The 112,665-nt window shown below is 63.8% G+C and carries 107 protein-coding genes and 1 pseudogene (1 of these 108 cut by a window edge); 51 read left to right on the forward strand and 57 right to left on the reverse strand.

The annotated features are described in order from the left end of the window. Window positions 1–69 precede the first annotated feature (69 nt). Window positions 70–1,290: a CaiB/BaiF CoA-transferase family protein gene (locus tag C3F42_RS16445; protein WP_094010762.1), complete on the reverse strand. Its 1,221-nt coding sequence runs from the start codon at window positions 1,288–1,290 to the stop codon at window positions 70–72. Window positions 1,291–1,305: 15 nt separating this feature from the next. After that, a complete protein-coding gene (locus tag C3F42_RS16450) occupies window positions 1,306–2,487 on the reverse strand; it encodes an acyl-CoA dehydrogenase (protein ID WP_023630017.1) in 1,182 nt (393 codons plus the stop codon). 163 nt (window positions 2,488–2,650) lie between these two features. On the opposite strand from C3F42_RS16450, the gene C3F42_RS16455 reads away from it, so the two are divergent. From C3F42_RS16455 to C3F42_RS16475, 5 genes are all read left to right on the forward strand, one after another. Further along, the gene (locus tag C3F42_RS16455) at window positions 2,651–3,550 is read left to right on the forward strand and encodes a LysR family transcriptional regulator (RefSeq protein ID WP_104444640.1); all 900 of its coding nucleotides are present in this window, start codon (window positions 2,651–2,653) and stop codon (window positions 3,548–3,550) included. A 438-nt stretch (window positions 3,551–3,988) separates the two neighbouring features. Then, window positions 3,989–5,110, forward strand: a complete 1,122-nt coding sequence (locus tag C3F42_RS16460) for a Re/Si-specific NAD(P)(+) transhydrogenase subunit alpha (RefSeq protein ID WP_104444641.1) — start codon at window positions 3,989–3,991, stop codon at window positions 5,108–5,110. A gap of 11 nt (window positions 5,111–5,121) precedes the next feature. Beyond that, entirely contained in the window at window positions 5,122–5,436 is a 315-nt protein-coding gene (locus C3F42_RS16465; RefSeq protein WP_023631272.1) for an NAD(P) transhydrogenase subunit alpha, read from the forward strand. 2 nt (window positions 5,437–5,438) lie between these two features. Next, a complete protein-coding gene (locus C3F42_RS16470) occupies window positions 5,439–6,875 on the forward strand; it encodes an NAD(P)(+) transhydrogenase (Re/Si-specific) subunit beta (RefSeq protein ID WP_023631271.1) in 1,437 nt (478 codons plus the stop codon). Between the two features lie 193 nt (window positions 6,876–7,068). Continuing rightward, complete coding sequence (locus tag C3F42_RS16475) at window positions 7,069–8,562, forward strand: acetyl-CoA hydrolase/transferase family protein (protein WP_023631270.1); 1,494 nt, start codon at window positions 7,069–7,071, stop codon at window positions 8,560–8,562. Window positions 8,563–8,663: 101 nt separating this feature from the next. On the opposite strand, the gene C3F42_RS16480 is transcribed toward C3F42_RS16475, so the two are convergent. After that, a complete protein-coding gene (locus C3F42_RS16480) occupies window positions 8,664–10,331 on the reverse strand; it encodes a bifunctional diguanylate cyclase/phosphodiesterase (RefSeq protein WP_104444642.1) in 1,668 nt (555 codons plus the stop codon). A gap of 256 nt (window positions 10,332–10,587) precedes the next feature. On the opposite strand from C3F42_RS16480, the gene rep reads away from it, so the two are divergent. Then, on the forward strand, window positions 10,588–12,597 hold the full coding sequence (rep, locus tag C3F42_RS16485; protein WP_104444643.1) for a DNA helicase Rep: 2,010 nt from the start codon (window positions 10,588–10,590) through the stop codon (window positions 12,595–12,597). Window positions 12,598–12,818: 221 nt separating this feature from the next. Further along, window positions 12,819–13,391 (forward strand): xanthine phosphoribosyltransferase, encoded by a 573-nt coding sequence (locus tag C3F42_RS16490; RefSeq protein WP_011536381.1) that lies wholly within the window; start codon window positions 12,819–12,821, stop codon window positions 13,389–13,391. 39 nt (window positions 13,392–13,430) lie between these two features. Here C3F42_RS16490 and C3F42_RS16495 read toward each other — a convergent pair whose 3' ends face one another. From C3F42_RS16495 to dadA, 5 genes are all read right to left on the reverse strand, one after another. Next, the gene (locus tag C3F42_RS16495; protein ID WP_104444644.1) at window positions 13,431–15,293 is read right to left on the reverse strand and encodes an acetyl-CoA hydrolase/transferase C-terminal domain-containing protein; all 1,863 of its coding nucleotides are present in this window, start codon (window positions 15,291–15,293) and stop codon (window positions 13,431–13,433) included. 145 nt (window positions 15,294–15,438) lie between these two features. After that, window positions 15,439–15,843, reverse strand: coding sequence for a cytochrome c5 family protein (locus tag C3F42_RS16500; RefSeq protein ID WP_038707641.1), 405 nt, complete (start codon window positions 15,841–15,843; stop codon window positions 15,439–15,441). A gap of 154 nt (window positions 15,844–15,997) precedes the next feature. After that, window positions 15,998–16,546, reverse strand: coding sequence for a cupin domain-containing protein (locus C3F42_RS16505; protein ID WP_023629132.1), 549 nt, complete (start codon window positions 16,544–16,546; stop codon window positions 15,998–16,000). A gap of 108 nt (window positions 16,547–16,654) precedes the next feature. Continuing rightward, window positions 16,655–17,728: an alanine racemase gene (alr, locus tag C3F42_RS16510; RefSeq protein ID WP_104444645.1), complete on the reverse strand. Its 1,074-nt coding sequence runs from the start codon at window positions 17,726–17,728 to the stop codon at window positions 16,655–16,657. 164 nt (window positions 17,729–17,892) lie between these two features. Continuing rightward, on the reverse strand, window positions 17,893–19,194 hold the full coding sequence (gene dadA, locus C3F42_RS16515) for a D-amino acid dehydrogenase (protein ID WP_094010769.1): 1,302 nt from the start codon (window positions 19,192–19,194) through the stop codon (window positions 17,893–17,895). A gap of 156 nt (window positions 19,195–19,350) precedes the next feature. On the opposite strand from dadA, the gene dadR reads away from it, so the two are divergent. Next, window positions 19,351–19,839: a transcriptional regulator DadR gene (dadR, locus tag C3F42_RS16520; RefSeq protein WP_003258963.1), complete on the forward strand. Its 489-nt coding sequence runs from the start codon at window positions 19,351–19,353 to the stop codon at window positions 19,837–19,839. 4 nt (window positions 19,840–19,843) lie between these two features. Here dadR and C3F42_RS16525 read toward each other — a convergent pair whose 3' ends face one another. Then, window positions 19,844–20,197 carry a YkgJ family cysteine cluster protein gene (locus tag C3F42_RS16525; RefSeq protein ID WP_023630241.1) on the reverse strand — a complete coding sequence of 118 codons (354 nt, stop codon included), beginning with the start codon at window positions 20,195–20,197 and terminating at the stop codon, window positions 19,844–19,846. 117 nt (window positions 20,198–20,314) lie between these two features. Here C3F42_RS16525 and C3F42_RS16530 point away from each other — a divergent pair, with 117 nt between their 5' ends. Beyond that, window positions 20,315–21,607, forward strand: a complete 1,293-nt coding sequence (locus C3F42_RS16530) for an FAD-binding oxidoreductase (RefSeq protein ID WP_104444646.1) — start codon at window positions 20,315–20,317, stop codon at window positions 21,605–21,607. On the opposite strand, the gene C3F42_RS16535 is transcribed toward C3F42_RS16530, so the two are convergent. Then, complete coding sequence (locus C3F42_RS16535) at window positions 21,604–21,834, reverse strand: DUF1127 domain-containing protein (RefSeq protein ID WP_031314941.1); 231 nt, start codon at window positions 21,832–21,834, stop codon at window positions 21,604–21,606. The genes C3F42_RS16530 and C3F42_RS16535 overlap by 4 nt on opposite strands. A gap of 176 nt (window positions 21,835–22,010) precedes the next feature. On the opposite strand from C3F42_RS16535, the gene C3F42_RS16540 reads away from it, so the two are divergent. The 3 genes from C3F42_RS16540 to C3F42_RS16550 all read left to right on the forward strand — a co-directional run bounded on the left by C3F42_RS16540 (window position 22,011) and on the right by C3F42_RS16550 (window position 26,168). Continuing rightward, window positions 22,011–23,441: a PLP-dependent aminotransferase family protein gene (locus C3F42_RS16540; protein WP_023630244.1), complete on the forward strand. Its 1,431-nt coding sequence runs from the start codon at window positions 22,011–22,013 to the stop codon at window positions 23,439–23,441. A gap of 60 nt (window positions 23,442–23,501) precedes the next feature. After that, window positions 23,502–25,052: a phospholipase D family protein gene (locus C3F42_RS16545; RefSeq protein WP_031314943.1), complete on the forward strand. Its 1,551-nt coding sequence runs from the start codon at window positions 23,502–23,504 to the stop codon at window positions 25,050–25,052. Between the two features lie 204 nt (window positions 25,053–25,256). Beyond that, a complete protein-coding gene (locus tag C3F42_RS16550; RefSeq protein ID WP_023630246.1) occupies window positions 25,257–26,168 on the forward strand; it encodes a LysR substrate-binding domain-containing protein in 912 nt (303 codons plus the stop codon). 84 nt (window positions 26,169–26,252) lie between these two features. Here C3F42_RS16550 and C3F42_RS16555 read toward each other — a convergent pair whose 3' ends face one another. The 3 genes from C3F42_RS16555 to ycaC all read right to left on the reverse strand — a co-directional run bounded on the left by C3F42_RS16555 (window position 26,253) and on the right by ycaC (window position 29,528). Then, entirely contained in the window at window positions 26,253–28,223 is a 1,971-nt protein-coding gene (locus tag C3F42_RS16555; protein ID WP_158659571.1) for an amidohydrolase, read from the reverse strand. A gap of 66 nt (window positions 28,224–28,289) precedes the next feature. Continuing rightward, on the reverse strand, window positions 28,290–28,841 hold the full coding sequence (locus C3F42_RS16560) for an antibiotic biosynthesis monooxygenase (protein WP_104444647.1): 552 nt from the start codon (window positions 28,839–28,841) through the stop codon (window positions 28,290–28,292). A 57-nt stretch (window positions 28,842–28,898) separates the two neighbouring features. After that, window positions 28,899–29,528: an isochorismate family cysteine hydrolase YcaC gene (ycaC, locus tag C3F42_RS16565; protein WP_046853656.1), complete on the reverse strand. Its 630-nt coding sequence runs from the start codon at window positions 29,526–29,528 to the stop codon at window positions 28,899–28,901. A 242-nt stretch (window positions 29,529–29,770) separates the two neighbouring features. Here ycaC and C3F42_RS16570 point away from each other — a divergent pair, with 242 nt between their 5' ends. After that, window positions 29,771–31,198, forward strand: coding sequence for a mechanosensitive ion channel family protein (locus C3F42_RS16570; RefSeq protein ID WP_038707130.1), 1,428 nt, complete (start codon window positions 29,771–29,773; stop codon window positions 31,196–31,198). Window positions 31,199–31,235: 37 nt separating this feature from the next. Here C3F42_RS16570 and C3F42_RS16575 read toward each other — a convergent pair whose 3' ends face one another. Both C3F42_RS16575 and C3F42_RS16580 read right to left on the reverse strand, forming a co-directional pair. Continuing rightward, entirely contained in the window at window positions 31,236–32,522 is a 1,287-nt protein-coding gene (locus tag C3F42_RS16575) for an FAD-binding oxidoreductase (protein WP_104445319.1), read from the reverse strand. Window positions 32,523–32,665: 143 nt separating this feature from the next. After that, window positions 32,666–34,156: an aldehyde dehydrogenase family protein gene (locus C3F42_RS16580; protein WP_094010773.1), complete on the reverse strand. Its 1,491-nt coding sequence runs from the start codon at window positions 34,154–34,156 to the stop codon at window positions 32,666–32,668. Window positions 34,157–34,292: 136 nt separating this feature from the next. Between C3F42_RS16580 and C3F42_RS16585 the strand changes: the two genes are divergently transcribed. Together C3F42_RS16585 and C3F42_RS16590 are read left to right on the forward strand one after the other, a co-directional pair. Further along, window positions 34,293–35,192, forward strand: a complete 900-nt coding sequence (locus tag C3F42_RS16585) for a LysR family transcriptional regulator (protein WP_094010774.1) — start codon at window positions 34,293–34,295, stop codon at window positions 35,190–35,192. A gap of 145 nt (window positions 35,193–35,337) precedes the next feature. After that, window positions 35,338–36,723 carry a VOC family protein gene (locus C3F42_RS16590; RefSeq protein ID WP_094010775.1) on the forward strand — a complete coding sequence of 462 codons (1,386 nt, stop codon included), beginning with the start codon at window positions 35,338–35,340 and terminating at the stop codon, window positions 36,721–36,723. Between the two features lie 61 nt (window positions 36,724–36,784). On the opposite strand, the gene C3F42_RS30315 is transcribed toward C3F42_RS16590, so the two are convergent. From C3F42_RS30315 to C3F42_RS16600, 3 genes and pseudogenes are all read right to left on the reverse strand, one after another. Beyond that, window positions 36,785–37,654: a methyl-accepting chemotaxis protein gene (locus tag C3F42_RS30315; RefSeq protein ID WP_371920595.1), complete on the reverse strand. Its 870-nt coding sequence runs from the start codon at window positions 37,652–37,654 to the stop codon at window positions 36,785–36,787. 45 nt (window positions 37,655–37,699) lie between these two features. Further along, window positions 37,700–38,764 (reverse strand): annotated as a pseudogene (locus C3F42_RS30320) (Cache 3/Cache 2 fusion domain-containing protein); the annotation flags it as partial. Between the two features lie 182 nt (window positions 38,765–38,946). After that, window positions 38,947–39,876 carry a LysR substrate-binding domain-containing protein gene (locus C3F42_RS16600; protein ID WP_038707125.1) on the reverse strand — a complete coding sequence of 310 codons (930 nt, stop codon included), beginning with the start codon at window positions 39,874–39,876 and terminating at the stop codon, window positions 38,947–38,949. A gap of 155 nt (window positions 39,877–40,031) precedes the next feature. Here C3F42_RS16600 and C3F42_RS16605 point away from each other — a divergent pair, with 155 nt between their 5' ends. The 6 genes from C3F42_RS16605 (at window position 40,032) to C3F42_RS16630 (ending at window position 45,292) form a co-directional block, all read left to right on the forward strand. After that, window positions 40,032–41,420 (forward strand): NorM family multidrug efflux MATE transporter, encoded by a 1,389-nt coding sequence (locus tag C3F42_RS16605; protein WP_038707124.1) that lies wholly within the window; start codon window positions 40,032–40,034, stop codon window positions 41,418–41,420. 353 nt (window positions 41,421–41,773) lie between these two features. Continuing rightward, window positions 41,774–41,986, forward strand: coding sequence for a DUF1127 domain-containing protein (locus C3F42_RS16610; RefSeq protein ID WP_011531561.1), 213 nt, complete (start codon window positions 41,774–41,776; stop codon window positions 41,984–41,986). Between the two features lie 297 nt (window positions 41,987–42,283). Further along, window positions 42,284–42,601, forward strand: a complete 318-nt coding sequence (locus C3F42_RS16615; protein ID WP_046853647.1) for a DUF2388 domain-containing protein — start codon at window positions 42,284–42,286, stop codon at window positions 42,599–42,601. A gap of 86 nt (window positions 42,602–42,687) precedes the next feature. Next, window positions 42,688–42,981 (forward strand): DUF2388 domain-containing protein, encoded by a 294-nt coding sequence (locus C3F42_RS16620; RefSeq protein ID WP_104444648.1) that lies wholly within the window; start codon window positions 42,688–42,690, stop codon window positions 42,979–42,981. A gap of 35 nt (window positions 42,982–43,016) precedes the next feature. Next, entirely contained in the window at window positions 43,017–43,337 is a 321-nt protein-coding gene (locus tag C3F42_RS16625; RefSeq protein ID WP_038707122.1) for a DUF2388 domain-containing protein, read from the forward strand. Next, entirely contained in the window at window positions 43,334–45,292 is a 1,959-nt protein-coding gene (locus tag C3F42_RS16630; protein WP_104444649.1) for a DUF4105 domain-containing protein, read from the forward strand. Before C3F42_RS16625 ends, C3F42_RS16630 begins: the two co-directional genes overlap by 4 nt. Window positions 45,293–45,329: 37 nt before the next feature. On the opposite strand, the gene C3F42_RS16635 is transcribed toward C3F42_RS16630, so the two are convergent. After that, window positions 45,330–45,731 (reverse strand): GFA family protein, encoded by a 402-nt coding sequence (locus C3F42_RS16635; RefSeq protein WP_104444650.1) that lies wholly within the window; start codon window positions 45,729–45,731, stop codon window positions 45,330–45,332. Between the two features lie 269 nt (window positions 45,732–46,000). Here C3F42_RS16635 and C3F42_RS16640 point away from each other — a divergent pair, with 269 nt between their 5' ends. The 9 genes from C3F42_RS16640 to C3F42_RS16680 all read left to right on the forward strand — a co-directional run bounded on the left by C3F42_RS16640 (window position 46,001) and on the right by C3F42_RS16680 (window position 56,184). Beyond that, a complete protein-coding gene (locus tag C3F42_RS16640) occupies window positions 46,001–47,308 on the forward strand; it encodes a CitMHS family transporter (RefSeq protein ID WP_094010781.1) in 1,308 nt (435 codons plus the stop codon). Window positions 47,309–47,380: 72 nt separating this feature from the next. Then, window positions 47,381–48,151 carry a TerC family protein gene (locus C3F42_RS16645; protein ID WP_023629725.1) on the forward strand — a complete coding sequence of 257 codons (771 nt, stop codon included), beginning with the start codon at window positions 47,381–47,383 and terminating at the stop codon, window positions 48,149–48,151. Window positions 48,152–48,376: 225 nt separating this feature from the next. After that, entirely contained in the window at window positions 48,377–50,035 is a 1,659-nt protein-coding gene (locus C3F42_RS16650) for a Na/Pi cotransporter family protein (RefSeq protein ID WP_038707120.1), read from the forward strand. Between the two features lie 31 nt (window positions 50,036–50,066). Then, on the forward strand, window positions 50,067–51,470 hold the full coding sequence (locus C3F42_RS16655) for a pitrilysin family protein (protein WP_104444651.1): 1,404 nt from the start codon (window positions 50,067–50,069) through the stop codon (window positions 51,468–51,470). A gap of 136 nt (window positions 51,471–51,606) precedes the next feature. Continuing rightward, a complete protein-coding gene (locus tag C3F42_RS16660; RefSeq protein WP_104444652.1) occupies window positions 51,607–52,617 on the forward strand; it encodes a DUF5924 family protein in 1,011 nt (336 codons plus the stop codon). Window positions 52,618–52,724: 107 nt separating this feature from the next. Further along, entirely contained in the window at window positions 52,725–53,849 is a 1,125-nt protein-coding gene (locus C3F42_RS16665) for an ABC transporter permease (protein ID WP_094010785.1), read from the forward strand. Further along, window positions 53,846–54,631, forward strand: a complete 786-nt coding sequence (locus C3F42_RS16670; protein ID WP_104444653.1) for an ABC transporter ATP-binding protein — start codon at window positions 53,846–53,848, stop codon at window positions 54,629–54,631. Before C3F42_RS16665 ends, C3F42_RS16670 begins: the two co-directional genes overlap by 4 nt. Window positions 54,632–54,634: 3 nt before the next feature. Then, window positions 54,635–55,573, forward strand: coding sequence for an MlaD family protein (locus C3F42_RS16675; RefSeq protein ID WP_023632377.1), 939 nt, complete (start codon window positions 54,635–54,637; stop codon window positions 55,571–55,573). Then, a complete protein-coding gene (locus C3F42_RS16680; RefSeq protein WP_104444654.1) occupies window positions 55,570–56,184 on the forward strand; it encodes an ABC-type transport auxiliary lipoprotein family protein in 615 nt (204 codons plus the stop codon). Before C3F42_RS16675 ends, C3F42_RS16680 begins: the two co-directional genes overlap by 4 nt. Here C3F42_RS16680 and C3F42_RS16685 read toward each other — a convergent pair. From C3F42_RS16685 to C3F42_RS16710, 6 genes are all read right to left on the reverse strand, one after another. Further along, a complete protein-coding gene (locus C3F42_RS16685) occupies window positions 56,166–57,395 on the reverse strand; it encodes a nucleoside recognition domain-containing protein (protein ID WP_046853634.1) in 1,230 nt (409 codons plus the stop codon). The genes C3F42_RS16680 and C3F42_RS16685 overlap by 19 nt on opposite strands. A 229-nt stretch (window positions 57,396–57,624) precedes the next feature. Beyond that, the gene (gene gltP / locus C3F42_RS16690) at window positions 57,625–58,959 is read right to left on the reverse strand and encodes a glutamate/aspartate:proton symporter GltP (protein WP_023629390.1); all 1,335 of its coding nucleotides are present in this window, start codon (window positions 58,957–58,959) and stop codon (window positions 57,625–57,627) included. A 727-nt stretch (window positions 58,960–59,686) separates the two neighbouring features. Then, window positions 59,687–60,157, reverse strand: coding sequence for an inhibitor of vertebrate lysozyme family protein (locus C3F42_RS16695; protein ID WP_031314662.1), 471 nt, complete (start codon window positions 60,155–60,157; stop codon window positions 59,687–59,689). A gap of 5 nt (window positions 60,158–60,162) precedes the next feature. Continuing rightward, a complete protein-coding gene (locus C3F42_RS16700) occupies window positions 60,163–60,324 on the reverse strand; it encodes a DUF1328 domain-containing protein (protein ID WP_008092060.1) in 162 nt (53 codons plus the stop codon). A gap of 39 nt (window positions 60,325–60,363) precedes the next feature. Next, window positions 60,364–60,651, reverse strand: a complete 288-nt coding sequence (locus C3F42_RS16705) for a hypothetical protein (protein ID WP_023629392.1) — start codon at window positions 60,649–60,651, stop codon at window positions 60,364–60,366. Between the two features lie 173 nt (window positions 60,652–60,824). Further along, entirely contained in the window at window positions 60,825–61,646 is an 822-nt protein-coding gene (locus tag C3F42_RS16710) for a BON domain-containing protein (RefSeq protein WP_023629393.1), read from the reverse strand. 210 nt (window positions 61,647–61,856) lie between these two features. Here C3F42_RS16710 and algB point away from each other — a divergent pair, with 210 nt between their 5' ends. Both algB and C3F42_RS16720 read left to right on the forward strand, forming a co-directional pair. After that, on the forward strand, window positions 61,857–63,203 hold the full coding sequence (gene algB / locus C3F42_RS16715; RefSeq protein ID WP_104444655.1) for a sigma-54-dependent response regulator transcription factor AlgB: 1,347 nt from the start codon (window positions 61,857–61,859) through the stop codon (window positions 63,201–63,203). Next, on the forward strand, window positions 63,200–64,978 hold the full coding sequence (locus C3F42_RS16720) for a KinB sensor domain-containing domain (protein ID WP_023629395.1): 1,779 nt from the start codon (window positions 63,200–63,202) through the stop codon (window positions 64,976–64,978). Before algB ends, C3F42_RS16720 begins: the two co-directional genes overlap by 4 nt. Window positions 64,979–65,004: 26 nt before the next feature. On the opposite strand, the gene C3F42_RS16725 is transcribed toward C3F42_RS16720, so the two are convergent. The 8 genes from C3F42_RS16725 to C3F42_RS16760 all read right to left on the reverse strand — a co-directional run bounded on the left by C3F42_RS16725 (window position 65,005) and on the right by C3F42_RS16760 (window position 72,783). Then, a complete protein-coding gene (locus C3F42_RS16725) occupies window positions 65,005–66,633 on the reverse strand; it encodes an EAL domain-containing protein (protein WP_023629396.1) in 1,629 nt (542 codons plus the stop codon). A 101-nt stretch (window positions 66,634–66,734) separates the two neighbouring features. Further along, window positions 66,735–67,511, reverse strand: coding sequence for an N-acetylmuramoyl-L-alanine amidase (locus tag C3F42_RS16730; RefSeq protein ID WP_201754954.1), 777 nt, complete (start codon window positions 67,509–67,511; stop codon window positions 66,735–66,737). A 71-nt stretch (window positions 67,512–67,582) separates the two neighbouring features. Further along, entirely contained in the window at window positions 67,583–67,978 is a 396-nt protein-coding gene (locus C3F42_RS16735) for a hypothetical protein (protein ID WP_158659572.1), read from the reverse strand. 97 nt (window positions 67,979–68,075) lie between these two features. Continuing rightward, window positions 68,076–70,067 (reverse strand): GGDEF domain-containing protein, encoded by a 1,992-nt coding sequence (locus C3F42_RS16740; protein ID WP_094010790.1) that lies wholly within the window; start codon window positions 70,065–70,067, stop codon window positions 68,076–68,078. Window positions 70,068–70,163: 96 nt separating this feature from the next. Further along, window positions 70,164–71,018, reverse strand: coding sequence for an endonuclease/exonuclease/phosphatase family protein (locus tag C3F42_RS16745; protein WP_023629399.1), 855 nt, complete (start codon window positions 71,016–71,018; stop codon window positions 70,164–70,166). Window positions 71,019–71,030: 12 nt separating this feature from the next. After that, a complete protein-coding gene (gene dsbA / locus C3F42_RS16750) occupies window positions 71,031–71,666 on the reverse strand; it encodes a thiol:disulfide interchange protein DsbA (protein ID WP_023629400.1) in 636 nt (211 codons plus the stop codon). Between the two features lie 165 nt (window positions 71,667–71,831). Next, window positions 71,832–72,449, reverse strand: a complete 618-nt coding sequence (locus C3F42_RS16755) for a cytochrome c (protein WP_023629401.1) — start codon at window positions 72,447–72,449, stop codon at window positions 71,832–71,834. 31 nt (window positions 72,450–72,480) lie between these two features. Further along, on the reverse strand, window positions 72,481–72,783 hold the full coding sequence (locus C3F42_RS16760) for a cytochrome c5 family protein (RefSeq protein ID WP_031314666.1): 303 nt from the start codon (window positions 72,781–72,783) through the stop codon (window positions 72,481–72,483). Between the two features lie 208 nt (window positions 72,784–72,991). Here C3F42_RS16760 and yihA point away from each other — a divergent pair, with 208 nt between their 5' ends. After that, window positions 72,992–73,624, forward strand: coding sequence for a ribosome biogenesis GTP-binding protein YihA/YsxC (gene yihA, locus C3F42_RS16765; RefSeq protein WP_023629403.1), 633 nt, complete (start codon window positions 72,992–72,994; stop codon window positions 73,622–73,624). Window positions 73,625–74,006: 382 nt separating this feature from the next. Here yihA and polA read toward each other — a convergent pair whose 3' ends face one another. Then, entirely contained in the window at window positions 74,007–76,757 is a 2,751-nt protein-coding gene (polA, locus tag C3F42_RS16770) for a DNA polymerase I (RefSeq protein WP_094010791.1), read from the reverse strand. 74 nt (window positions 76,758–76,831) lie between these two features. Between polA and C3F42_RS16775 the strand changes: the two genes are divergently transcribed. Continuing rightward, window positions 76,832–77,119: a DUF2782 domain-containing protein gene (locus C3F42_RS16775; RefSeq protein WP_023629405.1), complete on the forward strand. Its 288-nt coding sequence runs from the start codon at window positions 76,832–76,834 to the stop codon at window positions 77,117–77,119. 71 nt (window positions 77,120–77,190) lie between these two features. Beyond that, window positions 77,191–78,141, forward strand: a complete 951-nt coding sequence (locus tag C3F42_RS16780) for a homoserine kinase (RefSeq protein WP_023629406.1) — start codon at window positions 77,191–77,193, stop codon at window positions 78,139–78,141. 107 nt (window positions 78,142–78,248) lie between these two features. Here C3F42_RS16780 and C3F42_RS16785 read toward each other — a convergent pair whose 3' ends face one another. Continuing rightward, entirely contained in the window at window positions 78,249–79,205 is a 957-nt protein-coding gene (locus C3F42_RS16785; protein ID WP_094010792.1) for a zinc ABC transporter substrate-binding protein, read from the reverse strand. Between the two features lie 18 nt (window positions 79,206–79,223). On the opposite strand from C3F42_RS16785, the gene zur reads away from it, so the two are divergent. From zur to C3F42_RS16805, 4 genes are all read left to right on the forward strand, one after another. Beyond that, the gene (zur, locus tag C3F42_RS16790) at window positions 79,224–79,709 is read left to right on the forward strand and encodes a zinc uptake transcriptional repressor Zur (RefSeq protein WP_046853615.1); all 486 of its coding nucleotides are present in this window, start codon (window positions 79,224–79,226) and stop codon (window positions 79,707–79,709) included. Then, window positions 79,706–80,479 (forward strand): zinc ABC transporter ATP-binding protein ZnuC, encoded by a 774-nt coding sequence (znuC, locus tag C3F42_RS16795; RefSeq protein WP_023633007.1) that lies wholly within the window; start codon window positions 79,706–79,708, stop codon window positions 80,477–80,479. Before zur ends, znuC begins: the two co-directional genes overlap by 4 nt. After that, complete coding sequence (gene znuB, locus C3F42_RS16800; RefSeq protein ID WP_104444657.1) at window positions 80,472–81,254, forward strand: zinc ABC transporter permease subunit ZnuB; 783 nt, start codon at window positions 80,472–80,474, stop codon at window positions 81,252–81,254. Before znuC ends, znuB begins: the two co-directional genes overlap by 8 nt. Window positions 81,255–81,383: 129 nt before the next feature. Next, on the forward strand, window positions 81,384–82,091 hold the full coding sequence (locus C3F42_RS16805) for a PA5502 family lipoprotein (RefSeq protein WP_023630229.1): 708 nt from the start codon (window positions 81,384–81,386) through the stop codon (window positions 82,089–82,091). 113 nt (window positions 82,092–82,204) lie between these two features. Here the strand turns inward: C3F42_RS16805 and katE are convergent, their stop codons facing one another. Then, window positions 82,205–84,349 carry a catalase HPII gene (gene katE, locus C3F42_RS16810; RefSeq protein WP_094010795.1) on the reverse strand — a complete coding sequence of 715 codons (2,145 nt, stop codon included), beginning with the start codon at window positions 84,347–84,349 and terminating at the stop codon, window positions 82,205–82,207. A gap of 222 nt (window positions 84,350–84,571) precedes the next feature. On the opposite strand from katE, the gene C3F42_RS16815 reads away from it, so the two are divergent. The 3 genes from C3F42_RS16815 to C3F42_RS16825 all read left to right on the forward strand — a co-directional run bounded on the left by C3F42_RS16815 (window position 84,572) and on the right by C3F42_RS16825 (window position 87,085). Further along, entirely contained in the window at window positions 84,572–85,579 is a 1,008-nt protein-coding gene (locus C3F42_RS16815; RefSeq protein WP_038707111.1) for a methionine ABC transporter ATP-binding protein, read from the forward strand. Continuing rightward, on the forward strand, window positions 85,579–86,250 hold the full coding sequence (locus tag C3F42_RS16820) for a methionine ABC transporter permease (protein WP_023632566.1): 672 nt from the start codon (window positions 85,579–85,581) through the stop codon (window positions 86,248–86,250). The genes C3F42_RS16815 and C3F42_RS16820 overlap by 1 nt, the downstream gene beginning before the upstream one ends. A gap of 64 nt (window positions 86,251–86,314) precedes the next feature. Further along, entirely contained in the window at window positions 86,315–87,085 is a 771-nt protein-coding gene (locus C3F42_RS16825) for a MetQ/NlpA family ABC transporter substrate-binding protein (RefSeq protein WP_023632565.1), read from the forward strand. A 93-nt stretch (window positions 87,086–87,178) separates the two neighbouring features. On the opposite strand, the gene C3F42_RS16830 is transcribed toward C3F42_RS16825, so the two are convergent. From C3F42_RS16830 to C3F42_RS16850, 5 genes are read right to left on the reverse strand one after another with little or no spacing between them, the layout of a single operon-like run. Further along, window positions 87,179–87,811, reverse strand: a complete 633-nt coding sequence (locus C3F42_RS16830; RefSeq protein ID WP_028688687.1) for an SCO family protein — start codon at window positions 87,809–87,811, stop codon at window positions 87,179–87,181. After that, window positions 87,808–88,707, reverse strand: coding sequence for a heme o synthase (cyoE, locus tag C3F42_RS16835; protein WP_094010799.1), 900 nt, complete (start codon window positions 88,705–88,707; stop codon window positions 87,808–87,810). Before cyoE ends, C3F42_RS16830 begins: the two co-directional genes overlap by 4 nt. Then, window positions 88,692–89,765: a heme A synthase gene (locus C3F42_RS16840; RefSeq protein ID WP_104444658.1), complete on the reverse strand. Its 1,074-nt coding sequence runs from the start codon at window positions 89,763–89,765 to the stop codon at window positions 88,692–88,694. The genes cyoE and C3F42_RS16840 overlap by 16 nt, the downstream gene beginning before the upstream one ends. A gap of 9 nt (window positions 89,766–89,774) precedes the next feature. Next, window positions 89,775–90,353, reverse strand: a complete 579-nt coding sequence (locus tag C3F42_RS16845; RefSeq protein WP_046853607.1) for a hypothetical protein — start codon at window positions 90,351–90,353, stop codon at window positions 89,775–89,777. Then, a complete protein-coding gene (locus tag C3F42_RS16850) occupies window positions 90,319–91,062 on the reverse strand; it encodes an SURF1 family protein (RefSeq protein ID WP_104444659.1) in 744 nt (247 codons plus the stop codon). Before C3F42_RS16850 ends, C3F42_RS16845 begins: the two co-directional genes overlap by 35 nt. A 62-nt stretch (window positions 91,063–91,124) precedes the next feature. Between C3F42_RS16850 and C3F42_RS16855 the strand changes: the two genes are divergently transcribed. Then, complete coding sequence (locus C3F42_RS16855) at window positions 91,125–91,328, forward strand: twin transmembrane helix small protein (RefSeq protein ID WP_023628968.1); 204 nt, start codon at window positions 91,125–91,127, stop codon at window positions 91,326–91,328. Between the two features lie 15 nt (window positions 91,329–91,343). Here the strand turns inward: C3F42_RS16855 and C3F42_RS16860 are convergent, their stop codons facing one another. The 4 genes from C3F42_RS16860 to coxB are packed head-to-tail and all read right to left on the reverse strand — an operon-like array spanning window position 91,344 to window position 95,576. Then, window positions 91,344–92,231 carry a cytochrome c oxidase subunit 3 gene (locus C3F42_RS16860; protein WP_031314487.1) on the reverse strand — a complete coding sequence of 296 codons (888 nt, stop codon included), beginning with the start codon at window positions 92,229–92,231 and terminating at the stop codon, window positions 91,344–91,346. A gap of 16 nt (window positions 92,232–92,247) precedes the next feature. Beyond that, a complete protein-coding gene (locus C3F42_RS16865) occupies window positions 92,248–92,805 on the reverse strand; it encodes a cytochrome c oxidase assembly protein (RefSeq protein ID WP_038707108.1) in 558 nt (185 codons plus the stop codon). A gap of 10 nt (window positions 92,806–92,815) precedes the next feature. Then, window positions 92,816–94,405, reverse strand: a complete 1,590-nt coding sequence (gene ctaD / locus C3F42_RS16870; protein ID WP_023628965.1) for a cytochrome c oxidase subunit I — start codon at window positions 94,403–94,405, stop codon at window positions 92,816–92,818. Between the two features lie 43 nt (window positions 94,406–94,448). After that, window positions 94,449–95,576, reverse strand: coding sequence for a cytochrome c oxidase subunit II (gene coxB / locus C3F42_RS16875; RefSeq protein ID WP_023628964.1), 1,128 nt, complete (start codon window positions 95,574–95,576; stop codon window positions 94,449–94,451). A gap of 381 nt (window positions 95,577–95,957) precedes the next feature. Here coxB and C3F42_RS16880 point away from each other — a divergent pair, with 381 nt between their 5' ends. Beyond that, on the forward strand, window positions 95,958–96,599 hold the full coding sequence (locus tag C3F42_RS16880; RefSeq protein WP_023628963.1) for a hypothetical protein: 642 nt from the start codon (window positions 95,958–95,960) through the stop codon (window positions 96,597–96,599). A gap of 96 nt (window positions 96,600–96,695) precedes the next feature. Here C3F42_RS16880 and C3F42_RS16885 read toward each other — a convergent pair whose 3' ends face one another. The 6 genes from C3F42_RS16885 to prlC form a co-directional block, all read right to left on the reverse strand. After that, on the reverse strand, window positions 96,696–98,231 hold the full coding sequence (locus C3F42_RS16885; RefSeq protein WP_023628962.1) for a SulP family inorganic anion transporter: 1,536 nt from the start codon (window positions 98,229–98,231) through the stop codon (window positions 96,696–96,698). Window positions 98,232–98,419: 188 nt separating this feature from the next. Then, window positions 98,420–99,139, reverse strand: a complete 720-nt coding sequence (locus C3F42_RS16890) for a carbonic anhydrase (protein ID WP_023628961.1) — start codon at window positions 99,137–99,139, stop codon at window positions 98,420–98,422. Between the two features lie 304 nt (window positions 99,140–99,443). Beyond that, window positions 99,444–100,499 (reverse strand): PA0069 family radical SAM protein, encoded by a 1,056-nt coding sequence (locus tag C3F42_RS16895; RefSeq protein ID WP_371920580.1) that lies wholly within the window; start codon window positions 100,497–100,499, stop codon window positions 99,444–99,446. Window positions 100,500–100,562: 63 nt separating this feature from the next. Then, window positions 100,563–102,557: a M3 family metallopeptidase gene (locus tag C3F42_RS16900; RefSeq protein ID WP_104444661.1), complete on the reverse strand. Its 1,995-nt coding sequence runs from the start codon at window positions 102,555–102,557 to the stop codon at window positions 100,563–100,565. Between the two features lie 113 nt (window positions 102,558–102,670). Further along, window positions 102,671–102,952: a YheV family putative zinc ribbon protein gene (locus C3F42_RS16905; protein WP_023628738.1), complete on the reverse strand. Its 282-nt coding sequence runs from the start codon at window positions 102,950–102,952 to the stop codon at window positions 102,671–102,673. Then, entirely contained in the window at window positions 102,949–105,000 is a 2,052-nt protein-coding gene (prlC, locus tag C3F42_RS16910; RefSeq protein WP_104444662.1) for an oligopeptidase A, read from the reverse strand. Before prlC ends, C3F42_RS16905 begins: the two co-directional genes overlap by 4 nt. A 102-nt stretch (window positions 105,001–105,102) precedes the next feature. Here prlC and C3F42_RS16915 point away from each other — a divergent pair, with 102 nt between their 5' ends. Together C3F42_RS16915 and C3F42_RS16920 are read left to right on the forward strand one after the other, a co-directional pair. Continuing rightward, complete coding sequence (locus C3F42_RS16915) at window positions 105,103–105,651, forward strand: gamma carbonic anhydrase family protein (RefSeq protein ID WP_104444663.1); 549 nt, start codon at window positions 105,103–105,105, stop codon at window positions 105,649–105,651. 20 nt (window positions 105,652–105,671) lie between these two features. Continuing rightward, window positions 105,672–106,319, forward strand: coding sequence for an HAD family hydrolase (locus C3F42_RS16920; RefSeq protein WP_104445320.1), 648 nt, complete (start codon window positions 105,672–105,674; stop codon window positions 106,317–106,319). Between the two features lie 7 nt (window positions 106,320–106,326). Here C3F42_RS16920 and C3F42_RS16925 read toward each other — a convergent pair whose 3' ends face one another. Beyond that, window positions 106,327–107,445 carry an aminopeptidase gene (locus C3F42_RS16925; protein WP_104444664.1) on the reverse strand — a complete coding sequence of 373 codons (1,119 nt, stop codon included), beginning with the start codon at window positions 107,443–107,445 and terminating at the stop codon, window positions 106,327–106,329. Between the two features lie 88 nt (window positions 107,446–107,533). On the opposite strand from C3F42_RS16925, the gene C3F42_RS16930 reads away from it, so the two are divergent. Further along, window positions 107,534–107,947, forward strand: coding sequence for a hypothetical protein (locus tag C3F42_RS16930; protein WP_023628734.1), 414 nt, complete (start codon window positions 107,534–107,536; stop codon window positions 107,945–107,947). A 55-nt stretch (window positions 107,948–108,002) separates the two neighbouring features. Continuing rightward, entirely contained in the window at window positions 108,003–108,416 is a 414-nt protein-coding gene (locus C3F42_RS16935; protein ID WP_023628733.1) for a hypothetical protein, read from the forward strand. Between the two features lie 39 nt (window positions 108,417–108,455). Here the strand turns inward: C3F42_RS16935 and C3F42_RS16940 are convergent, their stop codons facing one another. Together C3F42_RS16940 and C3F42_RS16945 are read right to left on the reverse strand one after the other, a co-directional pair. Then, on the reverse strand, window positions 108,456–108,689 hold the full coding sequence (locus C3F42_RS16940; protein WP_104444665.1) for a DUF1161 domain-containing protein: 234 nt from the start codon (window positions 108,687–108,689) through the stop codon (window positions 108,456–108,458). A gap of 75 nt (window positions 108,690–108,764) precedes the next feature. Beyond that, window positions 108,765–109,190, reverse strand: coding sequence for an OsmC family protein (locus C3F42_RS16945; protein ID WP_023628731.1), 426 nt, complete (start codon window positions 109,188–109,190; stop codon window positions 108,765–108,767). A 153-nt stretch (window positions 109,191–109,343) separates the two neighbouring features. Between C3F42_RS16945 and C3F42_RS16950 the strand changes: the two genes are divergently transcribed. Continuing rightward, complete coding sequence (locus tag C3F42_RS16950; RefSeq protein WP_104444666.1) at window positions 109,344–110,348, forward strand: LLM class flavin-dependent oxidoreductase; 1,005 nt, start codon at window positions 109,344–109,346, stop codon at window positions 110,346–110,348. Window positions 110,349–110,398: 50 nt separating this feature from the next. Here the strand turns inward: C3F42_RS16950 and C3F42_RS16955 are convergent, their stop codons facing one another. After that, window positions 110,399–110,620 carry a DUF1161 domain-containing protein gene (locus C3F42_RS16955; protein ID WP_023632600.1) on the reverse strand — a complete coding sequence of 74 codons (222 nt, stop codon included), beginning with the start codon at window positions 110,618–110,620 and terminating at the stop codon, window positions 110,399–110,401. 102 nt (window positions 110,621–110,722) lie between these two features. Beyond that, window positions 110,723–110,938, reverse strand: coding sequence for a dodecin (locus C3F42_RS16960; protein ID WP_023632599.1), 216 nt, complete (start codon window positions 110,936–110,938; stop codon window positions 110,723–110,725). A 149-nt stretch (window positions 110,939–111,087) separates the two neighbouring features. Between C3F42_RS16960 and C3F42_RS16965 the strand changes: the two genes are divergently transcribed. Then, window positions 111,088–111,411 carry a YqjD family protein gene (locus tag C3F42_RS16965; protein WP_023632598.1) on the forward strand — a complete coding sequence of 108 codons (324 nt, stop codon included), beginning with the start codon at window positions 111,088–111,090 and terminating at the stop codon, window positions 111,409–111,411. Here C3F42_RS16965 and C3F42_RS16970 read toward each other — a convergent pair. Then, window positions 111,408–112,304: a LysR family transcriptional regulator gene (locus tag C3F42_RS16970; RefSeq protein ID WP_094010806.1), complete on the reverse strand. Its 897-nt coding sequence runs from the start codon at window positions 112,302–112,304 to the stop codon at window positions 111,408–111,410. The two genes, C3F42_RS16965 and C3F42_RS16970, sit on opposite strands and share 4 nt — an antisense overlap. 111 nt (window positions 112,305–112,415) lie before the next feature. On the opposite strand from C3F42_RS16970, the gene trpB reads away from it, so the two are divergent. Then, window positions 112,416–112,665 carry the 5' end (the start) of a tryptophan synthase subunit beta gene (gene trpB / locus C3F42_RS16975; protein WP_023631191.1) on the forward strand. It continues 968 nt past the right edge of the window, so 250 of the gene's 1,218 nt are visible here — the first part of the coding sequence; its start codon is at window positions 112,416–112,418; the stop codon falls past the right edge of the window.

Raw genomic sequence — 112,665 nt, forward strand, 5'->3', positions numbered from 1 at the left:
CTTCAGATTGTTGAAAAGCAAAGCGGGGCGGCCTGCCGGCCGCCCCGCTTCTTACATCTATAGCGCGTATTACAGCACCCCTGCGCCCCGAAGGCTCTGCACCGCTTCCCCGCTCAGCCCCAGCACATCCATGAGCACCGCCTCGGTGTGCTCCCCCAGCAATGGAGGCGCATGCCGATACTCCACCGGCGTCTCCGACAGCCGAATGGGGCTGGCCACCTGCGGCACGCTGCCCGCCAGCGGATGTGGAACATTCACCGCCAGCCCACGCGCCAATACCTGTGGGTCCTGGAACATCTGCGCCAGGTCATTGATCGGCCCGCATGGAACACCTGCCTTCTCCAGCTCAGTGACCCATTCAGCCGTGGTCTTGAACACCGTAGCCTGGCGAATCAACGGAATCAGCTCCGCACGATTGGCTACCCGCTGCTTATTAGTAGAGAACCGCGGGTCATCCGCCCACTGTGCCTGCCCCGCCACTTCAGCAAACTTGCGGAACTGCCCGTCATTACCCACGGTGAGAATGAAATTGCCATCCGCCGTCGGGAAGTCCTGGTAGGGCACGATATTGGGGTGCGCATTGCCCAACCGCCGGGGTGGGTTGCCTGTGGTGAGGTAGTTCATCGCCTGATTGGCCAGGCAGGCAACCTGCACATCCAGCAACGCCATGTCGATATGCTGGCCTGTGCCCGCCTGATCACGATGCGCCAAGGCCGCAAGAATCGCCACGGTGGAATACAGCCCGGTCAGGATGTCAGTGAGCGCCACCCCAACCTTCATCGGCCCCGCACCCTCCTCCCCCTCCGGGCGCCCGGTCAGGCTCATCAGCCCGCCCAACCCCTGGATCATGAAGTCATAGCCGGCACGCTTGGCATACGGCCCGGTCTGACCAAAACCGGTGATCGAGCAATAGATAAGCTTCGGATTGATGGCCTTCAGGCTTTGGTAATCCAACCCGTATGCCGCCAACCCTCCCACCTTGAAGTTCTCAATGACGATATCCGACTTCGCCGCCAACTCACGCACCAGGCGCTGGCCTTCGGGCTGAGTGAAGTCGATGGTCACCGAGCGCTTGTTGCGGTTGGCCGACAGGTAGTAGGCCGCCTCGCTGGTATTCTCGCCCTGGGCATCGCGCAAGAAAGGCGGCCCCCAGGAGCGGGTGTCGTCACCTGCGCCGGGGCGCTCCACCTTGATTACATCCGCTCCAAGGTCGGCAAGGATCTGGCCGGACCAGGGGCCGGCCAATACCCGGGAAAGATCCAGCACCCGCAGATGGGAAAGCGCGCCCATGGCCTGGCTCCTCTATTAATAGAACGCCTGGATGCCGGTCTGCGCACGCCCAAGGATCAGCGCATGCACGTCGTGAGTACCTTCATAGGTGTTGACCACCTCGAGGTTGACCAGGTGGCGGGCGACGCCGAACTCGTCGGAAATACCATTGCCACCCAGCATGTCCCGCGCCAGGCGAGCGATGTCCAGGGCCTTGCCGCAGGAGTTGCGCTTCATGATCGAGGTGATCTCGACCGCCGCGGTCCCTTCGTCCTTCATCCGGCCCAGGCGCAGGCAGCCTTGCAGGGCCAGGGTGATCTCGGTCTGCATGTCGGCCAGCTTCTTCTGGATCAACTGGTTGGCAGCCAGCGGGCGGCCAAACTGCTGACGATCCAGGGTGTATTGGCGAGCGGTGTGCCAGCAGGCCTCGGCGGCCCCCAGCGCACCCCAGGAGATGCCGTAGCGGGCCGAGTTCAGGCAGGTGAACGGGCCTTTGAGGCCGCGCACGTCGGGGAAGATGTTCTCTTCCGGCACAAACACGTTGTCCATGACGATCTCGCCGGTGATCGAAGCGCGCAGGCCGACCTTGCCATGGATGGCCGGAGCACTGAGGCCGTCCCAGCCTTTCTCCAGCACGAAGCCGCGGATATCGCCGGCATCGTCCTTGGCCCAAACCACGAATACATCGGCGATCGGGCTGTTGGTGATCCACATCTTGCTGCCGCTCAGGCGATAACCACCGTCGACCTTGCGGGCGCGGGTGATCATCGAGCCAGGGTCGGAACCATGGTTGGGCTCGGTCAGGCCGAAGCAGCCAATCCATTCGCCACTGGCCAGCTTTGGCAGGTACTTCTGCTTCTGTGCCTCGGTACCAAACTCGTTGATCGGCACCATGACCAGCGATGATTGCACGCTCATCATCGAGCGGTAGCCGGAGTCGATACGCTCCACCTCGCGGGCGATCAGGCCGTAGCAGACGTAGTTCAGGCCGCTGCCGCCGTACTGCTCGGGAATGGTCGCGCCGAGCAGGCCGACTTCGCCCATCTCACGGAAGATCGCCGGATCCGTCTGCTCGTGACGGAACGCCTCCAGCACACGGGGTGCCAGCTTGTCCTGGGCGAACTGATAGGCGCTGTCACGGACCATGCGCTCTTCTTCAGTGAGCTGCTGATCCAGCAGCAGCGGGTCGATCCAGTTGAAGCTTGCCTTGCCAGCCATGTGCGGATTCCTCGAAAGATGGGAACGAATTGTTGTGCTGGATTGATCCTAGGCCTGTTTGGCGTGAGGGACAAACGAGGATTGCGCACCGTTTAGTGATATTTTCTCACTTCGTAATCATCAAAATGCCCTGCTCAACGCCTGACATGTGAGGTTCACGTACATGCGCCGCAAGATTCCCAGCACCACTGCCCTGGTCTGCTTCGAGGCGGCCGCACGTCACGAGAGCTTCACCAAGGCCGCTCAGGAACTGGCCCTGACCCAGGGTGCCGTCTGTCGGCAGATCGGCAGCCTGGAGACCTTCCTCAATGTCGAACTGTTCCGCCGTTCGCGCCGGGGCGTGAAAATGACCGAAGCCGGGCTCTCCTATAGCCGCCAGGTAGCCGCACAGCTGGATGCGGTGGAGCGCGACACGCTTTCGGTGATGCGCCAGCAAGGCGCCAATGTGATCGAACTGGCGGTGGTGCCGACCTTCGGCACCCAGTGGTTGCTGCCGCGCCTGAAGGACTTCCAGCAGCGTCACCCCGAGGTCACGGTCAACCTGACCAACCGCACCCGCCCCTTCCTGTTTGCCGACACGCCCTTCGATGCCGCCATTTACTTCGGCGACGCCGACTGGTCGGGCACCCAGTCCCACCGACTGATGGGCGAGAACCCCATGCCGGTGTGCAGCCCTTCCCTGCTGGAAGGGCAAGCCAGCCTCGACGCCCAGCGCATTGCCGGCTTGCCGCTGCTGCAGCAGACCACCCGCCCCTATGCCTGGAGACAATGGTTCGACGGCTTGGGGATGAGCGTCGAACGCGACATGACCGGCCCGCGCTACGAGCTGTTTTCGATGCTGGCCCAGGCCGCCATGCATGACATGGGCATTGCGCTGATTCCACCGTTCCTGATCCAGCGTGAGCTGCAGGAGGGCCGACTGGTGGTCGCTAACAGGCATGCCCTCTCCAGCGACAAGGCCTACCATCTGATGATCCCCGAGCGGAAGGTCGAGTCCGCCTCGCTACGGGCGTTCCGCGACTGGCTGGTGGCGCAGGCGCAACAGTACACCGCCACGGAATAGGGTGAAACGGCCAAAGCTGACCCCGTAGTCAATTATTTTGAACACCTACAGATATATGGATTTGTCGCAAATCCGTAATCTGTTCCGTTCACCCTGAAAAACCTAGCAACCCTAGTTACTGCGCGGGTTTGCAGCTAATTTTGCGACATTCAGCAAACTGAGAACGAAAATAGCGGAATTTTTTTCAAATTTTCTCCTAAGCTCCGCATAGCGCGTGCTTGACGGGTCGAGGGCAGGTCGTTGCGACATACGGTCACAGGGTGACTTGTAGTTTTAACTTCGTTTCGCTTCAGAACCGGTTGAAGGCCCTCGGGTTCGTCTGCAAAATGCCTCCCCCGCCCCGGATCCGGCGGGGTCGTGCTCTACGACCACCCAGCCGCACCACCCGAAGTGCGCTGGTTCCTATAAAGACAAAAGGTCACCGCAGGAGACAAAGTCGTGCACATTGGTGTTCCTCTCGAGACGCAGACGGGTGAGACAAGGGTCGCCGCGACCCCGGAAACCATCAAGAAATTGGTTGGCCAGGGCCATCAGGTCACCGTGCAACGGGGGGCAGGGCTCAAGGCCAGCATTCCGGACAGTGCCTATGAGGCCGTTGGCGCCAACTTGGGCGAAGCCGCCGACGCCTTCGGCGCTCAGCTGGTGCTCAAGGTGGTCGCGCCGAGTGATCAGGAACTGACGCTGATCAACAGCGGCAGCCTGCTGGCAGGCATGCTCAACCCGTTCAACAACGAACTGATCGCCAAGATGGCCGAGCGCGGCATCACCGCCTTCGCCCTGGAGGCTGCACCGCGCACCTCACGCGCGCAAAGCCTCGACGTGCTGTCGTCGCAAGCCAACATCGCCGGCTACAAGGCCGTGCTGCTGGCAGCCCACCACTACCCGCGCTTCATGCCCATGCTGATGACCGCCGCCGGCACCGTGAAAGCCGCCCGTGTGCTGATCCTCGGTGCCGGTGTGGCCGGCCTGCAGGCCATCGCCACGGCCAAGCGCCTGGGCGCGGTGATCGAGGCGTCCGACGTGCGCCCGGCAGTGAAGGAGCAGATCGAGTCGCTCGGCGCCAAGTTCATCGACGTGCCCTACGAGACCGACGAGGAACGTGAGTGCGCCGAAGGTGTGGGCGGCTACGCCCGGCCAATGCCGGCCAGCTGGATGCAGCGCCAGGCCCAGGCCGTGCACGAGCGTGCCAAGCAGGCTGACATCGTCATCACCACCGCACTGATCCCCGGACGCAAGGCACCGACCCTGCTCAGCGCCGAGACCGTGGCGCAGATGAAACCCGGTTCGGTGGTCATCGACCTGGCCGCGGCCCAAGGCGGCAACTGCCCGCTGACCGTGGCCGACCAGGTGGTGATGGCGCACGGCGTGACCCTCGTCGGCCCGACCAACCTGCCGGCCCAGGTCGGTGCCGACGCCTCGGCGCTGTACGCGCGCAACCTGCTGGACTTCATGAAGCTGCTGTTCGACAAGGACGGCAACCTGGTCATCAACCTCGAAGACGACATCGTCGCCGCGTGCCTGATGTGCCGCGACGGCCAGGTCGTGCGCAAGAACGGCTGAGGAGCACGACAATGGAAGACATGCTGATTTCCCACGGCATCTACAACCTGATTATCTTCGTGCTGGCCATCTACGTGGGCTACCACGTGGTGTGGAACGTCACCCCGGCCCTGCACACGCCGTTGATGGCAGTCACCAACGCCATTTCCGCGATCGTCATCGTCGGTGCCATGCTGGCTGCCGCGCTGACCGTCACCCCGGCCGGCAAGGTCATGGGCACCCTGGCGGTGGCGCTGGCCGCGGTCAACGTGTTCGGTGGCTTCCTGGTCACCCGCCGCATGCTTGAGATGTTCAAGAAGAAAACCAAGAACGAGGGGCAGAAGTAAGCATGAGCATGAATCTGGTAACGCTCCTCTACCTCGTCGCCTCGGTGTGCTTCATCCAGGCGCTCAAGGGCCTGTCGCACCCGACCACTTCGCGGCGCGGCAACCTGTTCGGCATGATCGGCATGGGCATCGCCATCCTCACCACGGTTGGCCTCATCTATAAGCTTGGCGCCGAGCTTGCGACTGCGGGTATCGGCTACGTGATCGTCGGCCTGTTGGTCGGTGGTACTGCCGGTTCGATCATGGCCAAGCGTGTCGAGATGACCAAGATGCCGGAGCTGGTCGCCTTCATGCACAGCATGATCGGCCTGGCCGCGGTATTCATTGCCATCGCCGCCGTGCTCGAACCACAGTCGCTGGGCATCGTCGCCGCCATCAGCGACCCGATCCCCACCGGCAACCGCCTCGAGCTGTTCCTTGGCGCGGCCATTGGCGCCGTCACCTTCTCAGGTTCCGTGATCGCCTTCGGCAAGCTGTCGGGCAAGTACAAGTTCCGCCTGTTCCAGGGCGCACCGGTACAGTTCGCCGGCCAGCACAAGTTGAACCTGATCTTGGGCCTGGCGACCATCGCCCTGGGGCTGCTGTTCACCTTCACCGGCCACTACAGCGCCTTCACCCTGATGCTGGCCCTGGCCTTCGTCATGGGCGTGCTGATCATCATCCCGATCGGCGGCGCCGACATGCCGGTAGTGGTGTCGATGCTCAACAGCTATTCGGGTTGGGCAGCAGCCGGTATCGGCTTCTCGCTGAACAACTCGATGTTGATCATCGCCGGCTCCCTGGTCGGCTCCAGCGGTGCGATCCTCTCGTACATCATGTGCAAGGCGATGAACCGTTCGTTCTTCAATGTGATCCTCGGTGGCTTCGGTGCCGACGTCGATGCCGGTGCCGCGACGGGTTCGAAAGAGCAGCGCCCGGTGAAATCCGGCTCGGCCGACGACGCTACCTTCCTGCTGAGCAACGCCGACAGCGTGATCATCGTCCCGGGCTACGGCCTGGCGGTGGCCCGCGCCCAGCACGCGCTCAAGGAACTGACCGAGAAGCTGACCCACAACGGCGTGACCGTGAAGTATGCGATCCACCCGGTAGCGGGGCGCATGCCCGGGCACATGAACGTGCTGCTGGCCGAGGCCGAGGTGCCGTACGACCAGGTGTTCGAGATGGAGGACATCAACGCCGAGTTCGGCCAGGCCGACGTGGTGCTGGTGCTGGGCGCCAACGACGTGGTCAACCCGGCGGCGAAGAATGATCCGAAGTCGCCGATCGCCGGCATGCCGATCCTCGAGGCCTTCAAGGCCAAGACCATCATCGTCAACAAGCGCTCCATGGCCAGCGGCTATGCCGGCCTGGACAACGAGTTGTTCTACCTGGACAAGACCATGATGGTGTTCGGTGACGCGAAGAAGGTCATCGAGGACATGGTCAAGGCTGTGGAATAGGTCCAAGGACCGCATCACGACCGCTTGTACAAGACAAACCCCGGGAAGCCATTTCCGGGGTTTGTCGCATTTGCCTGATCCAGATCAACGGCTCTATTTCCGGGCCGCTCATACGACCATGGTCGCGGGACGGCACCGGGCGAAATCTCTAGACTGCGCTTCCAGTAGCTTCAGTAGCCTGAGATAACAATCCATGTACCGTGATCGTATCCGCTTGTCCTCCCTGCACAGCAAGGTAATGAGTGCGGCTGACGCCGCTGGCCTGATCGAGGACGGCATGACCGTCGGCATGAGCGGCTTTACCCGCGCCGGTGAAGCCAAGGCCGTGCCCCACGCACTGGCCGAGCGCGCCAAGCAGTCGCCGCTGAAGATCAGCCTGATGACCGGCGCCAGCCTGGGCAACGACCTGGACAAGCAACTGACCGAAGCCGGCGTACTCGCCCGGCGGATGCCGTTCCAGGTCGACAGCACCCTGCGCAAGGCCATCAACGATGGCAAGGTAATGTTCATCGACCAGCACCTGTCGGAAACCGTCGAGCAGTTGCGCAACAAGCAACTGACTCTGCCGGACATCGCGGTCATCGAGGCAGTGGCGATCACCGAGCAAGGCCATATCGTGCCGACCACCTCGGTGGGCAACTCGGCCAGCTTCGCGATCTTCGCCAAACAGGTCATCGTCGAGATCAACCTGTCGCACAACGCCAACCTCGAAGGCCTGCACGACATCTACATCCCGACCTACCGTCCGACCCGCACGCCTATCCCGCTGGTGAAGGTCGACGACCGCATCGGCAGCACCGCGATCCCGATCGACCCGGCGAAGATCGTCGGCATCGTCATCAGCGACCAGCCGGACTCGCCGTCCACCGTGCTGCCGCCGGATCACGAGACCCAAGGCATCGCCGACCACCTGATCGCCTTCCTCAAGGGCGAGGTGGACGCCGGCCGCATGAGCAACAACCTCGGCCCGCTGCAGGCCGGCATCGGCAGCATCGCCAACGCGGTGATGTGCGGCCTGATCGAGTCGCCGTTCGAAAACCTGACCATGTACTCCGAAGTGCTGCAGGATTCGACCTTCGACCTGATCGACGCCGGCAAGCTGAGCTTTGCCTCGGGCAGCTCAATTACCCTGTCGAGCCGCCGCAATGCTGATGTGTTCGGCAATCTGGAGCGCTACAAGGACAAGCTGGTGCTGCGTCCGCAGGAGATTTCCAACCACCCTGAAGTCGTGCGTCGCTTAGGCATCATCGGCATCAACACGGCGCTGGAGTTCGACATCTACGGCAACGTCAACTCCACCCACGTCTGCGGCACCAAGATGATGAACGGCATCGGCGGCTCGGGCGACTTCGCCCGCAACGCCCACCTGGCGATCTTCGTCACCAAGTCAATCGCCAAGGGCGGCGCGATTTCCAGCGTGGTGCCGATGGTCAGTCACGTCGACCATACCGAGCACGACGTGGACATCCTGGTGACCGAGGTGGGCCTGGCCGACCTGCGCGGCCTGGCGCCACGCGAGCGCGCCCGGGTGATCATCGACAACTGCGTGCACCCGGACTACCGCGCCGCGCTGAACGATTACTTCGAGCGCGCCTGCCAGCGTGGCGGGCATACCCCGCATATCCTGCGCGAGGCGCTGAGCTGGCACGAGAACCTGGAGGAGACCGGGCGCATGCTCGCCGGTTGATCCAAAGGCGACAGGCGCCGCTGACGCGGCGCATCGCCGGCAAGCCACCTCCCACAAGGACGGCACAAAACCTATGGGAGCCAGCTTGCCGGCGATGGGGGCTAAAGGGTCTGCACCAGGCCCGGAGCCGGCACCTGCAACAGGTACTCGATCAACGCCTCCACCGGCAACGGCCGACTGACCAGGAAGCCCTGCACCTGGTCGCAACCGAACGCCCGCAGCAGCGCCAGCTGCTCCTCACTCTCCACACCTTCTGCCACCACCTCCAGGTTGAGGTTGTGCGCCAGGTTGATCATCGCGTGGACCAGCTTGGCGTTCTCTTCGCGTTGCTCCATGCCGCCGACGAAGCTCCGATCGACCTTCAGCAAGGTGATCGGCAAGCTGTTCAAGTGCACGAACGATGAAAAGCCGGTGCCGAAGTCATCCAGCGAGAAGCGCACCCCCAGCCGCCCGAGGGCATCCATGGTCTGGCGCACCAACTCGTTGCGCCGCATCACGGCAGTCTCAGTCAGCTCGAACTCCAGCCAGCGCGCATCGACCCCGTGCTCGACGATCAGCCGGCTCAGGGTTGCCAGCAACTGGCTGTCCTGGAATTGGCGGAAGCTCAGGTTCACCGCCATGTGCAGCGGTGCCAGGCCGCGCTCGCGCAAAGCCTGCATATCACTCAGCGCCCGCGAGATCACCCAGTAACCCAGAGGCACGATCAAACCGCTCTGCTCGGCCAACGGCACGAACTCGCTCGGTGCCAGCAGGCCGCGCTCGGGATGGTTCCAGCGCACCAGCGCCTCGAGCCCGACGATACGACCGTCGGCGAGGTTGAGCCGCGGCTGGTAGTGCAGTTCCAACTCGTCACGACGCAGGGCGCGGCGCAGTTCGCTTTCTAGGTCGGCCAGGCTGCGGGCGTTGCGATTGATGCGCTCGTTGAACACATGGAAGGTACAGCCCTGACTGCTCTTGGCCTGGCGCATGGCAATGTGCGCGTGCCACATCAGTGGGTCGGCGCCGGCCTGGGCGCGGGCATGGGCGATGCCCAGGCTACAGCCGAGCAGCAGGCTTTCGCCATCGATCCAATAGGGCTCGGTCAGAGCCTCGGTGATGCGCTCGGCCATCCACTCGGCGCGGTTGGGATCGCGCCGGGTGTCGATCAACAGGGCAAATTCGTCGCTGCCCAGACGCGCGAGTTGGTCACTTGCCTCCAGCTGATGCTTCAGCCGGGCGACCACCTGCAGGATCAGGCGATCGCCTCCCTGGTAGCCGAGGGCATCGTTGACGTGGCGAAAATTGTCCAGATCGAGGTGGCCAAGGGCCAGGCCACGGCCATCGTTCTCAGCCAAGCGGGCGGTCAACAGGGCCTGGAAGCCTTGCCGGTTGGCGATGCCGGTCAGCGGGTCTTGTTCGGCCAGGCGCTGCAGAGTGGCCACCAGCACGCCGCGCTCACGCACATGGCGCAGCGAACGACGCAGCGTGTCGGTAGTCAGCTGCGCCAGCACCAGCCAGTCGCTTGCGCCCAACGGTGCAGTGAGGGGCTCCTGCTCCAGCAGCAAGATGGTCGGCAGCTCGCAACGCCCCGGCGCAGGCTGCAGCTCGGGCGTAGCCAACACCACGGCCTGGCGGTCATTGGCAAACAGGCTGTCCACCGCCGCCCAGTTCGGCGCAGTCAGCAGCACAACGCTGCCACCCATCGGTTGCAGGCACTCGCGCAAATGCACGGCCCATTCCGACTCATCAGCCAACAGCAGCAAACGCAGGGGTTCGACAGGCGTGGACAAGCGGGCTCCTTAGACATGGGCGGTGGAACGGCGAGCGCGGGCAATCCTACCCGATTAATTGGAAATGATTTTCACTTTTAGTCGTTGCCTGTCCCTGGCCGCCATCCCGACGCAATCTGACGTGCATCCTGCGCGAAAGTAGCAGATGCGGCAAATCCGATTCGCGCCCTGCATCACAACGTCAGACGGTCGCGCATTAACCAGCCCATGCCTGCTAGAATGCGCGGCTATTTTCTGGTTACCCCCGGTTTCTAGCATGTCCCGACTCAATCCCCGGCAACAGGAAGCCCGCGACTATGTCGGCGGCCCTCTTTTGGTGCTCGCCGGTGCAGGCTCCGGCAAGACCAGCGTGATCACGCGCAAGATTGCCCACCTCATCCAGAACTGCGGCATCCGTGCCCAGTACATCGTCGCCATGACCTTTACCAACAAGGCCGCGCGCGAGATGAAGGAGCGAGTCGCCACCCTGCTGCGTCCGGGGGAAGGCCGTGGCCTGACCGTGTGCACCTTCCACAACCTGGGCCTGAACATCATCCGCAAGGAGCATGACCGCCTGGGCTACAAGCCGGGGTTCTCGATCTTCGACGAGTCCGACATCAAGGCATTGCTGTCGGACATCATGCAGAAGGAATACTCCGGCGACGACGGCATCGACGAGATCAAGAACATGATCGGTGCCTGGAAGAACGACCTGATCCTGCCGCCCGAGGCCCTGGAAAAGGCGCGCAACCCGCGCGAGCAGACCGCGGCCATCGTCTACACCCACTACCAGCGCACGCTCAAGGCCTTCAACGCGGTGGACTTCGACGACCTGATCCTGCAGCCGGTGAAGCTGTTCCAGGAACACCCCGACGTGCTCGAACGCTGGCAGAACCGCGTGCGCTACCTGCTGGTGGACGAATACCAGGACACCAACGCCAGCCAGTACCTGCTGGTGAAGATGCTGATCGGTATGCGCAATCAGTTCACCGTGGTCGGCGACGACGACCAGTCGATCTACGCCTGGCGTGGCGCCCGCCCCGAGAACCTGATGCTGCTCAAGGAGGACTACCCCTCCCTGAAGATCGTCATGCTCGAGCAAAACTACCGCTCCACCAGCCGCATCCTGCGCTGCGCCAACGTGCTGATCGCCAACAACCCGCATGCCTTCGAAAAGCAGCTGTGGAGCGAGATGGGCATCGGCGACGAGATCCGCGTGATCCGCTGCAAGAACGAGGAAGCCGAGGCCGAACGCGTGGCCATGGAAATCCTCACCCTGCACCTGCGCACCAACCGCCCGTACAGCGACTTCGCCATCCTCTACCGCGGCAACTACCAGGCCAAGCTGATCGAATTGAAGCTGCAGCACCACCAGGTGCCGTATCGCCTGTCCGGCGGCAACAGCTTCTTCGGCCGCCAGGAGGTCAAGGACCTGATGGCCTACCTGCGCCTGCTGGTGAACCCGGACGACGACAATGCCTACCTGCGCGTGATCAACGTGCCGCGCCGCGAAATCGGCTCGACCACGCTGGAAAAGCTCGGTAACTACTCAACCGAGCGCGGTATCTCGATGTACGCCGCCAGCGAGGAGATGGGCCTGGGCGAGCACCTCGACGCTCGCTACACCGAACGCCTGCAGCGCTTCAAGCACTGGCTCGACGGGGTACGCCACAAAGTCGCCCTGGACGACCCGATCGCCGCGCTGCACGAGATGATCCGCGACATCGACTACGAGAACTGGATCCGCCAGCAGACCGCCAGCGACAAGGCCGCGGAGTTCCGCATCAGCAACGTCTGGTTCCTGGTCGAAGCGCTGAAGAACACCCTCGAGAAGGACGAAGAGGGTGACATGACCATCGAGGACGCCATCGGCAAGCTGGTACTGCGCGACATGCTCGAGCGCCAGCAGGAAGAGGAAGAAAACGCCGAGGGCGTGCAGATGATGACCCTGCACGCCTCCAAGGGCCTGGAATTCCCTTACGTGTTCATCATGGGCATGGAGGAGGAGATCCTCCCCCACCGCTCGAGCATCGAGGCCGACACCATCGAGGAAGAACGCCGTCTGGCCTACGTGGGCATCACCCGCGCGCGCCAGACCCTGGCCTTCACCTTCGCCGCCAAGCGCAAGCAGTACGGCGAAATCATCGATTGCACACCGAGCCGGTTCCTGGATGAACTGCCGCCGGACGACCTGGCCTGGGAAGGCCTGGACGATGCGCCCGTGGAAGTGAAAGCCGCGCGCGGCAACAACGCCCTGGCCGATATCCGGGCAATGCTCAAAGGCTGATCAACCATTATTCTTAAACTTTGCCGCTATTTGCGGCCACGGTGGCTTGTATGGCCGATTTGTGAGTTCAAATTCGAGTGCCAGGGTTCGGCACACAAGGCGACACGACGAGTCGTAGCCCAGCTACGGCGAGGAGTGGCAACGCAGTGTGACGAAGTCTGGCGCCGAAGTTGGACTTACAAATCGGCCATACAGGCCACTCATTACATCGGAGACACACAGTGGAAGCACTGCAGCAGAAGATTCGCGAAGAAGGCATCGTGCTTTCCGACCAGGTACTCAAAGTCGATGCGTTTCTCAACCACCAGATCGACCCGGCGCTGATGCAGCTGATCGGTGACGAGTTCGCCCGCCTGTTCGCCGACTCCGGCGTGACCAAGATCGTCACCATCGAAGCCTCGGGAATTGCCCCGGCGGTGATGACCGGCCTGAAGCTCGGCGTGCCGGTGATCTTCGCCCGCAAGCACCAGTCGCTGACCTTGACCGAGAACCTGCTGACTGCCTCGGTGTATTCCTTCACCAAGCAGACCGAGAACACCGTGGCCATCTCGCCGCGCCACCTCAACAGCAGCGACCGCGTGCTGGTGATCGATGACTTCCTGGCCAACGGCAAGGCGTCCCAGGCGCTGATCTCGATCATCAAGCAAGCCGGCGCCACCGTGGCCGGCCTGGGCATCGTCATCGAGAAGTCGTTCCAGGGCGGCCGCGCCGAGCTGGACAGCCAGGGCTACCGCGTCGAATCGCTGGCCCGGGTGAAGTCGCTGGAAGGTGGCGTGGTCACCTTCATCGAGTGATGGATCCGTGGGAGCGGGCTTGCCCGCTCCCACGTAGCCTCACGGCTTGGTAGCCTGAAGCCCCGCCAGCAGCAGCCGCTGGTACAACTCCTCCTTCAGCCCCTGTGGCTCCCCCAGCCCCATGCGCGCCAACTGCGCTGCATAGGCCTCGGGCCCCGGCGCATCCAGCGCCGCCTTGCCCAGCTCCAGCACCTCGCTCAGCTTGAACTTGCTCTTGAGCCAATTCAGCGCCCGCAACAAGTCACGCTCCTCGGCCGTGAAATCGCTGCCCAGCGGATATTCCGGAAACAATCGCGCATGCCGCGCGCGGGTTGCCTCCAGGCGCTCGGGAGTGTTGTCGGTATAGCGCGCATCCAGCACGAAGTCCTTCGCCAGCTTGCCCGCCGACTTGGCCCGCTCCATCAGCTCGCGCTGAAAACGAGAATCACTGATCGCCAGCAGCCGCGCAATCACCTCGCTGTCGGTCTGCCCGCGCAGGTCGGCGATGCCGTATTCGGTGATCACGATGTCTCGCAAGTGCCGGGGTATGGTGCAGTGGCCGTAGGTCCAGTAAAGGTTGGAGGTCACCTCACCACCGGCCTCGCGCCAGCTACGCAGCAACAGGATCGAGCGACCGCCCTCCAGCGCATGGCCCTGGGCGACGAAGTTGTACTGCCCGCCCACGCCGCTGAGCACCCGGCCATCTTCGAGCTGGTCGGCGACACCGGCCCCCAGCAAGGTCATGCCGAATACCGTATTGATGAAACGCGCATCTCGGCGCTGACGGCGCTTGCGCTCTTCCTGGCCGTACAGCTCGTTGATGTAGCTGATGGCGGTCATCGCGAAGCGTGCGCGCTGCTCCAGCGGCGTCTCGCGTAGGCGCTGGTAGAACGCCCGTGGGCCAAGGAAAAAGCCGCCATGCACCAGCACGCCGTGCTCGTCCGCGGGGCGGCGCACTACCCCGGCTTCGGCCAGGGCCAGCAACCCGTTGACGAACATTTCGCTGCAGCCATATAGCCCCTGGGCGAAGGTATCCAGCCCCCCTTCCCGCTCGATCAGAGCCTGCCATGGGCCCACATCCAGCTCATCGAGCAGCGCACGATAGCCTTCGTTGTCGCCCTGGCGTGCCAGCAGCGCCGCCGCCACCGCATCGCCCATGGCGCCGATGCCGATCTGCAGGGTACCGCCGTCGCGCACCAGGGTGCTGGCATGCAGGCCGATGCAATGGTCCTGGGTGTTCACCGGCATGTTTGGCGTTGAGAACAACCGGCGACTTTCGGGCTGGTCGATCAACAGGTCGAACTGCTCCAGGCCCAGTTCCGCGTCCCCTGGCATGTAGGGCAGTTCGTCATGGACCTGGCCAAGCACCAGGATGGTCTCGCCCTCAGCACGGCGCCGGGCGATCATCGGCAGCAGGTCCAGGGTGATATCGGGATTGCAGGCCAGGCTCAGGTGATCGGGCCGCTCGGGCGTGGCCGCCACTAGCTGCGCGATCAGGTTCAGCCCCTTGGCGTTGATATCCCGTGCTGCGTGGCTGTAGTTGCTGCTGACGTAGTCCTGCTGGGCCGTATCGCTGTGCAGCAGGCTGCCGGGCTGCATGAAGAACTGCTCGACACGGACGTTCGGCGGGAGCTTGTCGCCACGCAGGTCGGCCAGGTATGCGAGCTCCTCATAGTCGGCGAATACACGCTCGATGAAAGGCTCAAGGAAGCGCCGTTGCAAGCCATCGCCCAACGGCGGGCGGCCAAGTGACAGGGCGGTGTAAAGGGTCAGACGACGCTCGGGCAACTCGCTGATGCGGGTGTACAGCGCGTTGACGAAGGCATTGGGTTTGCCCAGGCCAAGCGGTAGGCCCATGTGAATATGGCTGGGCAGTCGGGCCAGGGCCTGTTCGACAGCCTGGTCGATGGAGCAGCGATACATCTGGGCCTCCTGAGTCATCCGTGGGTTCAGGGGTTGGACACAAGGCACAGCGGGTTGGTTGCCTGTCCCGTCCTCGCAATAGGGCTATCGGCCCAAAAACAAAAGCCCGCCATCAGAGGCGGGCTTTATACAAGTCAGGCCTGGCTCACAGCCCGGACATCTTCTTGATCGCACCCTTCAGGTCATCATCCGAGCAATCGGCGCAGGTGCCCTTCGGTGGCATGGCGTTGATCCCTGTGATGGCCTTGGCCAGGATGCCATCGAGTCCGCCCTGGTGGTCGGCACGCTCTTTCCACGCGGCGGTATCACCGATCTTCGGCGCGTTCAGCAGGCCGGTGCCATGGCAGGCATTGCAATGCTTGGCGATGATTTCGTCTGGCGTCTTGGCACCGCCGCCACCGGCGCTGGCGGCCACTTCCATGCCCTTGCATTCCTGGCCCTGGACGCACACCTGGCCGACCGGCTCGAGACGCTTGGCGATGTCGTCGTTGGTTGCAGCGGTTGCGCTCATTGCCCAAAGGGCGAATACGGCTGCTGGTACGGCCAGCATCTTCTTGATTTGGTTCACGCGAACACCCTCATGGTGGCTAATCACGCCCGCGGCCACGGAATTGCGAGCGTTGAAAAGTATAGCGGGAACCTGGAAGGCGTGAAACGACCACACTCAGGGAAAGGGTATTGACCCGTCAATGCACTGCGCTGGATCAAAAGTTCGACGGGGTGGCGGCGCTGATCAGCCGGGCCGGCTCCTCGAACGGGTTGCGGAAGCGGTGCGGGCGGGTGCTTTCGAAGTAGTAGCTGTCGCCGGCCTCGAGGATGAAGATCTCGGTGCCGACCACCAGTTCCAGGCGGCCTTCGAGAAGAATGCCGGTCTCTTCGCCATCGTGGGTGAGCATTTCCGCCCCCGTGTCGGCGCCCGGTGGGTAGACCTCGGTCAGAAACGCGATGGCGCGATTGGGGTGCGACTTGCCGACCAGCTTCATGGTGACCGCGCCGTCGGAAATGTCGATGAGCTCGTGGGCCTTGTAGACGATCTGGGTCGGGCTTTCCGGGGCCAGCTCCACCGAGAAGAACTCGACCATGGACATGGGGATACCGCTGAGCACCTTGCGCAGGGAGCTGATCGAAGGGCTCACGCTGTTCTTCTCGATCATCGAGATGGTGCTGTTGGTCACCCCCGCGCGCTTGGCGAGTTCGCGCTGGGACAAGCCCTTGAGCTTGCGGATGGCTTGCAGTCGTTCACCGACGTCCAAAGCTTGCGCCTCCAGAAACGGTCGAGGTTGGGGGAGTGTGAACGATATGATGGCAATGCCGTTCAGTATTTACAACACACAGCCCCGCAGCCTGTCCGCTTTGGCGCTTTATTCGCCGATATAGTCCAGCGGCACGCGCTTGAGATTGCAGAAGATCTGGTACGGGATGGTCCCGGCCTGCATGGCCACGTCGCTGGCCAGTACTTGCTTGCCCCACAACTCGACCGGGCTGCCGACAGTGGCTTCGGGCACGTCTGTCAGGTCGACGCAGAGCATGTCCATCGACACGCGGCCAATCAGCTGGGTGCGTTTGCCGGCCACCACCACTGGCGTGCCGGTAGGTGCCTGGCGCGGGTAGCCGTCGGCATAGCCCATGGCGACCACGCCGACCCGGGTCGGGCGCGGACTAACGAATTTGGCCCCGTAGCCCACCGGCTCGCCGGCCGGCAATTCCCGTACGCTGATGATGCGCGATTGCAGGGTCATCACCGGCTGCAGGCGAGCTGCTTCGGCCTGCTCCACCTCGAACGGGGTGGCGCCGTAGAGCATGATGCCCGGGCGAACCCAGTCGCTCTTGATGCTCGGCCAGCCCAGCACGGCCGGCGAGTTGCGCAGGCTGCTCTCGGCGGCCAGGCCCTGGCGAGCAGCCTCGAACACAGCGACCTGCTGTGCGGTGGCGGCGGCATCGAGCTCGTCGGCGCGGGCGAAGTGGCTCATCAGCACAATGCGCGAGACCTTGCCGCTGGCCAGCAGGCGCTGGTAGGCATCGGCGTAGTCCTTGGGGTGCACGCCGACACGGTGCATGCCGGTATCCATCTTCAACCAGACGGTCAGTGGCTTGTGCACCGAGGTGTTCTCGATCGCTTCCAACTGCCATGGCGAATGCACCACGCACCACAGATCATGTTCGGCGATCAGCGAAAGCTCGCTGGCCTCGAAGAAGCCTTCGAGCAACAGAACGGGTGCCTTGATGCCTGCCGCGCGCAGCTCCAGGGCCTCCTCGATGCAGGCCACGGCAAAACCGTCGGCCTCGGCCTCGAGCGCCAGGGCGCACCGCACCGCGCCATGACCGTAGGCGTCGGCCTTGACCACGGCCAGGGCCTTGGCGCCGGTCAGCTCACGGGCGAGGCGGTAGTTGTGTCGGAGGGCTTGGAGGTCGATCAAGGCACGGGCGGGACGCATGGCGGCAGCCTTCTGGCAGTTCTGGTTATCGATAAAGCCCCGGCGCGGCAGATGGGGGTAGGTACCCACCGCGCCGGGGTGAGGGAACAGGTCAATCGGTTTCGGGCCTCATCGTGGGGCAAGTCGCATCGGCGCACCACGATGAGGCCAACAGCATCGAATGCTTACTGGTGCGCAGGCGCCGGCTGTCCGTGCTTGGCAGTCTCGCGGCTATTGCCATAACGCGAGATGTCCAGGCCTTCGGCACTGATCTGTGGCTTCTTGCGCGCGATCAGGTCGGCCAGCAGGCGACCGGAACCGCATGCCATGGTCCAGCCCAGGGTGCCGTGACCGGTGTTGAGGAACAGGTTACGGAACTTGGTCGCCCCGACGATCGGGGTACCGTCCGGGGTGGCCGGGCGCAGGCCGGTCCAGAAGCTCGCCTGGCTCAGGTCGCCGCCGCGAGGATAAAGGTCGTTGACGATCATCTCCAGCGTTTCGCGTCGACGCGGGTTCAGCGACAGGTCAAAACCGGCGATCTCAGCCATGCCGCCGACACGAATGCGGTTGTCGAAACGGGTAATCGCGACCTTGTAGGTCTCGTCCAGGATGGTCGAGGTCGGCGCCATGTCGCCGTTGGTGATCGGCACGGTCAACGAATAGCCCTTGAGCGGGTAGACCGGGGCCTTGATGCCCAGCGGCTTGAGCAACTGCGGCGAGTAGCTGCCCAGCGCCAGCACGTAGCGGTCGGCGGTTTCCAGCTTGCCGTCGATCCATACGCCGTTGATGCGGTCACCGGCGACGTCCAGGCGCTGGATATCCTGGCCGAAGCGGAACTCGACACCCAGCTTGATGGCCATCTCGGCGAGCTTGGTGGTGAACATCTGGCAGTCACCAGTCTGGTCGTTGGGCAGGCGCAGGGCGCCAGCGAGGATACCCTTCACGCTCTCCAGGGCCGGTTCGACCCGGGCAATACCGTCACGGTCGAGCAGCTCGTACGGTACACCAGACTGTTCCAGCACTGCGATGTCCTTGGCCGCGGCGTCCAGCTGCGCCTGGGTGCGGAACAACTGCGTGGTGCCCAGGCTGCGGCTTTCGTAGGCAATGCCGGTTTCGGCGCGCAACTCGTCGAGGCAATCGCGGCTGTACTCGGACAGGCGCACCATGCGCTCCTTGTTCACCGCGTAACGGCTGGCGGTGCAGTTGCGCAGCATCTGCGCCATCCACAGGTACTGGTCGACGTCGCCGGTCAGCTTGATGGCCAGGGGCGCGTGGCGCTCCAGCAGCCACTTGATAGCTTTCAGCGGCACGCCCGGGGCGGCCCAGGGCGAGGCATAGCCGGGCGAGATCTGGCCTGCGTTGGCGAAGCTGGTTTCCATGGCCACCGCTGGCTGGCGATCGACCACCGTCACCTCGAAACCTTGCCGGGCCAGATAGTAGGCACTGGCGGTACCGATCACACCGCTACCAAGTACCAGAACTCGCATTGTTGTATCCCTCGCACGCGGCTTGCCGCAGTCTTTTGTTGAAATGGCATGGATGCGCGCAGTATAAGAATCTCCGACCAGTGCTATTCACTATATAAGCAGCTATATTTGGCGAGAATTCTCGGCAAAATTGCCTTTCACGGAGGGGCATCCCCTATGAGAACCCAGCACCAGAGCAAGCGTGAGCTGGACAAGATCGACCGCAACATCCTGCGGATCCTGCAGAATGACGGGCGCATCTCCTTCACCGAACTGGGCGAGAAGGTCGGGCTGTCCACCACCCCGTGCACCGAACGGGTGCGGCGCCTGGAGCGCGAGGGGATCATCATGGGCTACAACGCCCGGCTCAACCCGCAGCACCTGAAGGGCAGCTTGCTGGTGTTCGTCGAGATCAGCCTGGACTACAAGTCCGGCGACACCTTCGAGGAGTTCCGCCGCGCCGTACTCAAGCTGCCCCATGTACTGGAATGTCACCTGGTATCGGGCGATTTCGACTACCTGGTGAAAGCGCGGATCTCGGAGATGGCGTCGTATCGCAAGCTGCTCGGCGACATCCTGCTCAAGCTGCCCCATGTGCGCGAGTCGAAGAGCTACATCGTGATGGAAGAAGTGAAAGAGAGCCTGTGCCTGCCGATTCCGGACTGAAGCCTTACACCAGCACCTGGCGGGTACTGGCTATATAGGTGTGAACCAGCTGCTCGGCCGCCGGGTCGATAGGCTGCTCCGGGCCCCGCCCCCTGGGGCAGGCCAGGCGCGGTGTGGTGCCGAACAGGCGGCAGATCATCGGGCGCTCTTCATACACGGTGCAGCCGTTCGGGCCCAGGTGCACGCAGTCCAGGCGCTCCAGCGCGGCGTCCTGCTCGGCCTGGGTCTTGCGCGGCAGGCGGGCCATTTCCTCGGCCGAGGTGGTGACCGGGCCGCAGCAATCATGGCAGCCGGGCTCGCACTCGAACGAAGGGATGAGCTCGCGCAGGAAATGGATCTTGTGGCGGTTGCAGGACATAAGCGGCGCATCTTGAACATGAGTGCTGGATTATAAGGCAATCGCGGGAACGGGCTTGCCCCGCGATTGGCCGGTTGCCTATCCTCGCCTTTTCGCCTTGCCCCCAGGAAACGACACATGGTCTACAGCGCGCAACACGCCGCCTCCTACTACGCCGCCAGCAGCGCGCCACACCCTGACCAGCCATTCCTGCAAGGCGAGCACAGCGCCGACGTATGCATCGTCGGCGGTGGCTACTCGGGCTTGAACACCGCTATCGAACTGGCCGAACGCGGACTGTCAGTGATCCTTCTGGAAGCACGCAAGCTCGGCTGGGGCGCCAGCGGCCGCAACGGCGGCCAGCTCATCCGGGGCGTCGGCCACGGTCTGGAGCAATTTCTACCGGTGATCGGTGAAGAAGGCGTGCGCAGCATGAAGCTGATGGGCCTGGAGGCGGTGGAGATCGTCCGCAAGCGCATCGAGCGCCATGGCATCGACTGCGACCTGACCTGGGGCTACTGCGACCTGGCGAACAAGCCCGCCGAACTGGAAGGCTTCGCCGAGGACGCCGAGGAACTGCGCAGCCTGGGTTATCGTCACGAACTGCGCCTGGTGCAGCCCGGCGACATGCACTCGGTAGTAGGTTCTGATCGCTATGTCGGCGGCCTGATCGACATGGGTTCCGGTCACCTGCACCCACTCAACCTGGCGCTGGGCGAAGCCGCCGTGGCCAGGCGCCTGGGTGTCGGCTTGTACGAGCAGTCGGAAGTGACCCGCATCGAGTACGGCCCGCAAGTGAAGGTGCATACCGCCCAAGGCCGGGTGCGCGCCAAGACGCTGGTGCTGTGCTGCAACGCCTACCACAACGACCTCAACCGCGAACTGGGCGGCAAGGTACTGCCCGCCGGCAGCTACATCATCGCCACCGAGCCCTTGGGTGAGGAACGCGCCCGCCAGTTGCTGCCGCAGAACATGGCGGTATGCGACCAGCGCGTGGCACTGGATTACTATCGCCTCTCTGCCGACAACCGCCTGCTGTTCGGCGGCGCCTGCCACTATTCCGGGCGCGATCCGCAGGACATCGCTGCCTACATGCGCCCGAAAATGCTCAAGGTGTTCCCGCAACTGGCCGATGTGCGCATTGATTACCAATGGGGCGGCATGATCGGCATCGGGGCCAACCGCCTGCCGCAGATCGGCCGCCTGGCCAGCCAGCCCAACGTCTACTATGCGCAGGCCTACTCCGGACATGGCGTCAACGCCACCCACCTCGCCGGACGTCTGCTCGGCGAGGCCATCAGCGGCCAGCAGAGCGGGCGCTTCGATCTGTTCGCCAAGGTCCCGCATACCACCTTCCCCGGCGGCAAATTGCTGCGTTCGCCGCTGCTGGCACTGGGAATGCTCTGGTATCGACTCAAAGAGCTGGCCTAGTCACGCCAGAAGGGCTTGCTCGCCTCATGCCGAGCCTGCTCCCAGCTGATGCCGATATCGCGCAGTTGGTAATCCTCCAACTGCAATAGGGCCCTGCGGGTGCGCCAGCGATGCAGCATCAGGCCCCAACGACCCATGCCTTGAGGCGCGCTGAAGACCCGTGGACGCTGCTCCGACTCCAGCTCACTGGCCAACAGTTGCAAACGCACATCGCTCATGCCACCCATCACCACGTCCTCCGTTAAGTACCTGACGTAGAGACAGCATGCGGGTATGCCTCGCACCAATACAGAGCCAAAATCGACTTATTATTCCCATACAGAATTGGCGAAAATAGGGCTGCATGCAGTATTTTTCGCCTATCTGTACCGGTCCTTGGTCATCAGCTGAGCAGGAGTATGCAGTGACCCTCTATTTCAACCTCGCCGAACTGCTCGGTTCACGCATCGAGCAGGGGCTGTATCGCCCCGGCCAGCGCCTGCCGTCAGTGCGCGCCCTGAGTGTGGAGCACGGCGTCAGCCTGAGCACCGTGCAGCAGGCTTACCGCCTTCTGGAGGACAACGGCCTGGTCTCGCCGCGCCCCAAGTCCGGCTACTTCGTCGCCGAGGACCGCCAGCTACCAGCCCTGCCAGCCATCAGCCGCCCCGCACAACGCCCTGTGGATATCTCCCAGTGGGAACAGGTGCTTGAGCTGGTGCGCGCCACCCCTCGCCCGGATGTGATCCAGCTTGGCCGTGGCATGCCCGATGTCGACAGCCCCACGCTCAAGCCGCTGCTGCGTAGCTTGGCGCAGATCAGCCGGCGCATGGATATGCCCGGCCTGTACTACGACAACATCCACGGCAACGCCCTGCTGCGCGAACAGATCGCCCGGCTGATGCTCGACTCCGGGTGTCGTCTGGGCCCGGCGGACCTGGTGGTGACCACCGGTTGCCACGAGGCGCTGTCGTGCACCATTCGCGCGGTATGCGAGCCCGGCGACATCGTCGCGGTCGATTCACCCAGTTTCCACGGTGCCATGCAGACGTTGAAAGGCCTGGGCATGAAGGCCCTGGAAATCCCCACCGACCCCATCACCGGGATCAGCCTGGAAGCCCTCGAACTGGCCCTCGAGCAATGGCCGATCAAGCTCATCCAGATCACCCCAAGCTGCAACAACCCGATGGGCTACATCATGCCCGAGGCGCGCAAGAAGGCCCTGCTCACCCTGGCGCAGCGCTACGACGTGGCGATCCTCGAGGACGACGTGTACGGCGACCTGGCCTACACCTACCCGCGCCCGCGCACCATCAAGTCGTTCGACGACGATGGCCGCGTGCTGCTCTGCAGTTCGTTTTCCAAGACCCTGGCGCCAGGCCTGCGGGTCGGCTGGGTGGCTCCGGGGCGCTACCTGGAGCGGGTACTGCACATGAAATACATCAGCACCGGCAGCACCGCCTGCCAGCCGCAGCTGGCAATCGCCGACTTCATTGCGCAAGGCCACTACCAGCCCCACCTGCGCCGGATGCGCAGCCAGTACCAACGCGGCCGCGACCAGATGTGCGATTGGGTAACCCGACATTTTCCGTCAGGCACCCGCGCCAGCCGCCCCCAGGGTGGTTTCATGCTGTGGGTGGAATTGCCGGAAAGTTTCGATACGCTGCGCCTGAACCGCGCTTTACTCGAACAGGGCGTGCAGATCGCGGTGGGCAGCATCTTTTCTGCCTCGGGCAAGTACCGCAACTGCCTGCGCATGAATTTCGCCGCGCGGCCCACCGCGCAGATCGAAGGCGCCGTACGCAGCGTCGGTGAAACCGCCCTTCGTCTACTGGATGCCGAACACGCTGGCGAGTAACTTTGCCCCGCCTGCCACGGTCCAACCTCTTAAGCCCTTGCCGCACAGGACGATTCACCCTTGAGACCCCAGCGAGCCTTGCCCCTGCTGCTGGCGCTGCTGCTTGGCCTATCAGGCTGTACCAGCGTCGTCACACCGCGTGAAGTCAGCCACGCACTGCCAGCAGCCGACTCGGCCTTTGGCCGTTCGGTACAACGCCAGGCCGCCCCGTACGAGGGGCGCTCGGGCTTTCGACTTCTGCCCAACAGCAACGAGGCCTTTCGTGCCCGCGCCGAACTGATCCGCAACGCCCAGGCCAGCATCGACCTGCAGTACTACATCGTCCATGACGGCCTCAGCACCCGTGCCTTGGTACACGAACTGCTGCGCGCCGCCGACCGCGGCGTGCGTGTACGCATCCTGCTTGACGACACGACCAGCGATGGCCTCGACGACCTCATGGGCACCCTCGCTGCCCACCCGAACATCCAGATCCGCGTATTCAATCCGCTGCACCTGGGACGCAGTACCGGGCCAACTCGCGCGGTAGGTCGGCTGTTCAACCTGTCGCGCCAGCACCGACGCATGCACAACAAGTTGTTCCTGGTGGACAACAGCATGGCCATTGTCGGCGGTCGCAACCTGGGTGACGAGTATTTCGACGCCGAGCCCAACCTCAATTTCACCGACATAGACCTGCTGGGCGTGGGGCCCGTGGCCGAGCAGTTGGGGCACAGCTTCGACCAATACTGGAACAGTGCCCTGAGCCGCCCCATCGGCGACTTCCTCTGGCGCAAGCCCGACGCCGACGACCTGTTTATCAGCCGTCAGCGCCTGGAGGTTTCCCTGGCCGAGGCCCGGTTCAAGCGCAAGGCGCTATACGACCGGCTGATGGCCTATCAGTCGCAGCCGCGCCTGGACGTCTGGCGCAATGAGCTGATCTGGGCCCACAGCCAGGCTTTGTGGGACGCCCCGAGCAAAGTCCTCGCGGACGGCGAACCAGACCCACAACTGCTCTTGACCCAACAACTGGCCCCCGACCTGAACCACGTGCACAAGGAGTTGATCCTGGTGTCCGCCTACTTCGTACCCGGCGAGCCCGGCCTGCTGTATCTGACCAGTCGGGCCGACGCCGGCACCTCCGTCAAACTGCTGACCAACTCCTTGGAAGCCACCGATGTTCCGGCGGTTCATGGCGGTTACGCGCCTTACCGCCGAGCCCTGCTGGAGCATGGCGTGCAGTTGTACGAGTTGCGTCGCCAACCTGGAGACCCACGGCCACGGTTGGGCTTCCACGGCAGCTCCGACTCAAGCCTGCACAGCAAGGCGATGGTGTTCGACCAACGCAAGACGTTCATCGGCTCGTTCAACTTCGACCCGCGCTCGGTGCTGTGGAATACCGAGGTCGGCGTGATGGTCGATAGCCCGGAGCTGGCCGAGTATACCCGTGTGCTGGCGCTGCAGGGCATGGCGCCTGCACTGAGCTACCAGGTGAAGCTGCTGGAGGGGAAAATGGTCTGGGCGACCGAGGACAACGGCCAGCGCCATATATTGGTAACCGAACCTGGCGGCATATGGCGGCGGTTCAATGCCTGGATCAGCAAGGCCGTCGGATTGGAGAAGATGCTCTAGCCAACGATTCTCGCTTGATGGGTGACGCTCACCAGGGATTTGCCGCACGAGCGGCGCTCGATCTCACAAGCGCTGCAAAACTGTCGTGGAATACGTGGCCGCCCTCGCACGATAGCCGTCAAGACCTTAAAAGCTCCTGCAAACTTATCGTAAATACCGCCACCCGGTAGACTGCGCCCCCTGCACCGCTGCGGAGATCGCCATTTGGAAGACCTCAACTCCCTCTACTACTTTACCCAGGTGGTCGAGCACGGTGGCTTCGCCCCGGCCGGACGCGCGCTGGACATGCCGAAGTCCAAGCTCAGCCGGCGCATCGCCGACCTGGAGGAGCGCCTCGGCGTACGGCTGCTGCATCGCACCAGCCGGCATTGCTCGCTGACCGAGATCGGCCAGGCCTACTACAACCGCTGCCTGGCCATGCGCGTCGAGGCCGAGGGTGCCGCCGAGATCATCGAGCGCAACCGCAGCGAGCCGAGGGGGCTGGTGCGCATCAGTTGCCCGACCACCCTGCTCAACTCCTGGGTCGGTCCGATGCTCACCCGCTACATGCTCAAGTACCCGCAGGTGGAGCTGTTCATCGAGAGCACCAACCGCCGCGTCGACCTGCTGCACGAGGGTTTCGACGTGGCGCTGCGGGTGCGCTTCCCGCCGCTGGAGAACACCGACATGGTGATGAAGGTGCTGAGCAACAGCACCCAGTGCCTGGTCGGGCATCCGTCGTTTCTCGAACAGCTTGCCGAAGGCTTCGACCCGCAACAGCTCAGTGAGCTGCCCAGCGTCCATTGGGGCAGCGCCCAGCGTGAATACCAGTGGGAGCTTTTTCAGGGCGAGGACATGAGTCGCAGCCTGGTGATCCCGCACAGGCCGCGAATGGTCACCGATGATCTGTTTGCCTTGCGGCACTTCGTGGTGGCGGGCGTGGGGATCGCGCACCTGCCAAGGGTGGCGGTGCGTGAGGACCTGGCGGCGGGGCGCCTGGTGGAGATTCTGCCGGACTGGCACCCGCGTTGCGGCATCGTGCATGCGATCTTCCCGTCGCGGCGCGGGCTGCTGCCATCGGTGCGGTCGTTGATCGATCATCTGGCGGAAGAGTTCGCGGTCAGCGACATGGCGTAGCACGCCATCGCCGCTCCCACGAAGGTCAGTTACCTTGCGTGGGAGCGGCGATGCGGCGACCCGACCTGCTCCGCGATCAGGCCATCAGAAGGCGAAGCAGGAACAGCCCAATGCGCCCCAGAAGCCCTGGTAATCGCTCACCGGCACACTGGAGTGCCGCGCTTTCTCATGGCTGTGAGCATGCACCCCGCACGGCCCCACGCACTGGTGCAAGGCCGCCGCCATCGGTGCCCCGGCGCGCCAGTGCCCCGGGACCTTGGCCACCGGCGACCACTCGGGCAACACCGGCACCTGCGCCGGGCCCAGCGTGTTGAACTCGGCGGCGCCGTACACCACCTTGCCGTCGACAACAGTGAGCACCGACTCGATGCCCTTGATCGCCTCTTCATCGACGCTGAAGAAGTCCAACGACAACGCCGCCAGGTCCGCCAGCTGGCCGACCTTGATCTGCCCCTTCTTGCCCTGCTCGCTGGAGAACCAGGCACTGCCATGGGTGAACAGCTGCAGCGCGGTCTCGCGGCTCAAGCCCTCCGGGTACAGCTCCAGGCCACCGACAGTCTTGCCGCTGACCATCCAGTACAGCGACGTCCACGGGTTGTAGCTGGACACCCGGGTCGCGTCAGTACCGGCCCCCACCGGCACGCCCATGTCGAGCATGCGCTTGATCGGCGGGGTGTGCTCGGCGGCCTTGGCGCCGTAGCGATCGACGAAGTATTCACCCTGGAAGGCCATGCGGTCCTGGATGGCGATGCCCCCGCCCAGCGCCCGCACCCGCTCGATGTTCTGCGGGGTGATGGTCTCGGCATGATCGAAGAACCATGGCAGGCCATTGAACGGAATGTCGCGGTTGACCTTCTCGAACACGTCGAGCATGCGCGAGATCGACTCGTCGTAGGTGGCGTGCAGGCGGAACGGCCAGCGCTGCTCGACCAGGTGGCGCACCACCGGCTCCAGCTCCTGCTCCATGGTCTGCGGCAGGTCCGGGCGCGGCTCGAGGAAGTCCTCGAAGTCGGCGGCGGAGAACACCAGCATCTCGCCGGCACCGTTGTGGCGGAAGAAGTCGCTGCCGTCGCCCGGTTTGACCTTCTGCGTCCAGTTCTTGAAGTCGGTGAGCTCTTCCTTGGGCTTCTGGGTGAACAGGTTGTAGGCAATGCGCACGGTCAGCTGGTCGTTGTCGGCCAGTTCCTGGATCACCTGGTAGTCGTCCGGGTAGTTCTGGTAGCCGCCGCCGGCATCGATGGCGCTGGTCAGGCCGAGGCGGTTGAGCTCGCGCATGAACTGGCGGGTGGAGTTGACCTGGTACTCCAGCGGCAGCTTCGGTCCCTTGGCCAGGGTGGCGTAGAGGATCGTGGCATTGGGCCTTGCGATGAGCATGCCGGTGGGGTTGCCGAACTTGTCACGCTGGATCTCGCCACCCGGCGGATTCGGCGTGTCCTTGGTGTAGCCCACGGCCTTGAGCGCGGCGCGGTTGAGCAAGGCGCGGTCGTACAGGTGCAGCAGGAATACCGAGGTGTCCGGCGCGGCCTGGTTGATCTCTTGCAAGGTGGGCATGCGCTTTTCGGCGAACTGGAATTCGTTCCAGCCACCAACCACGCGCACCCACTGCGGGCTCGGCGTGCGCTCGGCCTGGTCCTTGAGCATGCGCAGGGCGTCGGCCAGGGACGGTACGCCTTCCCATCGCAGTTCGAGGTTGTAGTTCAGGCCGCCGCGGATCAGGTGCAGGTGCGAGTCGTTCAGGCCCGGGATGACCGTGCGCTGTTTGAGGTCGATGATCTGAGTAGCGGCGCCCTTGTGGGCCATGGCTTCGGCATCGCTGCCCACTGCGAGGAACTTGCCGTCCTTGATGGCGACGGCGCTGGCGGTGGGTTTCTCGCGGTCAACGGTGTGCAACTTGCCATTGAACAAAATGAGGTCGGCGTTCATGGGATCTCCTGAAAGGGCGGCATGGGCGGAATCGGTGAACGGCAATGCGCTCCACAGCGCGCCGGCGGCACCGAGCACGGTGCTGGTGGCAAGGAACTTGCGGCGGCTCTGGTCGGTAGGGTCCTGGCTCATGGTGCTCTCCGTCCGGGTGGGTGATCGGCAGGCGGTTGAAGGCTAGCAATGGATCACGGCGGTCGCTCAGCGGCGCAGCCAGCCTGCACAGCGGCGGGTCACCCAAGGCATGATGCAGAACACCACGGGCAGGATGACGAACAGGTTGGTGATCAAGTTGCCGGTGATCTGGCCACCCAACAGCGGATAGCGGGCAAACAGCGGCGCCAGTAATTGCGGAATGACCAGGGTCATCGGGCAGATCACCAGGTAAGTGAGCACAGCCTGCTTCCAACGCGGTGGCTGCGAAGCGCCTGTAGCGCTTGGGGTGAACCAGAACTCCGGATCGTCATGCACCTGGGTCTGATCGCCCTCCTCCAGCAGCGGCAGCACTTCGGCCACCAGCGCTTGGCGCTCGGTGGAGTCGACCCAGGCCTGCAGCTGGCTGGCCTCGGCAAAGCGCACCACGGTGGTGAACTGGCGACCACCGTCGTCAGGGCGAATCACGTTGACGTCCAGATGGCCCGGTTGCCGACGGGCCACGCCGACGGTGTGGCGCAGCCAGGTTTCATAGCGTGCCAGGGCTTCGGCGCGGACCTTGTGCTGGATGACCAGCGTGACCACGGTGCTGTCGTTCATCGCGGCGTACCTGAAAGGGGTGGGGCCAGGCACCGGGCCGGTGCCTGGCGGAGCGGCTTACTTGCCGGCGGTCAGGGCGTTGTAGCTGGTGATCAGGTTGCGGTAATCAGGGATGTGGTTGGAGAACAGCGCCGCCAGCCCTTCGACATCGTTGCGCCAGTCGCGGTGCAGCTCACAGGCCACGCCGAACCAGGTCATCAGCTGGGCACCGGCCTGGCTCATGCGGTCGTGGGCAGCGTCGCGGGTCATTTCGTTGAAGGTGCCGGAGGCGTCGGTGACCACGAACACATCGAACTCTTCTTCAAGGGCCGCCAGGGCCGGGAAGGCCACGCACACTTCGGTCACCACGCCGGCAATGATCAGCTGCTTCTTGCCGGTGGCCTTCACTGCCTTGACGAAATCTTCGTTGTCCCAGGCGTTGATCTGGCCGGGGCGGGCAATGTACGGGGCATCCGGGAACAGCTCTTTGAGTTCCGGCACCAGCGGGCCGTTGGGGCCTTGCTCGAAGCTGGTGGTGAGGATGGTCGGCAGGTTGAAGTACTTGGCCAGGTCGGCCAGGGCCAGTACGTTGTTCTTGAAGCGGTCCGGCTCGATGTCGCGGACCAGGGACAGCAGGCCGGCCTGGTGGTCGACCAGCAGTACGGCGGCGTCGTCTTTGTTCAGGCGGTTGTATTTGAAGTTGTTCATTGCCGGTTCTCCTTGGGTTTCGATCTTCAGTGGTTTAGGTGTTTCGCGTTGATGGGAGAAGATTAAAACCAGGACCTTTTTGGCGGTAGATAGTGAAATTTGGCTTTAGCGTTCTATTTTACGAACGATAGATTGGAATTGCCTGTTCTGGCCTTATCACGGGGCAAGTCGCATCCAGACATTGCCCGCCACCCCAACCTGCTCTATTACTACCCACAGCCCTCCCCTGCACCGAGACCACCATGCTGGCGTTCATCCAGTCGTACCCGCTGTTGCTCGGCACCTTGCTGATCTTCTTCGACTTGTTGCTCTGGCAGCTGATCCCGCTGCAGCACAGGGTCTGGCGCATCGCCACGCGGCTGGTGATCTTCCTGTTGTTCAGCGCGGTGTTGCTGACGGCCGGCATGAGCCCGCTGCAACCGCCACCCTGGGCCGACGACGTGTCACGCAACCTGATGGCCACGGTGCTGGCGATCGGCTGGTGGCTGTTTGGCGCGCGCACGGTGACCGTGGTGTTCGGCCAATTGCTGGTGGCCCGCGGCAGTCACGGTGGGCGCCTGCTGCAGGATGTGCTGGGGGCATTGATCTTCCTCGCCGCGGTGGTGGCTGCAGCGGCCTATGTGATGCAACTGCCAGTCAAGGGGCTGCTGGCCACCTCAGGGGTCATGGCCATCGTCATCGGCCTGGCGCTGCAGAGCACCCTGGCCGACGTATTCTCGGGGATCGTGCTGAACACCACGCGGCCCTACCAGATCGGCGACGCGATCTCCATCGACGGCACCGAGGGCAAGGTGGTCGATATCGACTGGCGGGCCACCCGGCTGATCACTGGCAACAGCAGCCTGGCGGTGATCCCCAACTCGGTGGCGGCCAAGGCCAAGATCCTCAACTTCAGCCGCCCGGCCGAGGTGCACGGGGTGTCGATCAGCGTTGTGGTGCCGGCCAAGGTGCGCCCGCAACGGGTGTTCGACGCGCTGGAGAAAACCCTGCAAGGCACCAGCATCCTGCTGGACAAGCCGGCGCCCAAGGTCACGGTAAAGGCTTCGACACTGGAGTCAGTGGAGTACGAGGCCAGCGGCTTCATCGCCGAGATGTCGCGCAAGACCGAAGTGCGCAACCAGTTGTTCGACCTCGCCCACCGCCACCTGGAAGCCAGCGGCGTGACCTGGAACACCGAGCTGGGCGCCCCGGTGCGCAGCCGCCAGCGCGAGCTGCTGGACGAAGTGCGGGTGTTCCGTTCGCTGAGCAACGAAGAGCGTGACGCCCTGAGCCAGCGCATGACCACGGTGGAATACCTCGCTGACCAGGTGATCCTCGACATCGGCGAGCGCTCGGAGCATGTGCTGCTGATCAGCCGCGGCGTGGTGCTGGCGTCTGTTCGCGATGGCGAGCGGCTTATCGAGGGTGGCCGCATGGGGCCCGGCGAGGTGCTCGGGCTCGAGGGCCTGGTGGATGACGAAGCCTCGCCTGTCGAGTTTCGTGCCTTGAGTGGCTGCATGCTGTATCGCATCGACAAGGAACAGGTGCGTGGTTGCCTGGCCGAAAGCGGCGATGTGAAGTCGGCACTGACCAAACTGCAACGGTTCCGGCGGCAGAAGCGCGAGTCGCTGTTGTTGCAGAAGCCGGCGGTGGTGAAGAAAGGCGGGTTCCTGAGCTGGCTGCATAAGTGAGCCTGTCGCGGCGCAAGTCGGGCCGCCGCGATAGCGATTACAGCACCACCCGCAGGCACTGCCCGGCGTGATACAGCGAGAACCCCGACTCGTAGAACGCCGTGCGCAACGATGGCGCGCTCACCGGCCTCATCGGCGAGAACGGAATCGGCAGGCTGTCCGGGTCATCCTTGAGCAGAAATTCCGCAAAGGCCCGGCCGATCACCGTCCCGGTGGTGTTGCCCCGCCCGTTGTAGCCGGTGACCGCCACCAGCCCCGGCGCCGGTTCGAACAGGCGCATCAGGTGGTCCGGAGTGAAGTCGATGCAGCCGGTCCAGTGCATCTCCCATTCGACCTTGCCCAGCGCCGGGTAGTAGTGGCTCTGGATGCGGTCGGCCCAGCTGCGCACGAACCAGGCTGGCTTGTTGTCGACCCGGCCGAGGCTGCCGAGCAGCAGCCGGCCCTGTTCGTCGCGGCGGATGCTGCTGAGCACCGTGCGGGTGTCCCACGAGCCTTGGCCATGGGGCAGGACCTGGTCGGCGGCGGCGCCGTGCAACGGCTTGGAAGCGACCTGGTAGTAGTAGCCGCGGAAGAAGTGCTTCTGCAGGTTGCTCCAATCGCCTTCGGTGTAGGCACCGGTGGAGATCACCACCTTGTCGGCACGCACTGCGCCCTGTGCTGTGCGCACCCGCCAGGCATCGCCATCGCGCGCCAGGCCTTCGACCGCGGACTGCTGGAACAGCTTGCCGCCCAGCCGGGTCACGGCAGCGGCCAGGCCCTGGGTGTAACCCATGGGGTTGATGGTGCCGGCGCGGCGGTCGAGCAGCGCGGCGGAAATCTTGTCGGTACCGCAGTATTCCTGGCATTGCGCGCCGGTCAGCAGCTCGACGTCGGCGCCGCGCCGGGTCCACTGCTGGTGGCGGGCTTCGAGGTCGGCGATGCCGGTGGCATTGTGTGCCATGTGCAGCGTGCCCTGGTGCCGGGCCTGGCAGTCGATACCCAGGCGCTCGATCATGGCGAACACTTCGCCCGGCGCATCGCCGAGCACCTTGTTCAGGCGTCCGCCCTGCTTGTGCCCGAGGGTGGCCTCGACGTCGTCGGGGCGGATCCAGGTGCCGGCGTTGACCAGGCCGACGTTGCGCCCGGAGCCGCCATGGCCGATCTTCCAGGCCTCCAGCAGGATCACCGACTTGCCCTGCTCCAGCAGATGGATGGCCGCCGACAGGCCGGTGATGCCGCCGCCGATCACGCAGACATCGGCCTTGTGCTCGCCGGCCAGGGCCTGGGCGGCAACGGTCGGCTGGGTGACGTGTTCCCACAAGCATTCTTGACGCAGTTCGGACATGATCGGCTCCAGCAAATTTTATTCTTGTTGCGGCCCATCGTCGCGGTTCGTCGCCACGACAAGCCGGCTCCCACAGAGATCGACGCGGTCGCTGTGGGAGCCGGCTTGCCGGCGAAACTGGGGCAAAGCCCCCGCGACGATCATCAGTCGAACACGATCCCTTGCGCCAGCGGCAATTCGCGAGAGTAGTTCACGGTGTTGGTCTGGCGACGCATGTAGCCTTTCCAGGCATCCGAACCAGACTCACGGCCACCGCCGGTTTCCTTCTCGCCACCGAACGCCCCGCCGATCTCCGCGCCGCTGGTGCCGATGTTGACGTTGGCGATGCCGCAGTCGCTGCCCGCGGCGCTCTGGAAACGTTCGGCCTCGCGCAGGTCGGTGGTGAAGATGCACGACGACAGGCCTTGCGGCACTTCGTTGTTCAGGCGCAGGGCCTCTTCGAAGTCGTCGTAGGCCAGCACGTAGAGGATCGGCGCGAAGGTCTCGTGGCGCACCACCTCGCTCTGGGCCGGCATCTCGGCAATGGCCGGCGACACGTAGTAGGCGTTCGGGTACTGCTCGGCGAGCTGGCGCTCGCCACCGAATACCTGCCCACCTTCGTCGCGGGCCTTGGCCAGCGCGCCCTGCATGGCATCGAACGACTGCTTGTCGATCAGCGGGCCGACCAGGTTGTCCTTGCGCGGGTCACCGATGCGCACCTTGCCGTAGGCGGCTTTGACACGGGCGACCACGTCGTCCTTGATCGAACGGTGCACGATCAGCCGGCGCAGGGTGGTGCAGCGCTGGCCAGCGGTGCCCACGGCAGAGAACAGGATGCCGCGCACGGCCAGGTCGAGGTCAGCGCTCGGAGCCAGGATCATCGCGTTGTTGCCACCCAGTTCGAGGATGCTGCGGCCGAAACGCGCCGCCACACGGGGGCCCACTTCGCGGCCCATGCGGGTGCTGCCGGTGGCACTGACCAAGGCCACGCGTGAATCGTCGACCAGAGCTTCGCCGGCGTCACGGCCACCGATCACCAGTTGCGCTATGCCTGCAGGGGCATCGCCGAAGGCTTTCAGCGCTTTGTCGAACAGCGCCTGGCACGCCAACGCGGTGAGCGGGGTCTTCTCGGACGGCTTCCACACCACCGCGTTACCCGCCACCAGCGCCAGCGCGGTATTCCACGCCCACACCGCCACCGGGAAGTTGAAGGCGCTGATCACCCCGACCACGCCCAGCGGGTGCCAGGTTTCGCGCATATGGTGGCCCGGACGTTCGGAGGCGATGGTCAGGCCGTACAGCTGGCGCGACAGGCCGACGGCGAAGTCGCAGATATCGATCATTTCCTGCACTTCGCCCAGGCCTTCCTGGGTGATCTTGCCTGCTTCGATGGACACCAGCTCGCCGAGGTCGGCCTTGTGCTCGCGCAGCACCTCGCCGAACAGGCGCACCAGCTCGCCACGACGAGGGGCCGGCACGCTGCGCCAGGCTTCGAAGGCCTGTTGCGCCTGGTCGATGCGGGCAACGGTGTCGGCCTTGCCGAGCAACTTCACCGAGGCGATCTGGCTGCCGTCGATGGGGGTATGGACAGGGTAATCGCCCTGGGTGTGAGCCGCGGCGGCAACGCCAAGGCGCTCGAGCAATCCAGCAACCATCGTGCTTCTCCTTACATCGGGTGAAGGGGTTGAAAATGTCGTGGGTCAGTATTAATCCGATTACTCGGGTGCAACAAACGACCTTTATTCCGCATATCATTCCACCAGGTAATGATTTCAGCCGCCGAGACCGCTTATGTCCAAACGCCTGGTACCGTCCATGACCGCCCTGCAGTGCTTCGAGGCCGCAGCCCGTCACCTGAGCTTCACCCGCGCCGCCGAGGAACTGCACCTGACGCAGAGCGCGGTGAGCAAGCAAGTGGCGCAGCTAGAGGAGATGCTGCGCCATCACCTGTTCCTGCGCATCCGCCGCCGCCTGCAACTGACGCCGGCCGGCAGCCTGTACCTGGCCGAGGTGAACAAGATCCTCACCCAGGTGGATATGTCCAGCCGCTATGTCCTGAGCTACGGCTCGCAGACCGAAGTATTGAAGGTAGCCACTCAACCGAGTTTCGGCGTGCGCTGGCTGATCCCGCACCTCAAGGGCTTCGGCAAGCGCCACCCCAACCTGCACCTGGACATCCGCAACGAGATGGAACCTTTCGCCCTGCTGCAGGGCTCGGCCGACGTGGTGTTCTTCTATGGCCAAGGCACCTGGCCCGGGGCGACCTGCATCGAGCTGTTCGGCGAAGAAGTGGTGCCGGTGTGCGCGCCGGAGCTGTTGCAAGGGCGCACGCTGCCTGACGCCGGCGCGGTGGCGGAGCTGGTGCTGCTGCAGAGCACCTCGCGACCGCAGGCATGGCACGAATGGTTCCTGGAGCAAGGGCTGCATACCGACAACAGCTATCATGGGCCGCGCTTCGATACCTTCTACATGGCGTTGAGCGCGGCGCAGGCCGGCTGCGGGGTGGCATTGGTGCCCAGTTACCTGGTGGCCAAAGAGCTGGCCGAGGGCGCCCTGGTGCTGGCCTGGGACCATGCGATGAAAAGCAATGGCGCGCATTACCTGGCGTATGCCGAACATGCGGCGGAAGTGCCCAAGGTGCGGGCGTTGGTGGAGTGGGTTGCCGAGCAGATCCAGCGGCGCGAACACTGACGCCATCGTGAGAGCGGGCTTGCCCCGCTATGGAGTCGTCAAGGTCGATCAAAAAAGGAATGAAACCCGCACTTTTTTTCGCTTGTACGGCATCTCCATTCCCAGCTTTCATGTAAGTGTCCTCCACTCACCCAGGAAGCTTGCGATGCCCGCCCACGATTTCGTCAGCCCCGACAGCATCCGTGCGCAGTTCTCTGCCGCCATGTCGCTCATGTACAAGCAGGAAGTCCCCCTGTACGGCACGCTGCTTGAACTGGTGAGCGAAACCAACCGGCAGGTCATGGCCGCGCAGCCCAAGGTGGCTGAGGCCCTGCGCTGGACCGGCGAGATCGAACGCCTCGACCAGGAGCGCCATGGCGCCATCCGCGTGGGCACCGCCGAGGAGCTCGCCACCATCGCCCGGCTGTTCGCGGTCATGGGCATGGCGCCGGTCGGCTACTACGACCTGAGCTCGGCCGGCGTACCGGTACATTCCACCGCGTTCCGCGCCGTGCATGAGCAGTCGCTGCATGTCAGCCCGTTTCGGGTGTTCACTTCGCTGCTGCGCCTGGAACTTATCCACAACCCGCAACTGCGCAAACTGGCCCAGGGCATTCTCGACAAGCGGCAGATCTTCACCTCCCGTGTGCTGGAACTGATCGTCCAATGCGAACGCGATGGTGGCCTGAACGCGAGCGATGCCGAGACCTTCGTCCAGGAAGCGCTGCACACATTCCGCTGGCACCAGGACGCCACCGTCACTGCCGAGCAGTACCAGCAACTGCACGACCAACACCGCCTGATCGCTGATGTGGTGGCGTTCAAAGGCCCCCACATCAACCACCTGACCCCGCGCACCCTGGACATCGACGCCATCCAGCTCGGCATGCCGGCCAAGGGCATCCCACCCAAGGCCGTGGTCGAGGGGCCGCCCACCCGTCGCCAGCCGATCCTGCTGCGCCAGACCAGCTTCAAGGCCCTGCAGGAAAAGGTCGCTTTCAGCGATGCCCAGGGCAGCCACACGGCGCGCTTCGGCGAGATCGAACAACGCGGCGCGGCGCTGACACCCAAGGGGCGCCAGCTGTACGACCGTCTGCTGGACGCGACCCGCGCGGCCCTCGGCGGCGCGCCGGCCGAGGCCAATGCCGAACGCTACATGACCCTGCTCGCCGAGCATTTCGCCGAATTTCCGGACGACCTGGGGCAGATGCGCGAACAAGGGCTGGCCTACTTCCGCTATTTCGCCACCGACAAGGGGCTGGCGGCGCGCGGGCAGCCCGGCCGCCCCACTACCCTGCAAGGGCTGATCGACGCCGGGCATGTGCATTACGAGGCGCTGGTGTACGAAGACTTCCTGCCGGTGAGTGCGGCGGGGATCTTCCAGTCCAACCTGGGGGATGATGGCCAGGCCGACTACGGCAGCAATGCCAACCGCGAGGCCTTCGAGCAGGCGCTGGGGCTGAAGGTGCAGGATGAATTGGCGCTGTATGCGCAAAGCGAGCGTAGGTCGTTGCAGGCGTGTGCGCAGGCGTTGGGGCTGTCGGCGCTATAAACGTCATCGCGGGCAAGCCCGTTCCCACAGGGTCGGTGGGAGCAGGCTTGCCGCGTAAGTCTTAGCGGCCCACTCGGAACCGATCCACTTCCTGGCGCAACTGCCCCGCCAGACCTTCCAGTTCGCGGGCCGTCGTGGCCAGCTCATTGGCCACATCTCGCTGCTCGCTGTTGGCCTGGGCGATGCTTTGCAGATTGCGGCTGAGCACCGTCGCGGTGCTGCTCTGCTCCTGGGTCGCGGTGCTGATCACCGCGAACTGCTCGCCCGCGACCCGGCTCTGCTCGTCGATGCGCGCCAGGGCTTCGGCCACCTTGTCGTTGCGCGCCAGGCCTTCCTGCATCAGCTGGTTACCCTGCTCCAGCGTGCTGATGGCATGGCCGGTCTGCTGCTGGATGCTGGCGATCATGCCCGAGATCTCGTCGGTGGCCTGGCGGGTGCGCGCGGCCAGGCCGCGCACCTCGTCGGCGACCACGGCGAAACCCCGGCCCTGCTCGCCAGCCCTGGCCGCTTCGATGGCGGCATTAAGCGCCAGCAGGTTGGTCTGCTCGGCAATCGAGGTGATCACGCCGACTATGCCGCCGATCTCCTGCGAGCGAGCGCCCAAGGTGTCCATCACACTGGCGGTTCCACCCAGTGCTTCGGCGATCTGCCGCAGGGAAACCGAGGCTTCGTCCATGGCGCTGCGACCGATTCGGGTCTGTTGGGCGTTGTCGCGGGCCATGCGCTCGGTCCCGGCCATGTTGTCGGCAATGTTCATCGAGGTGGCGCTGAACTCCTCCACCGCGCCGGCCATGCTGGTGATCTCGCCGGACTGCTGGTCCATGCCCTCGCAGGCGCCGGACGACAGACCCGACAGCGAGCGGGCGCGGCCACTGACCTGGTCGGAGGCGCTGCGGATATGCTCGACCATGGTCGCCAGCGCATCGCCCATCTGGTTGAAGCTGCGGGCGAGCTGGCCGATCTCGTCATGGCTGGTGACGCTCAGGCGGGCGTTGAGGTCGCCGGCACCCAGAGCCTCTGCCTGGCGCACCAGGTCGCCGAGCGGGCGCAGTTTGCGGCGCAGCAGCCAGAGAGTCGCGGCCACGGCCAGCAACATCGCCAGCAGGCTGCCAATGGCCAGGCGCAGGCCGACGCTCCAGGTCACTTCGCGGATTTCGCCCTCGGGCATGCTTGCCACCACGGTCCAAGGGCCTTCGGCGAACGGCTCGGTGACACTGAACAGTTGCTCGCCAGCACTGCTCCAGAACCGCCCTGCCCCCGGCGTGATCGCCTTGATCGCCTGGGCCGCCGCCTCGCCGTCACGCACCTCGGCCGGTGGCACCAGCCACTTGCCCTGCTCGTCCAGCAACGCCAGCGAGCCGGTCTGGCCAATGCGGAAACGCTTGAGGTTGGCGAACTGGGCATTCTGCGCGTCGGTGTAGTCGAAGCCGACGAACAGCACCGCGATCACCCGGCCACTGCCATCGCGCACCGGCACGTAGCGGGTCATGTAGTTGCGGTCGAACAACACGGCGCGGCCGACGTAGGTCTGCCCGGCCATCAGTTTCGGATAGGCCGGATGCTGGCGGTCGAGCTGGGTGCCGATGGCGCGGCTGCCGTCCTGCTTGGTCAGGCTGGTGCTGATGCGCACGAAGTCGTCGCCGCTGCGCACGAACAGGGTCGCGACGCCGGCGGTCATCTGCTGGAACTCGTCGACCTGGTGGAAATCGTTGTTCAGCAGGTGATCACCCAGGTACAACGCGGGCGTCGCGGCGCCTGCGACGCTGACCGTTTCCCCCGCGTGCAGCGCCAGGCCGGTGGCGAACCGGCGCTCGAACAGGCCGCTCAAACGCTGGGTGTTGTCCTTGAGCGAGCCATGAAAGGTGTCGAGCTGGTCGGCCAGCAGCCGCGCCTCGCTGGCCAGGTGCGCCTGACGGGTGGTGAGGTTGGCGTCGTCCAGCGAACGCAGGGCGAACAGGGTACTACCGGTGATCACCAGCGCCAGCACTATGGCGAGGGCGATCCCGAGCTGCGAGGCGATTCGGGCACGCGGTTGAGACATGGCAAGGCTCCTGGCAAGAGGCCGGGATCGTCCTGATCACGCTGACCGCCCGCTTCCTATCAACGGGGAATCGCGTCCTCTTCCGGGACGCTGGTGCAAGTTGATCGGCGTCTGTAGGAAATACTTGAGTGTGGGGCCGGGATATTCGCAAACGTTTTCTTTCCGTGGCTTTTCGAACATTGCTAGCCCTGCGGCGAAAGGATCTGCACAGCCGGCAAATCCATCGCCTCCGCCTCCTCCTGCAGAAATACGCTGAGCCTGCGCAAGCGCTCCCCGCCCGGCCGGGTCCGTGGCCACACCAGGTAGTAGTCCATGCCACTGGCCACCGCGGTCGGCCAGGGCAGGCTCAACCGCCGCTGCGCCACATCCTCGGCCACCATCAGCAGGTCGCCCATGGAGATCCCGTAGCCCCGCGCGGCGGCGATCATGCCCAGCTCCAAGGTGTCGAACACCTGCCCGCCCTTGAGCGAGACCTTGTCGGTCAGGCCCATGCGCGCCAGCCAGGCCCGCCAGTCGCGCTTGTCCGGTGTGGGGTGCAGCAACTCGATGCCGGCCAGGCGCCGTTCGTCCCAGGGCGCTTCATCAAGCAGGTCCGGAGCACCCACCGGAATCAGCAACTCGGAAAACAACCGGCGCACTTCCCAGTCCGCCGGGAAGCTGCCATCACTGAGCAGCACCGCGCAGTCGAACGGCTCCTGGTTGAAGTCGACATGGTCGACATCCATCCAGGCGCTGGTCAGTTGCACCTCGTTGCCCGGCTGCAGATGGCGGAAGCGACTCAGGCGCGCCAGCAGCCAGCGCATGGTCAGGGTCGAGGGGGCTTTCATGCGCAGGATGTCATCTTCACCGCGCAAGGTTTCGCAGGCCCGCTCCAGGGAAGCAAAACCATCACGCACACCGGGCAGCAACATGCGCGCGGCTTCGGTCAGCTGCAGGCTGCGACCATTGCGCACGAACAGGCGGCAGGCGAAATGCTCCTCCAGGGTGCGGATATGCCGGCTGACCGCGCTCTGGGTAATCGCCAGCTCTTCGCCGGCACGGGTAAACGAGCTCAGCCGAGCAGCGGCTTCAAATGCGCGCAGCGCATAGAGCGGAGGCAGTTGGCGGATCATGATGCACCTGTCATACGGGAGCTGGGCCGGTGCAGAGGATCATACAGGCATGAGCCATACTCATGGCACTGATCGCATTTATCCTTTTGTGCAAAGCTGACCGAAGCCTCAGAATCGACGGCTCGCTTCCAGAATCACCAACAAGGACCGCCCCCATGCACGTCGCGCCCACCACCGAACTCAAGGCTTTGCTGCGCCTGGCCGGGCCGCTGATCGCCTCGCAGTTGGCGCACATGCTAATGGTGCTCACCGACACCCTGATGATGGCCCGCATCAGCCCGCAGGCCCTGGCCGGTGGCGGCCTGGGCGCGGCAAGCTATTCGTTCGTGTCGATCTTCTGCCTGGGCGTGATCGCCGCGGTCGGCACGCTGGTGGCCATCCGCAAGGGCGCCAACGACATCGAGGGCGTCACCCGCCTGGCGCAGAGCGGCCTGTGGCTGGCCTGGGGCCTGGCGCTGGTCTCGGCGCTGGTGATGTGGAACCTCAAGCCGGTGCTACTGCTGTTCGGCCAGAAACCGGAGAACGTCGACTCGGCGATGCAGTTGCTGACCCTGCTGCCGCTTGCCCTGCCCGGCTACATGACGTTCATGGCCCTGCGCGGTTTTACCAGCGCCCTGGGCCACTCCACACCGGTGATGGTCATCAGCCTGGTGGGCACGGTGTTCAACTACTTGTTCAACCACGCCCTGATCGAGGGCATGTTCGGCCTGCCCAAGCTGGGCCTGATGGGGATCGGCCTGGTCACGGCGGTGGTGACCCTGGGCATGGCCATCGCGCTCGCACTGTATATCCGCTGGCACAAGGCCTATGCCGCCTACCCGCTGCGCAAGGGCCTGCTGCGCCCTTCCCTGCCGGCACTGCGCGAGCTGTGGCGGCTGGGCCTGCCGATCGGCGGCACCTATATGGTCGAAGTGGGCTTGTTCGCCTTTGCCGCCCTGTGCATGGGCGTGCTCGGCAGCACGGAGCTGGCGGCGCACCAGATCGCCCTGCAGATCGTCTCCACCGCGTTCATGGTGCCGACGGGCCTTTCCTATGCGGTGACCATGCGCGTTGGCCTTTACTACGGCGCCGGCAACTTGCTGGCGGCCCGTAGCGCCGGGCGCGTGGGCATTGGCTTTGGCGCATCGCTGATGTTCGCCTTCGCCGCACTGTTCTGGTTGCTGCCGGATGCCCTGGTCGGGCTGTTCATCGACCGCAACGACCCGGCCTTCGCCGCTATCTTCATGCTGGCAGTGCAATTGGTGATGGTGGCGGCGTGGTTCGAACTGTTCGATGGCGTGCAGACCATTGCCATGGGTTCGATCCGCGGGCTGAAGGACGCCAAGACCACGTTCCTGATTGGCCTGGTGTGCTACTGGCTTGTGGGTGCGCCAAGTGCCTGGCTATTCGCCTTCACCTTCGGTGGCGGTGCACAGGGTATCTGGTGGGGGCTGGCCCTGGGTCTGGCCTGCGCGGCGGTGGCGCTGACGTTCGGCTTCGAATGGCGGATGAAGCGGCTGCTGGGCAAGGCTGAGCGTGCACGGCGGGCAGCATTGTCGGTCTGATACACCCGAAGCCGCTACGCGCGCCATAGCCGCGCGGGCGGCGCTCGATATCACAAGCGCCGCAACTGTATCGCTGAACACTTTGAACCCAGCACCCATCAAAAACTGTACTACTGTACTGCTATATACCTCCCTTCCTGCCGACCATTTCCCTGCCGACACCACAAAACCGCACCAAAAAAGTGCGCACCAGTACAGTTCCCTCAATAACCGGTGCAACAGTCGCTTTCAACAGTTAACTGGCCCATCACAATACACCTGAACTGTACCTACTGTTCTGGACGAGAGAGGAGGAAGATGGGCACCAGTTAAATCACTCCCTAATGCCGCCACAAGCGGAAGGATGACACATCATGGAACGTACCCTCAGTTCCGACCTGGTTTTTGAAAACGCCCAAGCTTCCAACGCCGCCCTGCCGCTGCGCGTCCTGTCCACCCTGGTACTGTGGCAGCGCCGCATGGCCAGCCGCCGCCAGCTGGCGCGCCTGGACTCCCGCCTGCTGGCCGATGCCGGTATCAGCGAGTCGCAGCGCTACGAAGAGCTGAGCAAGCCTTTCTGGCGCTAAGCGCCGGCCGCCGGCCCAGGCCGGCACCGTGAATTCTCAAGAACCCGCCGCAGGCAACTGCGGCGGGTTTTTTGTTTTAAGCCGCGCAGTAGAGCACTTGCGCACGCAAGCGTAACAGTTTTATAAAAATAAAATTCTATAGATACAGTTACGATTTGATCTGTTTTTCGCGCCCAGGCGTCAGAACCGCCGCGTGTTACGCTTGTCTTACGCGCCTGGCATATAAAGTACCGTGACGAGCCAAGCGAGCGTCCGATAACCAGAACCACCCTTGACCCTGTGCAGGAGTCCACCAACATGTCCCGTTATCACCTGATTGGCGCCGCCTTGCTGCTGTCCCTCGCCGGTGCCGCAAACGCCACCAGCTTCGTCGTCACCACCGATGCCGTCGTCGGCGCCGTAGCCGCCTCGACCGACGCCACGTCCGATATCTCCTCCTCGTTCCGCGACGACAAGATCGTCAAGGCCGCCCGTGACGATGCCGCCAGCTTCGTCGGTAGCGATGGCGCCATACGCGGCGCCAAGCTGGAAAGCGCATTCGTGCACATCCGCCAGCAGCTGCCGGCCCTGCAAGCCAGCGATGCGCAGCTGGCGCGCGCCATCCTCGCCATCTGACCCTGCCCTTACCCCGGATTCACTGGCCCCGAACCGTGCATCCGGGATAGCCTTCGCAGCCCGAGACAATCGCCACTTCAAAGCCCATGCGTTACCTATTGCTTTCCCTTGTCGCCCTGACCTGTATGAACAGCGCCCATGCGATGGATGCCACCACCCAGAGCCTGGTCATCACGGGCTACGTCACCAGCCAGGTGACGGCCGCCCCCTTCGACCGCAAACGGATCGTCGCGGCCCGTGACGATGCCGCCGTGTTCGTCGCCAGCGACGGCCTGATCCGTGGCGCGCGCCTGGAGGCGGCGTTCGACGCTCTGCGCCAAGGCTGCGCCCGGCACTCTGTCGGCGACCGTGAACTGGCCGAGGCGATACTCGTCCAATAATTACACCCGCTCCCTTGTATTTCCGGAGATGCTCCATGCGTAAACCGCTGATCGCCGCCACCCTCGGTATGCTGCTGCTAGCCGACTTGGCCCAGGCACACACCCTGGTGGCCACCAGCAATATCATCGTCCGCGCCTTTGGCCGGTCGATCGACTTCACCTCCGACACCACCACCTCGATCCGTGATTCGAAATTGGTGCGTGAAGCCCACGACGACGCCGCCAGCTTCGTCGCCAGCAATGGCGACATCCGCGGCGCGCAGCTCGAAGCCGCCTTCGACACCCTGCGCGCCCGCGTGCCCGAAGCCCGCGACGCCAGCGACCAGGTGCTGGCCGAAGCCATCCTCGCCCTGTGAAGCGCATGCGTGCCTGGCTGCTGGGCTGCGCCCTGACGCTGCTTGGCACGCCCGCCCTGGCCGATCTGCAACTGATGCTGCAGACCGACGGCCTCGACCCTTCGCAACAGCAGGCCAGCCAACTGCTGCTCGACGAAGCCATGGCCAAGTTGCCACCGCGCTTCAAGCAGCAGCTCGACCGGCAGATCCTGGTCAGCTGGACCTCGCGCATGCCCGAGGATGCCTATGGCCAGGCCTCGCCGGTCGCCAGCCTGGATCTCAACCAGCGCCTGCTGCCGGGCCTCGTTGACGGCAGCGCCGCCCGCGAGAAGACCAACCGCCCCCATGGGACGGTCCGCGAAGAACTGCTCGCCACCGTGCTCCACGAGCTGACCCATATCTATGACCGCGCCCGCCTTTGGCCGCAGGCCGAGCGCCAGCTGATCAGCCGCTGCAAGCGCCAGCAGGACGCGCTTGGCAAGGTCGGCCTGCCGCAGGACTGTCGCGGCCAGGCCGAACGCCGCTTCACCTTGAGCGACGACCCGCGCCTGCTGGACCTGGCCGGCTGGCCGCAGTACGTCGGCCGGCGCGGCGAGCGCGAGCAGCACAATGGCCAGCTGGTGCGCAGCCCGGATCCCTACGAGCTGAGCAGCCCGAAGGAGTTTGTCGCGGTCAACATGGAGTACTTCCTCCTCGACCCCAGCTACGCCTGTCGCCGCCCGGCGCTGAACCAGTACCTGCGCGACCACTTCGACTGGGCGCCGCAACAAGATGCATGCGCCAAGGGCCTGCCGTTCCTCAACGCCGGCAACGACTTCGCCCGCCAACCCTTGGGTGAGATCGACCCGGAGCGGGTCTACGAGGTCGACTACTTGCTGGCCGAAGCCAACCAGAATTGGGTCAGCCGCTGGGGCCACAGCATGCTGCGCCTGGTGATCTGCGCCCCGGGTCGCCCACGCGGGCCGGCCTGTCGCCTGGACCTCGACCAGAGCCTGGTGCTGTCATACCGCGCCTTCGTCAACGATGTGCAGCTGTCCAGCTGGGACGGGCTGGTCGGCGCCTACCCGTCGCGGCTGTTCGTGCTGCCGTTGGGGCAGGTGATCGACGAGTACACCAAGACCGAGCTGCGCAGCCTGGCCTCGGTACCGCTCAAGCTCAGCCGCGCCGAGATCGAAAACCTGGTGCGCCAGGCCGCCGAGATGCACTGGAGCTACGACGGCAACTACTACTTCCTGTCCAACAACTGCGCCGTGGAGTCGCTCAAGCTGCTGCGCAGCGGCACCGGTAATGCACGCCTGAACGACCTGGACAGCATCATGCCCAACGGGCTGCTCGAGGTCATGAAGGGCAGGGGACTGGCTGATACCAGCGTGCTCGACGACCCACGCGAAGCGCTGCGCCTGGGCTATCGCTTCGACTCTTACCGCGACCGCTACCAGGCGATGTTCGAGGTACTGCGCAAGCAGCTACCAATCAAACAGACGACGGTGGAAGGCTGGTTGGCGCTGGACGCCGAGCAGCGCCGCCAGTGGTTCGACCGCGCCGACCTGCGCACCAGCGCGGCCTTGCTGCTGCTCGAACAGGCCGGGCTACGGCGCCAGCTGCTGCTGGCCCAGGATGAGGTCAAGCAACGCTACCTGAACGGGCGGGCGCTCAAGGACGGCAGCTTCGACAAAGCCAACGAAACCTTGCAGGCGATGCTGGCCAACAGCGGCTTCCTCAGTCGCCCGGCGGAGTTGCTCGGGGCAGGGGGCTACGGCCTGCCGCAGCCGGACGAGCGCAAGCAACTGGAGCAGGTGAGCAGCGAGCGCCAGGCGCAGCTGCTGCGCCTGAGTACCGACCTCGACCAGCAGGTGAGGGCGCTGCTGGGGCCCGAGCGGGGCAGGGAGATCAAAGCCGTGGAGGCCAATATCAAGCAGGTGGGCGAGCACCTTCGGGCGTTGCACAAGGCGGCCGGGGGGTTGCAGCTGCCCTAGTACATGGCGATAGGGCCAGAAGAGGCAGCACAATGCCCTACAGGTTTTCCTCGTCTTCCTCCGGCAACCCTTGATCCACCTGCAACCACGGCAAGCGGCTCCCCACCCAGATATGCCGATTGGCCGGCACCCGCTCCGGGTGATCCAGCGTCGCCACGGTTACGTCGATCGAATCCGGGCTATGGGCCGTCACCAGTGCCACGTGCGCCCCGCAACTGCCACAGAAGTACCGACTGCAGGTTTCCGGCGCCATGTAGCGCTGCGGTGAGCCCGCCAGCCACTGGAAAGCCTCGAAGGGCAGGGTGACCCAGGTCACCAGAGTGCCCCCGCTGACCCGCCGGCAGATCGAGCAATGGCAATGGGCGACATCGCCCAGGGCGCCCGACAAGCGATAACGCAGGGCACCGCAATGGCACCCGCCTTCTTCGACATCCACCATCGAAACGACCTCCCGTCGCCTGGCACCAGCCGAAAGCTGGCTGAAAGCTTGCCCACATAGGATAGCGCCACCACCGGCAGCAGACCGGCCAGCCAGGGCACCCGGAAACTTCCGCGCCCCGGCCCAATCAACAACAACAATGGTGATTCTGATGTTTTCCTGTGCCCGCCTTTTCGCAGTCCCCCTCCGCCAGCTCCTCGCGCAGCGCCTGACGCGCTGATCCGCCCGAATCGTCCTTCCTTTCGCCGCGCCACGCCTGGAGTACCGCCATGCTGACCTTCCTCGGCTTCGCCATGGTCATCACCTTCATGTACCTGATAATGACCAAGCGCCTGTCGGCCTTGATCGCGCTGATCCTGGTACCGATTTTGTTCGCCCTGTTCGGCGGCTTCTACAGCGACATCGGCCCGATGATGCTGCAGGGCATCAGCAAGCTCGCGCCCACTGGCGTGATGCTGATGTTCGCCATTCTCTACTTCGCCCTGATGATCGACTCCGGCCTGTTCGACCCGGCCGTGCGCAAGATCCTCAAGCTGGTCAAGGGCGACCCGCTGAAAGTCTCGATCGGCACCGCGGTGCTGGCCCTGGTGGTGTCCCTGGACGGGGACGGCGCCACCACCTACATGATCTGCTGCGCCGCCATGCTGCCGATGTACAGCCGCCTGGGGATGAGCCCGCGAATCATGGCTGGCCTGATCATCCTCGCCGGCGGGGTGATGAACATGACCCCATGGGGAGGGCCGACGGCGCGCGCCGCCAGCGCCTTGCACGTTGACCCTTCGGACATCTTCGTGCCGATGATTCCGGCCATGGCATTCGGCGTGGTGGCGATCCTGGCCATCGCCTACTGGTATGGCCTGCGTGAACGTGCCCGCCTCGGTGAACTGCACCTGCCGACCGACGACCTCGACCACAGCGAAATCAGCGTGTCGCAGTTCCCGGAAGCCCGCAGGCCCAAGCTGCTGTGGTTCAACGGCGCCCTGACCGCCGCGCTGATGGTCGCGCTGATCGCCGGCGTGCTGCCACTGCCGGTGCTGTTCATGATCGCCTTCAGCATCGCCATGATCGTCAACTACCCGTGCCTGCAGCAGCAGAAGGACCGCATCGCCGCCCACGCCTCCAGCGTGCTGGCCGTGAGCGGGCTGATCTTCGCCGCGGGCATTTTCACCGGCATCCTGTCGGGTACCGGCATGGTCGATGCCATGTCCAAGAGCCTGCTGGCGGTAATCCCGGAAGCGTTCGGCCCCTACATGGCGGTGATCACCGCCCTGGTCAGCATGCCGTTCACCTTCTTCATGTCCAACGACGCCTTCTACTACGGCGTGCTGCCGGTACTCTCGGAGTTCGCCAGCCATTACGGCGTCACCCCGGTGGAAATGGCCCGTGCGTCGATCGTCGGGCAACCGGTACACCTGCTCAGCCCGCTGGTACCCTCCACCTACCTGCTGGTGGCCCTGGCCGGCATCGAGTTCGGCGATCACCAGCGCTTCACCCTCAAGTGGGCAGTGCTGGTATGCCTGTGCATAATGGCCGGCGCGCTGGCGCTGGGGACTTTCCCGCTGTTCAGCAGTCTGTAATACAAGCGCCTCATCCAACCGCAAAGCGCCCGTCACCAGGGCGCTTTGCCTTTACCGCTCGAAGGAATACACATGGAATGGCTGACCAGCCCGGAAATCTGGGTTGCCTTTTTTACCCTCACCGCGCTTGAGATCGTGCTCGGGATCGACAACATCATCATGATCTCGATCCTGGTCAGCCGCATGCCCAAGCACATGCAACCGCGCACGCGGATCTTCGGCCTGGCCCTGGCCATGGTCACGCGGATCATGCTGCTGCTGTCGATCACCTGGGTCATGCGCCTGACCGACGACCTGTTCCATGTACTGGGCGAGGGTATCTCCGGGCGCGACCTGATCCTGTTCTTCGGCGGCCTGTTCCTCCTGTGGAAAAGCTCTCAGGAGATCTACCACGGCCTGGAAGGCGAGGACGAGAACCCCGACGAGCCGAAAGGGGCAGGTGGCAAGTTCTTCTACACCATCATCCAGATTGCCATCATCGACATCGTGTTCTCGCTGGACTCGGTGATCACCGCGGTGGGCATGGTCTCCCACGTGCCGGTGATGATCGCCGCGATCATCGTCGCGGTACTGGTGATGATGCTCTGCGCCGGCACCATCAGCGATTTCATCGACAAGCACCCATCGCTGAAGATGCTCGCGCTTTCGTTCCTGATCGTCGTAGGCACCGTGCTGATCGCCGAATCTTTCGATGTGCATGTGCCGAAAGGCTACGTCTACTTCGCTATGGCTTTCTCGCTGGCGGTGGAGGCGATCAACATCCGCATGCGCACGGCGATGGCACGCAAGAAGGGCAAGGAGCACGATCCAGTGAAACTGCGCAAGGACATCCCGGGTCAATAAGCCCAGGAAGCGCGGTAGCGAAAGGGCCCTTCGGGGCCTTTTTTGTTGCCGACGATGAGGCCAGAGCATGTTTCAAATACGTTTCACCCATGCCAAGCTGGCACCAGCCAGGCAAAACAACTAAAGCTTCAGTGAGCACTGGGAAAAACAGCCCACCCCCGGGCCAGGCTCACCGCTGCACCCATTGGCCCCGCCCAGGGGCATAGAAGAAAAGGGGGCCCGACCATGCTGACCCTGCTCAATCTGCTCTCCGCCGTGGCGTTGCTGGTGTGGGGCACCCATATCGTGCGTACCGGCATCCTGCGGGTCTATGGCTCGAACCTGCGCCGCGTGCTCGGCCAGAACATGGACAAGCGCCCGCTGGCCTTCATCGCCGGGATCCTGGTCACCGCCATGGTGCAGAGCAGCAACGCCACCGCCATGCTGGTCACCTCGTTCGTCGGCCAGGGCCTGATGGCCATGACCCCGGCCCTGGCGATCATGCTCGGCGCCGACGTCGGGACCGCGCTGATGGCGCGGGTGCTGACCTTCGACCTGTCCTGGCTGTCGCCGCTGCTGATCTTCCTCGGGGTGATCTTCTTCCTCTCGCGCAAGCAGACCCGCGCCGGCCAGCTGGGCCGCGTCGGCATCGGCCTGGGCCTGATCATCCTGGCGCTGCAACTGATCGTCCACGCCGCCGCGCCGATCACCCACGCCCAAGGGGTGAAGGTGCTGTTCGCCTCGCTCACCGGCGATATCCTCCTCGACGCCCTGATCGGCGCGCTATTCGCCATGATTTCCTACTCCAGCCTGGCCGCCGTGCTGCTCACCGCCACCCTGGCGGGCGCCGAAGTGATCAGCCTGCCGGTGGCCATCGGCCTGGTGATTGGCGCCAACATCGGCAGCGGCCTGCTCGCCTTCCTCACCACCAGCCTGCAAAACAGCGCCGGTCGCCGGGTGGCGCTGGGCAGCCTGTTGTACAAGGTGGTCGGCCTGCTACTGATCATCCCGGTGCTGCACCCGCTGGTGGCCTGGATGGACAGCCTGAGCTTCAGCCCGCAAGAGCTGGTGATCGGCTTCCACCTGCTCTACAACACCTTGCGCTGCCTGCTGATGCTGCCGACGGTCAAACCCATGGGCCGCCTGTGCAGCTACCTGCTGCCCGAACGCGACAACGGCAATGGCCGCCACCAGCCACGCCACCTGGACCCGACGGCGTTGAACACCCCCAGCCTGGCGCTGGTCAACGCCGTGCGCGAGACCCTGCGCCTGGGCGATATCGTCGACAGCCTGCTCGAGGCCATGCTTGGCGCCCTGCGCGGCACCCAGACAGCCTTGCCGCAACAGGTTAGGGCCCTCGGGGAGGATGCCGAGGCGCTGTACAACGCCATCAAGCTTTACCTGGCGCAGATGCCCCGTGAAGACCTCGCCGAGCAGGACAACCGGCGCTGGGCAGAGATCATCGAGGTGGCGATCAACCTCAAGCTGGCCAGCGACCTGATCGAGCGCATGCTTCGCAAGGTCCAGCAGCAGAAGACCTCGCAGCGTCGGGAGTTCTCCCAGGTTGGCTTGGAGGAGCTGACTGGCCTGCAGGAACAATTGCTGGCCAACCTGCGCCTGGGCCTGTCAGTGTTCCTCAGCGCCGACCCGCAGAGCGCGCAGCAGTTGCTGCGCGAGAAACGTCGTTTCCGCGCCCAGGAGCGGCGCCTGGCCCACGCCCATGTCAGCCGCCTGCAACGTAAAGTGGTGCAGAGTATCGAGACCAGTTCGCTACACTTGGAGCTCATTGCCGACATGAAGCGTTTGAACTCTTTGTTCTGCAGCAGTGCCTATGTGGTACTGGGCGGCACCGACACCGGCGGGCTGATGCTCGACAGCGTGCCGGACGAAGCCCGTCAGCCTTGAGCCAAGACACTCCGGAGACCTGAGCTCGCCTATGCGTTGCCTGTTGTTCGTTTGCCTGCTGATTTGTAACCTGCCCACGCTCGCCCTCGACCGCTCGCGGGTCGAGGGCTACCTGTTGCCCAACGGCCTGCAGGTCATCCTCAAGTCCGGCTATGAGCGTGATCATGTGTCGATCCGCCTGGTGGTGGGCGTGGGCCTGGACGACTTCGACTGTGACCAGCGCGAGCTGCCGCACCTGCTCGAGCACCTGCTGTTCAGCGGTATCGACGAGACGGGCGAGGGCGGGCTGGAGGAGCGTATCCAGGCCCTGGGCGGGGAGTGGAACGCCTTCACCAGCAGCGCCGACACCACCTTCGTCATCGAAGCCCCGGCGCGCAACCAGCGCAAGGTGCTCGACCTGCTGCTGGCGGTGGTCCGCGATACTCAAATCGACACGAAGGCGCTGGCCACCGCGAAAAAGATCATCGAGCGCGAGGACGGTGGCCATTACGGCCGACTGCAGCGCTGGCTGGACCGTCAGGACATCGGCCACCCAGCCAGCGACCAGCTGGCTACCGAGCTGGGCCTGAAATGTCCCGAGCGCTCCAACTTCGACGACATGACCCTGGAACAGGTCCAGCAGTTGCGCGAGCACTGGTATGTGGCCAACAACATGTCGCTGATCGTCGTCGGCGGCCTCGACCGCCTGCTGCCAGCCTACCTGGAACGCACTTTTGGCGAGCTGCCGGCGACCGAGCCCGAAGAACGCCGCAACCTCGAAAGCATCAGCCAGCAGGCCGAGCAGCGCCGCGACCTGACCCGCGGCTGGCTGGGCGACAGCGTCAAGTTGCACTGGCTGTTCATCGAGCCGACCCTGGAGGAGGGGCACGACCAGACCCTCGAGCTGCTGTCGCGCTACCTGGACTGGGCGCTGTACGACCAGTTGCGCCTGCGCCACGGGTTGTCCTACGGGCCGTCGGTACAACGCGAGAGCTTCGGCGACAGCGGGCTGCTCACCCTGAATGCCGACCTCGAGCGCCAGGACCTCGACAAGGCACTCAAGGTACTCGAGCAGTTGTTCGACCATCTGCGCAAGCATGGCCTGGACCCGGACACCTTCGCCCGCATCAAGGAGGCGACGATCGCCCGGGAGAGCTGGACCACCCAGGGCAACGCAGCGCTCGCCGACTACTACTGGGGGGCGCTCAACGCCTACGAGGACGGACGTTTCACCGATCCGGTGCGAGAACTTCGCCAAGTCAGCCTGAAACAGGCCGATGCGGCGCTGCGCGAGCTGCTCAAGGAGCCGGGGTACCTGCGCATCGAGAAGCCGTTGCTGGGGTATGACGAGCTGTATGGGTTGGTGGCCTTGTTGCTGGGGTTGATCCTGGCAGTCGGGCTGATCCGCCGCCGCGGGCCTCGCGCCAAGCCCAGCGGTGCTACACGGGCGCCCTGATTCGGCGGTATCCTGTAAGCCTTTCGCTAGCACTCATCGCGGGGCAAGCCCGCTCCCACGACAATTCATGCGTGGGAGCGGGCTTGCCCCGCGATGAAGCCGGCACAGCCATCCACCGCTCCCTGTTGCTTGCCTGATGCCCCCAATCCCCAGCTTCATCCTGCGCATCATCGAGCTGCTCAAGCGCTACCCCGGCATCATCGCGCTCTACGGTTTCCTCTCGGGCATCGGCAGCTTCATGCTGGTCGACCGCCAGGCCGGCCTGGCAAGGTGGATCGCCATCGCGATGCTGGTCAGCTGGGTCTGGCTGATGCTGGAGAACACCCTCACCGAGCTGTTCGCCCGCACCTTCAAGCGCGAGATCCCGCAACCGTTGCTGCGCTTCGCGACACAGATGATCCATCAGGAAAGCCTGTTCTTCGTCTTGCCGTTCTTCTTCATCACCACCACCTGGAACAGCGGCCAGCTAATATTCACCGGCCTGCTCGGTGCCGCGGGGCTGATCTCGATCATCGACCCGCTGTACCACAAGTGGCTGGCGCCGCGGCGCTGGCTGTTCCTGGCGCTGCACACCCTGACGCTGTTCGCGGCCATGCTCACGGCATTGCCAATCATCCTGCATCTGACCACCGCGCAAAGCTTCAAGCTGGCACTGATCGCCGCCATGGCGCTGTCGTTCCCGAGCCTGGCCAGCAGCTTCCCGATCAACAGCTGGCGCCGTGGCGTGGCCCTGGTGCTGGTGACCCTGGCGGTGGGTGGCGGCGGGTGGCTGCTGCGCTCGTGGGTGCCGCCGGCCACACTGTGGATGACCGACGTGGCGATCAGTACCGAGGTGCTCAACCGCCAGCCAGGCGAATCACTGGACGAAGTGGCGGCCAGCCGTATCCGCAGTGGTGGGCTGTATGCCTACACCGCCATTAACGCGCCGCGCGGTCTGAACGAGCGCATCTACCATGTGTGGCAGCTCGATGGCAAAGAGGTCGACCGTATCGCCTTGGACATTCACGGCGGGCGCAAGGAAGGCTACCGGGCCTGGACCCACAAGCAGAACTTCCCACCCAATCCCGTAGGCAAGTGGCAGGTGAGGGTGCTGACCGAGGACGGGCAGGTGATCGGGGTTCTGCGCTTCAAGGTGGTGGAATCCTGACAAGGATCGCGGGGCACGCCCGCAACCATCATCGTGGTGGAAGCGGGCCGACCCCGCGATGGGCTATGATCTGACTCGCCGATTCGCCAGTCAGATGCAGGGAGCCTATGACCGCCCCGAGCGCCACCTTGGACACCCGGCAGCAGCCCACTCGCCTGCGCATCGCCGGAGACTGGACCCTTGCCCACTACGCCAGCCTCAAGCGCGAGTGCGAGCGACTGCGCGACCAGTACGGTGACGAAACCCTCGCCGACCTCAGCCAGCTGGGCCGCCTGGACACCGCCGGCGCCTCGCTGCTGGCCGAACTGCTGGGCTCCGAACGCCTGTCGCGCTGCAGCGACGAACTCCCCGATGCCAGCCGGGCCTTGCTGAAGAACGTCTACTGCTCGGTGCAGGACTACTGCATCCCGGTCAAGGAACCGGAGCAGCCAGTGCTGCTTCTCCTGCTGGCGCGCATCGGCCGCGCCGTCGACCAGCTGTGGCAGGACACCACCCAGGTGCTGGGTTTCATCGGCCTGATCCTGCAGACCTTGTTCCTGCGGCTGTTCCAGCCGCATCGCTGGCGGGTCACCCCGGTGGTCGCGCACCTCGAGCAGACCGGCCTGGACGCCGCGCCCATCGTCGCCTTGCTGACCTTTCTGGTCGGCGCTGTGGTGGCCTTCCTTGGCGCTACGGTGCTGGCTGACTTCGGCGCAACGATCTTCACCGTCGACCTGGTAGCGTTCTCCTTCCTGCGCGAGTTCGCCGTGCTGCTGACCGCCATCCTCATGGCCGGGCGCACCGCCAGCGCGTTCACCGCGCAGATCGGCTCGATGAAGGCCAACGAAGAGATCGACGCCATTCGCACCCTGGGCCTCAACCCGATCGAGCTGCTGGTTGTGCCCCGAGTGCTGGCACTGTTGATAGCATTGCCATTGCTGACCTTCGTCGCGATGCTCTGCGGCATGATCGGCGGCGCGGTGGTCTGTGCCCTGACCCTGGACATCTCGCCGGCCATGTTCCTCTCGCTGCTGCAGAGTGACATCGGCGTGCAGCATTTCCTGGTGGGCATGGCAAAGGCGCCGTTCTTCGCTTTCCTGATCGCCGCCATCGGCTGCCTGGAAGGCTTCAAGGTCAGCGGCAGCGCCGAGTCGGTGGGTGCCCACACCACCTCCGCCGTGGTGCAATCGATCTTCGTGGTCATCGTGCTGGACGCGGTCGCCGCGCTGTTCTTCATGGAGATGGGCTGGTGACTGAAGCCGTGATCGAAGCCCGGGGGCTGTGCAACCGCTTCGGCAGCCAGAGCGTGCACGAGAATCTCGACCTGGACCTGTACCGCGGTGAAATCCTCGCCGTGGTCGGCGGTTCGGGCAGCGGCAAATCGGTGCTGCTGCGCAGCATCATCGGCCTGCGCCGGCCCAATGAAGGCACGGCCAAGGTATTCGGCCAGGACCTGGCCACGCTCGACGAAAACCAGCGCTCGCTGGTCGAACGCCGCTTCGGCGTGCTGTTCCAGAAGGGCGCGCTGTTCTCCTCGCTGACCGTTACCGAGAACGTCGCCCTGCCGCTGATCGAGCATGCCGGGCTGTCGCGGGCCGACGCCGAGCACCTGGCCGGGGTCAAGCTGGCGTTGGCCGGGCTGCCGATCAGCGCTGCCGACAAGTACCCGGCCTCGCTGTCCGGCGGCATGATCAAGCGCGCCGCCCTGGCCCGCGCCCTGGCCCTGGACCCGGACATCCTGTTCCTCGACGAGCCCACCGCCGGCCTCGACCCGATCGGCGCCGCCGCCTTCGACCAGTTGATCCTTACCCTGCGCGACGCCCTGGGCCTGTCGGTGTTCCTCATCACCCACGACCTGGACACCCTCTACACCATTACCGACCGGGTGGCGGTGCTGTCGCAGAAGAAGGTGCTGGTAGCCGGGCCCCTGGCCGAGGTCGAGCAGACCGTTGATCCCTGGATTCACGAATACTTTCACGGCCCGCGTGGCCGGGCGGCCGAAGACGCCGCCCTGCGCGCCCGCCAGGAGCGCTGAACGATGGAAACCCGAGCTCATCATGTCCTGATCGGCCTGGTCACCGTGCTGGTGGTGGCGGGCGCCATGCTATTCGGCCTGTGGCTGACCAAGTCCAGTGTCGACGATGCTTTCAAGGACTACGAAGTGGTGTTCAACGAGGCCGTGTCGGGCCTGTCCCGCGGCAGCCCGGTGCAGTACAACGGCATCAAGGTCGGTGATGTCAGCAACCTGCGCCTGGACCCGAAGGACCCGCGTCGGGTCCTGGCTCGCGTGCGCCTTAGCGGCGACACGCCGGTCAAGGAGGACACCCAGGCCAAGCTGACCCTGGCGGGAGTGACCGGCAACTCGTTCATCCAGCTCAGCGGCGGCACGCCGCAAAGCCCGGAACTCAAGGGCAAGGACGGCAAGCTGCCGGTGATCGTCGCCTCGCCATCGCCAATCTCGCGCCTGCTCAACGATAGCAGCGACCTGGTGACCAACATCAACCTGCTGCTGCACAACGCCAACCAGATGTTCTCTTCGAGCAATATCGAGCGCCTCAGCAATACCTTAGCCAACCTCGAGCAGACCACCGGCGCCTTCGCCAACCAGAAGGGCGGGATTTCCGAGGCCATCGAACAGCTGGCTCAGGTCGGCAAGCAGGCCAATGCCACCCTGGCCGAGACCCAGGCCCTGATGCGCAATGCCAACGGCCTGCTGGGCACCCAGGGCAAGCAGGCCATCGGCAGCGCCGAGCAGGCCATGCAGTCGCTGGCCGAAAGCACCGCGACCATCAACAGCCTGTTGCAGGACAACCGCCAGTCCTTGGACGATGGTGCCCAGGGCCTGAACCAGATCGCCCCGGCAATCCGCGAACTGCGCGAGACCCTCAACTCGCTCAAGGGCATCTCCCGGCGCCTGGAAGCCGACCCCAGCGGCTACCTGCTGGGCCGCGACAACAACAAGGAGTTCCAGCCATGAAGCTGTCGCTGCGCCTGGCCGCACTCGCTACCACCCTGAGCCTGGCTACGGCCTGCTCGATCCTGCCGCAGTCCGAGCCTGTGGATATCTACCGCCTGCCGGTGAGCCAGACCGCCCGCAGTGCCGCGCCGCTGGACTGGTCGCTGCGCCTGAACAAGCCACTGGCCAGCGAAGCCCTGGCCGGGCCGCGTATCGCGGTCATTCCCCAGGGGGATGTGATCAGCAGCTACAAGGGCGCCCGCTGGAGCGACCCGACGCCAATGCTGGTGCGCAATCGCCTGCTCGACGGCTTCCAGCGCGATGGCCGGGTGCAGCGCCTGAGTGCCGACGACAGCAACCTGCAGGCGGACTACGAGCTGGGTGGCGAACTGCAGGCGTTCCAGAGCGAGTACCGCTCAGGCGGGGCTGTGGAGGTGGTGATTCGCTACGATGCACGGCTGGTGCAGGGCCGCAGCCAGCGCATCCTCGCGAGTAAACGCTTCGAGGTACGCCAGCCGCTAGGCAGCCAGCAAGTGCCGGCGGTGGTCGCCGGCTTCGGTACGGCCAGCGACCAGCTGGCGCGCCAGGTAATCGTCTGGACCGTCAGCCAGGCTCAGGCAAAGAACCAGTAGCAGACGAAGATCGCCGCGATCACCCCGGACAGCTCGGCCAGCAGCGCGCAGCCCACCGCATGGCGCACGCGCTGGATACCCACCGCGCCGAAGTACACCGCCAGCACGTAGAAGGTGGTTTCGGTGCTGCCCTGGATGGTCGCCGCCACCAGCGCCGGGAAGCTGTCCACGCCCTGGGTCTGCATGGTCTCGATCAGCATCGCCCGCGCCGCGCTGCCGGAGAACGGCTTGACCAGCGCCGTGGGCAGGCCCTCGACGAAGCGCGTATCCAGGCCCATCCAGGTCACTGCGTGGCGGATGCCGTCCAGGGCCAGCTCCAGGGCGCCGGAGGCACGCAACACGCCCACGGCCACCAGCATCGCCACCAGGTAGGGCAGCAGCCCCTTGGCCACGTCGAAACCCTCCTTGGCGCCCTCGACGAAGGCCTCGTACACCTGCACCCGCCGCAACGCGCCGATCACCAGGAACAGGATGATCACGCCGAACAGCGTCAGGTTGCCCAGGATCGAGGACAGGCTGGCCAGCGCGGCCGCCGACAGCGTGCCGAGAAAAGCCATGAAGCCACCCAGCAACAGCGCGCCGGGGATCAGGTAGGCAAGCACCACCGGATCCCACAGGCGCAGGCGCTGCATCACCGCCACCGACAGCAGGCCGACCAGGGTCGAGCAACTGGTGGCCAGCAGGATCGGCAGGAACACCATGGTCGGGTCAGGTGCGCCTTGCTGGGCGCGGTACATGAAGATGGTCACCGGCAGCAGGGTCAGCGATGACGCATTGAGCACCAGGAACAGAATCTGCGCGTTGCTCGCCGTGGTGCTGCTGGGGTTGAGCTCCTGCAGCGAGCGCATGGCCTTCAGGCCGATGGGCGTGGCGGCGTTGTCCAGGCCCAGGCCGTTGGCGGCGAAGTTCATGGTGATCAGGCCCAGGGCAGGGTGGCCCGGCGGTACCTCCGGCATCAGCCGGGCAAACAGCGGCCCGAGGACCTTGGCCAGCCATTCGACGATACCGGCCTTCTCGGCAATCTTGAGAAAACCCAGCCACAGGGTCAGGGTACCGAACAGCAGGACCATCACCTCTACCGAGAGCTTGGCCATGGCGAAGATGCTCTCGACCATCGCGGCGAAGATACCGGCATTGCCGCCCACCAGCCATTGGCCCAGGGCGCTGATGGCCGCAATCAGGAAAAAGCCGAGCCAGAGGCCGTTGAGCATCCGTGTGTTCCCCCGTGAAAAAATGCCCGAATGATAGCGCAATCAACCGGCGCGCTGTTGGGGGCGCTTCGCACCCCATCGCCGGCAAGACGGCTCCCAAAGGGATTTGCGAGACCCGTGTGGGAGCCGGCTTGCCGGTGATGGGGCCAGTGTGGGTAACACGACCGCGGTCAGCTTTCAGACAGCAAAAAGCCCCGACAAGTCGGGGCTCTTCGTTTAGCTCAGCGGCTTACTGGTTGACGGTCTTGCCCGCCACCACGGCCTCTTTCTTGCCTTTTTCCAGCACCAGCGACTTGTAGTACGCCTCGCCTTTCTCGGCGTCGTACATGCCCTGCCACTTGGCGATGACCACTGCGGCCAAGGCGTTGCCCACCACGTTCAGCGCGGTACGAGCCATGTCCATGATGCGGTCGACACCGGCGATGAAGGCCAGGCCTTCCAGCGGGATGCCCACGCTGCCCAGGGTGGCCAGCAGTACCACGAACGATACACCCGGCACGCCGGCGATACCCTTGGAGGTGACCATCAGGGTCAGCACCAGCAGCAACTGCTGGCTCCAGGACAGGTCGATGCCATACAGCTGGGCGATGAAGATCGCCGCGATGCTCTGGTACAGGGTCGAGCCGTCAAGGTTGAACGAGTAGCCGGTCGGAACCACGAATGAGCAGATCGACTTCGGCGCACCGTACTTCTCCATTTTCTCGATCACGCGCGGCAGCACGGTCTCGGAGCTGGAGGTGGAGTAGGCGAGGATCAGCTCATCTTTCATGATGCGCATGATCTTGATCACCGAGAAGCCGAACAGGCGAGCCACCAGGCCCAGCACCATGAAGGCGAAGAAGGCGATGGCGAAGTACACCAGCAGCACCAGCTTGGCCAGCGGCAGCAGCGAGCTGAAGCCGAAGTTGGCGACAGTCACGGCGATCAGGGCGAACACACCGATCGGCGCGTAGTTCATGATCATGTGGGTGACCTTGAACATGGTCTCCGACACGCCCTGGAAGGTACGCACCAGCGGCTCGCGCAGATCGGCGTTGAGGCTCGACAAGCCCATGCCGAACATCACCGAGAAGAAGATGATCGGCAGCATCTCGCCACGCATCAGCGCCGCGAAGATATTCGACGGGATCAGGTTGAGCAGGGTCTCGATGAACGCATGCTCATGCTGCACCTCGGCCGCGGTGGCCTGGTACTTGGAGATGTCGACGGTGCCCAGGGTGCTCATGTCGATGCCGGCGCCCGGGTGGAACACGTTGGCCAAGACCAGGCCGACGACGATGGCGATGGTGGTCACCACCTCGAAGTAGATGATGGTCTTCAGGCCGATACTGCCCAGTTTCTTCGCGTCGCCTACCCCGGCGATGCCCACGATCAGCGACGAAATCACGATCGGGACGACGATCATCTTGATCAGGCGAATGAAGATATCGCCGGCTGGCTGGAGGACGTTGCTGATCCACCATGCCTTTTCTGCACTGAAATGATTCAGTAGCGCGCCGACTGCAACGCCCAGCAACAGACCGATGACGATCTGCCAGGCGAGGCTCAGTTTTGCCTTCTTCATGTCATTACCCTTTGTTGTAGTGGTCACGGGCACCTGACGGAAAGTCGCGTTCCAGAGCGCTTCAAAGCTGCTGGGCGGCTGCGTGTTCCGTTCCGGCCCCCTCTGTAAGGACACCGCGAGCGAGCATTTCTGGCGCTCGGGCCAAGGAAAAAGGCGGCAACTATTGCGACGTGGGCAGAGGCAGTCTAATGCCGGAAACGAATACCATATGCCGAATCGGCATGAGACCAGAAGCCAAAATCGAGCATCGCCAACGCCTTGATTTTCAACGTTCGGATTTCCGAACAAGGCCAATGCGCCATTTTTCGGCAGATTTGCAGGTATGAAAGAAGGGAGTTTGATGGCGTGTTCGACAATCCGAATGGCTGAAATGCCACACGGGCTGACCTGTCGGACAACTAAAAAAATTTCGATATACGGTAGCGACAAAATGTGTCTGAAGTGAAAAGTCGCTCGTATGGATAGATAAATCCCTACAGGCGCTTCGGAAGCCAGATCGATCACGTCCTCAACTCGACCCGATCGACCTGCAACTTCCGATGCCACCCTCTCCTGACCCGGCCCATGATGGAGGCACTCCCTGTACCCCTAGGCCACTCCGACCCTGCAACAGTCAGAGCGGCCCGGCCCCCTGGTCATGCGCCGCCCCTCCTCGGGGCGGCGCATCATAGAAGCTTGAAAGATAAAAAGGTTCAGCTTCTATAGCGTTACAGTGCGCGACCGCTGGTCAGTACCAATTCGGGTCACGCTTGAGCTGCTCCTGCAGCAAAGCTTTCATGCCTTCGTCCGGCTTGCCCAACCAGCGGTAGTCCGCATGGCGGGTCGGCGACTTGTCCGCAGGCAGGCCCTCAGGCACTTCCACGAGCATGCCGTAGGCTTCGTCCTTGTCCCAGCTGAAGGCCACGACCAGGCGCTTGTAGGTGCAGTTGCCCTCGGATTCGCAGAGCGGACCAACCAGATACTGGTCGCCGTCCTCGGTCACCGCCGACATCTGCTGTGCCGAGCTGCCGCTGAGGTTGATCACCCATTCGGGCAAGCGCTCTTCTTTCTTTATCGTCTTCTGCCAGGTCTTCTGGTATTCGGGGTCCGAGCCAAGCAACTGGTTGACCCGGACCTGGCCGTCATTGGCGGCCAGCGCCGACGCACCACTGCCCAGCAGCAGTGCGACGGCCAAGGCTTTCGGGAGCATCCTGCTCATGGTCGTCAACCCCTACCGCGGCCGAAGAAGAAGGAGGCAACGAACAGCACCAGGAAGACGATGAACAGGATCTTCGCGATACCGGTCGCAGCGCCGGCGATACCACCAAAGCCCAGGACTGCGGCGATAATGGCGATGATCAGGAAAGTGATAGCCCAACTCAGCATGATGTTTCTCCTTTTCTTGTACGAAATCGGTTAACAGTGTCAGAACACCCAACGTTGCTGGGGCTCGACACGTTCAAGAACAGCAGGAGCGTTTTCAGCACTAGCCAGTGGCTCTGCAGCCTTGACCAAGGTGCTGGCGTGAGGCGTTGCCCGCAGTTGCGTCAACAGCGCGGTCTGCGCGGCCACTTGATCGGCCAGCCGAGCGGTCTGCCAGCTGTGGTGGAACAAGCCCACCGCCAAGGTCAGGAGCAGAGCCATGCCGAGGAACAGCAGTTGCTGCATAGGTACTACAGCGCTCTGCGTGCGATTGACATTGTGGCGATTCATGCCGGCTCCTCCTGCGAACTTGTTATTCGTGCTTGGAAACATCAGTGCAGCCTGCATGCCAGTCGTAAGCCTACAAAAAAATCCTTTTAAATTAATAATATATGAAATTTAGAAACCTTTACCTGGTGCGTATACTGCACGATACCCGTTATAGGGTCGTGCGATTTGCACGATTAGCCCTCCACCTTGGTAGCGATCTTGAGCAGGTCGGCGTCGACGCCACGTACCCCGACAATTTGCCTCGCGACTTCCACGGCAATCGTTTTCTGCTCACTACTGACCACCTCACCCGACAACCTGACCAGCCCCTCATCACTGGCTACCTTGATGTTCAATCCGTCAAGGTTGCGGCTGAATCGGTAGCTGGCCTGAATCTTGTCGACGATCCAGCTATCGCTGGGCTGCGGTCCTGCTGGCGCATCAAGGGGTTTTTCCCGGGCCTTGGCAAGGGCAGTGCTGTCCAGGCTGACCAGGTTGTTGACCAGATGCACTCCATCGGTTGTGCGCGCCAGCACCCCTGCTAGCTCCTTGGCTTCGGGGCTGTCTACTTTGCCCCGCAGAGTCACCACACCTTCGCGGCTTTCCACCTCAATGAACGCTTTCTCGGTGATTCGGCTCCACAGCAAGCGTGCGCGCACCACCGCGCCGAGGGTGGCGTCTTCCAGGCGCTGGGCGTAGGCGCGCAACTCCAGGGGCCTGTCCACCAGACGGGGATCGATCCGCAGTTGATTGTCGACCCGCTCGATACCTTTGGTGGCCAGAGCCACCTGCTCGGCCAGCGCCTGCTCCACCGGATTCTCAACATCCCCGGAGAGTCTCGCCTGCTGGCCATCGACTTCCACCTTTATAGAAAACGGGTTGAGCATGGGATTGAGGGACAAGGCTGTCTGCAACGCCCCTTCCAGACGAGCATCCTGCACGGGGTCGGCCTGGGCCGGCGCGATCATCGACAGGGCACAGGCAGCAAGTACAACCATTCGAGGGTAGGTGGACATAAGAGAATCTCCTTGCGCATAGCTCAACCAATCAAACTGGCAACCGTCGTGCCAGCCATTTGATGACAATGAACTTCATATTTTTCAGTCACTTAGACATCATTAAGGCATGCGGCTAGCATGCATGGCGCAGAATCAATCAGAATTGACCATGCAACTTGCCCGATTTTTCCGACACTAATTGAGATCAATCCCAAAGGAGCGCAGGAAATGGAATCAGCCCAGGACAACCAAGGCCGCATTCTGCTGGTGGACGATGAGTCCGCCATCCTGCGTACTTTCCGCTACTGCCTTGAGGACGAAGGCTATAGCGTGGCAACCGCCAACAGCGCCGCACAGGCTGAGACTCTGCTGCAACGCCAGGTGTTCGACCTATGCTTCCTCGACCTGCGCCTTGGCGAGGACAATGGCCTGGACGTACTGGCACAGATGCGCATTCAGGCGCCGTGGATGCGGGTGGTCATCGTCACCGCCCATTCCGCCATCGATACCGCGGTTGACGCTATCCAGGCTGGCGCCGCCGATTACCTGGTCAAACCCTGCAGCCCTGACCAACTGCGCCTGGCCACGGCCAAGCAGCTGAAAGTGCGCCAGTTGTCGGCGCGACTGGAGGCACTGGAAGGTGAAGTACGCAAGCCCAAGGACGGGCTGGACTCCCACAGCCCGGCAATGATGGCCGTGCTGGAAACCGCCCGCCAGGTGGCAACCACCGATGCCAACATTCTAATCCTCGGCGAATCCGGTACCGGCAAAGGCGAATTGGCCCGCGCCATCCATGGCTGGAGCAAGCGCGCACGCAAGGCCTGCGTGACCATCAACTGCCCGTCGCTGAATGCTGAGCTGATGGAAAGTGAATTGTTCGGCCACACCCGCGGCGCTTTTACGGGTGCTAGCGAGAGCACCCTGGGACGGGTCAGCCAAGCCGATGGCGGAACGCTGTTCCTCGATGAGATCGGCGATTTTCCTCTCACACTGCAACCGAAGCTGCTGCGTTTCATCCAGGACAAGGAATATGAGCGGGTCGGTGACCCGGTCACGCGCAGGGCGGATGTGCGAATCCTGGCAGCCACCAACCTGAACCTGGACGAAATGGTGCGTGAGAACCGTTTCCGTGAAGACCTGCTGTACAGGCTGAACGTCATCACCTTGCACCTGCCCCCTCTGCGCGAACGCAGCGAAGATATCCTGACCCTGGCCGACCGTTTCCTGGCGCGCTTCGTCAAGGAGTACTCGCGCCCGGCGCGTGGCTTCAGCGAAGAAGCCCGCGCCGCGCTGCTCAACTACCGCTGGCCGGGCAACATCCGTGAACTGCGCAATGTGATCGAGCGCGCCAGCATCATCTGCCCGCAGGAGCGTGTGGAGATCAGCCACCTGGGCATGGCCGAGCAACCCACCGGCAACGCACCCCGTGTCGGCGCGGCGCTGAGCCTGGACGAGTTGGAACGTGCCCATATCGGCGCGGTACTGGCCACCAGCGATACCCTCGACCAAGCCGCCAAGACGCTGGGCATCGACGCCTCCACCCTGTATCGCAAGCGCAAGCAGTACAACCTATGAAATGGCCGATGAAGCTGCGTACGCGACTGTTCCTGAGTATCTCGGCGCTGGTAACCGTGGCCTTGCTGGGGTTGCTGCTCGGGCTGTTCAGCGTGCTGCAGATGGCGGCCCTGCAGCAGCGAGTGGTACAGGACACTACCCAGACCCTGGAACTGGCCCTCAAGCTGCGCCAGAACCTGGGCGAGCAGCTCAACCTCATCCTCGACGAGGACACAGCTCCAAGCAACCTCGTCACACTGCAGGATCAGTTCCAGACACTGCTCAAACAGGGGCTGGAACAAGGTGGCGAGCGTACCGGTTTCAGCAAGGCTGCCAGCAACTACCAGGCATTTGTCCAGGCCTATCGGCAGAGCCCGATGCCCGCTCGCAGCATGGGCGTGGACCAACCCCTCGGCGCTGCTTTCAACCAGGTACGCACCGACCTGCTCGACTCGCACCGCCAGGCTCTGGAACACATTACCCGCAGCGAGGAGACATCGCGCGCGCACGCCTTGCTCATCAGCGGCTTGCTCGGCCTGATGGGCCTTATCGTGCTGGGGCTCGGTTTCATCACCGCGCACAACATCGCGCGCCGCTTTGGCCAGCCGATCGAGGCACTGGCCAAGGCTGCCGATCAGGTCAGCCAAGGCAACTTCGACGTCACCCTGCCGGTGACCCAGGCCACCGAGCTCAATCTGTTGACCCGTCGCTTCGGCCTGATGGCTGACGCTCTGCGCAAGCACCAGGCCACCAATGTCGATGAGCTGCAGGCTGGCCAGCAGCGCCTTCAGGCGGTACTGGACAGCATCGACGATGGCCTGCTGATCATCGACCGTCAAGGGCGCCTGGAGCACCTCAATCCGGTGGCCCAGCGCCAGCTGGGCTGGGACCCAAGCCGCCTGGGCGTGAGCCTGGCCGAAGCCTTGCACCGCCCCGAACTGGAACAACAGCTGCGTCAAGTGCTGCGCGGAGGCAGCCTGGACCGACTGCCTGAAGACCTGAGCCTGGAGGTGGATGAAGAGACCAGGCTGCTGACCTATAGCCTGACCCCGGTCAGCCACCCCGAAGGCCCCATTCTCGGTGCAGTGATGGTGCTGCACGATGTCACCGAACAACGCGCGTTCGAACGGGTACGCAGCGAATTCGTACTGCGTGCTTCCCATGAGCTGCGTACACCCGTCACGGGGATGCACATGGCATTTGGGCTGTTGCGCGAACGTATCAGCTTTCCCCCAGATGCACGGGAGAACGACCTGCTCGAAACCATTGCCGAAGAAATGCAGCGCCTCACTCAATTGATCAACGATCTGCTCAACTTTTCCCGCTATCAAAGCGGTTTGCAGAAACTGGAACTGGCCCCCTGCTCATTGGAGGAACTGTTCGAGCGCGCCCAGGCGCGTTTCATCGAACAAGCCTCGGGCAAGCAGATCGAGATCATCCGCGAGCTGGAGCCACCACTGCCACGCATCCAGGCCGATGTCGCCCAACTCGAGCGCGTGCTGGACAACCTGCTGCACAACGCCATTCGCCACACCGGCTCCGGCGGGCGTATCCGCCTGCATGCAAGGCGGCATGCCGAGCGGGTGATCATCAGCGTCGAGGATAACGGCGAAGGTATCGCTTATGGTCAGCAGGGGCGGATCTTCGAGCCGTTCGTGCAAGTCGGGCGCAAGAAGGGCGGGGCCGGGCTGGGATTGGCGCTGTGCAAAGAGATCGTGCAACTGCATGGCGGGCGGATGGGCGTGTTCTCACGGCCGGGTCAGGGGACACAGTTCTACATGGCACTGCCGGTTTGACCTGTTCACCCTCAACGCGCCCAGCCTCAAGGCTCATCATCGATCCGCCGCCCTGCCACACGCCGCCCACGAGTGATCAACTCGACAAACTGGCGGGCATTCAGCGGATGGGCGAACAGCCAGCCCTGTCCATAGTTAACCCCCTCGCTGTTGAGCAACTGCGCCTGGTCCTCGCACTCGATCCCCTCGGCGATTACCCGCAGGTGCAGGTCGTGGGCCATGCGAATGATGTGCGGCGCCACGCCGCTGCTGGCGGCGTCATGGCCCAAGGCATCGATGAACGACTTGTCAATTTTCAGGCAGTCCACCGGCAGGGTCTGCAAGTAAGCCAAGCTGCAATAGCCCGTGCCGAAATCATCAATCAGCACTTGGTGTCCGACGGCACGCAGTGCTTGCAGATTGTCTCGCGCCACGACTACATCAATCAGGCCACGCTCGGTCACCTCGAAGGCGATCTGGCTGGGTGCAACACGATGGTGCGCCAGTAAGCGCGCCGCCACCCTTCCGATCCGCGGTGCCATGACATCGCAGGCCGCCAGGTTGACCGAGATATAGAGCTGGCGGTTGGCCCGCAGCAACTGGCCCAGTTGCTCCAGGACCCGTTGCAGAACAAAGTCGGTGATCTGTCGAATCTGGCCGGTATTTTCAGCCAGCGGAATGAACAGCTCCGGGCTGGTCAGGCTGCCGTCCGGGCGGCGCCAGCGCACCAGTGCCTCGGCACCGACGCAGCGACGGCTGTCCAGTTCGAAGATCGGCTGGTACAGCACTTGCAGCTCGCCACGGCGCAGCGCATGCTGCAGCTCAGAGCTCATCGAGCGACGTTGCAGGATCAGTTGCAGTACCAGCCAGCCGATGCAGCCGGCCAACACCAGGCTTCCAGGGAACAGCAACCAGAGCAGGCCATTGAGCTTCAATGGCAGGCTCGCCCTCGGCGCGATCAGCACCAACTGGTAGTCCGGGGATTTGGTGGACATGCGATAGACCAGGCGATCAGGCAGCTCGATCAACGATTTGCCCTGGGCGGGCGGCCATTCGGTGGTCGGAGGCCAGGGTTGCGTCGGGCCAAGCACGGGGATGGCACGGGTACCGCGATCGAGCACCACCAGCAAGCTGCCACCGGGCGGCAGGTCGACGACGTCTGTGAGGTGGCCACGGGAGGTGGAGACCACGAAGCGGCCACGGCCCAGCATCAGGGCCGCGAGGTTCTCATTGGGCTCGGTGGTGGTATTGAGCCAGTAGCTGTAGGTCGGCCCTTGGATATCAGGGCTGCGCAAGGGCTCGATGATCCGCTCGTCGCCGCGGTTGGAACAGGCCCGCGTACCTTCCACATAGGACGCTTCGTAGATGAACCGCGACTTCAGCGCCACCTGTTGCAGTTGTGTCAGCATCAATGGATCGCAGCCGCGCAGGGGCTGCGCCTGAAGCTGGTCAACGGCCTCGCGCAACTGGCCGAACACCTGCTCCAGGCGCTCGAGAAAACGCTCGCCCTGGGCATTCATCTGCGCGCTTTCACTTTGTTTCATCTGTTGCAGGGCAACGTTGACGCTGATTGCAAGCAACAGCCCCGCGCTGGCAAGCGCCGCAAGCGCGGCCAACAGCCAGGGACGGTGGAAAAATTGACGCACCGTAGCGAAGAGGGCGGGCATGCGTGGCATCCAGTTGAATACCAAAGGTATAGCAACGGATTTAAAGCTTGGCGCAGCCGCTGGGCGTGTGAATTGGCCCGCTTGCGCGCCAAGCGTCCGAAAAGGTCGGGTCAGCGCTTGCGGTTAAGCACCTGCAACATCGCGGCGGTCTGCGCATCCGGCGTGCCATCGAATAGCCGCGGGCGGAAACGCATCTGGAAGGCCGCGATCACATGCCGGGTAGCTACGTCCAGATCACCGGTCTGGTCGATGGCATAGCCAAACCGCGCCAGCTGCTGCTGGTACCAGCTGATGGTCGGCGGATTGACCTCGAAATAGGCCTGCTGCCGCGCTACAGAAGGCGCATCCGGCCAGACACCCAGGCCGGCCTCGGCCAGACGCTTCCAGGGGAACAACGGGCCCGGGTCGAGCTTGCGCAGCGGGGCGATGTCGCTATGACCGATGATGTGGCGCGGGTCGATGTTGTTGCGCTTGACGATGTCCTTGAGCAAGGCGATCAGCGCTTGCACCTGGGCTTCGCTGTAGGGGTGCCAGACGCGCCCAGTCGGCGTGTCCGTGTAGCCCTCGTTGACGATCTCGATGCCAATGGAGCTTGAATTGAGCCAGGTGCGGCCCTGCCACTGGCTATCCCCGGCGTGCCAGGCGCGGCGGTTTTCGTCCACTAGCTGGTAGACCTTGGCCGGGCCATCTCCGATGAGGTAATGGCTGCTGACCTCGCCATGGGTCAGCAGGGCGAGGGAGCGCTCCAACGACGCGTTGGTGTAGTGCACCACGACGAACTGAATGCGACTGTCCTGATTGGCCGAGGGGTGGCTGCGGTCGATGCGCAGGCCACTGGAACAGCCTGCCAAGGCCAACAGGAGCAGAGCGGTAAAAAGTCTTTTCATTGCGGGGAGCACGTCATTGAGTAGGCGAGACAAGCGCTACAGTATAACGTGCTCTTGCGGCATCGTTGCGTTCAGCGTACGCACAGCACCAGAAATTCCAGCGAGTTGTCAGCGCTGGCGCTTTTCATGTCCACCAACTGGGTCATCACGCTCAGATGCTCGACCAATGGTTTACCGATCACTTTGGCCTGGCCGTGCATCTGCCGGTCGTAGCTGCTGACGTCGATCGACGACACCGAGCAGAAACCTGGAGCCTGATGCACGATATGTGGATTGAGCTTCAGCTTGTACTGGGTGAAGTAGTTGGCCTGCACCTCGCGCTCCACGTGGCTGATCCATTCCGGCCACTGGCGCAGTACCTTGCCGTCTGCTCCCACATGCGCGGTGAAAATCATGTCCTTGCCCGCGGCACTGGCCTGGAAGGCCAGGCCGAGCACGGCCAACATCAACCATCTAGTTACATTCATCCTCAACTCCTTTCACAATCGATCTATCGACGATGCGCTGAAGAGTCAGCGCTGCGAAAAGTGTCGATTGGTCGGGGGGCTGGGGGGCGTTAACTATCTATGCCTGCTCGACACGATTGCGCCCATCGGCCTTGGCTCGATACAGCGCTTCGTCGGCCCGCTTGAGTACCTGGTCGCTACGCTCGCCGGAGCGGAAAGCGCTGATACCGATGGACGTGGTAATCACCACGCGCTCACCCTTGAAATGGAAGGGGCACGCCTCGATCGCCGCACGCAGCGTCTGCGCTACCTGGACAGCCGCCGGCGGCGAGGTCTGCGGCAGCAGCATGACGAATTCCTCACCACCGAAACGGGCGATGAAGTCGCGCCCGCGCAGGCGCTTACGCAGTTGATCGGCAACGATCTTCAGCACCTTGTCGCCTGCCAGGTGACCATAGCCATCGTTGATGCGCTTGAAATGGTCCAGGTCGAGGATGGCCATGGCCAGGTGGCCACCGTTTTCCTGCCAGTCGAGCACCTCGCGCTCGACCTGTTCACTCCAGGCCGCTCGGTTGGGCAGGCCGGTGAGCGGATCGATCATCGCTTTTTGCCGCTGCTCCTCGAGATGCTCACGATAGCCCAGGGCCTCCTGCTCCATGCTCGCCACACGCTCGGCCAAGCCTTGCAGGCGGCTGGCCATATCATGCTCGCGGCGATCGCGCTCGTGCTGGTGATCATCCATCGTCACAAGCAGGCCTTCGAGGCGGCTCTCCAAGATATGCTTGAGGCTGTCAACATCAACAGCCCCCTGCACACTGCTCTGCAAGCCATCAACCTGCTCGCGCAGCTGGCTGTCGAGCTCCCGGGCGGCGAAGCTGTTATCGGCGTGGCCGGCGCTGGCTTCGTGCAGGTGGCTCTGGAAGGTTTCCAGGCGCTCGTTGAGTTGCTGCAGGTAGGCCTCGAACTCGTGCTGGCCGCTGTCGGTAATCGCCAGCATGAGCACGGCCAGGTCATCCAGTACCGGGATCAGCTCGTACCAGTTCAGCCCCCGGGAAACCCGCTCGCGCATCTCCAGGGCCTGTGCCTTATGGCGCTCAGGCAAGCTCAGGTCGTCGAGCAGGCCGATCAGGGTCTGCTCGATATGGGCGGCAACCTGGCTGTAGGGCGGCTCCACCGCATCGGGCAGGGCATAGGGGCCATCATCGCCGGCGTCCAGTTCTGCCACTGTATCCGGCTCAGCCGTTGCGGCTTGCTCCGTCTCGATGACGGTCGATGGCTCGGGTACAGGCTCGGCAACCGGCGGTTCGAGTTCGGGGCGGGGATCGGCAACGACTGACGGCGTGGTTTCAACCAGCGCCGGGCCAGCCAGTTCCACTTGCGCGCCAGCGGGCTCGACGGGCACCGTTTCATTCACGGCCTGTGCCGCCTCGGGCAAGGCTTGAGGCGCAGGTTCCAGGGCGTGCAGCTCGTCGACATCCCCAGGGTGTGGCTCAGCTGCGATGCCTGGGCCTGCAGCGGCCGGCTGCGGCGCAGGCGATGCCGCCTCGACCGCAACGGGTGCGGGCGTCAATTCGCCCATGGGCTCGTCACGGCCCCCGAACAGGCGCTGCAGGAACCCAGGACGGGTTTCATCATCGGGCTTTTGCACGGCGTTGAGGGCGCGCCCCTGCAAACCACTGAGCTCGCCCAGCAAGGGCGGCAACTCCCGGGACTGGCTGACGCCACCGTCGAGCTTTTTCGCCAGTTTTTTCAACGGACGGGCCACATCGCCCGGCAGCGGCAAGGTCTGCAACTGGGTAACCAGCGCGGTCAGCGCCTCGCTGACCTGATTCATGCGGGTTTCGCGGCGCTGCTCGGAGTCGAGCACGGCTTTTTCCAGGCGCGGAATCAACCCAGCGAGGCCGGCGTCCATGTTGTCGCTGCGGATGACCTCGCGCATCTCCTTCATGCACTGGTCAACGGTCTTGTCGCTCCCTTCGGCCGCCAGGGTGCTGCGCACCAGGCCACGACGCAGCAAGTCGAGACGGGCTTCCCAGCGCCGCTCGAGCTTTTCCTGCTGCTCGATGCTCTTGAGGTATTTTTCTTTCCAGCGCTCGGCTTCTTCGGTCATGCCTGGATCCGCAACGGGTAGTGGCATCTAGTCCTGCAATCACTGGATTTCGGCGGAAAAGCCCAACACTTGAGTGCAGGATTCGCCCAGGCAGGACTAACTCAGGACCGGCAGGGTATCCACAGTCAGGGCGTCAGGCAATCGGATCTCGACGGCGACGGGCAGGTGATCGGAAATTGGCTGTGCCAGCACCTCGACGCGCTCCAGTGTAAGACTCGGGCTGAGCAGGATGTGGTCAAGACAGCGTTGGGGGCGCCAGCTGGGAAAAGTGGCCTCGACCTGGGGCGCGATGAGACCTAGATCACGCAAGGGCGAATGATCGAGCAGGTCGTTGGCGTGGGTGTTCATGTCACCCATGAGGATCTGGTGACGATAGCCGCCGATCAGCTCGCGGATGTAGGCCAGCTGCCGGGCGCGCGTCTTGGAGCCGAGCGCCAGGTGCATCATCACCACGATCAGGGCGTCGGCACCTTCGCCGAAACGCACGAGGATCGCCCCTCGCCCAGACGGGCCAGGCAGGGGATGGTCTTCCAGGTGCTGGGGCTTCAGACGGCTGAGCACGCCGTTGCTGTGCTGGGCGAAACGCCCCAGATTGCGGTTGAGCTGCTGGTACCAATAGGGGAAGGCCCCCAGTTGGGCGAGATGCTCCACCTGGTTGACGAAGCCGGAGCGCAGGCTGCCTCCGTCGGCTTCCTGCAAGGCCACCAGGTCGAAGTCGTTGAGCAGGTCACCGATCTTCTGCAGGTTACCGGCGCGCCCGTTGTGCGGCAGCAGGTGTTGCCAACTGCGGGTCACGTAGTGGCGGTAGCGCTCGGTACTGATACCGACCTGGATATTGAAACTGAGCAGCCGCAGGCGACCATCGGCCGGCAGGCCGCTGGCCTGCAGGTGATGTTCGTTGACCTGCGGCTGGTGCAGGCCGACGCTTCGGGTTGAGCGAAAGCGGCCCATGGCATTCGCCGCTTACTTAGCGGCGCGCTCCTTGGCGATCAGCTGGTCGGCGACGTTCAGCACGCCTTCCGGACCACCGGCAGTGCCCAGGTCGAAGCGATACTTGCCGTTGACGACCATGCTCGGAACGCCGGTGATTTCGTACTTCTTGGCCAGTTCCTTGGCCTGGTTGACCTGGCCCTTGATGGCGAAGGAGTTGAAGGTGGCCAGGAACTTGTCCTTGTCCACGCCCTGAGTGGCCAGGAAGTCGGCCATGTCGTTCGGGTCAGTCAGGCGCTTGCGCTGATTCTGGATGGCGTCGAATACCGCGGCGTGAACCTTGTGCTCCACGCCCATGGCTTCGAGGGTCAGGAACATCTGGCCATGGGCATCCCATGGGCCGCCGAACATCGCCGGGATGCGTTTGAAGTTGACGTCCTTCGGCAGTTTTTCAGCCCAGGGGTTTATGACCGGTTCGAAGTGGTAGCAGTGCGGGCAGCCGTACCAGAACAGCTCGACGACTTCGATCTTGCCAGGCACCGACACCTGAACGGGGTTGCTCAGCTCGATATATTCCTTACCAGCGGTTGCAGGCTCCGCAGCCTGTACGGCGGCCATACCGAACACGCTGGCGGCGACCAGCGCGGCGCTGAGAATCAGTTTACGCATGCTTTACTCCTGAGCAGTCTTTGGTCGCCTCGACGCGACCTGTGTAGGACAGGTCGGGAAGGGCTCGAGTTCTGTAGTGTAACGGCTACGGACAGAAAAAAGGGCAGCGTGGGCTGCCCTTTTCATCTTTAGCGCTGAAGCATTAACCGAGTGTTAACGCGTAATTCAGTGCAGGCCCTGGATGTAGCTGGACAGCGCTTCGATGTCCTTGTTGCTGAGCTTGCCGGCGATGGTGCGCATGGTCATGGCGTCGCCGTCGTTGGTGCGGTTGCCTTCGCGGAAGTCGGTCAGCTGCTTGCTGACGTACTGCGCGTGCTGGCCGCTGAGGTGCGGGAACTTCGCCAGGGCGATGCCTGCACCATTGGGGGAGTGACAACCGGTGCAGGCCGGCATGCCTTTCTCCAGGTTGCCGCCGTTGAACAAGGCACGACCATGCTCGACGAGCTTCGGATCGGCGGCACCTACGCTGCCTTTCTGGCTGGCGAAGTAAGCGGCGATGTCGGCCAGGTCCTGGTCGTTGAAATTGGCCAGCATGCCGGTCATCTCAAGCACGGTACGCTTGCCGTCCTTGATGTCGTGCAGCTGCTTGTTCAGGTAGGGCTCACCTTGGCCGGCGAGTTTCGGGAAGTTCGGTGCCAGGCTGTTGCCGTCCGGGTTGTGACAGGCCCCACAGACAGCTGTCTTGGCCTGGCCGGCGGCGGCATCGCCTTTGATGGGTCCTGCAGCAGTTGCCGCACCTGCGACCCCCATGGTCAACAGCAGACTCACGACTAGTTTGTTCATCAGCTAATCCAACACGGCTAAGGGTGAAATGTTATGTATCGGGACTGCCGCTCATCCAAAGGATGACCAAACGGTAGTCCTCGGCACTGCAGTCCATGCACAATCCACGCGGCGGCATAGCCTTGAAACCCTGTGTAACATGCACCACCAGTTGCGCCATGCCTTGCGCCAGTCTTGGCTCCCAGGCCGCCCGGTCACCGCTTCTGGGTGCCTGGGGCAGTTGTCCGGCGTGACAGGCCGCGCACGTGCGGTTGTACAACGCCTCGGGATCCTGTGTAGCCTGTGCGCTGAAAAACGGCAGGAACATACCGACAGCAAGCAGCCATTTCGCCATGCGGAACGACCTGACAGGGTTGGGGGCCGCGCTGCGTTCTGTTGCGCGAGCTATTGTTCGACACCCCATGCTCAATTGCCTTCGCTGGGCGAATGAGCACACAAAAACTGGGGCATTATATACTTCCGCCAGCCAAACGGAAACGACACCGCTTGCCAGGCCTGGTCCTACGCCTCCAGCGCTGGGCAACACCCACATCGGAAATCCCATGCAAGTCAAGAACCCCATCCTCGGCCTCTGCCAGAAAGCCAAATTCGCCCTCAGCGCCGCCAAGGTCGAACAATGCCCCGAAGACCAGGGTTACGAGGTGGCTTTCGCCGGCCGTTCCAACGCCGGTAAATCCAGCGCCCTCAACACCCTGACCCACGCCAGCCTGGCGCGTACCTCGAAGACCCCCGGCCGCACCCAGCTGCTGAATTTCTTCAGTCTGGACGATGAACGGCGTTTGGTCGACCTGCCGGGCTACGGTTATGCAAAAGTGCCGATTCCGCTCAAGCAGCACTGGCAGAAACACCTGGAGGCCTACCTGGGCAGCCGCGAGTGCCTGCGCGGGATCATCCTGATGATGGACACCCGCCATCCGATGACCGACTTCGACAAGATGATGCTCGACTGGGCCAAGGCCAGCGGCATGCCGATGCACATCCTGCTGACCAAGGCCGACAAGCTGACCCACGGCGCGGGCAAGAACACCTTGCTCAAGGTGCAGTCGGAGATTCGCAAGGGCTGGGGCGACACCGCGACCATCCAGCTGTTCTCGGCGCCCAAGCGCCTGGGCCTGGAAGAGGCCTATCGCGTGCTGGCGGACTGGATGGAGCTGGAAGACAAGCCGGCTGTCTGAGGTCGAGTGAGGCTTTCGTGGTAGCGGGCTTGCCCCGCGATGGCCCTGTCGCAGGGCCAACCCGCGCCCACCAGCCCAGGCAGGCATGACGCCGAATTCCGGGCAAAAAAAACCCCGGACTTCGTATGGGGAGGGGGAAGTTCGGGGTCCAAGTCCGGACCGCTAGGGCGGGGTCCAGATATCTGCCAACACTTAACACAACATAGGAGCATCGAAAGGCTTCACCAGCCATTCAGTACCTCTGAGTGGCGGTTCACCGGTTTAGTTCCGAGCCCCTGGAAACTATTTGCGATAGTTTCATGAAACTCTCGATCTAAAGCCCGAGGCCTGCACCGGATCCGCGACACTACGCCGCAGATCCTACACAGCTTTCACACGGCGTTTAGTGAGCTTCGTCCCAATTCGAGCCAACGCCCGCTTCCACCAGCAACGGCACGTCCAGTTGCGCCGCGCCGCTCATGTGGACCCGAATCTCGGCTTTCACCTGTTCGACCAGGTCTTCGCGCACCTCGAGCACCAGTTCGTCGTGCACCTGCAGGATCACCCGCGCATCCAGCCCGCTCTCGGCCAGCCAGTTGTCCACCGCCACCATGGCGCGCTTGATGATGTCCGCCGCAGTGCCCTGCATCGGCGCGTTGATCGCGGTGCGCTCGGCGCCTTTGCGCAAGGCCGGGTTCTTGGCGTTGATGTCCGGCAGGTACAGACGACGCCCGAACAGGGTCTCGACGAAGCCCTTTTCAGCGGCCTGGGCGCGGGTGCGCTCCATATAGGCCAGCACGCCTGGGTAACGGGCGAAATAACGGTCGATGTAGTCCTGCGATTGCTTGCGATCGACGCCGATCTGCTTGGCCAGACCGAAAGCGCTCATGCCATAGATCAGCCCAAAGTTGATCGCCTTGGCGCTGCGGCGCTGGTCGGTGGTGACGTCCTCGAGAGCGACGCCGAATACCTCTGCAGCGGTGGCGCGGTGCACGTCCAGGTCGTTGCGGAAGGCGTGCAGCAGCCCTTCGTCCTTGGCCAGGTGGGCCATGATGCGCAGCTCGATCTGCGAATAGTCCGCCGCCAGCAATTTGTAGCCGGGGCTGGCAACGAAAGCCTGGCGAATGCGCCGGCCCTCGGCGGTGCGGATCGGGATGTTTTGCAGGTTCGGGTCGCTGGACGACAGGCGACCGGTGGCAGCCACCGCTTGCTGGTACGAGGTATGGATGCGGCCGGTACGCGGGTTGATCTGCCCCGGCAGCTTGTCGGTGTAGGTGCTCTTTAGCTTGCTCAGGCTGCGGTACTGCATCAGCACCTTGGGCAGCGGGTAGCCCTGTTCGGCCAGGTCATCCAGGACCGCCTCGGCGGTGGACGGCTGGCCCTTGGCGGTCTTGCTCAGCACCGGCATGCCCAGCTTGTCGTAGAGGATCGCGCCGAGCTGCTTGGGCGAGCCCAGGTTGAATTCCTCGCCAGCCAGCGCATACGCCTCACGCTCCAGCTCGACCAGCTTCGCCCCCAGCTCGCCACTCTGCACGCCGAGCAGACTGGCGTCGACCAGTGCGCCCTGGCGCTCGATCTTCGCCAGCACCGGCACCAGCGGCATCTCGATATCCATCAGCACCGGCAGCACGCTGGGCGTCTGGGCCAGGCGCGCCTGCAGCGCATGGTGCAGACGCAGGGTGATATCGGCATCCTCGGCGGCGTAGGGGCCAGCCTTGTCCAGTGGGATCTGATTGAAGGTCAGCTGCTTGGCGCCCTTGCCGGCGATATCCTCGAAGCCGATGGTGGTGTGGTCCAGGTACTTCTGCGCCAAGCTATCCATGTCGTGACGGGTGGCCGTGGAGTCGAGCACGTAGGACTCGAGCATGGTGTCGTAGGCCACGCCGCGCATGTGGATGGCCGGGCTGCCATTGGCCAGGATGTTGATGTCGTACTTGGCGTTCTGGCCGATCTTGCCCTTGGCCGGATCCTCCAGCAGCGGTTTGAGCGCCAGCAGCACGCGCTCGCGGTCCAGCTGGGCCGGAGCGCCTTCGTAGTCGTGAGTCAGGGGCACATAGGCGGCTTCATGGGGCTCGACGGCGAACGACAGGCCGACGATCTGTGCCTGCTGGGCATCCAGGCCAGTGGTTTCCGTATCGAAGGCGAACAGCGGCGCCTGACGCAGCTTTTCCAGCCAGGCGTCGAAGCGAGCCTGGTCGAGGATGGTTTCGTACTTTGGCTCGACCTTCTCGCCCACAGGAGCCTCGGCGGCAGCGACGCCATCACCGGCCTGGGGAGCGCTGCGCTGGACTTCGGCAACCCAGCTCTTGAACTCCATCTCGGCGTACAGCGCCAGCAGTGCTTCACGGTCCGGCTCGCCGCAGACCAGGGCGTCCACCTCGATATCCAGCTCGACATCGCACTTGATGGTGGCCAGCTCGTAGGAGAGGAAGGCCGCGTCGCGGTGCTCTTCAAGCTTGGCGGCGAGGGTCTTGGCGCCACGAATGGCCAAGCCCGGCACCTTGTCCAGGTTCTGGTACACATCGCTCAGGCCACCACCGATACCGGTCAACAAGCCGACTGCGGTCTTCTCGCCAACGCCCGGCACGCCGGGAATGTTGTCGACCTTGTCGCCCATCAGGGCGAGAAAATCGATGATGTGTTCGGGACCTACGCCAAACTTCTCGTGCACGCCAGCGACGTCGAGCACGCTCCCGGTCATGGTATTGACGAGGGTAACGTGGCCGTCCACCAGCTGGGCCATGTCCTTGTCGCCGGTCGAGATGATCACCGGGCGGCCGGCGGCGGCGCTGCTGCGCGCCAGGGTGCCGATCACGTCGTCGGCCTCCACGCCTTCGACGCACAGCAGCGGGTAGCCCAGGGCGCGGACGCTGGCGTGCAGCGGTTCCACCTGCACCCGCAGGTCGTCGGGCATGCTCGGGCGGTTGGCCTTGTACTCGGCGAACATGGCATCGCGGAAGGTCCCGCCCTTGGCATCGAAGACCACTGCGAACAGGCTGTCCGGATACTGCTTGCGCAGGCTCTTGAGCATGTTCAGCACGCCCTTGACCGCGCCGGTGGGCATGCCTTTGGAGGTGGTCAGCGGCGGCAGCGCGTGAAAGGCGCGGTAGAGGTAGGACGAACCGTCCACCAGGACGAGGGGCGCTTGGCTCATGAGGAGAATCAACCTTTTCGACGGGTCCGGCGCTAGAATAACCGGATCAATGACGACAAAAGGACTAGGTTATCATGCGCACACTCAATCGCCTGTTACTGCTCGGTCTGCTGGCCACCATGCCAGTCGTCACCCAGGCGGCGGACGAAGCCCCATCGGCCGATCCCGATGTAACCATTCGCACGGAAGGCGATAAGACCATCCAGGAGTACCGTCAAAACGGCTTCCTGTATGCGATCAAGATCACGCCGAAGAACGGCAAACCTTATTTCCTGGTACGCGCCGATGGCTCCGAAGGCAATTTCATTCGTTCCGACCAGCCGGATATGCTGATTCCGTCCTGGAAGATCTTCGAGTGGTGAGCTAGTAACGCGTATCGTTCTTATCAACCAGGCACTTCCGGCGGAAGTGCCCGCATGGGCAATTCTTCAACATGTCAGTCTTCACCCCTGTGTCCCGGCCTGAGCTGGAAACCTTTCTGGCGCCATACGAGCTGGGCCGCCTGCTCGACTTCCAGGGCATCGCCGCCGGTACCGAGAACAGCAATTTCTTCGTCAGCCTGGAAAAAGGGGAGTTCGTCCTCACACTGATCGAGCGTGGGCCGGCTGAAGACATGCCGTTCTTCATCGAACTGCTCGACGTGCTGCACGATGCCGACATGCCCGTGCCCTATGCCCTGCGCGACCGCGAAGGGCATGGCCTGCGCGAACTGTGCGGCAAGCCTGCGCTGCTGCAACCGCGACTGTCGGGCAAGCACATCAAGCTGCCGAACAACCAGCACTGTGCCCAGGTCGGCGAGCTGCTGGCGCACATTCACTTGGCCACCCGCGAGCGCATCATCGAGCGCCGCACCGACCGGGGCCTGGACTGGATGCTGGAATCGGGCGCCGAACTGCTGCCGAGCCTGAACCAGGAGCAAACCGCGCTGCTGCAACCGGCGCTGGCGGAAATCACCGCGCACAAGCCGCAGATCCTCGCCCTGCCCAAGGCCAACCTGCACGCCGACCTGTTCCGTGACAACGTGATGTTCGAAGGCACTCACCTGACCGGGCTGATCGACTTCTACAACGCCTGCTCCGGGCCAATGCTATATGACATCGCCATCACCGTGAACGACTGGTGCCTGGACGAACAGGGGGGTATCGACCTGCCGCGGGCCCAGGCCTTGCTGGGCGCCTACGCGGCACTGCGACCGTTCACCGCTGCTGAAGCGGAGCTGTGGCCGGTGATGCTGCGGGTGGCTTGCGTGCGCTTCTGGCTTTCGCGCCTGATCGCGGCGCAGGCGTTCGCCGGGATGGACGTGATGATCCATGACCCCAGCGAGTTCGAAGTGCGTTTGGCGCAACGCCAGCAGGTGGCGCTGAAGCTGCCGTTCGCGCTCTGATAGACAATCGCGGCATTTGTGGGAGCGGCGATGCGGCGACCCGACTTGCCCCGCGATAGGCAAGTCGGGTCGCGGCATCGCCGCTCCCACCTGGCCCGCCTACAGCCTCAGAGCTGTTCCAGGCACCCGGCCAAATCACCACCGAGCTTCTCCAGCAAGCGCTCATAGCCCTTGTCATCCACCTTGTCGCCGCCACCCAGCGCATCCAACTCGGCCAACCGCACCGGCAACCCGGCCGTCAGCGTCTCGGCCAGGCGCGGCCTCAGCGGCGGCTCGCTGAACACGCAGGTCTTGCCCACCGCCTGCAAGCGCTTGCGCATGGCGGCGACGTGCTGCGCGCCCGGCTGCACCTCGGAGGCCACGCTGAACACGCCGGTGTGCTTCAGGCCATAGGCGGCCTCGAAGTAGTCGAACGCCTCGTGAAACACGAAGTAAGGCTTGCCGGCGATCCCCGCCACACGCTGCTTGATGCGCGCATCAAGGGCATCCAGGCGCTCGACGAACTGCTTGAGGTTGGCCTGGTAGCGCGGGGCATTGGCCGGGTCGGCCGCTGCCAGGTCGCCGGCCATCTTCGTCGCGATCACCCGGGCATTCAGCGACGACAGCCACAGGTGTGCATCGAGGCTGCCCGGGCGGTGGTCGTGGTCATGATCGTCGTGGTCTTCCTCGTCATGGGAGTGGCTGTCCTCGCCGAAATGACGCAACTGCATGCCCGGCAGCGACTGCACGGCCACGGTCGGCTTGGCGCGGCTCTTCAGCACGCGGGGCAGGAAACCTTCCATGTCCGGGCCGATCCAGTACAGCAGGTCGGCATCGGCGACCTTGCGCACGTCGGAGGGGCGCAGTGCGTAGTTGTGCGGAGAGGCGCCCGGCGGCAGGAGCACATCGGGGCTGCCGACACCGTCCTGGACGGCGGCGGCGATCTGCTGCAGGGGCTTGATGCTGGTCAGCACACGCACGTCGGCGTGCGCCGAAAAAGCGATGAAAGCGACAAAGAGGGCAAGGATTCGGGACACGGTGGATACTCGGGTCGTCAGAAACAGGTAACATAATAACGTCTCCATCCTGAACCGTCGCTGCCCATGTCCATCACGCCGCTGGCCCACCGTCCCCACGATCACTCCCATTGCGTCCACAGTGCGCTGGCCGAGGCCGACGCGCTGTGCAACCGTCAGGGCCTGCGCCTGACCGCCTTGCGCCGCCGCGTGCTGGAGCTGGTGTGGCAGAGCCACAAGCCGCTGGGCGCCTACGATATCCTCGCCGTGCTCAGCGAACAGGACGGCCGCCGCGCTGCGCCACCGACCGTCTATCGCGCCCTGGACTTCCTTCTGGAAAACGGCCTGGTGCACCGCATCGCCTCGCTCAATGCCTTTATCGGCTGCAGCCATCCCGAGCACGCGCACCAGGGACAGTTCCTCATCTGCCGCGAATGTCACGTGGCCATCGAGCTGGAGCAGAACAGCATCAGCGACGCCATCGTCAGCAGCGCCAATGCCGTGGGTTTCGCGGTCGAGACGCAAACCGTCGAAGTGGTCGGCCTGTGCGGCAACTGCCGGGGCAAGGCATGAGCGATGCCCTGATCCGCCTCGAGCAGGTCGGCGTCAGCTTCGCTGGCGAAGCGGTGCTCGACAGCATCGACCTGGCGGTGGCGCCGGGCCAGATCGTTACCCTGATCGGTCCCAACGGCGCCGGCAAGACCACCCTGGTGCGCGCCGTGCTGGGTCTGCTCAAGCCGCATCGCGGCAAGGTGTGGCGCAAGCCCAGGCTGCGCATCGGCTATATGCCGCAGAAGATCCAGGTAGACGCCACATTGCCCTTGTCGGTGCTGCGCTTCCTGCGCCTGGTGCCCGGTGTAGACCGTGCGGCAGCCTTGGCGGCGTTGCAGGAAGTCGGCGCCGAGCAAGTGATCGACAGCCCGATCCAGACCATCTCCGGTGGCGAGATGCAGCGCGTGCTGCTGGCCCGCGCGCTGCTGCGCGAGCCCGAGCTGCTGGTACTCGACGAACCGGTGCAGGGGGTCGACGTGGTTGGCCAGACCGAGCTGTACAACCTGATCACCCGCCTGCGCGACCGCCACGGCTGCGGCGTGCTGATGGTCAGCCACGACTTGCACCTGGTCATGAGTGCCACCGACCAGGTGGTCTGCCTCAACCGCCACGTGTGCTGCTCGGGCCACCCGGAGCAGGTCAGCAACGATCCGGCCTTCGTCGAGCTGTTCGGCCAGAACGCCCCGAGCCTGGCCATCTACCACCACCATCACGATCACAGCCACGACCTGCACGGTTCGGTTATCGCCCCCGGCGCCCATGTTCACGGAGAGCACTGCAAGCATGGCTGATTTTCTTCTCTACGCCCTGCTTGCCGGTGTATCGCTGGCGCTGGTCGCCGGCCCCCTGGGCTCGTTCGTGGTGTGGCGGCGCATGGCCTATTTCGGCGACACCCTTTCCCATGCCGCGCTGCTCGGCGTGGCCCTGGGCTTCGCCCTGGATGTCAGCCCGGCGCTGGCAGTGACCGTTGGCTGCCTGCTGCTGGCGATCCTGCTGGTGACCCTGCAGCAGCGCCAGCCCCTGGCCTCGGACACCCTGCTCGGCATCCTCGCCCCCAGCACGCTGTCGCTGGGGCTGGTGGTGCTGAGCTTCATGCACGATGTGCGCATCGACCTGATGGCCTACCTGTTCGGCGACCTGTTGGCGATCAGCCCAACCGACCTGGCCTGGATCCTCGGTGGCAGCACCTTGGTGCTGGTGCTGCTGGCGATGTTCTGGCGCCCCTTGTTGGCGGTGACCGTGCACGAGGAACTGGCGATGGTCGAAGGCTTGCCGGTGACCGGCCTGCGCCTGGCGCTGATGCTGCTGATCGCCGTGGTGATTGCGGTGGCGATGAAGATAGTCGGTGTGCTGCTGATCACCTCGCTGCTGATCATCCCGGCCGCCGCGGCACAGCGTCACGCCCGCTCACCGGAGCAGATGGCCCTGGGCGCCAGTCTGCTGGGGGTTGCCGCGGTCTGCGGGGGTCTGGCGCTGTCCTGGTTCAAGGACACCCCGGCCGGGCCTTCGATCGTGGTCTGTGCGGCAGTGCTATTCTTGCTGAGCCTGGCGTTGCCGAAACGCTGAATTTTCAGGGTGCGCGCAGGCGCATCCTGCAACCTTTTCGCAGCTTTCGAGTCTGAGAAGACCTGTTTTCGAGCGTGCGCACCTGGGTGTAGACTTGCTCGCTTTTTGCGCAAATAGAGAGTCGCAGGAATGAAGCCGTTCGCCTCACGTTATCTGCTTGTTGCCGCGTTTTCCCTGTTCCTGGCTGCCTGCTCCAGCAAGCCAGCCGAACAGCCGGTGGCGCCTGCCCAGCCCGATGCCTGGCAGCAGCTCGAGCAAAGCATCGCCAGCAACGAGCTGGCCACCGCCGAAGATCAACTGGTCGCCTTGCAGGGCCAGGCGCCGGATGATGCCCGCCTCGAACCGCATCAGCGTCAGCTGGCCGAGGCCTACCTGCGCCGTAGCCAGATCGTCCTGCAGAAGGGCGATGTGAATGCCGCTGCCACGGCATTGGCCCGCGCCCGCGCGCTGATGCCGCAAGCCCCGGCCCTGACCGGCGGCGATGCCGTGGCCCAGGCCCGCAAGGCCGAACTGGAAAAGGCCGAAGCGGCGCTCAAGGCTGCCGAGTCCAAGCCCAAGGCCCGGGTGATCGACCCCACCGCGCCGACCACCGTCGTGGCACTTAAAACCACCGATAGCCGCGCCATGCGTCGCCAACTGGACGATATCGCGGCGGACGTGGTGAGTTATCAGTGCGAGGTAGTGTTCCAGGTGCCGCGCACCGAGGATGCGCCTTGGCTCAAGACCCTTCTGCAGAAGCGGGTGCGCAAGCTCGACAGTGGATTCGAGCTGAAGCAGAAGCATGAGATCCAGCGTTCATTGCCGGCGCAGGTGGTGTTGATTCCCCATCAGCAATAAACCTGTCCGGGCCTCATCGCCGACAAGCCGGCTCCCACAGGGAACGCCTACAATCTGTGGGAGCCGGCTTGTCGTGGACGAACCGCGGCGATAGGCTGCAGAGCAGCCCCCGATTAAGCAGGAATAGCTTCGGCAGCCGCCTCCCGCGCCCACACCCGGTGCCCCTCGACTGCCTTGAAGAAGGCCTCGAACGCCTTCTGGTCATCGCCCAGTAGCAGCCCCGCATCCTCCTTGAGCCCCAGCTTGTTCAGCAGCAGCTTGCCTTCACTGGCTACGCCCATGGGCTTGAGATGCTTGTAAGCCTCGAGCAGGAAGTGCTTGGCCACGCCGCTGTTTTCCAGCGCCTCCAGCGAAGCCTTGCCCGCCGGCACCCACACGCCGTCGAACATCACCGACGGCATGCCCTCCATCGACGCATCCACCGGCAGTTGCTTGCCACCGGCAGTCTTGACCGGTGCCGAGGTCGGCCCCAGCAGCATCGGACGCGCACGCTGTGCCTCCAGCGCCTTGACCACCTTGTCGACGCTCGTATCGTCCACGCCGTCAGCCATCAGGATGGCAATCTTGCGTCCACTGATACCGATGTCACCGGGGTGATTCATCTGGCTCAGTGCCTCGGATTGCGCCGGCTTGCTGGCCTTGACCGTAACCGTCCCGGCCTTCGGCGCGGGCAAGCCGAGGTTGGCCGCCACGGCAGCTGCCAGCTTGAGGTCGATATTGGCCAGGATCTCGTTCACCTCCCGCGCCCGGATCGTCTCGCGCTCCACCTTGCCCAGCTCGAAGCTGTAGGCCTTGATGATGTGCTGCTGCTCGGTGGGGCTCATGCTCTGGAAGAAAAGCCGCGCCTGGGAGAAATGATCGCCGAACGACTCGCTGCGCTGGCGGATCTTATGAGCGTCGATGCGCTCTTGATAACTTTCGAAACCGCCATCCTGCGCGGCGGGGGGCGTTTCCTTCGGCCAGCCGCCATCGATCGAGTTGGGCTCGTAGGACGCCCGACCCTTGTCGATGGTCATTCGATGCATCGCATCGCGCTGGCCGCTGTGGTTGGGCGCAACAGGACGGTTGATCGGGATCTCATGGAAGTTCGGCCCACCCAGACGGCTGATCTGGGTATCGGTGTAAGAAAACAGCCGGCCCTGCAATAACGGATCGTTGCTGAAATCGATGCCCGGCACGATATGCCCGGGGCAGAAGGCGATCTGCTCCACCTCGGCAAAGAAGTTGTCTGGGTTGCGGTCGAGGACCATCTTGCCCAGCGGGGTTACCGGCACCAGCTCCTCTGGAATGATCTTGGTCGGGTCGAGCAAGTCGAAGTCGAACTTGTGCTCGTCGGCCTCCGGCACAATCTGCACGCCCAGCTCCCATTCCGGGTAATGACCGGTCTCGATCGCTTCCCACAGGTCGCGGCGGTGGTAGTCGGTGTCCTTGCCGGCAAGCTTCTGGGCTTCGTCCCACAGCACAGAGTGCACGCCCTGGCGCGGCTTCCAGTGGAACTTGACGAAGCTGGCCACGCCTTGGGCATTGATCAACCGGAAGGTATGCACGCCAAAGCCTTCCATCATGCGCAGGCTGCGCGGAATGGCCCGGTCGGACATCGCCCACATGACCATGTGCGCGGATTCCGGCACCAGCGAAACGAAGTCCCAGAAGGTGTCGTGGGCAGAGCCACCGGTGGGCATCTCGTTGTGCGGTTCGGGTTTGACCGCGTGGACGAAGTCGGGGAACTTGATCGCGTCCTGGATGAAGAACACCGGCATGTTGTTGCCGACCAGATCGAAGTTGCCTTCATCGGTGTAGAACTTCACCGCAAAGCCGCGCACGTCGCGCACCGTGTCGCCCGACCCGCGTGGACCCTGCACGGTGGAAAAGCGCACGAACACCGGGGTGATTTTCTCGGGATCTTGCAGGAAACCGGCCTTGGTCAGTTCGGCATGGCAGCCGTAGCTCTGGAAGTAGCCATGGGCGCCGGTCCCGCGGGCATGGACGATGCGCTCGGGTATGCGCTCATGGTCGAAGTGGGTGATCTTCTCGCGCATGATGAAGTCTTCGAGCAGCGAAGGCCCGCGAGCTCCAGCCTTAAGGCTGTTCTGGTTGTCGGCGATCTTCACCCCCTGGTTGGTACGCAACGCCTGGCCGCTGGCGTCACTGCGAAACGCTTCCAAGCTCTGCAGTTTGGCGTTGGTGTTGGCCTTGTCCGGGGTGTCGGTGCCGGCGACCGTGCTCGGCTGCGGCGCCAGGGGCTTCTTGCTGGGCATCTTCGGCTCTCCTCATCAGTCTTCAGGCTGCCCATTCGGGCTAGTTGAAGTAGTGACTGGGCCGCCCTTGAATGCGTTCAATCGGATTGCCGACCGTCGCGTTATGCCGATTGGATTGGAGCGTGACGAAATAAATGCTAAGAACACGCAGGGGAAAAGGCTAAAATGCGCGCCCCGGCTAACCGCTGACCCAAATTCCATGCGCCCCACAAGGTTCGCTCAGTGATCGAGTTTCAAAATGTCCACAAGACCTACCGCGTCGCCGGTAGGGATATCCCGGCCCTGAACCCGACCAGCCTGACCATCGAAGATGGCCAGGTGTTCGGCCTGATCGGCCACTCCGGTGCAGGCAAGAGCACCATGCTGCGCCTTATCAACCGCCTCGAGGAGCCGTCCGGCGGCAAGATCGTGGTCGACGGTGAAGACGTCACCGCCTTCGACTCGAACCAGCTGCGGCGCTTCCGCCAGCAGGTCGGCATGATCTTCCAGCACTTCAACCTGCTGGCCTCCAAGACCGTCGCCGACAATGTCGCCCTGCCGCTGGTGCTGGCGGGCGAGCTGTCGCGTGGCGAGATCGACAAGCGCGTCACCGAGCTGCTGGCCCGTGTCGGCCTTTCCGAGCATGCCCGCAAGTACCCGGCGCAACTGTCGGGTGGGCAGAAGCAGCGCGTCGGCATCGCCCGCGCCCTGTCCACCAACCCCAAGATCCTGCTGTGCGACGAGGCCACCAGCGCCCTGGACCCGCAGACCACGGCCTCGGTGCTGCAATTGCTGGCCGAGATCAACCGCGAGCTGAAGCTGACCATCGTGCTGATCACCCACGAGATGGACGTGATTCGCAGGGTCTGCGACCGCGTGGCGGTGATGGATGCCGGGCAGATCGTCGAGCTGGGCCCGGTGGCCGAAGTGTTCCTGCACCCGCAGCACGCCACCACCAAGCGTTTCGTCCAGGAAGACGAGCAGGTCGACGAGAATGAACAACGCGACGATTTCGCCCATGTGCCGGGGCGCATCGTGCGCCTGACCTTCCAGGGCTGCGCCACCTACGCGCCGCTGCTGGGCACCGTGGCCCGCGAAACCGGCGTGGACTACAGCATCCTTGCCGGGCGCATCGACCGCATCAAGGACATTCCCTATGGCCAGCTGACCCTTGCCCTGATCGGTGGAGACATGGAGGCGGCATTCGCCCGCTTCACTGCAGCTGACGTACATATGGAGGTACTGCGTTGATGGACATCCTCAGCTATTTCGCCAACGTCGACTGGGTCGAGATCTGGCAGGCGACCAACGACACCATGGTCATGCTGTTCATCTCACTGGCCTTCATCATCCTGCTGGGCCTGCCACTGGGTGTCGTGCTGTTCCTGTTCAGCCCACGGCAGATGTTCGAGCACAAGAAGGTCTACGCCGTGCTGGCGACCATCGTCAACATCGTGCGTTCGGTGCCGTTCATCATCCTGCTGATCGTGATGATCCCGATCACGGTGCTGATCACCGGCACCTCGCTGGGCGTTGCCGGTGCCATCCCGCCGCTGGTGGTGGGGACCACGCCGTTCTTCGCGCGGCTGGTGGAAACCGCCCTGCGTGAGGTGGACCGCGGCATCATCGAGGCGACCCAGTCGATGGGCGCCACCACCCGCCAGATCATCTTCAAGGCCGTGCTGCCTGAAGCGATGCCGGGCATCATCGCCGCCATCACCGTGACCGCCATCACCTTGGTGTCCTACACCGCCATGGCCGGCGTGGTCGGGGCCGGTGGCCTGGGGGACTTGTCGATCCGTTTCGGCTATCAACGCTTCCAGACCGACGTGATGATCGTCACCGTGGTGCTGCTGGTCATTCTGGTCCAGGTACTGCAAATGATCGGCGACAAGCTAGTCGTGCATTTTTCCCGTAAGTAACCCCAATGGGGTCGGCCCAGCCGACCCGTTCGGGGGCCATCGCGGCCCTCACAAGGAGTGATCAATGAAGAAGCTGCTTGCTGTTGTCGCCGCGGTAGCGGCCTTCTCGGCCCACGCCGAGACCCTGACGGTCGCCGCCACCCCGGTGCCGCACGCCGAAATCCTCAACTTCGTCAAGCCGCAGCTGGCGAAGGAAGGCGTGGAACTGAAGGTCAAGGAGTTCACCGACTACATCCAGCCGAACGTGCAGGTGTCGGAAAAGCGCCTGGACGCCAACTTCTTCCAGCACCAGCCGTACCTGGATGAGTTCAACAAGGCCAAGGGCACTCACTTGGTAAGCGTCGCCGGCGTGCACATCGAGCCGCTGGGTGTGTACTCGACCAAGGTCAAGGAGCTCGACAAACTGCCTTCCGGCGCCGCCGTGGTCATTCCCAACGACGCCACCAACGGCGGCCGCGCCCTGTTGCTGCTGGACAAGGCCGGAGTGATCAAGCTCAAGGACAACACGAACATCCTGTCGACCATCAAGGACATCGCCGAGAACCCGAAGAACCTGAAGTTCCGGGAGCTGGAAGCCGCGACCATCCCGCGTGTGCTGACCCAGGTCGATGCCGCCCTGATCAACACCAACTACGCGCTGGAAGCCAAGCTCAACCCGGAAAAAGACGCCCTGGCCATCGAAGGCAAGGACTCTCCGTACGTGAACATCCTGGTGACCCGCGAGGACAACAAGGACGCGGACGCGGTGAAAAAACTGGTACAGGCCCTGCACTCGCCTGAGGTGAAGCAGTTCATTACCGAGAAGTACAAGGGCGCGGTAGTTCCGGCGTTCTGATTCAGGCTTTAAGACAATCGCGGGGCTAGCCCGCTCCCACGCCGGATAGTACCTGGCGTGGGAGAAGGCTAGCCCCGCGCTGCGTTTGCGCGGTCAGTCGCGCTTGACCAGCCCCGGCAACTGCGCCACCAGCTTCTGGTTGTTGAACGGCGCACGGATGAACCCGCGCTGACGCCCGTCAGGCCCGACCACCGCCAGGTTGCCGCTGTGATCCACGGTATACCCCGGCTTGCTGGTATCGGCCGGAATGAACGGGATGCTCAAGGCGTTGGCCAGCTTCTGGGTGTCCTCGATCGAGCCCGCCACCCCGACGAAATCCTTGTCGAAATAGCCCAGGTACTGCTTGAGCTGGTTCGGCGTGTCGCGGTTCGGGTCGACGCTCACCAGCACCACCTGCAGACGCTCCAGCGCCTCCTTGGGCAGTTCGCTCTTCACCTGGCGCAACTGGGCCAGGGTGGTCGGGCAGATGTCCGGGCAGTAGGTGTAGCCGAAGAACAGCAATGACCACTTGCCCTTGAGCTGGTCCAGCACCAGCGGCTGTCCGTTCTGGTCGGTCATGGTCACGTCCGGCACGGTACGGCTCTGCGGCAGCAGGATGATGCCGGCATCGATCAGTTCGGTGGGGTTCAACTGACCACGGTCGTTGAGCACCTTGTTGACGGTCAGGCCCATGATCAGCGCGACCAGGGCAACGAGGATGAAGACGGTTTTCTGGGTTCGGGTCATAGGTTCAGCAAAAGGTAGTGGTCTACGAGCAACGCGATGAACAGGGCGAACAGGTAGCCGATAGAGTACTTGAACGTCTTGATCGCCGCGTGCGGCCGGGTGCCACGGTACAACACCCAGGCCCAGTGCAGGAAGCGCAGGCCCAGCACCAGGGCACAGGCCAGGTACAGCGGGCCGCTCATGTGAATGGCGTAGGGCAACAGGCTCACGGCCAGCAATATCAAGGTGTAGAGCAGGATATGCAGGGCCGTGTAACGCTCGCCATGGGTAACGGGTAGCATGGGAATATCAGCTTTTGCGTACTCCTCCTTGCGATGAATCGCAAGGGCCCAGAAGTGCGGCGGTGTCCAGGCGAAGATGATCAGCACCAGCAGCAGGGGCTCGGCGCCCAGGTGCCCGCTGACCGCCACCCAGCCCAGCAATGGCGGTGCTGCCCCGGCCAGGCCGCCGATCACGATGTTCTGCGGCGTGGCTCGCTTGAGAAAGCCGGTGTAGAGCACCGCGTATCCCAGCAGCGAGGCCAGGGTCAGCCAGGCGGTGAGGGGGTTGGTGAACGTTAACAGCAAAACCATCCCTGCCACGGCCAGCAGCAGGGCGAACAGCAGTGCCGGCAAGGGCGCGACCCGGCCCTGGGCCAGCGGGCGCTTGTGGGTGCGGGCCATCAGCGCATCGACGCGGCGATCAACCACGTGGTTGACCGCCGCCGCGGCACCCGCGCACAAGCCAATTCCCAGGTTGCCGAACAGCAGGACGTTCCAGGCCACCCCCGCGCGGGTAGCGAGAAACATCCCCACCAGCGAGGTGATCAGCATCAGCACCACCACCTTCGGCTTGGTCAGTTCCAGATAGTCACGCCACCCGGCGCGCTGGCGTTCCGTGCTCAGAACCGTCGCCACGTATCGTTCCTCATGTGATGAGTGAGTTGCCCCCCGACCACCGGTGTCAGGCGCCAGCCATGGCCCACGCGAACCTTGTCGACCACGCGGATGCGGTAGTTCACCAGCACCATGGTCAGCAGCAGCAGCACACCGCCGGCGTTGTGGGCAACAGCCACGCCCAGCGGCAGGTGGAACAATACATTGCTGATGCCCAGGCTTAACTGCAGCGCCAGCGCCAGCAATACCAGGCGCGCCAGGCCGCTCAGGCCATGGCGGTGCAGCTTCCAGCCGAGCATCGATAGAACCGCCAGCACCAGCATTGCGCCGAGCCGGTGGCTGACATGGATCGCCGTGCGCGCATCGCTGTCCAGTTGCCCGCCCAGGTAATTGGGGCCGACATGCTGGGTCAGGTGGAAGCCGTTGCTGAAGTCCGCCGCCGGCCACCACTGGCCATGGCAGGTGGGCAGGTCGATGCAGGCCACCGCCGCGTAGTTGGCGCTGACCCAACCGCCCAGGGCGATCTGGCCGGTCACCACCAGCAGCGCCAACGCAGCGATCCGTCGCAGGCTCAGCGGCAGTTTCGGCAAGGGCGCAAAGGCCCGGGATAGACGCAGGGATAGCAGGAAAAGCAGGCTCACCGTAGTGAACCCGCCAAGCAGGTGCGCGGTCACCACCTGGGGCCACAGTTTCAGTGTCACGGTCCACATGCCGAACGCCGCCTGGGCCAGCACCACCCCCAGCAGCAACACCGGCAGGCGGTAGGGCTGGCCGTCATGGGCATGCCGGCGTACAGCCTGGAAGGCAAGCAGTGCGATCACCAGCGCCAGGGTGCCAGCGAAATAGCGATGGACCATCTCCGCCCAGCCCTTGGCTTCTTCCACCGGGTGCTCAGGGAAGTGCAGCTCGGCATGGGCCAGTTGGGCATCGGTCTTGGGCACGCTGATGAAGCCGTAGCACCCCGGCCAGTCGGGGCAGCCAAGACCAGCGTGAGTCAGGCGAGTGTAGGCGCCGAGCAGCACGACCAGCAGCGCCAGTAGCGTGGCGAACACAGCAAGGCGGAATCCGGGTCTGGCCATGGCAGCCTCCTAGCCGATGTTGGACAGCTTGAGCAGGTGGCGCAGGTCGTCCAGCACATGCTTGCCCTTGACCTTGGCGTCGTAGCGCAGCACCAGGTTGCCGTGAGGATCGACGATCCACAGTTGCGGGGCAGTGTCGCCGACCTTCTGGATATAGCGCTGGGCATCCAGCGGGTAGCGTTGCAACTGCGGGTACTCGCGGCCCAGCAGCGCCTGGTAGTCGGCGGCCAGCGGCTGGGCCGCCGCCAGGGCATGGCTGGCGCGACTGGCATCACGACCCAGGCCGACCTGGATCTGCCGGGCCAGGTACACCAGTTGCTGGCATTCCTCGACACAGGCGCCCGGAGCGCTGACCAACAGCTGCCAACGCTCGTCCTGGGCATCGATGCCGATATCGGCCCGGCCCTCGCCATTGCCGATCATCACACCGTGATAGCTGCGACCTTCCGGTACCCAGAACTTGAGCTTGTACATGCTGGTGGCAAGGATCATCGGTCCGAGCACGACGAACAGGATCAACAGCAGTTGCAAGCGCCCGCGGGGCTTGCGGCGGTCAGGCACGTCCAGTGGACTCGTGGCGGCGGCCATGGTGGTTCTCCTTGTCGTTGTGATGCCAGCCGAAATACAGGTAGAGCAGGACCAGCGCGCTGGCCAGGGCGAACCACTGCACGGCGTAGCCCTGGTGCTTTTCCGGGCCCATGGCGACCACCGGCCAGTCCAGGCGGTAGGCGGCAGGGCCTGGCTGCAGGCGTAGCTCCTGGGCAAAGCCCTCCCGGCCCAGCTGCTGCCAGAGCCCGGCCGGATCGATCGCAGTCAGCAGTTGCGGCCACTGGCCGTCGGGGTTGTCCGGGTGCAGTTGGAAGGTCTTGCCCGGCGGCACGTAGACTGTGGCGTCCAGCGCCAGCGCCTGGCTCGGCGTGTCGAAGCGGACCGGCACGCGACGGTCGGGCCACGGCAGCCAGCCTCGATTGACCAGCAACCACAGGTCGCTGACCTGGTCGTGGAAGGGCTGCAACAGCTCTACGCCGACCTTGCCGTCGCGCATCTGGTTATCCAGCAGCAGGCTGTGATCGGCGTCGAACCGGCCATACAGGTGCACGGGGTAGAACGCCGGGTCTGGTAGCTGGCGCAACCGGACAGCAGTGACCGGCGCCTCGATCTGGCGCTCGGTGTAGGTGGCCAGCAGGTCACGCTTTTCGTCGGCGCGCCGCAGTTGCCAGCAGCCGAGCGCGATCAACCCCGGTAGCAGCGCAAGCACCACCAGGGTCGGTATCAGGCCTGGGCGAAACGGCTTCACCAGGGCCTCGTGAGGTCGAGCGCTATACTTGTATCCATCACCGCATCCCCCGGAGTTTCGCCATGCTCAAGGCCGCAATTGTCCTGATGCTGCTGGCCACCATCGCCAGCCTGTTCAGTGGCCTGGTGTTCTTGGTCAAGGACGACGACCAGTCGACCCGCCTGCTCAAGGCCCTTACCGTGCGCGTCGCCCTCGCCACCCTGACCATCGCCCTGGTGGCCTGGGGCCTGATCAGTGGGCAACTGGTGTCGCACGCACCTTTCTAAGTGTTCCCTCCGTGGTCAAAGCACATACACGAAGATGAACAGCCCCACCCACACCACATCGACGAAGTGCCAGTACCAGCTCGCCGCCTCGAAGCCGAAGTGCTTGTCCGGCTCGAAGTGCCCGCGCAACACCCGGCAGAACATCACGAACAGGATCAGCGTGCCCAAGGTCACGTGCGCGCCATGGAACCCGGTCAGCATGAAGAACGTCGCGCCGTAGATGCCCGAGCCCAGGGTCAGCCCGAGTTTGTTGTAGGCCTCGTGGTACTCGTAGGCCTGCAGGGCGAGGAACGCCAGCCCCAGCAGGATCGTCAGCCCCAGCCACAGCTTCAGCGTGCCGCGGTGCCCCTTGCGCAGGGCGTGGTGGGCGATGGTCACGGTCACACTGGAGCTCACCAGCAAGATGGTATTGATCAGCGGCAGGTGCCACGGATCTATAACCTCCTTGGGCGGTGGGAACAGTTTCGGGTCCGGTGTGTGCAGCAGCGGCCAGACGAACTCGAAGTTGGGCCAGAGCATGTGCGTCACACCCTTGGCCCCGTCGCCCCCCAGCCACGGCCCGGCCAGCACCCGCACGTAGAACAGCGCGCCGAAGAAGGCCAGGAAGAACATCACCTCGGAGAAGATGAACCAGCTCATGCCCCAGCGGAACGAGCGGTCCATCTGCGCGCTGTAGAGCCCGGCGTGGCTTTCCTTGACCACCGCGCCGAACCAGCCGAACAGCATGTAGGCCAGGAACAGCGCGCCGACGAAGAAGATCAGCGGCCCATGGGACTCCGGGTGGCCGGCCTTGAGGTCGTTGAACCAGGTGCCGAGCCCGAACACGGTGATGAACATGCCGATCGTGGCAATGATCGGCCACTTGCTCTGCGCCGGTACGTAGTAATGCTCGTGGCTTGCCATGATGTATCTCCTTCCCTCAACGGGCGCCCTCGGTCGCGGCGTGGGCGACCGGGGGGTGGCGAGCGGTGATGTCGAACAGGGTGTAGGCCAGGGTCAGGTGTTTCACCGACTCCGGCAGGTCGCGGTCGACGATGAAGCGCACCGGCATCTCGATGCGCTCGCCCGGCTGCAGGACCTGCTGGGTGAAACAGAAGCACTCGGTCTTGTGAAAGTACGCCGCGGCCTCGGCAGGGGTGATGCTGGGGATGGCCTGGGCGCTCATGGGCTGGTTGGTCGGGTTGCGGGCCACGAAGATCATCTGGTTCACCGCCCCCGGGTTGACCTCGATCTGGTCGGCGGTGGAGTGGAACTCCCAGCTCATGTCGCCGGCATTGGTCGACATGAACTGCACCCGCACCGAACGGGTCGGGTCGCTCACCTGGGTGCCCGCGTACTGCCCGCCGGTCTTGCCATTGATACCGAAGGCCTTGCACATCACGTCGTAGATCGGCACCAGGGCAAAGCCGAAGGCGAACATCACCACGGTCAGCATCAGCAGGCGACTGACCAGGCGCTTGAGCGACAAGCCGTCCATGGGCAGGCTCCTACTTCACTTCCGGCGGTGTCTGGAAGGTGTGGTAAGGCGCTGGTGAAGGGATCGACCACTCGAGCCCCTCGGCGCCGTCCCAGGGTTTGGCTGGTGCCGGTGCGCCACCGCGAATGCACTTGATGACGATGAACAGGAAGAAGATCTGCGTGGCGCCGAACATGAAGGCGCCGATCGACGAGACCATGTTGAAGTCGGCGAACTGCAGGTTGTAGTCGGGGATGCGCCGGGGCATGCCGGCCAGGCCGACGAAATGCATGGGGAAGAAGGCCAGGTTCATGCCGACGAACGACAGCCAGAAGTGCAGCTTGCCCAAGGTTTCGTCGTACATGTGCCCGGTCCATTTCGGCAGCCAGTAGTAGGCTGAGGCAAAGATGCCGAAGATCGCCCCGGGCACCAGCACGTAGTGGAAGTGCGCCACCACGAAGTAGGTGTCGTGGTACTGGAAGTCCGCAGGCGCGATGGCCAGCATCAGCCCGGAGAAGCCGCCGATGGTGAACAGGATGACGAAGGCGATGGCGAACAGCATCGGCGTCTCGAAGGTCAGCGAGCCTTCCCACATGGTGCTGACCCAGTTGAATACCTTCACCCCGGTGGGTACGGCGATCAGCATGGTGGCGTACATGAAGAACAGCTCGCCCACCACCGGGATGCCGACCACGAACATGTGGTGGGCCCAGACGATGAACGACAGGAAGGCGATGGCTCCGGTGGCGTAGACCATCGAGGTGTAGCCGAACAGCGGCTTGCGCGAAAACGCCGGGATGATCGAGCTGACCGCGCCGAAGGCCGGCAGGATCATGATGTAAACCTCGGGGTGACCGAAGAACCAGAACACATGCTGGAACAACACCGGGTCACCGCCGCCGGCGGCGCTGAAGAAGCTGGTGCCGAAATGGATGTCCATCAGCATCATGGTCACCACGCCGGCCAGTACCGGCATCACCGCGATCAGCAGGAACGCGGTGATCAGCCAGGTCCAGACGAACAGCGGCATTTTCATCAAGGTCATGCCGGGGGCGCGCAGGTTGAGGATGGTGGCGATCACGTTGATCGCGCCCATGATCGAGCTGATACCCATCAGGTGGATGGCGAAAATGAAGAAGGTCACGCTGGCCGGGGCGTAAGTGGTCGACAGCGGGGCATAGAAGGTCCAGCCGAAGTTCGGCCCGCCACCGGGGCTGAACAGGGTCGAGACCAGCAGCAGGAACGCCGCTGGCAGCAGCCAGAAGCTGAAGTTGTTCATCCGCGGCAGGGCCATGTCGGGCGCGCCGATCATCAGCGGGATCATCCAGTTGGCCAGGCCGACGAAGGCCGGCATCACCGCGCCGAACACCATGATCAGCCCGTGCATGGTGGTCATCTGGTTGAAGAATGCCGGCTCGACGATCTGCAGGCCGGGCTGGAACAGCTCGGCGCGGATCACCATGGCGAACGAGCCGCCAAGCAGGAACATGGTGAAGGCGAACCACAGGTACATCGTGCCGATGTCCTTGTGGTTGGTGGTCAGCACCCAGCGCATCAGGCCCTTGGCCGGGCCGTGGGCATGTTCATGACCGTGGGCGTGGTCGTCGATCACTGCACTCATGTCCTGTCTCCTGCAATCCACTGACTGCCGCGGGTAGCCCGGCTCATTGCGCTTCGGCCTGCTTGAGCGCCAGCACGTCCTTCGGCGTGACCATGTCGCCCTTGTTGTTGCCCCAGGCGTTGCGCTCGTAGGTGACCACCGCGGCGATATCGACTTCCGAAAGCTGCTTGCCGAATGCCGCCATGGCGGTGCCCGGCTTGCCGTGGAAGACGATGCCCAGGTGCGCTTCCTTGGGCCCGGTGGCGATCTTCGAGCCCTTGAGGGCAGGGAACATCGGCGGCAACCCCTGGCCTTCGGCCTGGTGACAGGCCACGCAGGTGGTGTGGTAGACCTTGTCGCCACGCGCCACCAGCTCTTCGAGGGTCCATTCCTTGCTGGTCAGCTCCTTGAGCTTGGCCGCCTCGGCCTTGCGCTCGCCGAGCCAGGTGTCGTAGTCGGCCTTGGATTTCACTTCGACCACCACCGGCATGAAGCCGTGGTCCTTGCCGCACAGTTCGGTGCACTGGCCACGGTAGATCCCGGGCTTCTCGACCCGGGTCCAGGCTTCGTTGACGAAGCCGGGGATGGCATCACGCTTGACCGCGAAGGCCGGCACCCACCAGGAATGGATGACGTCGGCAGCGGTCACCAGGAAGCGCACCTTGGCGCCCACCGGCAGCACCAGCGGCTGGTCGACTTCGAGCAGGTAGTGCTCGTCCTTCGGTGAATTGTTGTGGATCTGCTCGGCGGGGGTGGCCAGGTTGCTGAAGAACTCGACGTCCTGGCCCAGGTACTTGTAGTGCCACTTCCACTGGTAGCCGGTGACCTGGATATCGATGTCCGAGTCGCTGGCGTCGTAGATGTCGATCAGGGTCTTGGTGGCCGGGATGGCCATGGCCACGAGGATCAGGAAGGGCACGACGGTCCAGAGGATCTCGACCCAGGTGTGCTCGTGGAAGTGCGCGGCCTGCTGCCCGGTGGAACGGCGGTGGACGACCATCGACCAGAACATCGCGCCGAACACCACGATGCCAATGATCACGCAGATCCAGAAGATGGTCATGTGCAGGTCGAACACCGCGTGGGAGACTTCCGTCGCCCCGGGCGCCATGTTCACCGTCCATGCTGCCTGTGCCTGACCAAACAATGACCACAGCAACAGGCCCATCCAGACATGTGGATGTCGCATCATTGCGGGTTCCCCTTATCGTTCTTGTAGTCCCGGAGGCGTGGACGACCTGCTACGACAAAGGGGGGAACGGTGGCCAAGACTGCCTGGCTTCGACGACCGAGCCCCCTGCTTAAGGCAGCCGGGCCTCATCAACGAATCACGTTTCAAGCGGAGTATAGACACCGGCCAATGGGGCGCAACGCAGGGACTGAAATGATCTTCACGCAACCAAACGTTTGCGCTGAAAGCCGCATGAATACTGGGCCGGGACACAATAATGGCACATTGATATAGCCAATTTCCTACACGTGCCTCAGAGATATAACAAATGCGTCTTAGCGATTCTCGTAAGCAAGCTAACTTAGTGTCTTCCGTTTGTAACGCCTTGTCCCTGGAGTTGTCATGAACATCGCTGCTGTACGCGAGCAGATCGAAAACGCCCATCAACATGAGAGCCGCACAGGCCAACTGAAAAACCGTCTCGAGAAGCAACTGCCACACCTGCACCCTTCGATTCACCTACCCCAGCAGGACGCCCAGGGTACTTTGGCCCGCTTCGTCGGCGCCTATATCAACGAGGTTCCAGAACTGCTCGAAGCCGCGCACACCGTGGCCCTCGAGGCCGGCATCGAATCGCAGATCAAGCCAGTCCTGAAGATTGCCGAGGCCTATTTCCTGCAGCCACCGAGCGTGATGGCGGGGCAGGTCGGGCTGGACTGCCTGTTGGACGAGGCCTACCTGGCGCATCGCTTGGTCGAGGAAGTCAACGACCTGTATATCCGCCATTTCCAGCAGCCGCTGATTCCGGTGGATACCACGGTCGCCAACCTGATCGCCCACCAGCTGATCGGCGAGACCTTCGCCAACCAGCTGGATGAGGTGGTGCATCACTCGGTGGACGAGATGCTCGATGACGAGAGCTTTGCCGTGGAGTCAGTCGAGCACTATCGCGACAAGCTGTCGAACCCGGAAACCGGAGAGGCCTGGAAACGCTGGCCATGCCTGTCGCGCCAGCTGGGCGTGGAGTTGAGCCAGTCGGCCTGAGTTGACCTGATCCGACCCTATCACGGGGCAAGCCCGCTCTCACGAACTCGATCATGGGAGTGGGCTTGCCCCACGATAGGCCGCTACAGACTTACCCTAAGCGCCAACCCCCGCCGTAGTCCGCAACCTTCCCTCGACCCGCCGCTTCAGACGCCGCTGCTCCAGCACCAGCCGCGAGCCCTTGGCCGCGCCGCTGCGGCCCCAGTCCTCCAGCAGTTCCAGGCAGGAATGGTCGATATAGCTCAGGTTGCCGAGCGGCACGTGCAGCGTGGTTCCCTCCGGCACGGAATCCAGCACCTGGGTCAGCGCCGGCACCTTGAGGAAGGTGGCCGCGCCGCCAAGGCGAAGCTCCATGTGCCCCGGCTCGTCCAGCGCCACCAGGTTGATCTTCAACCGCGCCGCCTTCAGCGCCAGTTTCAGCAGGGTCAGGGCAAAGCCCAGCAGCACGCCGGTCAGCAAGTCGGTAAAGATGATTGCCAGGGCCGTCGCCGCATAGGTGAACATCGGCATCCGCCCGTAGCGGCCCAGGCCGCGGAACGCCTTGAAGTCCACCAGTTTCACGCCGGTGTAGACCAACACCCCGGCCAGGCTGGCCACCGGGATCTGTTGCAGCACACTGCTCAGCGCCACGACGAACGCCAACAACCACAGGCCATGCAGGATCGCCGAGGCGCGAGTCTGCGCACCGGCCTGGACATTGGCCGAACTGCGTACGATCACACCGGTCATCGGCAATGCGCCGAGCACGCCGCAGAGCATGTTGCCGATACCCTGCGCCGACAGCTCTCGGTCGAAATCCGAGCGCTGGCCACTGTGCATGCGATCGACTGCCGCCGCGGACAACAAGGTCTCGGCGCTGGCGATGAAGGCCAGGGCGAAGGCCGCCACCAATAGGGTCGGGTCGGCCAGCTTGAGCAGGTCGTCGGGGCGCAGCCAGTCAATGGCCTCGGACAGGTCCGCAGGTACCTGCACGCGGTTGACCGGCAGAGCCAGCCACAAGCTGACAGCGGTCATTGCCGCCACACCGAGCAAGGCACCGGGAATGAAGCGCAGGCGTTGCGGGCGCCAGCGCTCCCAGCCCCACATGATGGCGATGGTGCCCAGGCCCAACGCGCCGGCCTGCCAACCGGCGCCTGCGCTTTCCAGCGGCAGGGCCGAGGCCAGCGTCGCCGGGAAGCCCAGCAGGTTGTCCACGCCCGATGGCTGGGGCGCCGTGTCGAACATCACGTGCACTTGGGACAGCACGATCAGCACGCCGATCCCGGCAAGCATGCCGTATACCACCGCTGGTGCGGTGACCCGGAACCAGCAGCCCAGGCGCAAGCGCCCGGCCAGCAGTTGCAGCAGGCCGGCCAACAGCAGGATCGGCCCGAGCATGGCCACGCCATGCTGGCGCACCAGCTCGAACACCAGCACCGCCAGGCCCGCCGCCGGGCCGCTCACCTGCAACGGAGAACCGGCGAGGAAGCCCACGACGATGCCACCGATGATCCCGGTGATCAGCCCTTTTGCGGGCGGCATGCCCGAGGCGATGGCGATACCCATGCACAAGGGCAGGGCTACCAGGAAGACCACCACCGAAGCCAGCAACTCACGCGGCATGGCCGCCTTTATCTGTGTCATGTTCACCATGTAGCTCCTTTCTAGATTCACGGCCATTCCGCTGACCGCTAGCACGGGGAAGCCTGAACGACGCGCAGGCGTGGGCCGCCAGCGGGACTGCCGGCACGGCATTCAGGAAGATTCAAGGCAGGCGAAGGCCGCGCCGCACCCATCGGGTGCAGCCGGCAATCAAGGCTTGTTCAGCGTGTTGGGGTCGCTTAGTAGCGGCCTCTCGGTGTGGCAGAAGGGATCGACTCGCCTGCGGTCAGCGGCAGGAAGCGGTCGCTGGCGGCATCGTAGGCTTCGATCTGGCTGGTTTCGATGTCGTAGATCCAGCCATGGATGTGCAACTGGCCGGCCGCGAGGCGCGAGGCGACCGAAGGATGGGTGCGCAGGTGGTGCAGCTGGGCGATGACGTTTTCCTTGGTCAGCAGCTGCATGCTTTCGTGCTCGCTGCCGCAGGAGCAGTTGTCTTCGATCACGGTCCGAGCCACTTCGGCATGGCGCAGCCAGGCGGAAACGGTCGGCATCTTGGCCAGCGATTGCGGGTTGAGCACCGCGCGCATGGCACCGCAGTCGGAGTGACCGCAGACGATGATGTGGTGCACGCCCAAGGCCAGCACCGCGTACTCGATGGCGCTCGACACACCGCCGTTCATCTGCCCGTACGGCGGTACGACGTTGCCGACGTTACGGGTGACGAACAGGTCGCCCGGCGAACTTTGGGTGATCAGCTCAGGAACGATACGCGAATCGGCGCAGGTGATGAACATCGCCCGCGGCTTCTGCGCGGTGGCCAGTTTCTTGAACAGCTCTTGCTGCTCGGGGAAGACTTCGGTGTGGAACCGCAGGAAGCCGTCGACGATATGCTTGAGGGCGGCATCGGCGCTTTCGGCGGGTGCGGCCGGGACAACCTTGGATGGGTCCTTGACGGGCATGATTCATCCTCTGGACGGTTTGAAAGTGAATTCCATGTTACCGGGGAAAGATCAGGGTGACGCGGGGATTTAGATGACGCGCACGGGTAAATAATCACAGTCACCGCTGACTCATGACTCACGCTAGCGTAGGAAACTTAACTGAAACTTAATTGCGCAGGCTCTAGAACGGGCGTTCTGGATAGGAGAGGGGAGAACTGGATAATAGCAAAAAAGCATCAGATGCCAAGCTGCATGAGTGAAATTGTTGGGTTGCTTTAGTTGTACTTATAGAGCTCGACTTCCCGATTGAACGAGCCGCTGGCTAGAACAGCGCCATCTGAGCACCGGGAGGACAGAATGCGCTGCAGTCCAGCGCCAACTCCTCACGCCCTTCGAACCCCAGCCGCCTGGCCGCCTTGCGAAAGCGCTGCGCCAGCAAGTCCGCGAATACCCCTTCACCGCGCATCCGCGCACCGAAGCGGCTGTCGTACAGTTCACCGCCCCGGCTCTGACGAATCAGGCTCAGCACATGCGCGGCCCGCTGCGGGTAGTGATCGTGCAGCCACTGCTCGAACAACGGCGCCACCTCCAGCGGCAAGCGCAGCATCATGTACGCCGCGCTCTGCGCGCCGGCCTCCTTCGCCGCCTGCAGCAGGCGCTCCAGTTCGCTGTCATTGATCATCGGGATCATCGGCGAGCACAGCACGCCCACCGGCACACCGGCCTCACGCAGCACGCGAATAGCGCGCAGGCGCGCCTTTGGAGCGGCCGCACGTGGTTCGAGGGTGCGCTTGAGCTCATCGTCCAGGGTGGTGAGGCTGATCATCACCCGCGCCAGGCGCTGGCTGGCCAGCTCGCTCAACAGGTCCAGGTCGCGCAGCACCAGCGAGCCCTTGGTGACAATGGTCACTGGGTGGCGGTAGCGCAGCAGAACTTCGAGCAGACGCCGGGTCAGCTGTTGTTCGCGCTCGATGGGCTGATAAGGGTCAGTGTTGGACCCCAGGTTGATCGGCGCACAGACGTAGCCAGGCTTGCTCAACTGCTGCTCGAGCACCTCGGCGGCGTTGGTCTTGGCGATCAGCTTGGTTTCGAAGTCCAGGCCGGGGGAGAGGTCCCAGTAGGCGTGGCTGGGACGGGCGTAACAGTAGATGCAGCCATGCTCGCAACCGCGATACGGATTTATGGAGCGGTCGAAGGGCAGGTCAGGGGAGGTATTGCGGGCGATGATGGTCTTCGCCACCTCGATCCGTACCTCGGTGCCCTGGGTTATCGGCACCTCCTGGTACCACCCGTCATCCTCGGCCACCGCACGACTCGGGGCGAAACGGTTGTGCGGGTTGCTGGCGGTGCCGCGGCCGCGGATGGGAGAAGTAGACATGACGACAATCCATTTACTGTATTTTTGTACAGTATAATGAGTCGTCATCGATAGCCAGTACCGTCAGGCAGGCTGATGCCAGTCACGGTAGGCCGCCAGGGAAAGCCCCCGGCCGACGAACGCGTTGAATGAAGCGGAAAGCCCGCGCAAAGCAATCTTGGTCATGAGTTCCCGCCGCATTATCCGCGCGACCTCCCGCTGATCGACACCTTGTTCCTCGAAGCGGGTGAACGCATCGATGGCATGCGCCTGGGCCCATTTGTAGCTGTAGTACCCGGCCTCATAACCTGTCACCAGATAATCGAAAGACTCGACGAAACGCTCCTGCGCGAACGCCGCAGGGAGCCCGACCAGATGGCTGGCCTGGCGCGCCAGGTCTTGCAGGTCGAGACGTGCATCCCTATCGCGATGCGCGATGAAATCGAACCAGGCACGACGCAGCTTCTCGGCCTCGGCCACGCCTCGCAGCCGCCGTCGGCTCGCCAGCCAGCGCCGCAAGGCTTCCAGGGGAACCGGGGCAGTATCCGCCATGAGGGCAGTGACGCCTTGCAGAGCCGGTGCGGACCAGCACCATTGCTCGAACAGGATGCCAACGAACTCACAGCTGTCCGGGCCGAGCATCGCCGGCAAGGTGCGATTGAGGCGACGGTGACGATGGGTCACGAGAATCTGGTGCAGCGCATGGCCGAACTCATGGTGGAGCTTGCACAAATCGCTGTGGCCAAGGTGCGACGTAAACCCATCGGGGCCGTGTGCGAAGGAGCACGACAGCAGTGTGGTTGGCAATGTCATCGCACCGTCGGCATCGACATGGCGCTGACGCATGGGGTAGCAGTACGGCCAGGACACTTTGCCAGGACGCGCGTGAAGGTCGAGGTAGATGTACCCCAGGACGCTACCCTGTTCGCGTACCTCCAGCACTTGCACATCTGCGTGCCAGACCGCGACGGCACGCGGCACCATGCGGATATCGAACAATCGTTCGTGCAGCTCGCGCAAAGCGGTCAGGGCTGTATCGAGTGGGAAGCGATCACGCAGTTGCAGCCCGGCGACAGCATCGTCCCTGAGTTGCCTGGTCAGATAAGCGATATCCGAAGGCTCAAGCGCCCCCATACCCAATTGGTCAGCCCGCTCCTGCAGTTCCTCGAGGTCGGCCTGCAGCCTGGGACGGTTCTCTTCGATCAGACCCTTGATGAATGCTTCGACCTCGCTTGTGGTACGAGCAGCTTTCAGCTCGAGCCCGAACTCGGCAGCGTTGGACAAGCCCAGCAGCTGGGCCCGCTCGTGTCGCAAACGCAACAGCGCTTGCATTACCTGGGCATTGTCGTGGTCAGGGTCCGTCGCCAGTGACCGGGAAGCACGGTAGACCCAGGCACGCAGCGAGCGATCATCAGCCGATTCGAGAATCGCCTCGACGGTCGTTTCCCCCAGGTCGATCAGCCAGCCATCCAGCTCCTCTTCCTGGGCTTTGTCACGCAGGCGCTGCCGTTGGGGTCCGTCAAGGCCACTCAATTGCGATTCATCGGACAACAAACGTGCACCGGCACTTCGGGCGCCGCTGAGATTGTCCATGAACTGCCGTTCGAGCCCGCTTATGGCGGCTTCGGTCGCGCGCAATTGGGCTCGTTCAGCGCCACCCAGTTGAAAGCCACCCAGGCGAAAGTCCCTGAGAATCCTCGACAGCACCACACGTTGCTCAGTGTCGAGTGTCGCCTCGTCGATGCGTTGATAGGCCTGCAACAGCCCCGGATATTCATGCTTAGACCGCTTCCAGCCGCCGAGCAAACCATGGCAGGCACCCACGGCATCGGCCCAATCCTCGCCCTCGTAAGCGAGGGGGACCAGTGAGTGAAAAGTGTCCTCCAGCCGCTGGTCGAGCCGCTCGATTGCCAGGACCAGGTCATTCCATCCAGGAAAATGCGCCTGATCGGCAACGATCCGCTCAAGCGCTACCAGGTTGGCATCATGAATCTGACGAACAGCCGGTTCGAGCTGCTCGGGCCGCAACGACGCGTAATCAAGCAGCCCGCCAGGAAGAAAAACAAATGGATGGGTCATCGTGCATCTCGGTGCGGGTCAAAGGACCTACACCTTAGTGACCCACCCAAGCGGGACAGGCAGCAATATCTACCCTGCCCCCAAAGAGCGTCCCGAGGGCGCCCGAAAGGTCGTTATTCCGAAGGCTTCTTCAGCTTCGGATTGGGGAAGAACTGCACGGTCTGCACCTTGGCCGGCGGCGCTTTCGGCGCCAGGTGATTGACCCGGGTGCCGAGCTCGCTGGGTACCGACAGGCCTTGTTCGTTCAGGGTGTCAGTGAACCCGCAGGCCACGCACTCACGGTGCGGCACGCCGTCCTCGTTCCACATCATCAGCTTGTCCATCTCGCTGCATGCCGGGCATACCGCCCCGGCGATGAAGCGTCGCTTGCTCTTGCTCAAGGCTACCTCACTCATGCTACAGCGTCCTCGGTGAGGCCGCTGTGGCGCAACAATGCATCGATGGAAGGCTCGCGGCCACGGAAGTCGACGAACAGCACCATCGGCTCTCGGGAACCGCCACGGGCCAGGATGGCTTCGCGGAAGGCGCGACCGGTCTCGGCGTTGAGCACACCTTCTTCCTCAAAGCGCGAGAAGGCGTCGGCCGACAGCACTTCGGCCCACTTGTAGCTGTAGTAACCCGCCGCATAACCGCCGGCGAAGATGTGCGCGAAGCTGTTGGGGAAGCGGTTGTAGGCCGGCGGACGCATCACCGAGACCTCGTCACGCACGCCCTCGAGCACCTGCAGCACGCTGCGGCCGTCGCCATGGGTGGCGTGCAGCTCGAAGTCGAACAGCGAGAACTCCAGCTGGCGCACCATCATCATGCCGGACTGGAAGTTCTTCGCCGCGAGCATCTTGTCCAGCAGGTCCTGGGGCAATGCCTCACCGGTCTCGTAGTGGCCGGAGATCAGCGCCAGGCCCTCGGGCTCCCAGCACCAGTTCTCCATGAACTGGCTCGGCAGCTCCACCGCATCCCAGGCCACGCCGTTGATGCCGGACACGCCGGCATGCTCGATACGGGTCAGCAGGTGGTGCAGGCCGTGACCGAACTCGTGGAACAGGGTGGTGACTTCGTCGTGGGTGAGCAGCGCGGGCTTGCCGGGCGTGGCCGGGGTGAAGTTGCACACCAGGTTGGCCACCGGGCTCTGCAGGCTGCCATTGGCGGTGCGGCGATGGTCGCGGGCGCCATCCATCCAGGCACCGCCACGCTTGTTGGCGCGGGCATAGAGGTCGAAGAAGAAACGGCCGACGTGCTGGCCGTTTTCCATGATCTCGAACAGGCGCACGTCCGGGTGCCAGCTGTCGAAGCCCTTGAGCTCGTTGATCTCGATGCCGTACAGGCGTTGCACGATGACGAACAGGCCGGACAGCACCTTGTCGATCGGGAAGTAGGCGCGCAACGCTTCCTGGGACACGCTGTAGCGCTGCTCGCGCAGCTTCTCGCCGAAGTACCCGGCGTCCCAGCTGGCCAGCTCGGCGGTGCCCTGCTCGGCGGCATAGGCCTTGAGCTGCTCCAGGTCCTGGGCGGCGAATGGCTTGGAACGCTTGGCCAGGTCGCGCAGGAAACTCAGCACCTGGTCGCTGGACTCGGCCATCTTGGTGGCCAGGCTCAGCTCGGCGAAGTTCTTGTAACCCAGCAGCCCGGCCAGCTCCTGGCGCAGGTCGAGGATCTCTTCCATCACCGGGCCGTTGTCGAACTGGCCGGCGTTCGGGCCCTGGTCGGAGGCACGGGTGCAGTAGGCGGCATACACCTCTTCGCGCAGTGCGCGGTCGCTGGCGTAGGTCATCACTGCGTAGTAGCTGGGGAACTCCAGGGTGATCAGCCAGCCGTCCAGGCCCTTGGCCTGCGCTGCGGCGGCCATCTGCGCCTTGGCCGAGTCGGTCAGGCCGGCCAGCGCGGCTTCGTCGGTGACGTGCTTGGTCCAGGCCTGGGTGGCGTCGAGCAGTTGGTTGGAGAAGCGGCTGCCCAGTTCGCTGAGCTTGCTCTGCACCTCGGCGTAGCGCTGCTGCTTGTCGGCCGGCAAGTCGATGCCCGACAGGCGGAAATCGCGCAGGGCGTGGTCGATGATGGTTTTCTGCGCCACGTCGAAGCTGGCGGCTTCAGGGCTCGCGGCCAGGGCTTCATAAGCTTCGAACAGGGCACGGTTCTGGCCCAGTTCGGTGGAATAGGCGCTCAGGGCCGGCAGGCACGACTCGTAGGCCTCGCGCAGTTCCTGGCTGTTGCACACCGCGTTGAGGTGGCTGACCGGGCTCCAGGCGGCGCCCAGGCGGTCGTTGAGTTCGTCCATTGCCAGCACCAGGCCGGCCCAGGTCGGGTTCTTGCCCTGCTTCTCAAGGATCTCGGCGATGGCCTTGCGGTTGTCGGCGAGGATCTGCTCGATCGCCGGCAGCACATGCTCGGCGCGGATCGCCGAGAAGGGCGGCAGATCATGGGACTGCAGCAGCGGGTTGTTCGCACTCACGGTTCGGGTACCTTGGCAGGAGAAACACGGGACCATCTTAATTACAATCGACGCCGACCGCAGCAGGCAGCCTGCCTATCGGCATTGCAGAGGAACACTATCATGGCCATCCGCACGTTTCGGGAACACACGCCGAAAGTGGGACCACGGGCCTTCGTCGACCGTTCGGCGGTGGTCATCGGCGACGTCGAGATCGGCGAGGACAGCTCGATCTGGCCGTTGACCGTAGTACGCGGCGACATGCACCGGATCCGTATCGGCGCGCGTACCAGCGTGCAGGACGGCAGCGTGCTGCACATCACACACGCCGGGCCGTTCAACCCCGATGGCTACCCACTGATCATAGGCGACGAGGTGACCATCGGTCACAAAGTCATGCTGCATGGCTGTACCCTGGGCAATCGCATCCTGGTCGGCATGGGCAGCACCATCATGGACGGCGCCATCGTCGAGGACGAAGTGATCATCGGCGCCGGCAGCCTGGTGCCACCCGGCAAACGCCTGGTCAGCGGCTACCTGTACATGGGCAGCCCGGTGAAGCAGGTGCGCCTGCTGAGCGAGCAGGAACACGCGTTCTTCCCCTACAGCGCCGGCAACTACGTCAAGCTCAAGGACCAGCACCTGGCCGAAGCCTACGACCTCCCGGAATGAATCCGACTGCAGAGAACACCATGCACCAGCAGAACATCCTCTTCGACCTCGACGGCACCCTGACAGACCCGCGCCTGGGCATCACCCGCTCGATCCAGTACGCCCTGGCCAAGCTGGGCATCGACGAGCCAGACCTTACCCGCCTTGAGCACTTCATCGGCCCGCCCTTGCTGCAGGCGTTCATGCAGTTCTATGCCTTCGACGAGGCCAAGGCCTGGGACGCGGTGAACTTCTACCGCGAGCGCTTCAAGGTAACCGGGCTGTACGAAAACCTGGTGTTCGACGGCGTGCCCGAGTTGCTGCAAGCGCTCAATGGCCAGGGCCGCACCCTGTACATCGCCACCTCCAAACCTTGGGAGTTCGCCCGTGAAATCGCCCGGCATTTCGCCTTCGACCATCACTTCAAGGTGATCTACGGCAGTGAGCTCGATGGCACGCGTACCAACAAGGTGGAACTGATTCGCCACCTGCTGGACGAGGAGGGGCTGGATCCGACGCAGACCTTGATGATCGGGGATCGCAAGCATGACCTGATCGGTGCGCGCAGCAACGGTTTGCAGGCCGTCGCGGTGGGCTATGGGTTCGGCAGCCGGGAAGAACTCGAGGCCGAGGTGCCGGCGTTCCACTTCGAGACGCTGGCCGAGTTGCACCAGGCATTCGTGCGCTGATCCCGCTTTATCGCGGATCAGGCCCGCACCCACGCGCTGTCGTGGCAGCGGGCTTGCCCCGTGATGAGGCCAGCGCTGCCAACGCCAATTTGCGCTGCTCGATCGGCAATTTTCCAAGCGCTTCCACCCGCTCATAAAACCGCAGCCAATCCCCACCAACCTCTTTGAACAACTGCGAAAAAGCCGGCACCCACTGATCATACAGGCCAAATGGCAACAACTTCGCATTGGTCATCGGCCCGTACATCCAGGCATCGAAACGCCGATCCCCAGCCCAATCCCGATCCCGCACCTCTCGGTATTCGCACCGCAACCGTTCGAACTCCGCCTGCTTGGCCGCCCGCTTGCCCGCTGCATCCAGCGGCCCGGCATAGATCGCCTGCAGACGCTCGCGGCTGGCGAGCACCAGGCGTATGAAGGCGTCGCGTTGCCCGGCGCCATGCTCCTCGACCGCCGCCAACCCGCGCGCCGCGCGCCATTGCCGGGTGCCCTCCTGCTCGACAAACGACGCGAACGATTCGTTGAACTCGGTATCGTCCTGTACGTAGAAGCGTTGATGCGCCAACTCGTGGAAAATCACCGTGGCCAGGCGCTCCTCGCCCCAGCCGGTCATGGTCGAAAGAATCGGGTCGTCGAACCAGCCCAGGGTGGAGTAGGCCTCCACGCCCCCGACATAGACATCCAGCCCGTCCTGGCGCATCAGCGCCGCCGCTCCGCGGGCGGCACCCTGGCGGTAGTAACCGCGATAGGCCACGCAACCGGCGATGGGGAAACAATGGGTCACCGGCTGCAATGACAGCTCCGGGGTGGCGAACACGTTCCACACCACGTATGGCCGGCCGAGATCGGCATACACCCGATAACTGCCGTTGTCCGGCAACTTCAGTTGCGCGCTGGCGAAGGCCCGGGCTTTTTCGGCGAACAGCAGGCGCTGCCGCAAGGCCGGGTTGGTGGCAGGGTCTGCAATCACCCGATCCAGCGGCTGGCGTGCCCGCAACAGCTGCCATTGCCCCTCGGCCAGCTGACCGTAATAGCCCACGCTGGAGCAACCGCTCAGCAGGACAGCCAGCGTCACGGGAACAAACCGGGTGAAAACGCGGTCGAGAGCCCGACGGCTGCAGCGCATGAAAAGAAAAAGTCCAAACATCGAGGCTGTCTATCTCGCTCGTCGGCCGAATGCGACCAAGACTATCTCGCCAAGGGGAAGCTTTGCCATGCGTACACTGTTTGCGGTCGGCACGCTCGTGCTGTTGTCCGGGTGTTCCACCTTGCCCGACCCGGACCCGAATCAAGCCTGGGTAGACCTGGCACCGGGTGACAACGATTCGCTGCACGCCCTGCAAGTGGATGAACGGGACTGGGCTGACAGCCGCTATTTCGAGGTACAGCCCGGCAACCATGAACTGACCGTGCGCTACCAGTTCGCCGTGACGCCCAGCAACATCGGCCCGGTAGAGGAGCCGCTGTGGCGCGACTGCCAGCTCAACCTCACCTTCAAGGACTTCACCGCCGGCCAGCGCTACCAGATGCAAGCCGGCAGCATCGGCTTCCGGCCGTGGATCAAACTCTACGACCAGCGCCAGAAGCTGATCGGCCAGGGCGAACCGGCAGGCTGCCAGCGCACCTGAACACCGCGAACGGCGCTATGCTTGTAGCCTGTGAACCGCGAGCGGGAGTTTCACCATGCGCCAGCCCATGATGCTGATGGCCCTCAGTGCTTTGGGGGCTTGCGCCAGCCCCTTGCCCCCCGCCGACCCCGGCAAGGCCTGGATCGACATGTACACCATCACCCCCGGTCGCACCCTCATGGCCGACCGCCTGGACGGCAAGCGCCTCGACGACGGCCGCTATTTCCAGGTGACGCCGGGCCGGCATGAGCTGGTGGTGCGCTTCGACTACGAGATCTACGCCGGTGGCTTCAGTACCGACCCGACCGAGCGGACCTGCTACCTGACCGTGCGCTACAATGATTTCAAGGCGGGCGAGCGTTACCGCCTGGAGGCCCGGGCTCCGGCGATGCAGCCGCAGGTGTTGCTGTACGACGCCAGCCGCAAGGTGGTGGTGAACGAGCCGAGCAACGTCACCTGCATTCCTTGATCGATGGTGGGGCTGCTGTGCAGCCCCGACTGTCGAGCCTTACCGATCATTCTTCTGGTAGATGATCTTCTTCGTGCCGCCATCGCAGCTGCCAACGATCATGTTGGGGTCACTGACCTCGCCATTGGGCACGACCTCCAGCGTGTAGGAGGAAACCTTGTTCGCCTGGATCTTCGCTTCGATCTCGGCCTTCAGTTCCTCGCACGGCTTGGGCGCGGCCAGGGCGGCGGTGGCCAGAAGGAAAGCCAGCACACCAAATGCTACGCGGATCATGGAACGGCTCCTGAGGCAGGGCAGACGAGCTGCCAACGCTGGTTAGACTACAGGAAACCGCCGCCGTTGCGCCGCCTAGGAAAGCAGCGTGGCATCCAGGCTGATAGTTGCGTTCAGCACCTTGGATACCGGGCAGCCGGCCTTGGCCTTGTTGGCGATTTCCTGGAACTGCGCATCGCTGGCCCCAGGCACGGTGGCCTTGAGGGTCAGGTGAACGGCGGTGATGGCAAAGCCATCAGCCTGCTTGTCCAGGCTCACCTCGGCGTGAGTGTCGATCCGTTCAGGCGTGAATCCCGCCTCGCCCAACATCATCGACAACGCCATGGAGAAGCAGCCGGCATGGGCAGCGCCGATCAGCTCTTCCGGGTTGGTCCCAGGCGTGCCTTCGAAACGGGTGTTGAAGCCGTAGGGCGCTTGCTTGAGCGCGCCGCTTTCAGTGGAGATCTGGCCCTTGCCATCCTTCAGGCCACCTTGCCAGACCGCCGATGCTGTCTTCTTCATGCTGCCTCCTGTCACAGGGTTGGGGTGTCTAAGGTTCTGAGGACCAGGCCCACGCCAAGTTCAGATCAATCTGCAAGAAGGCATTGAATCCAGCGAATATGCCCATACAGAGTCCAGAAGGCCCATGGCCAACCACCTGTAGCGGAGGCTCCAATGACGCACCTGCGAGACCTGAAGATTTCCACCCTCGACCTGGTGCCCGTACGCGCCGACGGCAGCCCGGCGCAATCGCTGCGCAATTCGCTGGACCTGGCGCAACACGTCGAGGGTTTCGGCTACAACCGCTTCTGGGTCGCCGAGCATCACAACATGGACGGTATCGCCAGCTCGGCCACCGCCGTGCTGATCGGTTACCTCGCCGGGGGTACCTCGACCATCCGCATCGGTTCTGGCGGGGTGATGCTGCCCAACCACGCACCGCTGGTGATCGCCGAACAATTCGGCACCCTCGCCAGCCTGTACCCAGGCCGCATCGACCTGGGCCTGGGCCGCGCCCCGGGCTCCGACCAGATGACCGCCCGCGCCTTGCGCCGCGAGCGCTCCGGCAGCGCCGACGACTTTCCGGACGATGTCGAGGAACTGTCACGCTACCTGGGCCCGCGCACCGACGACCAGAAGGTCATCGCCGTACCCGGCCACGACACCGAGGTACCCATGTGGCTGCTCGGCTCCAGCCTGTTCAGCGCCCAGCTCGCCGGCATGCGCGGCATGCCCTACGCCTTCGCTTCGCATTTCGCGCCGCGCTACATGCACGAGGCGATCCGCATCTATCGCGACCATTTCAAACCGTCGACGACGCTGGACAAGCCTTACGTGATGCTGGGCATTCCGACGGTGGTGGCTGAAACCGACGAAAAGGCCGAATACCTGGCCACCTCGGTGTACCAGCGCATCCTCGCGCTGATCCGTGGCCAGAGCCTGATGCAGCGTCCGCCCGTCGAGAGCATGAATGGCCTTTGGCTGCCCCATGAACGTGATGCGGTGAGCAGCTTCCTGGGCCTGGCGATGATCGGCAGCCCGCAGAAGGTGCGGGCGAAGGTCGAGGTGTTGCTGGAGCAGACGGGGGCGGACGAGCTGATCTTTACCAGTGACCTGTATGAGCACGCGGACCGGATCAAGTCCTATGAGCTGATGGCGCAGGCACTCAAGGCCGAGTGAACTCAATCGCGGGGCAAGCCGCTGCGACTTGCCGCGCGATAAGGATTCGATCAGCCGCGGCGGTAGACGATTTCCTTGGTCCCGCCCTCGCAGCTGCCGATTACCTTGCCGGCCGGCTCGCCCTTGTTGACGATCTCCAGCGAGTACCCCTTCACCCCTTTGGCATCGAGCTTCGCCGCAATCTCAGCCTTGAGTTCCTCGCACGGCTTGCCCGCCGCCATCGCACCGCCAGCCAACACCATCAGCCCCACGGCCAGAATCAATTTCTTCATCGATCGCTTTCCTTGTACAGATCAAAGACAAAAAGGGCGCGAAGCACGCGCCCTGCAACCTTGATACCCCAACACGCCGGGCGAGCCTAGCCCAGCTTGGTTTCAGCTGTTGGCGATGCGGAACCCAACCTTCAGCGTCACCTGGAAATGCGCGGCTTTGTTGTCACGGATATGCCCGCGGGTATCGATCACTTCGAACCATTCCAGGTGCTTGATGCTCTTGCCGGCCTCGGCCAGGGCATTGTTGATCGCTTCTTCGATGCTGGTGGGCGAAGACCCGACCAGCTCGATCTTCTTGTAGGTGTGATGATCCGACATGAGCGCTCTCCTTGAGTGGTAGTGGCTTGAGCCTAGCAGCACAGGCCCGGTTTACCTGCGAGCGATCGCCGCAGGGGAAAGTTCGATCGCACTTTCACCCAGCTGCGCAGTCGCAACCTGTACATCCCCCCTCAGCAAGGAGAGTCGACATGGCACGCAATGCGTTGCGCAAAACCTCACTGGAAAGCATGGAAGCCGAGATCGAAAGCCTCCTCAAGACTCTGGAAGGCCTCAAGCACGATGCGTCGGAAGAAACGCAGAAGACCATGAAGACGCTGCGCGGCAACGCCGAAAGCGCCCTCAAGCACTCACGCAGCCTGCTCAGCGATGCCTACGAGGAAGTGAAGACCCGCACCCGCGAAACCGGCGTAGCCACCCGCGACTATGCCCAGGAACACCCTTGGACCACCGCAGGTGTCGCGGTGGGCGCCCTGGGTCTGCTGGCCGCCTACCTGATGTGCCGCCGTAACTAACCCGTCTGTCGCTGCAGCTCCTGGCGCAGCCATTGCGCCAGTTGCTCGGCGCGCCCGTCCGCGCCGCGCCGGGGTACCCACAAGGCCAGTGCCGCATTGGTGGGGGAAAAGCCCCATGGCGCGGCCAACCGCCCGGCCTTCAGGTCGTCCGCCACCAGCGGTTGCGGGGCGATGGCCACACCCAGCCCGGCCACCGCTGCTTCCAACAAGTAGTAGAGATGCTCGAAGGCTTGCCCGTAACTCAGCGCCTCGGGCGCCAGCCCATGCTGTCGCGCCCAGGTAGGCCAAGCCTGCGGCCGCGAGGTCGTATGGAGCACGGCAACATGCTGCAAAGCCACGGCTGGCGAGGCTTTCAAACGATCAAAGGCGTCAAAGCGCGGGCTCATCACCGGGCCGATGCGCTCCTCGGCGAGCACGTGTACCTGCATGTCCGCCGGCCACGGTGGCTCTGCGTAGACCAGCAGTGCGTCCAGCCCCGGGCGTCGCGGATCAAGGTCACCTTCGCCCGCTGACAGGTGCAGGCGCAGCTCCGGCAGGTCGGCTTTCAGGCGTCCAAGGCGGGGGATGAACCAACGCGCCAACAAGCTGCCGGAGCAACCGAGCACGAACGGCGCTTCGTCGGCATCGCGGGAAAGCTCGGCGCAGACCCCGCGCAACCGGTCGAAGGCCTCGAAGCTGGCATCGCGCAGACGCACACCGGCATCTGTGAGTTTGACGCCACGCCCATCCTTGACGAACAAGGCTACCCCCAGATGCTCCTCAAGCACCTTGATCTGCCGGCTGACCGCGCCATGGGTGACATGAAGCGCTTCTGCTGCCTGGCTGACGCTGTTCAGCCGGGCTGTCGCCTCGAAGGCCCGCAACGCATTGAGGGGAGGAAGGTCCTGAGCCATCTTACTTGTGAGTTTTCCTGACAGGTTTGCGCAATCTTATCGGTTTTCAGCCGACCACGTCGTGGTTAGAGTAAAGCTCATCGAATCTCTACTTCGCCTACGGAGCGCCCCATGACCCAGACCCAATACCGCCCCGGCCCCGACGCCAACGGCCTGTTCGGCTCGTTCGGCGGCCGCTACGTGGCCGAAACCTTGATGCCGCTGGTACTCGACCTTGCCCGCGAATACGAAGCCGCCAAGGCCGACCCCAAGTTCCTCGAAGAGCTGGCCTACTTCCAGCGCGACTACATCGGCCGGCCCAACCCGCTGTACTTCGCCGAGCGCCTGACCGAGCACTGCGGCGGCGCCAAGATCTTCTTCA

It is taken from the genome of Pseudomonas sp. PONIH3 (assembly GCF_002934345.1).
In the GTDB taxonomy this organism is placed as follows: Bacteria; Pseudomonadota; Gammaproteobacteria; order Pseudomonadales; family Pseudomonadaceae; genus Aquipseudomonas; species Aquipseudomonas soli.

What these genes read in the sequence shown, in the direction of transcription:
- C3F42_RS16445 (WP_094010762.1), bottom strand. Translation starts at nt 1,290, where the DNA reads ATGGGCGCGCTTTCCCATCTGCGGGTGCTGGATCTTTCCCGGGTATTG.
- C3F42_RS16450 (WP_023630017.1), bottom strand. Translation starts at nt 2,487, where the DNA reads ATGGCTGGCAAGGCAAGCTTCAACTGGATCGACCCGCTGCTGCTGGAT.
- C3F42_RS16455 (WP_104444640.1), top strand. Translation starts at nt 2,651, where the DNA reads ATGCGCCGCAAGATTCCCAGCACCACTGCCCTGGTCTGCTTCGAGGCG.
- C3F42_RS16465 (WP_023631272.1), top strand. Translation starts at nt 5,122, where the DNA reads ATGGAAGACATGCTGATTTCCCACGGCATCTACAACCTGATTATCTTC.
- C3F42_RS16470 (WP_023631271.1), top strand. Translation starts at nt 5,439, where the DNA reads ATGAGCATGAATCTGGTAACGCTCCTCTACCTCGTCGCCTCGGTGTGC.
- C3F42_RS16475 (WP_023631270.1), top strand. Translation starts at nt 7,069, where the DNA reads ATGTACCGTGATCGTATCCGCTTGTCCTCCCTGCACAGCAAGGTAATG.
- rep (WP_104444643.1), top strand. Translation starts at nt 10,588, where the DNA reads ATGTCCCGACTCAATCCCCGGCAACAGGAAGCCCGCGACTATGTCGGC.
- C3F42_RS16495 (WP_104444644.1), bottom strand. Translation starts at nt 15,293, where the DNA reads ATGTATCGCTGCTCCATCGACCAGGCTGTCGAACAGGCCCTGGCCCGA.
- C3F42_RS16500 (WP_038707641.1), bottom strand. Translation starts at nt 15,843, where the DNA reads ATGCTGGCCGTACCAGCAGCCGTATTCGCCCTTTGGGCAATGAGCGCA.
- alr (WP_104444645.1), bottom strand. Translation starts at nt 17,728, where the DNA reads ATGCGTCCCGCCCGTGCCTTGATCGACCTCCAAGCCCTCCGACACAAC.
- dadA (WP_094010769.1), bottom strand. Translation starts at nt 19,194, where the DNA reads ATGCGAGTTCTGGTACTTGGTAGCGGTGTGATCGGTACCGCCAGTGCC.
- dadR (WP_003258963.1), top strand. Translation starts at nt 19,351, where the DNA reads ATGAGAACCCAGCACCAGAGCAAGCGTGAGCTGGACAAGATCGACCGC.
- C3F42_RS16525 (WP_023630241.1), bottom strand. Translation starts at nt 20,197, where the DNA reads ATGTCCTGCAACCGCCACAAGATCCATTTCCTGCGCGAGCTCATCCCT.
- C3F42_RS16530 (WP_104444646.1), top strand. Translation starts at nt 20,315, where the DNA reads ATGGTCTACAGCGCGCAACACGCCGCCTCCTACTACGCCGCCAGCAGC.
- C3F42_RS16535 (WP_031314941.1), bottom strand. Translation starts at nt 21,834, where the DNA reads ATGGGTGGCATGAGCGATGTGCGTTTGCAACTGTTGGCCAGTGAGCTG.
- C3F42_RS16555 (WP_158659571.1), bottom strand. Translation starts at nt 28,223, where the DNA reads ATGAGCCAGGACCCTACCGACCAGAGCCGCCGCAAGTTCCTTGCCACC.
- C3F42_RS16560 (WP_104444647.1), bottom strand. Translation starts at nt 28,841, where the DNA reads ATGAACGACAGCACCGTGGTCACGCTGGTCATCCAGCACAAGGTCCGC.
- ycaC (WP_046853656.1), bottom strand. Translation starts at nt 29,528, where the DNA reads ATGAACAACTTCAAATACAACCGCCTGAACAAAGACGACGCCGCCGTA.
- C3F42_RS16570 (WP_038707130.1), top strand. Translation starts at nt 29,771, where the DNA reads ATGCTGGCGTTCATCCAGTCGTACCCGCTGTTGCTCGGCACCTTGCTG.
- C3F42_RS16575 (WP_104445319.1), bottom strand. Translation starts at nt 32,522, where the DNA reads ATGTCCGAACTGCGTCAAGAATGCTTGTGGGAACACGTCACCCAGCCG.
- C3F42_RS16580 (WP_094010773.1), bottom strand. Translation starts at nt 34,156, where the DNA reads ATGGTTGCTGGATTGCTCGAGCGCCTTGGCGTTGCCGCCGCGGCTCAC.
- C3F42_RS16585 (WP_094010774.1), top strand. Translation starts at nt 34,293, where the DNA reads ATGTCCAAACGCCTGGTACCGTCCATGACCGCCCTGCAGTGCTTCGAG.
- C3F42_RS16590 (WP_094010775.1), top strand. Translation starts at nt 35,338, where the DNA reads ATGCCCGCCCACGATTTCGTCAGCCCCGACAGCATCCGTGCGCAGTTC.
- C3F42_RS30315 (WP_371920595.1), bottom strand. Translation starts at nt 37,654, where the DNA reads ATGGGCGATGCGCTGGCGACCATGGTCGAGCATATCCGCAGCGCCTCC.
- C3F42_RS16600 (WP_038707125.1), bottom strand. Translation starts at nt 39,876, where the DNA reads ATGATCCGCCAACTGCCTCCGCTCTATGCGCTGCGCGCATTTGAAGCC.
- C3F42_RS16605 (WP_038707124.1), top strand. Translation starts at nt 40,032, where the DNA reads ATGCACGTCGCGCCCACCACCGAACTCAAGGCTTTGCTGCGCCTGGCC.
- C3F42_RS16610 (WP_011531561.1), top strand. Translation starts at nt 41,774, where the DNA reads ATGGAACGTACCCTCAGTTCCGACCTGGTTTTTGAAAACGCCCAAGCT.
- C3F42_RS16615 (WP_046853647.1), top strand. Translation starts at nt 42,284, where the DNA reads ATGTCCCGTTATCACCTGATTGGCGCCGCCTTGCTGCTGTCCCTCGCC.
- C3F42_RS16620 (WP_104444648.1), top strand. Translation starts at nt 42,688, where the DNA reads ATGCGTTACCTATTGCTTTCCCTTGTCGCCCTGACCTGTATGAACAGC.
- C3F42_RS16625 (WP_038707122.1), top strand. Translation starts at nt 43,017, where the DNA reads ATGCGTAAACCGCTGATCGCCGCCACCCTCGGTATGCTGCTGCTAGCC.
- C3F42_RS16635 (WP_104444650.1), bottom strand. Translation starts at nt 45,731, where the DNA reads ATGGTGGATGTCGAAGAAGGCGGGTGCCATTGCGGTGCCCTGCGTTAT.
- C3F42_RS16640 (WP_094010781.1), top strand. Translation starts at nt 46,001, where the DNA reads ATGCTGACCTTCCTCGGCTTCGCCATGGTCATCACCTTCATGTACCTG.
- C3F42_RS16645 (WP_023629725.1), top strand. Translation starts at nt 47,381, where the DNA reads ATGGAATGGCTGACCAGCCCGGAAATCTGGGTTGCCTTTTTTACCCTC.
- C3F42_RS16650 (WP_038707120.1), top strand. Translation starts at nt 48,377, where the DNA reads ATGCTGACCCTGCTCAATCTGCTCTCCGCCGTGGCGTTGCTGGTGTGG.
- C3F42_RS16655 (WP_104444651.1), top strand. Translation starts at nt 50,067, where the DNA reads ATGCGTTGCCTGTTGTTCGTTTGCCTGCTGATTTGTAACCTGCCCACG.
- C3F42_RS16660 (WP_104444652.1), top strand. Translation starts at nt 51,607, where the DNA reads ATGCCCCCAATCCCCAGCTTCATCCTGCGCATCATCGAGCTGCTCAAG.
- C3F42_RS16665 (WP_094010785.1), top strand. Translation starts at nt 52,725, where the DNA reads ATGACCGCCCCGAGCGCCACCTTGGACACCCGGCAGCAGCCCACTCGC.
- C3F42_RS16675 (WP_023632377.1), top strand. Translation starts at nt 54,635, where the DNA reads ATGGAAACCCGAGCTCATCATGTCCTGATCGGCCTGGTCACCGTGCTG.
- C3F42_RS16680 (WP_104444654.1), top strand. Translation starts at nt 55,570, where the DNA reads ATGAAGCTGTCGCTGCGCCTGGCCGCACTCGCTACCACCCTGAGCCTG.
- C3F42_RS16685 (WP_046853634.1), bottom strand. Translation starts at nt 57,395, where the DNA reads ATGCTCAACGGCCTCTGGCTCGGCTTTTTCCTGATTGCGGCCATCAGC.
- gltP (WP_023629390.1), bottom strand. Translation starts at nt 58,959, where the DNA reads ATGAAGAAGGCAAAACTGAGCCTCGCCTGGCAGATCGTCATCGGTCTG.
- C3F42_RS16695 (WP_031314662.1), bottom strand. Translation starts at nt 60,157, where the DNA reads ATGAGCAGGATGCTCCCGAAAGCCTTGGCCGTCGCACTGCTGCTGGGC.
- C3F42_RS16700 (WP_008092060.1), bottom strand. Translation starts at nt 60,324, where the DNA reads ATGCTGAGTTGGGCTATCACTTTCCTGATCATCGCCATTATCGCCGCA.
- C3F42_RS16705 (WP_023629392.1), bottom strand. Translation starts at nt 60,651, where the DNA reads ATGAATCGCCACAATGTCAATCGCACGCAGAGCGCTGTAGTACCTATG.
- C3F42_RS16710 (WP_023629393.1), bottom strand. Translation starts at nt 61,646, where the DNA reads ATGTCCACCTACCCTCGAATGGTTGTACTTGCTGCCTGTGCCCTGTCG.
- algB (WP_104444655.1), top strand. Translation starts at nt 61,857, where the DNA reads ATGGAATCAGCCCAGGACAACCAAGGCCGCATTCTGCTGGTGGACGAT.
- C3F42_RS16720 (WP_023629395.1), top strand. Translation starts at nt 63,200, where the DNA reads ATGAAATGGCCGATGAAGCTGCGTACGCGACTGTTCCTGAGTATCTCG.
- C3F42_RS16725 (WP_023629396.1), bottom strand. Translation starts at nt 66,633, where the DNA reads ATGCCACGCATGCCCGCCCTCTTCGCTACGGTGCGTCAATTTTTCCAC.
- C3F42_RS16730 (WP_201754954.1), bottom strand. Translation starts at nt 67,511, where the DNA reads ATGAAAAGACTTTTTACCGCTCTGCTCCTGTTGGCCTTGGCAGGCTGT.
- C3F42_RS16735 (WP_158659572.1), bottom strand. Translation starts at nt 67,978, where the DNA reads ATGAATGTAACTAGATGGTTGATGTTGGCCGTGCTCGGCCTGGCCTTC.
- C3F42_RS16740 (WP_094010790.1), bottom strand. Translation starts at nt 70,067, where the DNA reads ATGACCGAAGAAGCCGAGCGCTGGAAAGAAAAATACCTCAAGAGCATC.
- C3F42_RS16745 (WP_023629399.1), bottom strand. Translation starts at nt 71,018, where the DNA reads ATGGGCCGCTTTCGCTCAACCCGAAGCGTCGGCCTGCACCAGCCGCAG.
- dsbA (WP_023629400.1), bottom strand. Translation starts at nt 71,666, where the DNA reads ATGCGTAAACTGATTCTCAGCGCCGCGCTGGTCGCCGCCAGCGTGTTC.
- C3F42_RS16755 (WP_023629401.1), bottom strand. Translation starts at nt 72,449, where the DNA reads ATGAACAAACTAGTCGTGAGTCTGCTGTTGACCATGGGGGTCGCAGGT.
- C3F42_RS16760 (WP_031314666.1), bottom strand. Translation starts at nt 72,783, where the DNA reads ATGGCGAAATGGCTGCTTGCTGTCGGTATGTTCCTGCCGTTTTTCAGC.
- yihA (WP_023629403.1), top strand. Translation starts at nt 72,992, where the DNA reads ATGCAAGTCAAGAACCCCATCCTCGGCCTCTGCCAGAAAGCCAAATTC.
- polA (WP_094010791.1), bottom strand. Translation starts at nt 76,757, where the DNA reads ATGAGCCAAGCGCCCCTCGTCCTGGTGGACGGTTCGTCCTACCTCTAC.
- C3F42_RS16775 (WP_023629405.1), top strand. Translation starts at nt 76,832, where the DNA reads ATGCGCACACTCAATCGCCTGTTACTGCTCGGTCTGCTGGCCACCATG.
- C3F42_RS16780 (WP_023629406.1), top strand. Translation starts at nt 77,191, where the DNA reads ATGTCAGTCTTCACCCCTGTGTCCCGGCCTGAGCTGGAAACCTTTCTG.
- C3F42_RS16785 (WP_094010792.1), bottom strand. Translation starts at nt 79,205, where the DNA reads ATGGAGACGTTATTATGTTACCTGTTTCTGACGACCCGAGTATCCACC.
- zur (WP_046853615.1), top strand. Translation starts at nt 79,224, where the DNA reads ATGTCCATCACGCCGCTGGCCCACCGTCCCCACGATCACTCCCATTGC.
- znuC (WP_023633007.1), top strand. Translation starts at nt 79,706, where the DNA reads ATGAGCGATGCCCTGATCCGCCTCGAGCAGGTCGGCGTCAGCTTCGCT.
- znuB (WP_104444657.1), top strand. Translation starts at nt 80,472, where the DNA reads ATGGCTGATTTTCTTCTCTACGCCCTGCTTGCCGGTGTATCGCTGGCG.
- C3F42_RS16805 (WP_023630229.1), top strand. Translation starts at nt 81,384, where the DNA reads ATGAAGCCGTTCGCCTCACGTTATCTGCTTGTTGCCGCGTTTTCCCTG.
- katE (WP_094010795.1), bottom strand. Translation starts at nt 84,349, where the DNA reads ATGCCCAGCAAGAAGCCCCTGGCGCCGCAGCCGAGCACGGTCGCCGGC.
- C3F42_RS16820 (WP_023632566.1), top strand. Translation starts at nt 85,579, where the DNA reads ATGGACATCCTCAGCTATTTCGCCAACGTCGACTGGGTCGAGATCTGG.
- C3F42_RS16825 (WP_023632565.1), top strand. Translation starts at nt 86,315, where the DNA reads ATGAAGAAGCTGCTTGCTGTTGTCGCCGCGGTAGCGGCCTTCTCGGCC.
- C3F42_RS16830 (WP_028688687.1), bottom strand. Translation starts at nt 87,811, where the DNA reads ATGACCCGAACCCAGAAAACCGTCTTCATCCTCGTTGCCCTGGTCGCG.
- C3F42_RS16840 (WP_104444658.1), bottom strand. Translation starts at nt 89,765, where the DNA reads ATGGCCAGACCCGGATTCCGCCTTGCTGTGTTCGCCACGCTACTGGCG.
- C3F42_RS16845 (WP_046853607.1), bottom strand. Translation starts at nt 90,353, where the DNA reads ATGGCCGCCGCCACGAGTCCACTGGACGTGCCTGACCGCCGCAAGCCC.
- C3F42_RS16855 (WP_023628968.1), top strand. Translation starts at nt 91,125, where the DNA reads ATGCTCAAGGCCGCAATTGTCCTGATGCTGCTGGCCACCATCGCCAGC.
- C3F42_RS16860 (WP_031314487.1), bottom strand. Translation starts at nt 92,231, where the DNA reads ATGGCAAGCCACGAGCATTACTACGTACCGGCGCAGAGCAAGTGGCCG.
- C3F42_RS16865 (WP_038707108.1), bottom strand. Translation starts at nt 92,805, where the DNA reads ATGGACGGCTTGTCGCTCAAGCGCCTGGTCAGTCGCCTGCTGATGCTG.
- ctaD (WP_023628965.1), bottom strand. Translation starts at nt 94,405, where the DNA reads ATGAGTGCAGTGATCGACGACCACGCCCACGGTCATGAACATGCCCAC.
- coxB (WP_023628964.1), bottom strand. Translation starts at nt 95,576, where the DNA reads ATGATGCGACATCCACATGTCTGGATGGGCCTGTTGCTGTGGTCATTG.
- C3F42_RS16880 (WP_023628963.1), top strand. Translation starts at nt 95,958, where the DNA reads ATGAACATCGCTGCTGTACGCGAGCAGATCGAAAACGCCCATCAACAT.
- C3F42_RS16885 (WP_023628962.1), bottom strand. Translation starts at nt 98,231, where the DNA reads ATGGTGAACATGACACAGATAAAGGCGGCCATGCCGCGTGAGTTGCTG.
- C3F42_RS16890 (WP_023628961.1), bottom strand. Translation starts at nt 99,139, where the DNA reads ATGCCCGTCAAGGACCCATCCAAGGTTGTCCCGGCCGCACCCGCCGAA.
- C3F42_RS16895 (WP_371920580.1), bottom strand. Translation starts at nt 100,499, where the DNA reads ATGTCTACTTCTCCCATCCGCGGCCGCGGCACCGCCAGCAACCCGCAC.
- C3F42_RS16900 (WP_104444661.1), bottom strand. Translation starts at nt 102,557, where the DNA reads ATGACCCATCCATTTGTTTTTCTTCCTGGCGGGCTGCTTGATTACGCG.
- C3F42_RS16905 (WP_023628738.1), bottom strand. Translation starts at nt 102,952, where the DNA reads ATGAGTGAGGTAGCCTTGAGCAAGAGCAAGCGACGCTTCATCGCCGGG.
- C3F42_RS16915 (WP_104444663.1), top strand. Translation starts at nt 105,103, where the DNA reads ATGGCCATCCGCACGTTTCGGGAACACACGCCGAAAGTGGGACCACGG.
- C3F42_RS16920 (WP_104445320.1), top strand. Translation starts at nt 105,672, where the DNA reads ATGCACCAGCAGAACATCCTCTTCGACCTCGACGGCACCCTGACAGAC.
- C3F42_RS16925 (WP_104444664.1), bottom strand. Translation starts at nt 107,445, where the DNA reads ATGCGCTGCAGCCGTCGGGCTCTCGACCGCGTTTTCACCCGGTTTGTT.
- C3F42_RS16930 (WP_023628734.1), top strand. Translation starts at nt 107,534, where the DNA reads ATGCGTACACTGTTTGCGGTCGGCACGCTCGTGCTGTTGTCCGGGTGT.
- C3F42_RS16935 (WP_023628733.1), top strand. Translation starts at nt 108,003, where the DNA reads ATGCGCCAGCCCATGATGCTGATGGCCCTCAGTGCTTTGGGGGCTTGC.
- C3F42_RS16940 (WP_104444665.1), bottom strand. Translation starts at nt 108,689, where the DNA reads ATGATCCGCGTAGCATTTGGTGTGCTGGCTTTCCTTCTGGCCACCGCC.
- C3F42_RS16945 (WP_023628731.1), bottom strand. Translation starts at nt 109,190, where the DNA reads ATGAAGAAGACAGCATCGGCGGTCTGGCAAGGTGGCCTGAAGGATGGC.
- C3F42_RS16950 (WP_104444666.1), top strand. Translation starts at nt 109,344, where the DNA reads ATGACGCACCTGCGAGACCTGAAGATTTCCACCCTCGACCTGGTGCCC.
- C3F42_RS16955 (WP_023632600.1), bottom strand. Translation starts at nt 110,620, where the DNA reads ATGAAGAAATTGATTCTGGCCGTGGGGCTGATGGTGTTGGCTGGCGGT.
- C3F42_RS16960 (WP_023632599.1), bottom strand. Translation starts at nt 110,938, where the DNA reads ATGTCGGATCATCACACCTACAAGAAGATCGAGCTGGTCGGGTCTTCG.
- C3F42_RS16965 (WP_023632598.1), top strand. Translation starts at nt 111,088, where the DNA reads ATGGCACGCAATGCGTTGCGCAAAACCTCACTGGAAAGCATGGAAGCC.
- C3F42_RS16970 (WP_094010806.1), bottom strand. Translation starts at nt 112,304, where the DNA reads ATGGCTCAGGACCTTCCTCCCCTCAATGCGTTGCGGGCCTTCGAGGCG.